The sequence below is a fragment of the Streptomyces sp. DSM 120436 genome, assembly GCF_055778765.1.
In genome coordinates, this window is the sequence record NZ_JBSKBS010000002.1 from 1122573 (window position 1) to 1235219 (window position 112647).

At 73.1% G+C, this 112647-nt stretch carries 102 protein-coding genes and 3 pseudogenes (2 of these 105 running past the window's edge); 29 read left to right on the forward strand and 76 right to left on the reverse strand.

Annotated features, from left to right (window positions below; translation table 11 throughout):
- From cobA to ACWH4W_RS27150, 8 genes are all read right to left on the reverse strand, one after another.
- Window positions 1-644, reverse strand: the 5' portion of a protein-coding gene (gene cobA / locus ACWH4W_RS27115) for a uroporphyrinogen-III C-methyltransferase (protein WP_473078449.1). The gene continues 592 nt to the left of window position 1, outside the view; 644 of the gene's 1236 nt are visible here — the first part of the coding sequence; it begins with the start codon at window positions 642-644; its stop codon lies beyond the left edge, outside the window.
- Window positions 645-873: 229 nt separating this feature from the next.
- Window positions 874-4536, reverse strand: a complete 3663-nt coding sequence (gene cobT, locus ACWH4W_RS27120; protein ID WP_473078450.1) for a nicotinate-nucleotide--dimethylbenzimidazole phosphoribosyltransferase — start codon at window positions 4534-4536, stop codon at window positions 874-876.
- A 369-nt stretch (window positions 4537-4905) separates the two neighbouring features.
- Window positions 4906-6117 carry a precorrin-6y C5,15-methyltransferase (decarboxylating) subunit CbiE gene (gene cbiE, locus ACWH4W_RS27125; protein WP_473078451.1) on the reverse strand — a complete coding sequence of 404 codons (1212 nt, stop codon included), beginning with the start codon at window positions 6115-6117 and terminating at the stop codon, window positions 4906-4908.
- A 127-nt stretch (window positions 6118-6244) separates the two neighbouring features.
- A complete protein-coding gene (locus tag ACWH4W_RS27130; protein ID WP_473078452.1) occupies window positions 6245-6883 on the reverse strand; it encodes a GNAT family N-acetyltransferase in 639 nt (212 codons plus the stop codon).
- A 161-nt stretch (window positions 6884-7044) separates the two neighbouring features.
- Window positions 7045-7872, reverse strand: a complete 828-nt coding sequence (locus ACWH4W_RS27135) for a MetQ/NlpA family ABC transporter substrate-binding protein (protein ID WP_473078453.1) — start codon at window positions 7870-7872, stop codon at window positions 7045-7047.
- Window positions 7873-7948: 76 nt separating this feature from the next.
- A complete protein-coding gene (locus ACWH4W_RS27140) occupies window positions 7949-8686 on the reverse strand; it encodes a methionine ABC transporter permease (protein WP_473078454.1) in 738 nt (245 codons plus the stop codon).
- Window positions 8683-9777: a methionine ABC transporter ATP-binding protein gene (locus ACWH4W_RS27145; RefSeq protein WP_473078455.1), complete on the reverse strand. Its 1095-nt coding sequence runs from the start codon at window positions 9775-9777 to the stop codon at window positions 8683-8685. The genes ACWH4W_RS27140 and ACWH4W_RS27145 overlap by 4 nt, the downstream gene beginning before the upstream one ends.
- 330 nt (window positions 9778-10107) lie before the next feature.
- Window positions 10108-10758 carry an HAD family hydrolase gene (locus tag ACWH4W_RS27150; RefSeq protein WP_473078456.1) on the reverse strand — a complete coding sequence of 217 codons (651 nt, stop codon included), beginning with the start codon at window positions 10756-10758 and terminating at the stop codon, window positions 10108-10110.
- Between the two features lie 93 nt (window positions 10759-10851).
- Between ACWH4W_RS27150 and ACWH4W_RS27155 the strand changes: the two genes are divergently transcribed.
- The gene (locus tag ACWH4W_RS27155; RefSeq protein WP_473078457.1) at window positions 10852-11211 is read left to right on the forward strand and encodes a hypothetical protein; all 360 of its coding nucleotides are present in this window, start codon (window positions 10852-10854) and stop codon (window positions 11209-11211) included.
- Between the two features lies 1 nt (window position 11212).
- Entirely contained in the window at window positions 11213-11641 is a 429-nt protein-coding gene (locus ACWH4W_RS27160) for a hypothetical protein (protein ID WP_473078458.1), read from the forward strand.
- A 41-nt stretch (window positions 11642-11682) separates the two neighbouring features.
- Here the strand turns inward: ACWH4W_RS27160 and ACWH4W_RS27165 are convergent, their stop codons facing one another.
- From ACWH4W_RS27165 to ACWH4W_RS27175, 3 genes are all read right to left on the reverse strand, one after another.
- Window positions 11683-12180 carry a GNAT family N-acetyltransferase gene (locus ACWH4W_RS27165; protein ID WP_473079275.1) on the reverse strand — a complete coding sequence of 166 codons (498 nt, stop codon included), beginning with the start codon at window positions 12178-12180 and terminating at the stop codon, window positions 11683-11685.
- Window positions 12181-12237: 57 nt separating this feature from the next.
- A complete protein-coding gene (locus ACWH4W_RS27170; RefSeq protein WP_473078459.1) occupies window positions 12238-12768 on the reverse strand; it encodes a sigma-70 family RNA polymerase sigma factor in 531 nt (176 codons plus the stop codon).
- 75 nt (window positions 12769-12843) lie between these two features.
- The gene (locus ACWH4W_RS27175) at window positions 12844-14016 is read right to left on the reverse strand and encodes a glycerophosphodiester phosphodiesterase (RefSeq protein ID WP_473078460.1); all 1173 of its coding nucleotides are present in this window, start codon (window positions 14014-14016) and stop codon (window positions 12844-12846) included.
- 410 nt (window positions 14017-14426) lie between these two features.
- Between ACWH4W_RS27175 and ACWH4W_RS27180 the strand changes: the two genes are divergently transcribed.
- The gene (locus ACWH4W_RS27180; protein WP_473078461.1) at window positions 14427-15101 is read left to right on the forward strand and encodes a lysophospholipid acyltransferase family protein; all 675 of its coding nucleotides are present in this window, start codon (window positions 14427-14429) and stop codon (window positions 15099-15101) included.
- A 121-nt stretch (window positions 15102-15222) separates the two neighbouring features.
- Here ACWH4W_RS27180 and ACWH4W_RS27185 read toward each other — a convergent pair whose 3' ends face one another.
- The 5 genes from ACWH4W_RS27185 to ACWH4W_RS27205 all read right to left on the reverse strand — a co-directional run bounded on the left by ACWH4W_RS27185 (window position 15223) and on the right by ACWH4W_RS27205 (window position 21378).
- Window positions 15223-16743: an MFS transporter gene (locus tag ACWH4W_RS27185; protein WP_473078462.1), complete on the reverse strand. Its 1521-nt coding sequence runs from the start codon at window positions 16741-16743 to the stop codon at window positions 15223-15225.
- The gene (locus tag ACWH4W_RS27190) at window positions 16740-17327 is read right to left on the reverse strand and encodes a TetR/AcrR family transcriptional regulator (protein ID WP_473078463.1); all 588 of its coding nucleotides are present in this window, start codon (window positions 17325-17327) and stop codon (window positions 16740-16742) included. Before ACWH4W_RS27190 ends, ACWH4W_RS27185 begins: the two co-directional genes overlap by 4 nt.
- Window positions 17328-17411: 84 nt before the next feature.
- A complete protein-coding gene (locus tag ACWH4W_RS27195) occupies window positions 17412-18383 on the reverse strand; it encodes an aldo/keto reductase (protein WP_473078464.1) in 972 nt (323 codons plus the stop codon).
- Window positions 18384-18648: 265 nt separating this feature from the next.
- Window positions 18649-20079 carry an argininosuccinate lyase gene (gene argH, locus ACWH4W_RS27200; protein ID WP_473078465.1) on the reverse strand — a complete coding sequence of 477 codons (1431 nt, stop codon included), beginning with the start codon at window positions 20077-20079 and terminating at the stop codon, window positions 18649-18651.
- A 105-nt stretch (window positions 20080-20184) separates the two neighbouring features.
- A complete protein-coding gene (locus ACWH4W_RS27205; protein WP_473078466.1) occupies window positions 20185-21378 on the reverse strand; it encodes an argininosuccinate synthase in 1194 nt (397 codons plus the stop codon).
- Between the two features lie 298 nt (window positions 21379-21676).
- Here ACWH4W_RS27205 and ACWH4W_RS27210 point away from each other — a divergent pair, with 298 nt between their 5' ends.
- The 4 genes from ACWH4W_RS27210 to ACWH4W_RS27225 all read left to right on the forward strand — a co-directional run bounded on the left by ACWH4W_RS27210 (window position 21677) and on the right by ACWH4W_RS27225 (window position 25532).
- Entirely contained in the window at window positions 21677-22264 is a 588-nt protein-coding gene (locus ACWH4W_RS27210; protein WP_473078467.1) for a pyridoxamine 5'-phosphate oxidase family protein, read from the forward strand.
- 286 nt (window positions 22265-22550) lie between these two features.
- A complete protein-coding gene (locus ACWH4W_RS27215; RefSeq protein WP_473078468.1) occupies window positions 22551-23933 on the forward strand; it encodes a ferredoxin reductase family protein in 1383 nt (460 codons plus the stop codon).
- A gap of 53 nt (window positions 23934-23986) precedes the next feature.
- Window positions 23987-24739 carry an FMN-binding protein gene (locus ACWH4W_RS27220; protein ID WP_473078469.1) on the forward strand — a complete coding sequence of 251 codons (753 nt, stop codon included), beginning with the start codon at window positions 23987-23989 and terminating at the stop codon, window positions 24737-24739.
- A 55-nt stretch (window positions 24740-24794) separates the two neighbouring features.
- Entirely contained in the window at window positions 24795-25532 is a 738-nt protein-coding gene (locus tag ACWH4W_RS27225) for an FAD:protein FMN transferase (protein WP_473079276.1), read from the forward strand.
- Between the two features lie 79 nt (window positions 25533-25611).
- On the opposite strand, the gene ACWH4W_RS27230 is transcribed toward ACWH4W_RS27225, so the two are convergent.
- The 6 genes from ACWH4W_RS27230 to ACWH4W_RS27255 form a co-directional block, all read right to left on the reverse strand.
- Complete coding sequence (locus ACWH4W_RS27230) at window positions 25612-26184, reverse strand: arginine repressor (RefSeq protein ID WP_473078470.1); 573 nt, start codon at window positions 26182-26184, stop codon at window positions 25612-25614.
- 7 nt (window positions 26185-26191) lie between these two features.
- The gene (locus ACWH4W_RS27235; RefSeq protein WP_473078471.1) at window positions 26192-27397 is read right to left on the reverse strand and encodes an acetylornithine transaminase; all 1206 of its coding nucleotides are present in this window, start codon (window positions 27395-27397) and stop codon (window positions 26192-26194) included.
- Entirely contained in the window at window positions 27394-28296 is a 903-nt protein-coding gene (argB, locus tag ACWH4W_RS27240) for an acetylglutamate kinase (protein WP_106415058.1), read from the reverse strand. The genes ACWH4W_RS27235 and argB overlap by 4 nt, the downstream gene beginning before the upstream one ends.
- Window positions 28293-29444 (reverse strand): bifunctional glutamate N-acetyltransferase/amino-acid acetyltransferase ArgJ, encoded by a 1152-nt coding sequence (gene argJ, locus ACWH4W_RS27245; protein ID WP_473078472.1) that lies wholly within the window; start codon window positions 29442-29444, stop codon window positions 28293-28295. The genes argB and argJ overlap by 4 nt, the downstream gene beginning before the upstream one ends.
- Window positions 29445-29556: 112 nt before the next feature.
- Window positions 29557-30585 carry an N-acetyl-gamma-glutamyl-phosphate reductase gene (gene argC, locus ACWH4W_RS27250; RefSeq protein ID WP_473078473.1) on the reverse strand — a complete coding sequence of 343 codons (1029 nt, stop codon included), beginning with the start codon at window positions 30583-30585 and terminating at the stop codon, window positions 29557-29559.
- Between the two features lie 510 nt (window positions 30586-31095).
- Window positions 31096-32136, reverse strand: a complete 1041-nt coding sequence (locus ACWH4W_RS27255; RefSeq protein ID WP_473078474.1) for a LacI family DNA-binding transcriptional regulator — start codon at window positions 32134-32136, stop codon at window positions 31096-31098.
- Between the two features lie 221 nt (window positions 32137-32357).
- On the opposite strand from ACWH4W_RS27255, the gene ACWH4W_RS27260 reads away from it, so the two are divergent.
- From ACWH4W_RS27260 to ACWH4W_RS27280, 5 genes are all read left to right on the forward strand, one after another.
- Window positions 32358-33656: an ABC transporter substrate-binding protein gene (locus ACWH4W_RS27260; RefSeq protein WP_473078475.1), complete on the forward strand. Its 1299-nt coding sequence runs from the start codon at window positions 32358-32360 to the stop codon at window positions 33654-33656.
- Window positions 33657-33722: 66 nt separating this feature from the next.
- Entirely contained in the window at window positions 33723-34709 is a 987-nt protein-coding gene (locus ACWH4W_RS27265) for a carbohydrate ABC transporter permease (RefSeq protein WP_473078476.1), read from the forward strand.
- Window positions 34706-35581, forward strand: a complete 876-nt coding sequence (locus ACWH4W_RS27270) for a carbohydrate ABC transporter permease (RefSeq protein ID WP_473078477.1) — start codon at window positions 34706-34708, stop codon at window positions 35579-35581. Before ACWH4W_RS27265 ends, ACWH4W_RS27270 begins: the two co-directional genes overlap by 4 nt.
- The gene (locus ACWH4W_RS27275) at window positions 35578-37410 is read left to right on the forward strand and encodes a glycoside hydrolase family 35 protein (protein ID WP_473078478.1); all 1833 of its coding nucleotides are present in this window, start codon (window positions 35578-35580) and stop codon (window positions 37408-37410) included. The genes ACWH4W_RS27270 and ACWH4W_RS27275 overlap by 4 nt, the downstream gene beginning before the upstream one ends.
- Window positions 37411-38013: 603 nt before the next feature.
- Window positions 38014-38463 (forward strand): DUF6314 family protein, encoded by a 450-nt coding sequence (locus tag ACWH4W_RS27280; RefSeq protein ID WP_473078479.1) that lies wholly within the window; start codon window positions 38014-38016, stop codon window positions 38461-38463.
- Window positions 38464-38518: 55 nt separating this feature from the next.
- On the opposite strand, the gene ACWH4W_RS27285 is transcribed toward ACWH4W_RS27280, so the two are convergent.
- The 3 genes from ACWH4W_RS27285 to ACWH4W_RS27295 all read right to left on the reverse strand — a co-directional run bounded on the left by ACWH4W_RS27285 (window position 38519) and on the right by ACWH4W_RS27295 (window position 41176).
- Window positions 38519-39112 carry a histidine phosphatase family protein gene (locus tag ACWH4W_RS27285; RefSeq protein WP_473078480.1) on the reverse strand — a complete coding sequence of 198 codons (594 nt, stop codon included), beginning with the start codon at window positions 39110-39112 and terminating at the stop codon, window positions 38519-38521.
- Between the two features lie 143 nt (window positions 39113-39255).
- Window positions 39256-39699, reverse strand: a complete 444-nt coding sequence (locus ACWH4W_RS27290) for a GNAT family N-acetyltransferase (RefSeq protein ID WP_473078481.1) — start codon at window positions 39697-39699, stop codon at window positions 39256-39258.
- 40 nt (window positions 39700-39739) lie between these two features.
- Window positions 39740-41176, reverse strand: a complete 1437-nt coding sequence (locus ACWH4W_RS27295; protein WP_473078482.1) for an aminotransferase-like domain-containing protein — start codon at window positions 41174-41176, stop codon at window positions 39740-39742.
- Between ACWH4W_RS27295 and ACWH4W_RS27300 the strand changes: the two genes are divergently transcribed.
- The gene (locus ACWH4W_RS27300) at window positions 41175-42092 is read left to right on the forward strand and encodes a DMT family transporter (protein ID WP_473078483.1); all 918 of its coding nucleotides are present in this window, start codon (window positions 41175-41177) and stop codon (window positions 42090-42092) included. The two genes, ACWH4W_RS27295 and ACWH4W_RS27300, sit on opposite strands and share 2 nt — an antisense overlap.
- 265 nt (window positions 42093-42357) lie before the next feature.
- Entirely contained in the window at window positions 42358-42558 is a 201-nt protein-coding gene (locus ACWH4W_RS27305) for a DUF1918 domain-containing protein (RefSeq protein ID WP_473078484.1), read from the forward strand.
- On the opposite strand, the gene ACWH4W_RS27310 is transcribed toward ACWH4W_RS27305, so the two are convergent.
- Window positions 42559-43812 (reverse strand): glycoside hydrolase family 10-like protein, encoded by a 1254-nt coding sequence (locus ACWH4W_RS27310; protein ID WP_473078485.1) that lies wholly within the window; start codon window positions 43810-43812, stop codon window positions 42559-42561.
- 206 nt (window positions 43813-44018) lie between these two features.
- Between ACWH4W_RS27310 and ACWH4W_RS27315 the strand changes: the two genes are divergently transcribed.
- A complete protein-coding gene (locus tag ACWH4W_RS27315; RefSeq protein ID WP_473078486.1) occupies window positions 44019-44879 on the forward strand; it encodes a 3-hydroxybutyryl-CoA dehydrogenase in 861 nt (286 codons plus the stop codon).
- 4 nt (window positions 44880-44883) lie between these two features.
- On the opposite strand, the gene ACWH4W_RS27320 is transcribed toward ACWH4W_RS27315, so the two are convergent.
- The gene (locus ACWH4W_RS27320) at window positions 44884-45807 is read right to left on the reverse strand and encodes a LysR family transcriptional regulator (RefSeq protein ID WP_473078487.1); all 924 of its coding nucleotides are present in this window, start codon (window positions 45805-45807) and stop codon (window positions 44884-44886) included.
- Between the two features lie 96 nt (window positions 45808-45903).
- On the opposite strand from ACWH4W_RS27320, the gene ACWH4W_RS27325 reads away from it, so the two are divergent.
- Entirely contained in the window at window positions 45904-46278 is a 375-nt protein-coding gene (locus ACWH4W_RS27325; protein WP_473078488.1) for a YybH family protein, read from the forward strand.
- A gap of 59 nt (window positions 46279-46337) precedes the next feature.
- Here the strand turns inward: ACWH4W_RS27325 and ACWH4W_RS27330 are convergent, their stop codons facing one another.
- The 10 genes from ACWH4W_RS27330 to infC form a co-directional block, all read right to left on the reverse strand.
- On the reverse strand, window positions 46338-46865 hold the full coding sequence (locus ACWH4W_RS27330; RefSeq protein ID WP_473078489.1) for an NUDIX hydrolase: 528 nt from the start codon (window positions 46863-46865) through the stop codon (window positions 46338-46340).
- Window positions 46866-47055: 190 nt separating this feature from the next.
- Entirely contained in the window at window positions 47056-48396 is a 1341-nt protein-coding gene (locus tag ACWH4W_RS27335; protein ID WP_473078490.1) for an NsdA family TPR-like regulatory protein, read from the reverse strand.
- Between the two features lie 256 nt (window positions 48397-48652).
- On the reverse strand, window positions 48653-49717 hold the full coding sequence (locus ACWH4W_RS27340) for a PP2C family protein-serine/threonine phosphatase (RefSeq protein WP_473078491.1): 1065 nt from the start codon (window positions 49715-49717) through the stop codon (window positions 48653-48655).
- A gap of 722 nt (window positions 49718-50439) precedes the next feature.
- A complete protein-coding gene (gene pheT, locus ACWH4W_RS27345) occupies window positions 50440-52962 on the reverse strand; it encodes a phenylalanine--tRNA ligase subunit beta (RefSeq protein WP_473078492.1) in 2523 nt (840 codons plus the stop codon).
- Window positions 52962-54083 carry a phenylalanine--tRNA ligase subunit alpha gene (gene pheS / locus ACWH4W_RS27350; protein ID WP_473078493.1) on the reverse strand — a complete coding sequence of 374 codons (1122 nt, stop codon included), beginning with the start codon at window positions 54081-54083 and terminating at the stop codon, window positions 52962-52964. Before pheS ends, pheT begins: the two co-directional genes overlap by 1 nt.
- Window positions 54084-54257: 174 nt before the next feature.
- Window positions 54258-55403: a sensor histidine kinase gene (locus tag ACWH4W_RS27355; protein ID WP_473078494.1), complete on the reverse strand. Its 1146-nt coding sequence runs from the start codon at window positions 55401-55403 to the stop codon at window positions 54258-54260.
- 90 nt (window positions 55404-55493) lie between these two features.
- Window positions 55494-56354: a TrmH family RNA methyltransferase gene (locus ACWH4W_RS27360; protein ID WP_473078495.1), complete on the reverse strand. Its 861-nt coding sequence runs from the start codon at window positions 56352-56354 to the stop codon at window positions 55494-55496.
- Between the two features lie 166 nt (window positions 56355-56520).
- Window positions 56521-56904 carry a 50S ribosomal protein L20 gene (gene rplT, locus ACWH4W_RS27365; RefSeq protein WP_004933571.1) on the reverse strand — a complete coding sequence of 128 codons (384 nt, stop codon included), beginning with the start codon at window positions 56902-56904 and terminating at the stop codon, window positions 56521-56523.
- Window positions 56905-57002: 98 nt separating this feature from the next.
- A complete protein-coding gene (gene rpmI, locus ACWH4W_RS27370; protein WP_003977225.1) occupies window positions 57003-57197 on the reverse strand; it encodes a 50S ribosomal protein L35 in 195 nt (64 codons plus the stop codon).
- 108 nt (window positions 57198-57305) lie between these two features.
- Window positions 57306-57950, reverse strand: coding sequence for a translation initiation factor IF-3 (infC, locus tag ACWH4W_RS27375; protein WP_106416495.1), 645 nt, complete (start codon window positions 57948-57950; stop codon window positions 57306-57308).
- 374 nt (window positions 57951-58324) lie between these two features.
- On the opposite strand from infC, the gene ACWH4W_RS27380 reads away from it, so the two are divergent.
- Window positions 58325-58702: a DUF1844 domain-containing protein gene (locus tag ACWH4W_RS27380; protein ID WP_473078496.1), complete on the forward strand. Its 378-nt coding sequence runs from the start codon at window positions 58325-58327 to the stop codon at window positions 58700-58702.
- Between the two features lie 39 nt (window positions 58703-58741).
- On the opposite strand, the gene ACWH4W_RS27385 is transcribed toward ACWH4W_RS27380, so the two are convergent.
- Entirely contained in the window at window positions 58742-59521 is a 780-nt protein-coding gene (locus ACWH4W_RS27385; RefSeq protein WP_473078497.1) for an SseB family protein, read from the reverse strand.
- Window positions 59522-59766: 245 nt separating this feature from the next.
- On the opposite strand from ACWH4W_RS27385, the pseudogene ACWH4W_RS27390 reads away from it, so the two are divergent.
- Window positions 59767-60117 (forward strand): annotated as a pseudogene (locus ACWH4W_RS27390) (serine hydrolase); the annotation flags it as partial.
- Window positions 60118-60263: 146 nt separating this feature from the next.
- Here the strand turns inward: ACWH4W_RS27390 and mycP are convergent.
- Window positions 60264-61430: a type VII secretion-associated serine protease mycosin gene (gene mycP / locus ACWH4W_RS27395; protein WP_473078498.1), complete on the reverse strand. Its 1167-nt coding sequence runs from the start codon at window positions 61428-61430 to the stop codon at window positions 60264-60266.
- Window positions 61427-63001, reverse strand: coding sequence for a hypothetical protein (locus tag ACWH4W_RS27400; RefSeq protein ID WP_473078499.1), 1575 nt, complete (start codon window positions 62999-63001; stop codon window positions 61427-61429). Before ACWH4W_RS27400 ends, mycP begins: the two co-directional genes overlap by 4 nt.
- 271 nt (window positions 63002-63272) lie before the next feature.
- On the opposite strand from ACWH4W_RS27400, the gene ACWH4W_RS27405 reads away from it, so the two are divergent.
- Window positions 63273-64475 (forward strand): amino acid deaminase/aldolase, encoded by a 1203-nt coding sequence (locus tag ACWH4W_RS27405; protein WP_473078500.1) that lies wholly within the window; start codon window positions 63273-63275, stop codon window positions 64473-64475.
- A gap of 4 nt (window positions 64476-64479) precedes the next feature.
- On the opposite strand, the gene ACWH4W_RS27410 is transcribed toward ACWH4W_RS27405, so the two are convergent.
- Window positions 64480-64617, reverse strand: a complete 138-nt coding sequence (locus ACWH4W_RS27410; protein ID WP_473078501.1) for a hypothetical protein — start codon at window positions 64615-64617, stop codon at window positions 64480-64482.
- Between the two features lie 78 nt (window positions 64618-64695).
- Between ACWH4W_RS27410 and ACWH4W_RS27415 the strand changes: the two are divergent.
- A pseudogene (locus ACWH4W_RS27415) lies at window positions 64696-65222 on the forward strand (RNA-guided endonuclease InsQ/TnpB family protein); the annotation flags it as partial.
- On the opposite strand, the gene ACWH4W_RS27420 reads toward ACWH4W_RS27415, so the two are convergent.
- From ACWH4W_RS27420 to ACWH4W_RS27430, 3 genes are read right to left on the reverse strand one after another with little or no spacing between them, the layout of a single operon-like run.
- Window positions 65209-65991 carry a 3-oxoacyl-ACP reductase gene (locus ACWH4W_RS27420; protein ID WP_473078502.1) on the reverse strand — a complete coding sequence of 261 codons (783 nt, stop codon included), beginning with the start codon at window positions 65989-65991 and terminating at the stop codon, window positions 65209-65211. The pseudogene ACWH4W_RS27415 and the gene ACWH4W_RS27420 overlap by 14 nt on opposite strands.
- 6 nt (window positions 65992-65997) lie before the next feature.
- Window positions 65998-67374, reverse strand: a complete 1377-nt coding sequence (locus ACWH4W_RS27425; protein WP_473078503.1) for an aldehyde dehydrogenase family protein — start codon at window positions 67372-67374, stop codon at window positions 65998-66000.
- An 8-nt stretch (window positions 67375-67382) separates the two neighbouring features.
- On the reverse strand, window positions 67383-68753 hold the full coding sequence (locus tag ACWH4W_RS27430) for a glutamine synthetase family protein (protein ID WP_473078504.1): 1371 nt from the start codon (window positions 68751-68753) through the stop codon (window positions 67383-67385).
- Window positions 68754-68847: 94 nt separating this feature from the next.
- Between ACWH4W_RS27430 and ACWH4W_RS27435 the strand changes: the two genes are divergently transcribed.
- Complete coding sequence (locus ACWH4W_RS27435) at window positions 68848-69582, forward strand: FadR/GntR family transcriptional regulator (RefSeq protein WP_473078505.1); 735 nt, start codon at window positions 68848-68850, stop codon at window positions 69580-69582.
- Between the two features lie 264 nt (window positions 69583-69846).
- Window positions 69847-70533 carry a gamma-glutamyl-gamma-aminobutyrate hydrolase family protein gene (locus ACWH4W_RS27440; RefSeq protein WP_473078506.1) on the forward strand — a complete coding sequence of 229 codons (687 nt, stop codon included), beginning with the start codon at window positions 69847-69849 and terminating at the stop codon, window positions 70531-70533.
- Between the two features lie 299 nt (window positions 70534-70832).
- On the opposite strand, the gene ACWH4W_RS27445 is transcribed toward ACWH4W_RS27440, so the two are convergent.
- From ACWH4W_RS27445 to ACWH4W_RS27465, 5 genes are all read right to left on the reverse strand, one after another.
- Window positions 70833-71768, reverse strand: coding sequence for a LysR family transcriptional regulator (locus ACWH4W_RS27445; RefSeq protein ID WP_473078507.1), 936 nt, complete (start codon window positions 71766-71768; stop codon window positions 70833-70835).
- A gap of 633 nt (window positions 71769-72401) precedes the next feature.
- Window positions 72402-73130, reverse strand: coding sequence for a helical backbone metal receptor (locus ACWH4W_RS27450; protein ID WP_473078508.1), 729 nt, complete (start codon window positions 73128-73130; stop codon window positions 72402-72404).
- On the reverse strand, window positions 73127-73699 hold the full coding sequence (locus ACWH4W_RS27455) for a helix-turn-helix domain-containing protein (protein ID WP_473078509.1): 573 nt from the start codon (window positions 73697-73699) through the stop codon (window positions 73127-73129). The genes ACWH4W_RS27450 and ACWH4W_RS27455 overlap by 4 nt, the downstream gene beginning before the upstream one ends.
- Before the next feature lie 399 nt (window positions 73700-74098).
- Window positions 74099-76717 (reverse strand): ABC transporter permease/substrate binding protein, encoded by a 2619-nt coding sequence (locus ACWH4W_RS27460; protein WP_473078510.1) that lies wholly within the window; start codon window positions 76715-76717, stop codon window positions 74099-74101.
- The gene (locus ACWH4W_RS27465) at window positions 76710-77795 is read right to left on the reverse strand and encodes a quaternary amine ABC transporter ATP-binding protein (protein WP_473078511.1); all 1086 of its coding nucleotides are present in this window, start codon (window positions 77793-77795) and stop codon (window positions 76710-76712) included. The genes ACWH4W_RS27460 and ACWH4W_RS27465 overlap by 8 nt, the downstream gene beginning before the upstream one ends.
- A 226-nt stretch (window positions 77796-78021) precedes the next feature.
- Here ACWH4W_RS27465 and ACWH4W_RS27470 point away from each other — a divergent pair, with 226 nt between their 5' ends.
- The 3 genes from ACWH4W_RS27470 (at window position 78022) to ACWH4W_RS27480 (ending at window position 80870) form a co-directional block, all read left to right on the forward strand.
- Entirely contained in the window at window positions 78022-78951 is a 930-nt protein-coding gene (locus ACWH4W_RS27470) for a 5'-3' exonuclease (RefSeq protein WP_473079277.1), read from the forward strand.
- 42 nt (window positions 78952-78993) lie between these two features.
- Window positions 78994-79839 (forward strand): siderophore-interacting protein, encoded by an 846-nt coding sequence (locus ACWH4W_RS27475; protein WP_473078512.1) that lies wholly within the window; start codon window positions 78994-78996, stop codon window positions 79837-79839.
- An 80-nt stretch (window positions 79840-79919) separates the two neighbouring features.
- Complete coding sequence (locus tag ACWH4W_RS27480; RefSeq protein WP_473078513.1) at window positions 79920-80870, forward strand: RluA family pseudouridine synthase; 951 nt, start codon at window positions 79920-79922, stop codon at window positions 80868-80870.
- Here the strand turns inward: ACWH4W_RS27480 and ACWH4W_RS27485 are convergent.
- From ACWH4W_RS27485 to ACWH4W_RS27565, 17 genes are all read right to left on the reverse strand, one after another.
- Window positions 80864-82438 (reverse strand): cytochrome P450, encoded by a 1575-nt coding sequence (locus tag ACWH4W_RS27485; protein WP_473078514.1) that lies wholly within the window; start codon window positions 82436-82438, stop codon window positions 80864-80866. The genes ACWH4W_RS27480 and ACWH4W_RS27485 overlap by 7 nt on opposite strands.
- Window positions 82439-82492: 54 nt before the next feature.
- Window positions 82493-83113, reverse strand: coding sequence for a GTP-binding protein (locus ACWH4W_RS27490; RefSeq protein WP_473078515.1), 621 nt, complete (start codon window positions 83111-83113; stop codon window positions 82493-82495).
- A complete protein-coding gene (locus ACWH4W_RS27495) occupies window positions 83094-83489 on the reverse strand; it encodes a DUF742 domain-containing protein (protein ID WP_473078516.1) in 396 nt (131 codons plus the stop codon). The genes ACWH4W_RS27490 and ACWH4W_RS27495 overlap by 20 nt, the downstream gene beginning before the upstream one ends.
- Window positions 83486-83893 carry a roadblock/LC7 domain-containing protein gene (locus ACWH4W_RS27500; protein WP_290004458.1) on the reverse strand — a complete coding sequence of 136 codons (408 nt, stop codon included), beginning with the start codon at window positions 83891-83893 and terminating at the stop codon, window positions 83486-83488. The genes ACWH4W_RS27495 and ACWH4W_RS27500 overlap by 4 nt, the downstream gene beginning before the upstream one ends.
- Window positions 83890-85500, reverse strand: coding sequence for a sensor histidine kinase (locus ACWH4W_RS27505; protein WP_473078517.1), 1611 nt, complete (start codon window positions 85498-85500; stop codon window positions 83890-83892). Before ACWH4W_RS27505 ends, ACWH4W_RS27500 begins: the two co-directional genes overlap by 4 nt.
- A 408-nt stretch (window positions 85501-85908) precedes the next feature.
- Window positions 85909-88767, reverse strand: coding sequence for a DEAD/DEAH box helicase (locus tag ACWH4W_RS27510; protein ID WP_473078518.1), 2859 nt, complete (start codon window positions 88765-88767; stop codon window positions 85909-85911).
- Window positions 88768-88812: 45 nt separating this feature from the next.
- A complete protein-coding gene (locus tag ACWH4W_RS27515; RefSeq protein WP_473078519.1) occupies window positions 88813-89703 on the reverse strand; it encodes a diacylglycerol kinase in 891 nt (296 codons plus the stop codon).
- A 31-nt stretch (window positions 89704-89734) separates the two neighbouring features.
- On the reverse strand, window positions 89735-90604 hold the full coding sequence (tatC, locus tag ACWH4W_RS27520; RefSeq protein WP_473078520.1) for a twin-arginine translocase subunit TatC: 870 nt from the start codon (window positions 90602-90604) through the stop codon (window positions 89735-89737).
- A gap of 92 nt (window positions 90605-90696) precedes the next feature.
- On the reverse strand, window positions 90697-90978 hold the full coding sequence (gene tatA / locus ACWH4W_RS27525; RefSeq protein WP_473078521.1) for a Sec-independent protein translocase subunit TatA: 282 nt from the start codon (window positions 90976-90978) through the stop codon (window positions 90697-90699).
- A gap of 252 nt (window positions 90979-91230) precedes the next feature.
- A complete protein-coding gene (locus ACWH4W_RS27530) occupies window positions 91231-91425 on the reverse strand; it encodes a hypothetical protein (protein WP_048460021.1) in 195 nt (64 codons plus the stop codon).
- Between the two features lie 10 nt (window positions 91426-91435).
- Window positions 91436-91696 carry a CpXC domain-containing protein gene (locus ACWH4W_RS27535; RefSeq protein ID WP_473078522.1) on the reverse strand — a complete coding sequence of 87 codons (261 nt, stop codon included), beginning with the start codon at window positions 91694-91696 and terminating at the stop codon, window positions 91436-91438.
- A 64-nt stretch (window positions 91697-91760) separates the two neighbouring features.
- Complete coding sequence (locus tag ACWH4W_RS27540) at window positions 91761-92756, reverse strand: helix-turn-helix transcriptional regulator (RefSeq protein ID WP_106415007.1); 996 nt, start codon at window positions 92754-92756, stop codon at window positions 91761-91763.
- Between the two features lie 18 nt (window positions 92757-92774).
- Complete coding sequence (locus ACWH4W_RS27545) at window positions 92775-93728, reverse strand: helix-turn-helix transcriptional regulator (RefSeq protein ID WP_473078523.1); 954 nt, start codon at window positions 93726-93728, stop codon at window positions 92775-92777.
- 123 nt (window positions 93729-93851) lie between these two features.
- Window positions 93852-94223: an FKBP-type peptidyl-prolyl cis-trans isomerase gene (locus ACWH4W_RS27550; RefSeq protein ID WP_006132299.1), complete on the reverse strand. Its 372-nt coding sequence runs from the start codon at window positions 94221-94223 to the stop codon at window positions 93852-93854.
- A gap of 63 nt (window positions 94224-94286) precedes the next feature.
- Entirely contained in the window at window positions 94287-95288 is a 1002-nt protein-coding gene (locus ACWH4W_RS27555; RefSeq protein WP_473078524.1) for an FKBP-type peptidyl-prolyl cis-trans isomerase, read from the reverse strand.
- A 138-nt stretch (window positions 95289-95426) separates the two neighbouring features.
- A complete protein-coding gene (pafA, locus tag ACWH4W_RS27560) occupies window positions 95427-96788 on the reverse strand; it encodes a Pup--protein ligase (protein ID WP_142196373.1) in 1362 nt (453 codons plus the stop codon).
- 9 nt (window positions 96789-96797) lie between these two features.
- Window positions 96798-98057 carry an MFS transporter gene (locus ACWH4W_RS27565; protein WP_473078525.1) on the reverse strand — a complete coding sequence of 420 codons (1260 nt, stop codon included), beginning with the start codon at window positions 98055-98057 and terminating at the stop codon, window positions 96798-96800.
- A gap of 88 nt (window positions 98058-98145) precedes the next feature.
- Between ACWH4W_RS27565 and ACWH4W_RS27570 the strand changes: the two genes are divergently transcribed.
- Complete coding sequence (locus ACWH4W_RS27570) at window positions 98146-99147, forward strand: LacI family DNA-binding transcriptional regulator (protein ID WP_473078526.1); 1002 nt, start codon at window positions 98146-98148, stop codon at window positions 99145-99147.
- Window positions 99148-99650: 503 nt separating this feature from the next.
- On the opposite strand, the pseudogene prcA reads toward ACWH4W_RS27570, so the two are convergent.
- From prcA to arc, 6 genes and pseudogenes are all read right to left on the reverse strand, one after another.
- Window positions 99651-100389: pseudogene (prcA, locus tag ACWH4W_RS27575) on the reverse strand (proteasome subunit alpha).
- Between the two features lie 71 nt (window positions 100390-100460).
- Complete coding sequence (gene prcB / locus ACWH4W_RS27580) at window positions 100461-101306, reverse strand: proteasome subunit beta (protein WP_106415000.1); 846 nt, start codon at window positions 101304-101306, stop codon at window positions 100461-100463.
- Window positions 101258-101470, reverse strand: coding sequence for an endonuclease domain-containing protein (locus ACWH4W_RS27585; RefSeq protein WP_473078527.1), 213 nt, complete (start codon window positions 101468-101470; stop codon window positions 101258-101260). The genes prcB and ACWH4W_RS27585 overlap by 49 nt, the downstream gene beginning before the upstream one ends.
- A gap of 118 nt (window positions 101471-101588) precedes the next feature.
- Window positions 101589-101807, reverse strand: coding sequence for a ubiquitin-like protein Pup (locus tag ACWH4W_RS27590; RefSeq protein ID WP_473078528.1), 219 nt, complete (start codon window positions 101805-101807; stop codon window positions 101589-101591).
- A 197-nt stretch (window positions 101808-102004) separates the two neighbouring features.
- Window positions 102005-103516, reverse strand: coding sequence for a depupylase/deamidase Dop (gene dop, locus ACWH4W_RS27595; RefSeq protein ID WP_342210913.1), 1512 nt, complete (start codon window positions 103514-103516; stop codon window positions 102005-102007).
- Between the two features lie 232 nt (window positions 103517-103748).
- A complete protein-coding gene (gene arc, locus ACWH4W_RS27600; RefSeq protein ID WP_473078529.1) occupies window positions 103749-105515 on the reverse strand; it encodes a proteasome ATPase in 1767 nt (588 codons plus the stop codon).
- A gap of 251 nt (window positions 105516-105766) precedes the next feature.
- Between arc and ACWH4W_RS27605 the strand changes: the two genes are divergently transcribed.
- On the forward strand, window positions 105767-106066 hold the full coding sequence (locus ACWH4W_RS27605; protein WP_093765789.1) for a ferredoxin: 300 nt from the start codon (window positions 105767-105769) through the stop codon (window positions 106064-106066).
- Window positions 106067-106147: 81 nt separating this feature from the next.
- Here the strand turns inward: ACWH4W_RS27605 and ACWH4W_RS27610 are convergent, their stop codons facing one another.
- From ACWH4W_RS27610 to ACWH4W_RS27620, 3 genes are all read right to left on the reverse strand, one after another.
- Window positions 106148-106726: a hypothetical protein gene (locus ACWH4W_RS27610; RefSeq protein WP_473078530.1), complete on the reverse strand. Its 579-nt coding sequence runs from the start codon at window positions 106724-106726 to the stop codon at window positions 106148-106150.
- A gap of 219 nt (window positions 106727-106945) precedes the next feature.
- A complete protein-coding gene (locus ACWH4W_RS27615) occupies window positions 106946-107848 on the reverse strand; it encodes a tRNA (adenine-N1)-methyltransferase (RefSeq protein ID WP_290004469.1) in 903 nt (300 codons plus the stop codon).
- Window positions 107849-107909: 61 nt separating this feature from the next.
- Complete coding sequence (locus ACWH4W_RS27620) at window positions 107910-109508, reverse strand: site-2 protease family protein (protein ID WP_473078531.1); 1599 nt, start codon at window positions 109506-109508, stop codon at window positions 107910-107912.
- 254 nt (window positions 109509-109762) lie between these two features.
- On the opposite strand from ACWH4W_RS27620, the gene ACWH4W_RS27625 reads away from it, so the two are divergent.
- A complete protein-coding gene (locus tag ACWH4W_RS27625) occupies window positions 109763-110707 on the forward strand; it encodes a RecB family exonuclease (protein ID WP_473078532.1) in 945 nt (314 codons plus the stop codon).
- Window positions 110708-110721: 14 nt separating this feature from the next.
- Complete coding sequence (locus ACWH4W_RS27630) at window positions 110722-111393, forward strand: response regulator (protein ID WP_024885186.1); 672 nt, start codon at window positions 110722-110724, stop codon at window positions 111391-111393.
- An 81-nt stretch (window positions 111394-111474) separates the two neighbouring features.
- On the opposite strand, the gene ACWH4W_RS27635 is transcribed toward ACWH4W_RS27630, so the two are convergent.
- A protein-coding gene (locus tag ACWH4W_RS27635) for an ABC transporter substrate-binding protein (RefSeq protein WP_473078533.1) crosses the window boundary here: on the reverse strand, window positions 111475-112647 show its 3' portion. The gene runs 435 nt beyond the window's last position; only the last 1173 of its 1608 coding nucleotides appear in the window; its start codon lies beyond the right edge, outside the window — the gene reads right to left on this strand; it ends in the stop codon at window positions 111475-111477.

Consider the following 112647-nt stretch of genomic DNA (forward strand, 5'->3'; position numbering starts at 1 on the left):
ACGTGCGGGGGGAGTTCGGCGAGCAGGTCGCGCGGGCCGAGCCGGTCGGCGATGACCACGTCGGCCTCGGCGAGCAGACGGCGGCCGCGCACGGTGATGAGGTCCGGGTCGCCGGGGCCGCCGCCGACGAGGGCGACGCCCGCGGTGCGGGTGCGGTGGTGCGGGGCGACGAGGGTGCCGTCGCGCAGGCCCTCGACGACGGCGTCGCGGATGGCCGCGGTGTGCCGGGGGTCGCGTCCGCGCGCGTCGGTGGTGAGCACGGCGACGGTGACGCCCTCGCTGGAGCCGGTGGCGGGGGTCCACGCCGTCGCGGCGTCGGCGTCGTCGGAGCGGACGCACCAGACGCGGTGGCGCTCCGCCTCGGCGGAGGCGGCCGTGTTGGCGTCGGGGTCGCTGGTGGCGATCAGCGCGTACCAGGCGTCGGCGAGGTCGCCCTCGGCGTAGGGGCGGCGGTGCCAGGTGATCTCACCGGCGTCCGCCATCGCCTCCACGGAGGGGGTGGCCTCCGGCGACACCAGGTGGACGTCGGCGCCCGCCTTGATCAGGGCGGGGAGGCGCCGCTGGGCGACCTGGCCGCCGCCGAGGACGACGACCCGGCGTCCGGTGAGGCGGAGACCTACGGGGTAGGGCGGGTGTTCGGCCATCAGCTGGGGCTCCTCGGACGAGCGATGGGTCAGCGGGCACGCTGCGGCGTCGGAGCGGGCCTGACGTGGCATTTTATGCCCGTGGGCGGCGGGGGTGGGGTGGGTCCGGGGAGTGGGACGGGTCTCACCGAGGGCCTGCACCGGCCCTTGCCCCGCAGACCTGCGGGGCTGCCGGGGACGGCGTCCCCGCGCGCCCGGCGCCGACGGGGCGGGCGGGGACGTCCGGCCGTTACTTCTCGGTCACGCCCGCCGAGTCGAACGTGGCGACCTCGTGCATGGCCCGTGCCGTGCTCTGCACGAGCGGCAGCGCGAGCAGCGCGCCCGTGCCCTCGCCGAGGCGCAGGTCGAGGTCGACCAGCGGGCGGAGGCCCAGCTTGTTGAGCGCGGCCACGTGGCCGGGCTCCGCGCTGCGGTGGCCCGCGATGCAGGCCGCGAGGACCTCCGGCGCGATGGCGCGGGCGACCAGCGCGGCGGCGCCGGCGCTGACGCCGTCCAGGATCACCGGCGTCCGCAGCGACGCGCCGCCGAGCAGCAGGCCGACCATGGCCGCGTGTTCGAAACCGCCGACCGCGGCCAGCACGCCGAGGGGGTCGGACGGGTCCGGCTGGTGCAGCTCCAGGGCGCGGCGCACGACCTCGGTCTTGCGGGCGAGCGTCTCGTCGTTGATGCCGGTGCCCCGGCCGGTGACCTCGGCCGGGTCCGCGCCGGTGTAGACGGAGATGAGGGCCGCGGACGCCGTGGTGTTCGCGATGCCCATCTCACCGGTGAGCAGCGCCTTGTTGCCGGCCGCGACCAGGTCGCGGGCCGTCTCGATGCCCACCTCGACGGCCTGCTTGGCCTCCTCGCGGGTCATCGCGGGCCCGGTGGTCATGTCGGACGTGCCGGCGCGGATCTTGCGCGGCAGCAGTCCGGGCGTGGCCGGCAGGTCGGAGGAGACTCCCACGTCGATCACGCAGACCTCGGCGCCGACCTGTGCGGCGAAGGCGTTGCACACCGCCCCCCCGCCGAGGAAGTTGGCCACCATCTGGGCGGTGACCTCCTGCGGCCAGGGCGTGACGCCCTGGGCGTGCACCCCGTGGTCGCCGGCGAAGACCGCGACGGCCGCGGGCTCCGGGATCGGCGGCGGGCACTGCCGGGACAGTCCCGAGAGCTGGGCGGAGATGATCTCCAGCATGCCGAGCGCTCCGGCCGGCTTCGTCATGCGCTTCTGGCGCTCCCACGCCTCGCCGAGCGCCTTGGCGTCCAGCGGGCGGATCTGCGCGACGGTCTCGGCAAGCAGGTCGTGGGGGTCCTCTCCGGGCAGGGCGCGACGGCCGTACGTCTCCTCGTGCACCACCCAGGACAGGGGGCGGCGCTTGGACCAGCCGGCCTGCATCAGCTCGGGTTCGTCCGGGAACGCGTCGACGTAGCCGACGCACAGGTAGGCGACGACCTCCAGGTGCTCGGGCAGCTCCAGGGCGCGGACCATCTCGCGCTCGTCGAAGAAGCTGACCCAGCCGACGCCGAGGCCCTCGGCGCGGGCGGCGAGCCAGAGGTTCTCCACGGCGAGCGCGGAGGAGTACGGCGCCATCTGCGGCTGGGTGTGACGGCCGAGGGTGTGGCGGCCGCCGCGGGTGGGGTCGGCGGTGACGACGATGTTCACCGGGGTGTCGAGGATGGCCTCGATCTTCAGTTCCTTGAACTGCTTGGCCCGGCCCTTGGGGAGCGTCTTGGCGTAGGCCTCGCGCTGGCGCATCGCCAGTTCGTGCATCCGGCGCCGGGTCTCCTCGGAGCGGATGACGACGAAGTCCCAGGGCTGCGAGTGGCCGACGGAGGGCGCGGTGTGGGCGGCCTCCAGGACCCGGAGGAGCACCTCGTGCGGGATGGGGTCGCCGCGGAAGCCGTTGCGGATGTCCCGGCGCTCGCGCATGACCTTGAGCACGGCCTCGCGCTCGGCGTCGGCGTAGCCGGGGGCGGGCGGTCCGGCCGGCTCCGTCTCCGGCGCGGGCCCTGGTTCCGCTCCGGCGCCCCGGGTGTCCAGGTCGTCGGCGTTCTGCGTGACCTCGGCGTCGGCGACGGGCGCGGGCGGGACGACGACGGCGTCCGCCTGGGTGTCGGCGGCGGGCGCGGGGCTCTCCTCGGGCGCGGCTTCCGGTGCGGTGGCCTCGGCGGGCGCGGACCCGGTGGGTCCGCCCTCGGGGAGGGTCACGCCCTGCGGCGGGGTGGGAGCGAGGTGGGGCGCGGTGGGCACGGTGCCGTCCACGGGGACGAACCGGCCCAGCGGCTGGTCCGCCTCGGGCTCGAGCGGCAGGGTGCCGGGGAGCGGGGCCGCGTGCGCGGGCGTCTGCTGGGGGTCCGGCACGGCCTCGGGGGCGGGCGTGGGCTCCGGAGCCGCCTGGGGCTCGGGGGAAGCCGCGGCTCCCGGGACGGCCGATACGGGCTCGGGAGCCGCCGGGGCCTTCGAAGGGGCCGGTTCGGGGGCCACCGCGGCGGCCGGCTCCGCCGTCGGAGCCTCGGCCTCCGGTGCGGGGGCCCGGTCCGGGGCCGGGGAGGGCTCGGTCACCGGGGCCTCGGCGGCCGGCACGGCGGTGCCGGGGGCGTCCGCTGCCGGGGTCTCGCGCCTCTCCCCGGCCTGCGTCGCGGCGGCGTCGCGCACCGGCGCGGCCTCGGGCGCCTCCGGTGCCGGGACGGCCTCGGGCGCGGCGGTCTGCGCGACGGCCGCGGGGGCTTCCTGCGGTACGTCGGCGCCGGCCTGGGCGTCGGCGTCCGGCGTACCGGCGTTCTCGTCGGCGCCGTCCTGCGGCTCGGCCGGCTGCGGCACCGCGGCCTCGGCGGCATCCGCCTGGGCGGCGTCGTCCTGTCCGTCCGTCGCTCCGTCCGCCGCGACGGCCTCCGGGGCCTGGGCCTGCTCGGGCACGGCCACCGTCGCGCCGGTGTCCTGCGCCCCCTGGGCCACCGGGGCGCCGGCCTCCGGAGCCTGGGGCTCCTGGGCCACGGCCTCCTGCGGCACCTCCGCGCCCGCGGCTTCCGGCACGGGCGCGCCACCGTCCGCCGCCCCCGGGGCAGGCGCGTCCTGCGCCTCACCGGGGTCGGTCACGACAGCACCCGGCACCTCGGCGGCCTCGTCGGCTTCCGGCGTCACCGGCCCCTGCGCACCGGTCTGCGGGGGCACAGTCCCGTCCGCCTGCCGGGCGGCCTCCGGCGCTTCACCCGGAGCGGCGTCCACCGGCGCGGACACACCCGCGTCCCCGGGCGCGCCCGGCCCCGGCAGCGCCGGCGTGCCGTGCTCGCCGTACGCCGCCGTGGGCGTCTGCCCGCCCTCGGCGGCGACCGCCGTACCGACCGTCTGCGTGGTGACCCGGGCGACGGCCGCCTGAGCCGCGTCCACGGGCTGCGCGACCGGGGCCGCCGTGCCCTGGGCCACCCACGGCGCGGCCTGCGGTGCCGCGGCCTCGCGGGTGCGCGGGGCGTCGAGGTGCTCGGGGCCGGGCGTCGGCGGGCGGGCCGGCAGGTCGGCGGGGCCGCGGTCGGCGAGGGAGCGGACCGGGCTCGCGGACAGGTCGGGCAGCGGCGGGCCGAGGTGCAGCGGACGGCTCGGCGCGGCCGGGGCGGGCGCGGACGCCTGCTGCGGCGGCTCGGGCGGGCGGACACCGCCGAGGTCCACGGAACCGCTGTCGTGGCGGTCCGTCTCGTGCGGGCCCGGCTGGTGGACGGTCTCGACGACCGGCGCGGGCGCGGGCGGAGCGATCTCGTTGCCCCAGGCGCCCTGCGCACCGGGCAGCAGCAGGTCTTCGTCCTCGGCGGGACTGTCGGAGAGGTAGGCGTACGCGTCCGGCGCGGGGACGCCCGGCTGTTCCACCCTGCCTGCGTTCTCCGGCAGTCCCTCGCCCGGGACCTGGCCGGTGTCGGTCATGCGTACCCCTCGCCCATCGGTTAGTGCTCCTACGACCAGCTCACCCGGAACGGCGCACCGACCGCCCCACTCTGAAGAACGAGCGTGCGTCCCCAGCGGCACGAACGGCCCGCCCGAAAAGGCGACAAAGCCATTCACTGGCATTGTCGCGGGCGCACCGCCGTCGCGTCAGCATGATCGGCGACTGTTCCGCTGTGGACTGCGCCACGTTGCGCGTCCTCCGGTTCCCGCCGTACCACAACCCACCCCAGAACGGGCACGCTTTTTGGACATTGGCCGACGAAGCGCCGGGTGACCCGTGCGGTACAACGATCGGCCAGCCTACCGCGCGCAGTACGACAAACCGATCACGGGGGACGGCGAGGCGGCTCAGCGACCGCGCGCGGGCAGCACCCCGCTGAGCAGGAACGCCACGCTCCGCTCCTTCTCCGTCCAGGCCCGCGTGTCGAGTTCGACGGACTGCAGCAGGGCGCACTCGACCCGGTAGCCGTGCTCCGTCAGGTTCCGGCCGATCAGTTCGGCGGCGTCACGGGTGGCGGCGTGCGTGACGATGCGCTGCGGACGGCGGTCGGCCACCGCGGAGACCACGGCCGCTCCCCCGCCGCCGACCCGGACCACGTCCGGCTCGGGGAGGTTCTCCAGGACCTGCGGCGCGGTGCCGTGGACGATCTGCATCTGGACCCCGTGGCGGCGCGCGGCGGCGTCGGTGCGGGCGCAGGCGCGCCGGTCGCTGTCGACGGCGATGACGGCGGCCCCGGCCCGCGCGGCGTCGGTGGCGAACGCCCCGGAGCCGCAGCCGATGTCCCAGACGAGGTCGCCCAGGCCCGGTCCCAGGCGGGCGAGTTGGCCGGTGCGCAGGGGTTCGCGCTCGCCCTCGCCGAGGTCGCCGCCGTACTCCTCGGCGGGCAGGGTCCAGCCGCGCGGTCCGGCGGCGGGGCCGCGCCCGGCGAGCCAGCCCGCGGAGTCGCCGGCGGCCACCGGGCCGCCGATGACGATGACCACGTTGGGGTCGCGCCAGGTGTGGTCGGCCGCCTTGTCGGAGGTGACGACGGTGACCTGTTCGCGCTCGGTGCCGAGTTCCTCGCAGATGACGAAGGAGCGGTGGACGCCCTCCATCAGCAGGCCCAGTTCGGCGGGTCCGGCGCCGGGCGAGGTGAGAACCGCCACTTTGGTGTGGGCGCGGCACACGTTCACCGCGCGGCGCAGGGTGCGCGGGTGGGCGACCACCACCTCCGCGTCGTCCCAGGGCATGCCGGCCCGGGCGAAGGCGGCGGCGACCGAGGAGACGGCGGGCACGACCTCGACCTCCAGGCCGAACTCCGGCGCGCGCAGGGTGCGTACGACGCCGAAGAAGCCGGGGTCGCCGTCGGCGAGCACGACCGCGGTGCCGCGGTGCGCGGCGACGCGGCGGGCGGCGAGGGAGACGGAGCCGAGGCGGATGCGCTCGGCCGTGGCGGGCACCTCGGGGAGTGCCAGGTGGTGTGCGGCGCCGGCGACCAGGGTGGCGGCGCCCAGCGCGGAGCGTGCCGCGGCGGTCAGCGGCGAGCCGTCCCAGCCGATCACCGTGACCCGGTCGGCCATCGTCGTCAGTCTCCTGGGGTTCGCGCAGGTCGTCGTCGGCTGTTCCGCCCGGAGGCGGTCTGTCGAGATTACCCGGTGCGGTCACGGACCGCCGCGCCGGTGCGGCCCGGCGTGCGTCCCTCGGACGTCAGTTCCAGTCGGTGTAGCCGGTGAAGCCGCCGCTGTCGGCGAGTTGTCCGTCCGTGCCCTCGATGTCCTCGGGCAGCAGGCTCCACACGATGTAGTCGGTGCGCACCTCGCTCCAGCCGCCGTCCTCGGTGCGGACGCGGGCTATGCAGGCGTTGCGCAGCACGCCCTCGCTGATGCAGCCGATCTTCTGGGCGACCTGCTGGGCGGCGGTGTTGTCGGCGGCGGTGCGCATTTCGATGCGCTGGAGCTTCTGGTCGCCGAACAGCCACTGCGCGGTGGCGAGCGCGGCCTCGGAGGCGTAGCCCTCGCCGCGCGCCCAGGGGGCGACGATGTACGACAGCTCGGTGGACCGTACGTGCCAGTTGGTGCGGGTGAGCCGGATGAGGCCGACCAGGCGCTGGGTGAGGAACTCGGCGACGGCGAGGTCGAGGCCGTGTCCGGCGGCGCGTTCGGCGGGGGCGTACTCGGTGATCCAGGTGCGGGCGGTGTCCTCGGTGAACGGCTGCGGGGCGCCGGTCCAGGCGCCGACCTGCTCGTCGCTCATCATCGCGGCGAGGGCGGGGACGTCGTCCGCGTCGAGGGGACGCAGCACCAACCGCTCCGTGCTGAGGGAGATGTCGGGGAAGGTGCTCGTCATGCGCCGCTCCGTAACCTGAGAGACCGTCGGGTGCTGCTGAACTGCCCAGCATGCAGCATGAAAGCACCGGTACGCACCACGGGGTCCGCCCCCGTCGCCGGGCGGCGCGGAGTCGGACCCCGTGGCGGGTGCCGTGGTGGGCGTGAGGGTGTCGCGGCGGCTCAGAAGGAGGCGAGCACCGAGCCGGCGTACGTGTCCTCGATGAACTTCTTCACCTCGGGCGAGGTGAGGAGCTTCGCGAGCTTCTTCACGCGCGGGTCGTCCTCCTGGCCCTCCTTGACGGCGAGCAGGTTGCTGTTCGGGTTGTCCTTGGCCTCCTCGAGGACCAGGGCGTCCTCGGCGGGCTTCAGGTCGGCCTCGATGGCGTAGTTGCCGTTGACCACGGAGGCGTCGACGTCGTTCAGGACGCGCGGGGTCTGGGCGGCCTCGAGCTCCTTGAAGGTGAGCTTCTTGGGGTTCTCGGTGATGTCCGCGGGGGTGGCCGAGGTGCCGACGCCGTCCTTGAGGGTGATCAGGCCGTTGGCGGCGAGCAGTTGCAGCGCCCGGCCCTCGTTGACGGTGTCGTTCGGGATCGCGACGGTCGCACCGCTCTTCAGCTCGTCGGCCTCCTTCACCTTCTCCGAGTAGAGGCCGAGCGGCTCCAGGTGCACGTCGACGACCGACACGATGTGGGTGCCGTTCTTCTTGTTGAAGTCGTCGAGGTACGGCTGGGTCTGGAAGAAGTTGGCGCCGACCGAGCCGTCCTCCGTCGCGGTGTTCGGGGTGACGTAGTCGGTGAACTCCTTGACCTCGAGGTCGAGGCCGGCCTTCTCGGCGAGGTTGTCCTTGACGAAGGTCAGGATCTCGGCGTGCGGCACGGGGCTCGCGGCGACGATCAGCGGGCCGGAGGTGTCGGAGGCGGCGTCCTGGTCCGAGCCGCAGGCGGTGAGCCCGAAGGTGAGGGCTCCGGCGGCGAGGACAGCGGTGGTGATCTTGGCGGTGTTACGCACGAAAAGTGCCTTTCCTTGGGTGGTGCGACCCCGTCTCGGTGCACGGGGAGTCTGGGGGGCCGGAGGACCGGCCGGTTCAGGCGGCCTTGCCGGCCTCGGCCGTGGCGGGCTTCCCGTCCTTCAGCAGCCGCAGCTTCGGACCGGGGCCGGAGCGGGCGCCGCGGCGGTGCAGGGCGCGGGCCGCGAAGTCGCCGGCGAACTGGATGAGGGAGATGACCACGGCGAGGACCGCGACGGTGATCCACATCAGGCCGGTCTCGAAGCGCTGGTAGCCGTAGCGGACGGCGAGGTCGCCGAGCCCGCCGCCGCCGACCGTGCCGGCCATGGCGGAGTAGCCGATGAGCGCGATGACCGTGGTGGTCGTGGAGGCGATCAGCGAGGGCAGCGCCTCGGGGACGAGGACCTTGCGGACGATGGTCCAGGTGTTGCCGCCCATCGCCTGCACGGCCTCCACGAGCCCGTGGTCCACCTCGCGCACGGCGGTCTCGACGAGCCGCGCGAAGAAGGGGATGCCGCCGATGGCGAGCGGCACGATCGCGGCCTCGCTGCCGATGGTGGTGCCGGTGATCCAGCGGGTGAAGTTCATCAGGGCGACCATGAGGATGATGAACGGCAGCGAGCGGCCGATGTTCACGACCTGTCCGATGACCTTGTTCACCACGGTGTTCTGCAGCAGTCCGCCCTTGTCGGTGAGGACCAGCAGGATGCCGAGCGGGAGGCCGCCGACGACGGCGATCAGGGTGGACCAGCCGACCATGATCAGCGTCTCGGTACAGGCCTGCTCCAGCAGCGGCTGCATCTCGGACCAGGTCACTTGGCGCCCTCCTTCACCAGCACGGGCTCGTCGTGGCCGACGACGTCGATCTGCAGGCCCTGCTCGCGCAGGAAGCCGATGGGCACGACGTTGTCCTCGTAGCGGCCGGGCAGTTCGATGCGCATGCGGCCGACCTGGAGACCGCCGACGGTGTCGATGGCGGCGCCGAGGATCGATATGTCGATGTTGTAGGTGCGCGAGAGCTGGGAGATGACCGGCTGGGTCGCGCTCTCGCCCTGGAAGGTCACGTCGACGACGGTGCGGTCGGCGCCGCCCGCCTCGCCGCCGACGGGGAACAGCGCGGCGGCGAGTTCCGAGCCGGGGGTGGCCAGCAGGTCGGTGACCGTGCCGGACTCCACGATGCGGCCCCGCTCCATGAGGGCGGCCGAGTCGCAGATCGACTTCACGACGTCCATCTCGTGCGTGATGAGCAGGACGGTGAGGCCGAGCTGGCGGTTGAGGTCGCGCAGCAGCTGGAGGATCGAGCGGGTGGTCTCCGGGTCCAGGGCGCTGGTGGCCTCGTCGGAGAGCAGTACCTTGGGGTCGCCGGCGAGGGCGCGGGCGATGCCGACGCGCTGCTTCTGGCCGCCGGAGAGCTGGGCCGGGTAGGCCTTGGCCTTGTCGGCGAGACCGACCAGGTCGAGCAGCTCCAGCGCCTTGCGGGAACGTTCCTTCCCGGAGGTGCCGAGGATTTCCAGCGGAAGCTCGACGTTGTCCTGCACGGTGCGCGAGGACAGCAGGTTGAAGTGCTGGAAGACCATGCCGATGCGGCTGCGCGCCCGGCGGAGCTCCCGGCCGGCGCGGGGGCCGCGGCCGGCGAGCGCGGTGAGGTCCTGGCCGGCCACGGTCACGGTGCCCGAGGTGGGACGCTCCAGCAGGTTGACGCAGCGGATGAGGGAGGACTTGCCGGCGCCGGACTGGCCGATGACGCCGTAGACCTCGCCTTCGCGGACGTGCAGGTCGACGCCGTCCAGGGCGGTGACCTCGCGGCCGCGCGAGCGGTAGACCTTGGTGAGGCCCGAGGTGGTGATCACGTGGGTTTCCGTCACTGTCGAGTGCGCGGCGCTTCGTGGTCGCCGGGCACGTGGCATGCAGGGCAGGCGGCAGGGCGCACGGACTCGCGGGGCATGCGGAAGCCGTGGAGGAACGTGCGCGGGGCGTGGCTCGGTCGCGCGTGCGGGGCACGCGGGCGGACGCGAGCCGGCTCTCGCTTCGGGGCGCGAGGCTCAGGCGGTGCGGGGGCCCTCTAGAAGGCGCGCATTCGGAGGAGACACATACAACGAGCACCGGGCGTCATCGTCGCCTCGGTCGCAGGGATGCGGTCGCTCGTCGTGGTCATGCGGTCAGTAAAGCAGACGTTCACTCCTGAACGGACTCGGCCGTCCGCATAGTGGACAGTCGTGGACACCCGAGTCCGCACGTCAGGGCCGTACGGAGATCTCGATCCCGGCATCCGTGACCAGCGCGGACAGGGCCGACAGGTCGTCCACGACGAGATCGGCGGTCAGCTCGTCGGCCCGGTGGGTTGTGGCCAAGGCCACGGTCCGCATGCCCGCGGCGCGGCCGGCCTGGAGTCCGGCGGGGGCGTCCTCGAAGACGACGCAGTCGGCGGGGTCCACGCCGAGGGTGCGGGCGGCGAGCAGGTAGGGCTCGGGGTCGGGCTTGCCGCGGGTGACGTCGTCGGCGGCGATCAGCGTCTTGGGCAGGATGCCGGCGGCGCCGAGCCGGGCCTCGGCGAGCCGCCGGGTGGCGGAGGTGACCACGGCCCAGCGCTCGGGGGGCAGCCCGGCGAGGAACTCGCCGGTCCCGGGGAGCAGGCTGACCCCGCCGTCGGCCACGTCCGCCACCTCCAGGTCCTCGATCCGCGCGACGGCCCCCGGCACGGCCTCGGCGGGCAGCAGGTCGGCGGCTATCTCGGCGGCCGGCCGGCCGTGCAGCTCGATCCGCGCGAAGTCCTCGGCCGTCAGCCCGTGCTCCACGGCCCACCGCGTCCAGCAGCGGTTCACGGAGTCCAGGGAGGACACGAGGGTTCCGTCGTTGTCGAAGAGCAGGGCGCGCGCATGAATGGTCATGCCATCGACCCTACGGGGCCACGGCCGCGGACCGGGACGGCGCCCGCGGGGCCGACGTCGGGGCGGTTTCTCCGGCGTAATAGGCTCCCTGCCATGCTGGATGTCCTGACCGTGGTGACCGCTGTCGCCGCGCTGCTGCTCGCAGCCTGGTGCGGCTGGGCCGCCTACCGTGATCAGCCGACCAAGGACTGGCACTTCATCGGCATGGGCGTGGTCACGCTGCTGACGCTGGTGCAGCTGGTGGTCGGGATCGTGCAGCTGGCCGGGGGCGCGGAGCCGGAGCAGGGCACGACGACCTTCGTGGCGTACCTGCTGGGCTCGCTCGCCTGTGTCCCGGCGGCGGGCTTCCTGTCGCTGGGCGAGCGCACCCGCTGGGGATCGCTGACCGTCGCCGCGAGCGGTGTGGTGCTGACCGTGCTCGAGGTGCGGCTGTTCGACATCTGGGGAGGCTGAGGTGAACGCGACGCAGGAACGGCCGAACCGGACGCGGCTGGCCGGCGGGCCCGGACTGCTGCTGGTCTGGCTGTACGGGGTGATGGTGGTGGGCGCCGTGTCGCGCTCGGTCTACCAGATCGCCACCGAGTTCGACCGGGCCCCGCTCGCCTACACGCTGTCCGCGCTGGCCGGCCTGGTCTACGGCTTCATCACCTACACGCTGGTGCGCGGCGGGGAGAAGGCCCGCAAGGCGGCGCTGGTGTGCTGCGCCGCCGAACTCGTGGGCGTGCTGACCGTCGGCACCTGGACACTGGTGGACCCGTCCGCGTTCCCCGACGCGACCGTGTGGTCCGAGTACGGGATGGGCTACCTCTTCATCCCGGTGCTGCTGCCGCTGACCGCCGTGTACTGGCTGCGCCGGGCGCGCACCGACGAGCCCGCGGTCTGACGGGCGGCCCCCCCCTCGGGCGGCCGCCCCCGCCGTCACGGTCAGGCGGTCGTCGCGTAGGTCTCCGTCTTCTTCTCCAGCACGATCATCGGTACGCCGTCGGCGCCGCGGGACGTGCCCACGCGCTGGTAGCCGACCTTGCTGTAGAGGCGGAGGTTGCTCTCGCTGCGGTGACCGGCGTGCAGCCGGAAGGTGCGGGCGCCGCGCTCGCCGGCGAGCGCGGACTCGGCCGCCCTGAGCAGCCGGGCGCCGATGCCGTGGCCCTGGAGGCGGGGGTGGACGCAGAGCTTGCCGATCGCGGCGGCGCCGTCCTCGGTGATCCTGCCGTGTACCGAGCCGACGATCTCGTCGCCGAGGCGGGCCACGAACACGCAGTCCCCCGCGACCTCTTCGCGGACCGAGTCCAGGGTCTGGACCAGGGGATCGATGCGGTAGTTGCCGTAGAGGGCCGCTTCGCTCTGGAAGCACAGGTACTGCAACCTGAAGATCTGCTCCGCGTCCTGCTCGGCCGCCGCAGAGATGGTCACGCTCATGCCCATGTGCGCATGCCTCCCGCTCACCTGATCACCTGTCGTCCCCCACTCCTATCCCCGTCCTCAGCGCGCCGCAACCTCCGCCGCGAGTAAACGACGCAGACATCCCAGGCATCTGGAACGTTCCGGGCCGAGACTGCCCTGTGAGATACCCAACTCCCCTGCGATTTCCCGGTATGTCGGATCGCTCGGGGACAACAGCGCGGCGAGCAGACCGGGGCAGCGGCCGGGGAGCCGGCGCACGGCGTCGCGCAGGGCGCGGCGGCGGGCGGCGAGGAGCGCGAGCCGTTCCGGGTCGTGCCGGTCCGCGTCGGCGGGTTCGCGGGTCAGCGCCGTCTCGCGGCGGGCCGTGCGACGGATCCGGCGGGCCTCCGCGCGGACGGCCCGGCGCAGCCACAGCGGCGGGTCGGGCGGCGGTCCGTCGCGGTGGAGCCGCTCGAGCAGCCGGAGCCACACCGTCTGTTCCAGGTCGCCCGGTTCGGCGCCGCTGCCGGACGCCTCGGCGGCGGCCTCCGCGGCGAGCAGCGGGCCGAGCAGGGCGATCAGGTCGTGGGCGGAGAGCGGGTCGTGCGCGGGGGGCGGGTCGGTTCTCACACGCGCAACGACCCGTGCGCCCCGGGCGGGGTTGCCCGGGGCGCACGTGCCTCACCCCTTCCGGGGCGGGGCGGATCAGCGGTTGACGAAGTCCTCGCGGGCCAGCAGGCCGGTGTCCGGGTGGTCGGTGAAGACGCCGTCGATGCCGGTGGCGAAGTAGGCGCGGTAGGCGCCGAAGACGTCGCCGTAGGCGTCGGGGTCGGCGCCCTCGCGGAACTCCGCGGGCAGGAACGGGTTCTCGTTGCGCAGGGTGTAGGGGTGCAGGATCAGGCCCGCGCGGTGGGCGTCGCGGACCAGGGTGGTGGGCTCGGTGAGCCGGCCCGCCGCGTCGCGCGGGACGACCAGGTCGAGGGTGGGACCGATGCCCTGCGCGTAGGAGGCGATCTCCTTCAGGCCCTTCGGCGTGATCAGGTCGTCGACGGTGCGCGGATCGCCGGCCTCGGTGAAGTCCCAGGGGCGGGTGCCCGCCGCGCCGAGCAGGACGACGAGCGGGTTGCCGACCAGTCCGTTCAGCCGCTCGACGGCCGTCGGCTCGAACGACTGCAGGATGACGGGTGAGTTCCTGCGGTCCTTGCCGTGCCGGCGCAGCAGTTTCGCCACCCGCTCCTCCAGGCCGAGGCCGAGCGCGCGGAAGTAGGTGGGGTGCTTGAGCTCGGGGTAGATCCACACCTGCTTGCCGCGTGTCCGGGTCTGCTCGTCCTGCCAGCGCAGCACCTCCTCGAAGGTGGGGATCTCCCAGCGGCCGTCGTACAGCGTGTTGTGCGGGCGGTTGGCCGGGATGCGCTCCACGGCGCGCAGCCGCTTCAGCTCGGCGAGCGTGAAGTCCTCGGTGAACCAGCCGGTGACCCGGACGCCGTCCAGCGTCTTGGTGGTGCGGCGGCCGGCGAACTCGGGGTGGTCGGCGACGTCGGTGGTGCCGCCGATCTCCGGCTCGTGCCGGCAGACGAGGTGACCGTCCTTGGTGGGGACGAGGTCGCCGGCCTCGACGATGTCCGCGCCCATGTCGAGGGCGAGCTGGTACGAGCCGAGGGTGTGCTCGGGCCGGTAGCCGCTGGCGCCCCGGTGGCCGATGATCGTCGGCACGGGCAGGCTGCCCAGGCCCCGGCCGCGTCCGTGCCCGGCGCCCTGGGCCGCCCGGGCCGTGCCGCCGAGTCCGAGGACGGTCCCGCCCGCGCCGAGGACCGCCGCCCCGAGCAGGGCCCGCCGGCCGGCCCCGCTCGCCTGTCCGTTCGACTCCCGTGTCGCCATGAACGCCTCCTGTGTCGGCTCGTTCGGTGCGGGCCGATCGTAGGTGCGCTCGGTTGACGCACGGGAGACCGCGAGCCGAACACACGGGTGGTGTCGCATGACGTACGCCCTCCTGCGGATGACGTACGTCTGCCGTGTTCGGGCGGCGGTGTGACGGCGCGTCCGGTTCGTTCCGGCGGAGCCGGGGTACCCGGGCGGAGCGCGGGCCGGGCGAGTTCCGTCACAGCGTGACGGCCGTGTCGCGCGCCGCCCGCGGGCGCGGCCGCGCAGGTGAACCCGGGTCAAGAGACCGTAAGACCTCGGTCGCCCGCCACATGCCGACGTGCGCGACTCACCGGACCGCGAGTAATGTCCTCACCTGCACAGACTCATACCGCATTCGTCGACGTCCGCTTCCACCGGAGGGTCCGTTGTCCCGCTTCGCGCTCATCAAGGCAGCGCTCGGTCCGATCATGCGCCTGATGTTCCGCCCACGGGTGGAGGGCGCGGAGCACATCCCGGGCGACGGTCCGGTGATCCTGGCCGGCAACCACCTCACCTTCATCGACTCGATGATCCTGCCGCTCGTCTGCGACCGGCAGGTCTTCTTCATCGGCAAGGACGAGTACGTCACCGGCAAGGGCCTCAAGGGGCGGCTGATGGCGTGGTTCTTCACCGGCGTCGGCATGATCCCGGTCGACCGCGACGGCGGCCGGGGCGGGGTGGCCGCGCTGATGACCGGGCGCCGGGTGCTGGAGGAGGGCAACGTCTTCGGGATCTACCCGGAGGGCACCCGCTCCCCCGACGGCCGCCTGTACCGCGGCCGCACCGGCATCGCCCGGCTCACGCTGATGACCGGCGCGCCGGTGGTGCCGTTCGCCATGATCGGCACGGACAAGCTGCAGCCGGGCGGCGCGGGTCTGCCCCGGCCGGGGCGGGTCACCGTGCGGTTCGGCGAGGCGATGGAGTTCTCCCGCTACGAGGGCATGGACCGCGACCGGTACGTGCTGCGGGCGGTCACCGACTCGGTGATGGCGGAGGTCATGCGGCTGTCGGGGCAGGAGTACGTGGACATGTACGCGAGCAAGGCGAAGGAAGCGGCGTAGTTCCCGGCGGGGCCGGCGTCCCTTTTCCGGCGGGAGCCGGCGGAGTCTCTCCGCCGGCTCCCGCCGCGTTCGGGGTTCCGTGCGGGTGAGTGGGGCTTGTCGCGCAGTTCCCCGCGCCCCTTCAGGAGTTGTCCAGCTGTTGGTCCTTCAGCATCAGCCACGCCGCCGCCGAGGCCGCCAGGAGGATCGCCGCTCCTGCTCCCGCTGCCAGGGTGAGGCCGTTCACGAAGGCCTCGCGGGCTGCGTCGAGCATGGGCTCCGCGGCGGGGGCGGGCAGGTGCGTCGCCGCTTCCACCGCGCCGCCCAGGGACTCGTGGGCGGCTGCCGGGGTGCCCGGTGGGGCGGGGAAGTCGCGGTAGACGCCGGTGACGATGGAGCCGAGTACGGCGATGCCCAGGGCCGCGCCCAGTTCGTACGCCGTCTCGGAGACGGCGGAGGCCGCGCCGGCCTGTTCCTTCGGGACGCTGGAGAGGATCACGTCCGCGGTCACCGTGAACGAGAAGCCCGCGCCCGCACCGACGACCAGCAGGGCCGCCCCGAGCAGGGGGTACCCGGTGGACTGGCCGATGACGGTGAGGGCGGCCAGGGACAGGCCGATGGCCGCCAGCCCCCCGGCGACGACCGAGCGCACCGAGAAGCGGCGGGCGGCCCGGCCGGCGACCAGGCCGGCCGCCACCGCGCCGATCGCGGCGGGGAGTTCCGCGAGGCCGGCCTCGAACGGGCGCCTTCCCTGGACCAGTTGGAAGTACTGGGAGAGGAAGAAGACGAGTCCGGACAGGCCGAGGACGGTGAGCAGGTCGGCCAGCACCGCGCCGCTGAACCCTCGGCTGCGGAACAGCCGCATGTCCAGGAGGGGCTTCGGGAGGACGAACTGGCGGCGGACGAACAGGTACAGGGCCGCCGTGCCCAGCAGGCCCGCGGTCAGGGCGGACGCGCCGAACCCGTGGCTCGCGGTCTCCTTCACCGCGTAGACCACGCCGATCATGCCGGCCAGCGACAGGGCCACGCTCGTCAGGTCCCACGGGCCGGGCTCCGGCGTGCGGGACTCCGGCAGCAGCTTGATGCCGACGATCACGAGGACCGCCATGACCGGCAGGTTGATCAGGAAGACCGAGCCCCACCAGAAGTGTTCGAGCAGCAGCCCGCCGAGGACCGGGCCGACCGCCGTGCCCGCGGAGGCGGTCGCGCCCCAGATGCCGATGGCGAGGCTGCGCTCGCGCGGGTCGTGGAAGAGGTTGCGGATCAGGGCGAGGGTGGCCGGCATCAGCGTGGCCCCTGCGACGCCGAGCAGGGCACGCGCCGCGATCATCACCTCGGGCGTGTGCGCGTAGGCGTTGAGCACGGAGATCACGCCGAACGCGGCGGCGCCGTACAGCAGGATCCGCTTGCGGCCGATGCGGTCGCCGAGGCTGCCCATCGACACGAGGAGTCCGGCGAGCACGAACGAGTAGACGTCGCCGATCCACAGCAGTTGGGAGCCGGTGGGCGCGAGGTCCTCGCTGATGTAGGGGGTGGCGAGGCCGAGGACGGTCGCGTCGACGGCCACCAGCAGGACGGCGAGCACGAGGACCGACAGGGCGAGCCAGCGGCCGGGGCGGCGCACCTCCTCGGCCACGGTCTGCGGCCCTATGGGGCTGGTCATGATTCCTTCCTGGCCGCCGGCGCTTCCGGCGTCGCCGGTTCCTGCGGGCGTCGTACGCCGCCGAGCAGCAGCTCGACGATCATGTGGGTGAAGTCCTTGGGGGCGACCCTGCCGTCGGCGACCGCCCAGGCGGCGGAGGCGAGCAGGCCGTAGAGGGCCTCGGTGAGCCAGGCCGGGGTGAGGTCGATGCGGAACTCGCCGCTCGACTGACCGCGCCGGAACAGGTCCGCGATGCTCTCGTCGATCCTGGCCCAGCCCTCGTTCTGCTCCTCGCCCTCGAACAGCTCGTTCTCGGAGTAGAGGAAGGAGAGCAGGCCCGCCTGCGGTTCGATCCCGGCGACCAGGCGCCGCACGGCGTCGGTGGCGGGCCCCTCGTCGATGCGGGCAGCGGCGAGGGCGGCCTCGCACTCGGCGATGCCCAGTGCCTCGAGGGCGCGGACCAGCGCGTCCCGGCCGGCGAACTGCCGGTGCAGGGTGGCGCGGCTGATCCCGGCCGCCCTGGCGACCTCGTCCATGGTCGCGGTGGATCTACGGGACAGCAGGGCGGCTGCGCTGCGCAGCACGTGGTCTCGGTCGACAGCCATGAGATGACGGTACCCCATGTGAGACATTGATGTCTCACATGGGGTATGGATGTCTCACGGCTGCGACGTCACGCGGCGTCGGGCTCAGTGCCAGGGCAGGCTGCCGCGGTGCTGCCAGTACGCCTCGGGGTTCTCGGCCAGCGGGGCCAGGCGGGCGAGCTGGTCGTCGGTGAGGTCGACGGCCGCGGCGTGCAGGTTGGAGGCCAGCTGGACGACCGTCGCCGCGCCGGACAGGACGACGCCCGCCCACGGCCGGCGCAGGACCGCGGCGAGGGCGACCGCGTCGCAGCCGAGGCCCGCCTCCTCCGCGACGGCGCGCAGCGGCTCGGGGGCGTGCGGTCCGGCCAGGCGGCCGTTGGCCATGCCCTCCTTGACGATCACCGTGAGTCCGGCGTCATGGGCCTCGGCCAGCGCGGGGCCGACGGAGGTCTCCAGGATGTTGTAGGTGGACTGCACCGTGTGGAAGAGGGGTTCGCCGTCGACGGTGACGGCGAGGGCCGCGCGGACGGCGTCCGCCTGGCGGGGGCCGCTGGTGGAGAAGCCGACGGTGAGGCCCTGCGCCGCCGCCTCGGCGAGCCGGGCGTGCAGGTCCTTGTCGGTGAGGGCGGGGCTGTCCGGGGTGACCGAGTGGATCTGGTAGAGGTCGAGGCGGTCGCCGAGGATCGCGTCGGACTCGGCGCGCTGGCGTTCGTACGCGGCGAGGGAGTGGTCCTTGACCTCGTGGCGCTCGGCGTCGGTGGTCCAGCCGGCCGTGTAGGTGTAGCCCCACTTGCTGCCGACGACCACGTCGGTGGCGTCGGGGCGGTTCCTCAGCCAGTCCGCGAGGAACTCCTCGCTGCGGCCGTAGGAGCGGGCCGCGTCGACGTAGCGCACGCCTTGGGCGTAGGCGGCGTCGAGGAGTTCGTGGGTGCGGGTGCGGAGGGTTTCGACGCTGCGGTCGTCGCCGAGGTCGGCCTCCCGGCCGAGGGTGAGGTAGCCGGGGCGGCCGACCGCGGCGAGGCCGAGGCCGAGGTGGGCGGTGGGGGTGGTGGCGGTGGCCAGGCGGGCGAAGGGCATCTCGGCTCCGTCGGTCGGCTGCGGTGTGGCTGTGCCAACGTAACCCGGGATGTGGATGCGCCACGCCTTGCGGCGGGGGCGGCCGCGGGGGGCGGGTGCGGGTACGCGGGGGGCGGGTGCGGGTACGCGGGGGGCGGGTGCGGGTACGCGGGGGGGGGCGTTCGCGCAGTTCCCCGCGCCCCTGGTGGGGGTGCCTCCGTGGCACGGCACGTGCGGCGCCGTCAGGGCTTGGCGCGCCGTTCCCCGCGTCCCCGAGGAAGCTGCCCTACTGCTTCTTCGCCGTGGCCCACTTGTGCTGGAGGGCCACGTTCTCCTTCACCTCCGCCAGCTGGACCGCCACCGCGCTGGGGGCCGTGCCGCCTCGGCCGTCGCGGGAGGCCAGGGCGCCGGGGACGTCGAGGACCGTGCGGACCTCCGGGGTGAGGTGGGCGGAGATCTTCGCGAACTGCTCGTCGGTCAGCTCGTCCAGCTCCTTGCCCTCCGCCTCGGCGACCTTGACGCACTCGCCGGCGACCTCGTGCGCGACGCGGAAGGGCACACCCTGCCGGACCAGCCACTCGGCGATGTCGGTGGCGAGGGAGAAGCCGGCCGGGGCCAGTTCCTCCATGCGCTCGCGGTGCACGGTGAGGGTGGCCATCATCCCGGTGAAGGCGGGCAGCAGGATCTCGAGCTGGTCGATGGAGTCGAAGACCGGCTCCTTGTCCTCCTGGAGGTCGCGGTTGTACGCGAGCGGGAGGGCCTTGAGGGTGGCCATCAGGCCGGTGAGGTTGCCGATCAGGCGGCCGGACTTGCCGCGCGCCAGCTCGGCGATGTCCGGGTTCTTCTTCTGCGGCATGATCGACGAGCCCGTGGAGAAGGCGTCGTGCAGGGTCACGAAGGAGAACTCCTTCGTGTTCCAGATGATGACCTCCTCGGCGATCCGGGAGACGTTCACACCGATCATCGCGGTGATGAAGGCGAACTCGGCGACGAAGTCCCGGGAGGCCGTGCCGTCGATGGAGTTGGCGGCGCTGCCGTGCTCGAAGCCGAGGTCCTCGGCGACCGCCTCGGGGTCCAGGCCCAGGGAGGAGCCCGCGAGGGCGCCGGAGCCGTAGGGGGAGACGGCGGTGCGCTCGTCCCACTGGCGCAGCCGCTCGGCGTCCCGGGAGAGGGACTGGACGTGGGCGAGGACGTGGTGGGCGAAGAGCACCGGCTGGGCGTGCTGGAGGTGGGTGCGGCCGGGCATCGCCACGTCCGGGTGGGCCTCGGCGAGCCCGATCAGCGCGTCCTGGAGGTCGGCGACGAGGCCGCCGATGATCCGGGCGTGGTCGCGCAGGTACATCCGGAAGAGGGTGGCGACCTGGTCGTTGCGGGACCGTCCGGCGCGCAGCTTGCCGCCGAGGTCGGGGCCGAGCCGCTCCAGCAGGCCGCGCTCGAGGGCGGTGTGGACGTCCTCGTCGGCGATGGTGCCGGTGAAGGCGCCGGAGGCGACGTCGTCCTCGAGCCGGTCGAGGCCGTCGAGCATGCGGGTCAGCTCGTCCTCGGTGAGCAGGCCCGCCGTGTGCAGTACGCGCGCGTGGGCGCGGGAACCGGCGATGTCGTAGGAGGCGAGCCGCCAGTCGAAGTGGACGGACGCGGACAGTTTCGCCAGGGCCTCGGCGGGACCGTCGGCGAAACGGCCGCCCCAGAGCCGGACGTCACCGCTGTTGCTGCTCACTTGCGTGCTCCTCGGGGGTTCCGGATGTGCCGCCGCCTCCCCACGGGCGTGTGAGGAGGCGGCTGTCAGGACAGTGCGTGTGAGGGGTCGCCAGGCGCTGTGCGCTCAGGCGAGGTCGCGCTTGGCCGCGATCTTCGACGACAGGCTGTAGATGTCGATGAAGCCCTTGGCCGCGGCCTGGTCGAAGGTGTCGCCGGTGTCGTAGGTGGCCAGGTTGAAGTCGTACAGCGACGACTGCGAGCGCCGGCCGGTGACGACGGCCCGGCCGCCGTGCAGGGTCATCCGGATGTCTCCGTTGACGTGCTGGTTGGCCTCGGCGATGAAGCCGTCGAGGGCGCGCTTCAGCGGGGAGAACCACTGGCCGTCGTAGACCAGCTCGCCCCAGCGCTGCTCGACCTGCCGCTTGTAGCGGGCCAGCTCGCGCTCGACCGTGACGTTCTCCAGCTCCTGGTGGGCGGTGATCAGGGCGATCGCGCCGGGGGCCTCGTAGACCTCGCGGGACTTGATGCCGACGAGGCGGTCCTCGACCATGTCGATCCGGCCCACGCCCTGGGCGCCGGCGCGCTCGTTGAGCTGCTGGATCGCCTGGAGGACGGTGACGGCCCTGCCGTCGACGGCGACCGGGACGCCCTCCTTGAAGGTGATGATCACCTCGTCGGGCTCCCGGGCCACGGCCGGGTTCTGGGTGTACTCGTAGACGTCCTCGATGGGCGCGTTCCAGATGTCCTCGAGGAAGCCGGTCTCGACGGCGCGCCCGAAGACGTTCTGGTCGATGGAGTACGGGGACTTCTTGGTGGTGGCGATCGGCAGGCCCTTGGCCTCGCAGAAGGCGATGGCCTTGTCGCGGGTCATCGCGTAGTCGCGGACCGGGGCGATGCACTTGAGATCGGGGGCGAGGGCGACGATGCCGGCCTCGAAGCGGACCTGGTCGTTGCCCTTGCCGGTGCAGCCGTGGGCGACGGTGGTGGCGCCGTGCTTCTGCGCGGCGGCGACGAGGTGCTTGACGATCGTCGGCCGGGACAGCGCGGAGACCAGCGGGTAGCGGTCCATGTAGAGGGCGTTGGCCTTGATCGCCGGAAGGCAGTACTCCTCGGCGAACTCGTCCTTGGCGTCCGCGACCTCGGCCTCGACGGCACCGCAGGCGAGCGCGCGCTTGCGGATGACGTCCAGGTCCTCGCCGCCCTGGCCGACGTCGACCGCAACGGCGATGACCTCGGCGCCCGTCTCCTCGGCGATCCAGCCGATGGCGACGGAGGTGTCCAGACCGCCTGAGTAGGCGAGTACGACGCGCTCGGTCACGGGGTTTCTCCTCACAGTGCATTCGCTGACATGCATGAGTATGCAGGAGTCCGCATGATTCGTCAATCCGCCTGTTCGCGGGGGTCCGCCAGGACCCCCGCCGCACCGCTTCCGCGTGAAAGGTGAACGCGGGGGACCGCTTGCGCGTACGACTCACCGGGCACAGGCGCTGTGGCCGCCCCGCACACACGCCGGCCGGGACGGCCACAGCTCTCCCCGCTTCCCCCCTCCCGCCCCTCCGGACGGACCTCGTCAAATACTTAGACAGACGAAAGGTCTGCCCGGATAATCGGTGGACATGGGAAAAACGTATGAGCGCATCGGCGGGCGGCTCCGCACCTTCATCGAGGAGCAGCCCCTCTTCTTCACCGCCACCGCCCCCCTGTCCGCCGACGGCACGGTCAACCTCTCCCCCAAGGGGCTCAAGGGATCCTTCGCGGTCCTCGACGAGCTCACCGTCGCCTACCTCGACTTCGCGGGATCCAACGCCGAGACCATCGCCCACCTCCGCGAGAACGGCCGGATCACCCTGATGTGGTGCGCCTTCCAGGGACCGCCGACCATCGTGCGCGTGCACGGCCGCGGGGAGCCCGTGTTCCGTGACGACCCGCGGTTCACGGAGCTGCTCGCCCGCTTCCCCTCCATCGACCCGTGGACCCACGGCCTGCGCGCGGTCGTGGTCGTGCGGGCCGAGCTGATCCGCGACACCTGCGGGTACGCCGTGCCCTTCATGGCCTACGAGGGCGAGCGGGACCTGCACGAGAAGCGGTTCGCCAGGGAGGACGACGCCTCCCTCGACGCGTACTTCACCAAGAAGGAGCACGTCGCGACCAGCCTGGACGGGCTTCCCGGGCTGCCGTTGCCGCTGCCCCCGTCCGGCATGTGAGCCGGCCGGGCCGAGCGCCTGATCACCTGCCGCGCGGTACGCCCACGCCCCGGCGGTGGACTTCGCCCACCACCGCCCGGTGCGTGACCGTGCCGAAGAGCGCGACGCGGCAGATCCTGCGCCGGGCCGGCCCCGTGCGGGCCCCCCACCTCGCGATCGGCGCGACCCGGCGGGCGCACCGCGACCGCCCGCTGCCGAAACGGGCGGCGGATCCACGGTTCCCGCTGAACGCCCCGGCGTGGCGGCACGTATGTGAGGGCCAAGGGCCGAGTCCCACGGAGGAACCGTGACCACCACGCTCGCCGGCGGCCGTGCCGCCCGCCGCCAGACGATGCGCCGCATCCGTCCGCGCCGCTCCCCCGCCGTGCCGCTGCTGCTCGCCGTGGCCGCGGGCGCGGTGGCCGTGCTGTGGCTGTGGTGGACCAGCACACCGTCCATCGCGGACACCACCGGGAGGATCATCGCCGCCGGCCGGATCACCGGCCTGCTCGCCGGATACCTGATGGCCCTGGTCGTGCTGCAGATGGCACGGGTGCCCGCCCTGGAACGGCGGGTGGGCTCGGACCGGGTCGCCCGCTGGCACGCGATGAGCGGCCGCTACACCGTCAGCCTGGTGATCGCCCACGTCTTCCTGATCATGTGGGGCTACGCCCGGCAGGCCGGCCGGACCCTCGCCGACATCGTGTCGCAGACGATCACCTCCGTCACCACGCTGCCGGACATGGGCAAGGCCGCCCTCGGCACCGGCCTGCTGTTCGTGATCGCCTTGCTGTCGGTGGGCCCGGTCCGGCGCCGGCTGCCGTACGACGGCTGGTACCACGTGCACCTGCTGACGTACGCGGCGGTGTTCCTGACGTTCTGGCACCAGATCGCCGCCGGCAACGAGTTCGCCGTCACCCCGTCCGCGAAGACCTTCTGGTACGGGCTCTACGGCGCCGTGACCGTGCTGGTCCTGTGGTACCGGATCATCACCCCGATCCGGCTGAACCTGCGGCACCGGATGCGGGTCCGGGCGGTGGTCGAGGAGACGCCGGGCGTCGTGTCGGTGCTGATCGGCGGACGCAGGCTGCACCGGATGGGCGCGGAGGCCGGGCAGTTCTTCCGCTGGCGGTTCCTGGCGCCCGGGATGCGGTTCAGCTCCCACCCGTACTCGCTGTCCGCGGCGCCCCGCCCGGACATGCTGCGGATCACCGTCAAGGCGATCGGCGACCACAGCACCCGGCTGCGCGAGCTGGAGCCCGGCACCCGGGTGTGGGCGGAGGGCCCGTACGGGGCGCTGACCGCGCAGCGCCGCAGCCGCGGCAAGGTGCTGCTGGTCGCGGGCGGGGTGGGCATCACCCCGATGCGCGCCCTGTTCGAGACGCTGCCCGGCGCCTCCGGGGACATCACCCTGCTGTACCGGGCCAACAGCACGCAGGACCTGGCGCTGTGGGGCGAGCTGGCGAAGATCGCCGACGAGCGGGGCGCCCGCCTGATGTACGCGGTGAACAGCCCCGGCGGGGAGCGTCCGGACATCTCGGCGGAGAGCCTGCGGCGCAAGATCCCGGACGTCGACCGCCACGACGTCTTCCTGTGCGGGCCGCCCGGATTCGCCCGGCAGGTGTACGCGGCCCTGCGCGACGCGGGGGTCCCCGCGCGCCGTATCCACCACGAGTCGTTCGAGATGTGAGCGGCGGGCCGTCGGCCCCGGTCGCCCGTTACCCGTCAGGAGCCTGAGAAGCGATGAGGAAGAGTCACCCCGTCCGGCGTGCCGTTCTGGCGACCGCCGCCACCGTGTCCGGGATCGTGCTGCTGCTGTCGCTGAAACCCGCGTCCGACCCGGGGGCGGCCGCGGCCGCGGGCGGCGCCCCGCCCGCGGCGGAGTCCGTGCAGGGCGGCGCCCGGCCCATCGGGGACGGCACGGTCACCGGTGACGCGGTGCGGACCCGGTACGGGGCGGTGCAGGTGCGGCTGACCGTCAGCGGCGGCAGGATCACCCGGGCCGAAGCCGTCCAGGCCCCCCGGGGCGGCCGGAGCGACCAGATCACCTCCACCGCCGTGCCCAGGCTCAACCAGGCGGCGGTGGCCGCCCAGAGCGCCGAGATCGACGCCGTCTCCGGCGCGACGTACACCAGCGTCGGGTACCAGCGGTCCCTCCAGTCGGCGCTGGACAAGGCGCGCGCCGCCGGGCCCGCCGACGCGGGGGGCGGCGGCGCGGCCGAGGCGCGGACGGTCACGGGCGAGGTCGCGCGGACCCAGTACGGCCCGGTGCAGGTACGGATCACCGTCAGCGGCGGCAGGATCACCCGGGCCGAAGCCGTCCAGGCCCCCCGGGGCGGCCGGAGCGACCAGATCACCTCCACCGCCGTGCCCAGGCTCAACCAGGCGGCGGTACAGGCGCAGGGCGCGGACATCGACGCCGTGTCGGGCGCCACCTACACCAGCGACGGCTACCAGCAGTCCCTCCAGTCGGCCCTGGACGGGGCCGGTGGCTGACGCGGTGACGGAACCCGTTGAGGCGCCCGCCGCGGTGCGTCAGGTGGTGGAGACGATGGGGACCGTCTTCTCCCTCGACGTCCGCGGCGGGGAACCCGGCGCGGTGCGCGCGGCGCTGGAGGCGGCCGCGGCCGGACTGCGCCGGGTGGACGAGGTCTTCAGCACCTACCGCGAGGACAGCCAGATCTCCCGGCTGGCACGCGGCGAGCTGGACGCCGGTGCGTGCGATCCCGAGGTCGCCGAGGTGCTGGAGCTGGCCGCGGAGGCGGAACGGATCAGCGAGGGCTGGTTCAGCGCGCGGTACCGGGGGCGGCTCGACCCGACCGGGATCGTCAAGGGCTGGGCCACCGAGCGCGCGGCGCGGCGGCTCCTGGCGGCGGGGGCCTCGGGGGTGAGCGTCAACGGCGGCGGCGACGTCCAGCTGCTCGGCTCACCCGGTACGGGCCGGCCCTGGCGGGTCGGGGTGTCGGACCCGCTGCGTCCGGGCGGCCTCGCCGCGGTGGTCTCCGCGGCCGGGGCGCGGGAGCTGGCGGTGGCGACGTCCGGGACCGCGGAGCGCGGCGACCACATCGTGGACCCGCGCACGGGCCGCCCCGCGGTGACCGACCTGGTCGCGGTGACGGTGGTCGCCCCCCGCCTGACCTGGGCGGACTGCTGGGCCACGGCGGCCTTCGCGAGGGGCTCGCGGGAGGGCCTGCGCTGGCTGGACTCCCTGCCCGACGCGGAGGGCCTCCTGATCACCGCGGGCGACGAGGTCCGCTGCACCGGCGACCTCGCCGACTGGCTGGGCTGACCGGCGCCCCGCGAGGGGCGCGGGAACCGCGCGACCGGTCCCCTCGGACCCGCACCCGGCAGCGGACCGAAGCGCCCCCTCACTGCCCGTTCTGAGCCAGCCGCAGCATGTGATCGGCGAGCGCCTGCCCACCCGTGGGCTCCCTGCTGATCAGCAGCAGCGTGTCGTCCCCGGCGATGGTGCCGAGGATGTCGTGCAGCTCGGCCTGGTCGATCGCGGACGCGAGGAACTGCGCGGCCCCCGGAGGCGTCCGCAGCACGACCAGGTTCGCGGAGGCCTCCGCGGAGATCAGCAGCTCCTGCGAGAGCCTGCGCATCCGCTCCTCCTTGGCGGACTCCCCCAAGGGCGCGCGCGGCGTGCGGAACCCCCCCTCGCTCGGCACCGCGTAGATCAGGTCCCCGTCGTTGTTGCGGATCTTCACCGCGTTCAGCTCGTCGAGGTCGCGGGAGAGCGTCGCCTGGGTGACGCTCAGCCCGTCGTCGGCGAGCAGCTTCGCGAGCTGGCTCTGGGACCGCACCGGCTGCCGGTTGAGGATGTCCACGATCCGGCGGTGGCGCGCGGTGCGGGTCTGCGGCACGGCGGGCCCGGCCTGCGCGGTCTGACCGCCCTGCCCCGCCTGCCCGGCCGTACGCCCCTGGTCCTGCTGGCTCATCGTCGTCTCATTCTCCGGCTCGTCCTTCCCCGTCCGCGCGTCCGGCGGCGTCCAGGATGCCGGGCAGCGCCCCGAGGAGCGCGGCCACCGCGTCGTCCCCGAGGTTCAGCGGCGGCATCAGCCGGACGACGTCGGGGGCGGCGGCGTTCACGAGGAACCCGGCGTCCTGAGCCGCCTGTTGCGCCTGGGGCGCGAGCGGCTCGGTGAGCACGATACCCAGGAGCAGGCCCGCTCCCCGGACGTGGTCGATCAAGGCGTGCCCGAGGCCCTCGATCCCCTCGCGGAGCTTCTCACCCTGCCGTTTGGCGTTCTCCAGCAGTCCCTCGCCGGCGATGGTGTCGAGCACCGCGAGGCCGGCGGCGCAGGCGACCGGGTTGCCGCCGAAGGTCGTGCCGTGGTGGCCGGGCTGGAGGAGCTGGGCCGCGCGGCCGAAGGCGACGGTGGCGCCGAGCGGCAGTCCGCCGCCGAGCTGCTTGGCGAGGGTGACGACGTCCGGCAGCACGCCCTCGTGGGCCTGGTACGCGAACCAGTCGCCGGTCCGGCCGACACCGGTCTGCACCTCGTCGAGCACGAGCAGCGCGCCCTTGGCGGCCGTGATGGCGCGGGCCGCCTTGAGGTAGCCGGCGGGCGGGACCACGACACCCCGTTCGCCCTGTATGGGTTCGAGGACGACCAGGGCCGTGTCCTCGGTGACGGCCGCGTCCAGCGCCTGGGCGTCCCCGAACGGCACGTGGGTGACGTCGCCGGGCAGCGGCAGGAACGGCTCCCGCTTGCCGGCCTGCCCGGTGAGCGCGAGGGCGCCCATGGTGCGGCCGTGGAAGGCGCCCTCGGTGGCGACGACGTGGGTGCGGCCGGTGAGGCGGCCGATCTTGAAGGCGGCCTCGTTGGCCTCGGCTCCGGAGTTGCAGAAGAAGACCCTGCCGTCCCGGCCGAAGAGCTGCAGCAGCCGCTCGGCCAGGGCCACGGTCGGCTCGGCGAGGAAGAGGTTGGAGATGTGGCCGAGGGAGGAGATCTGCCGGGTGACGGCCTCGACGATCGCCGGGTGGCCGTGGCCGAGGGCGTTGGTGGCGATGCCGCCGACGAAGTCGAGGTACTCCGTGCCGTCGGCGTCCCAGAGCCGCTGGCCCTCGCCGCGCACGAGGGGGAGGCGGGGCGTGCCGTAGTTGTTCATCAGCGCGCCCTGCCAGCGGGCGGTCAGTTCCGCGTTGCTCACGACTCCCCCTGTTCGTCGGGCACGACCATGGTGCCGATGCCCTCGTCCGTGAAGATCTCCAGCAGGATCGAGTGCTGGACCCGGCCGTCGATGACGCGGGCGGTGGTCACGCCGTTGCGCACGGCGTGCAGGCAGCCCTCCATCTTGGGCACCATGCCCGAGGACAGCTCCGGCAGGAGCTTCTCGAGCTGGGACGCGGTGAGACGGCTGATCACCTCGTCGCTGTGGGGCCAGTCCTCGTAGAGGCCCTCGACGTCCGTGAGGACCATGAGGGTTTCGGCGCCCAGAGCAGCAGCGAGTGCCGCAGCCGCCGTATCAGCATTGACGTTGTAGACATGGTGGTCGTCCTGGCTGCGGGCGATCGAGGAGACGACCGGGATGCGGCCGTCGGCGAGCAGGGCCTCGATCGCGCCCGTGTCGATCTCGGTGATCTCGCCCACCCGCCCGATGTCGACCGCTTCTCCGTCGATCCGGGGCCGGTGCTTGGTGGCGGTGAGGGTGTGCGCGTCCTCGCCGGTGAGGCCGACGGCGAGCGGGCCGTGCCGGTTGAGCAGTCCGACCAGCTCCCGCTGGACCTGTCCGGCGAGCACCATGCGCACGACGTCCATGGCGTCCTCGGTGGTGACGCGCAGGCCGGCCTTGAACTCGCTGACGATGCCGTGGGTCTCGAGCGCGCGGCTGATCTGCGGACCGCCGCCGTGCACGACGACGGGTTTCAGTCCGGCGTGCCGCAGGAAGACGACGTCCTGGGCGAACGCGGCCTTCAGGTCCTCGTCGACCATGGCGTTGCCGCCGAACTTGATGACGACGGTCCTGCCGTGGTGCCGGGTCAGCCAGGGCAGCGCCTCGATGAGGATCTGCGCCTTGGGCAGCGCGGTGTGCTTGCGGGTGACGGTCATGAGGAATAGGCGCTGTTCTCGTGGACGTAGTCGGCGGTGAGGTCGTTGGTCCAGATGGTGGCGGTGGCGTCGCCGGCGGCCAGGTCGGCGACGATGTGCACCTCGCGGTAGCGCATGTCGACCTGGTCGCGGTCCTCGCCGACGCCGCCGTTCTTGCACACCCAGACGCCGTTGATGGCGACGTTGAGCCGGTCGGGCTCGAAGGCGGCCTGCGTGGTGCCGATGGCGGAGAGGACGCGGCCCCAGTTGGGGTCCTCGCCGTGGACGGCGCACTTCAGGAGGTTGTTGCGGGCGATGGAGCGGCCCACCTCGACGGCGTCGTCCTCGGTGGCGGCGCCCACCACCTCGACCTTGATGTCCTTGCTGGCGCCCTCGGCGTCGCGGATGAGCTGCTGCCCGAGGTCGTCGCACACCTGCCGTACGGCCTCGGCGAAGTCGTCGTACTCCGGGGTGACTTCGGAGGCGCCGGAGGCGAGCAGCAGCACGGTGTCGTTGGTGGACATGCAGCCGTCGGAGTCGACGCGGTCGAAGGTGACCCGGGTGGCGGCGCGCAGCGCCCGGTCCAGGGTCTCGCTGTCGACGTCGGCGTCGGTGGTGAGGACGACGAGCATGGTGGCGAGGCCGGGGGCGAGCATGCCCGCGCCCTTGGCCATGCCGCCGACGGTCCAGCCTCCCCCGGACACGACGGACGTCTTGTGGACGGTGTCCGTGGTCTTGATGGCGATGGCGGCCTTCTCGCCGCCGTGCTCCGAGAGCTGGGCGACGGCGGTGCCGACACCCGGGAGCAGCTTGTCCATGGGGAGCAGGACGCCGATGAGGCCGGTGGAGCAGACGGCGATCTCGCCCGCGCCGACGCCCAGCAGCTCGGCGGCCTTCTCGGCGGTGGCGTGGGTGTCCTGGAAGCCCTTGGGGCCGGTGCAGGCGTTGGCGCCGCCGGAGTTGAGGACGACCGCGGACAACTGCCCGCTCTTGAGGACCTGTTCGGACCAGAGCACGGGCGCGGCCTTGACGCGGTTGGAGGTGAAGACGCCGGCGGCGGCGCGCCGGGGGCCGTTGTTGACCACGAGGGCCAGGTCGGGGTTGCCGTTCTCCTTGATCCCGGCGGCGATGCCCGCCGCCGTGAATCCCTTCGCTGCCGTCACACTCACTGTGTCTCCTCGTTCGCCCCGCCGCGGTAGCGGCTGATGTCACGACCGCCCGTGCAGTGCGGAGGTGCGGGCATCGTGGTCGTCTGCGGCCCGGCGGCTGCACGTGCGTCGCTCACGGCGCGACTCCGATCGTCGTCAGCCCGGTGGTCTCGTCGAGCCCCAGGGCGATGTTCATGCTCTGGACGGCACCCCCCGCGGTGCCCTTGGTGAGGTTGTCGATGGCGCTGATCGCGACGACCCGGCCGGCGGCGGCGTCGTGGGCCACCTGCACCTGCACGGCGTTGGAGCCGTACACGGAGGCGGTGGCGGGCCACTGTCCCTCGGGGAGGAGGCGCACGAACGGTTCGTCGGCGAACGCCTTCTCGTAGGCGGCGCGCACGGACTCGGCGGTGACACCGGGCCTGGCCTTCACGGAGCAGGTGGCGAGGATGCCGCGGGGCATCGGCGCCAGGGTGGGCGTGAAGGAGACGGTGACGCGCTCGCCGGCCGCCGCGCTGAGGTTCTGGATCATCTCGGGGGTGTGCCGGTGCCCGCCGCCCACGCCGTACGGGGACATGGAGCCCATGACCTCGCTGCCCAGCAGGTGCGGCTTGGCCGCCTTGCCCGCGCCGGAGGTGCCGGACGCGGCGACGACCACGGCCTCGGCCTCGGCGAGTCCCGCGGCGTAGGCCGGGAACAGGGCGAGGGAGACGGCGGTGGGGTAGCAACCGGGCACCGCGACGCGCTTGGACCCCTCCAGCGCGGCGCGGGCACCCGGCAGTTCGGGCAGGCCGTAGGGCCAGGTGCCGGCGTGCGGGGAGCCGTAGAAGGCCTCCCAGTCGGCGGCGTCCTTCAGCCGGAAGTCGGCACCCATGTCGATCACCAGCACCTCGTCGCCGAGCTGCTCGGCGACGGCGGCGGACCGGCCGTGCGGCAGCGCGAGGAAGACGACGTCGTGCCCGGCGAGCGCCTCGGGGGCGGTCGGCTCCAGCACCCGGTCGGCCAGCGGCGCCAGATGCGGCTGGAGCGCGCCGAGGCGCTGTCCGGCGTTGGAGTTCCCGGTCAGGGCGCCGATCTCGACCCCGGGGTGGGTCAGGAGCAGACGCAGCAGCTCACCGCCCGCGTACCCGCTCGCTCCGGCCACCGCCGCACGTACCGCCATGGAAAAACCCTCCTCCTGGATGGCATGACTATACGTTTCTCTGCACGTTTATGCAACGGGTGCCGGGATCGACGGGAGGTGCCGGGCCGGCGGAGGCGGACCCGGGCGGGGCGGGACGGGACCGCCCGGGGGACGGCTGCCCCGTCGTCGGCCGGGCAGTCCTCCACGATGTCGGACGGGGAGTCCGCCGCCCGGTGGTCCGCAGGCGTGCCGCACTCGGGTGCGTACGCCGGAGAGCGAGTCCCCCGCGGCCGCACGGATGTCGTCCGCATGCGCTCGTCGTGCCGCGGGGGAAGCCTGGGCACCCCCGCGTGGCGGTGCTTCCGGAGGGCCGGAACGGCGGGGGCGGGACGCCCTCGGCAGCCCCCCTCGCCGCGCGGACCCCTGGGAGCCGGACGACGTCAGGACCGCCGGCGGGGCGGTCCGGGGACGGCGGTCGCACCGGCCCCGCGGACATCCGGCCCCGCCCGGGCGGGCGGCTCCCGCCCGGTACGGAAAGGGCCGCGAGGGTCAGCGGGCGCCACCGGCGCCGCGGGGCGGCGCGGTGCTCGACCGGACGACGAGGCGCGGCTCCACCGACTTCGGCTCCGACAGGGCGCCCGGAGCCGCGATGGACCGCAGCAGATGCGTCACCGCCAGCGCCCCCATCTCCGCGAACGGCTGTGCCACGGTGGTGAGCGGCGGCCAGCTGTACTCGGCGAGCTCGATGTTGTCCACGCCCACCACCGAGATGTCCTCGGGGACCCGCCGACCCGTCTCGTGCAGCGCCTTGATCACCCCGAAGGCCATCTCGTCGCTGGCGACGAAGACGGCGGTCACGTCGGGGATGCGCCCCAGCACGAGACCGTTGCGGTACCCCGACGCGGGAGACCAGTCGCCCTCCAGCGCGGGAGGCACGGAGCGCCCGGCCTCCTCGAGGGTGTCGCGCCAGCCGTCACGCCTGCTGGCGGCCTCCAGCCACTCCTCGGGACCGGTCACGTGCCACACCGAGTCGTGCCCGAGGTCGAGCAGGTGCTGTGTGGCCAGACGCGCCGCGAGCGCCTGGTCGACGGCCACCACCTCGGTCGCGGAGGTGCGGGACCCGTCGATCGTGACGGTGGGGACCGACGCGGTCAGCTGCTCGATCCGGCGGCTGGTGTGGATGAGCGGCACGGCCAGGACGACGCCCTCGACGTCCTGGTCGGCCAGCCGGGACAGCGCGTCCTCGATGGCGGACGTGTCGAGCGACGAGGTCGTGACGGCGTTGACGGCGTACCCGGCCGCCCTGGCCGCGTTCTCGATGCCCGAGGTGATGAGCCCGCCCGAGTAGTAGTGGGTGCGCAGCGTCACCACACCGATGGTGCGGCTGCGGCCCGAGGACAGCACCCGGGCGGCGTTGTTGCGCCGGTACCCCAGCTCCTCCACGGCGGCCATGACCTTGGCGCGCGTGTGCTCCTGGACGTTCGGATGGCCCGAGAGCACTCGGGACACCGTCTGCGCGGACACCCCGGCGGCTCGCGCCACGTCCGCCATCCCGGGTGGCCGCTTCGCGTCGGCACTCTGCTTCACCATGGGTCCTTCCTCGTGGCCGTGGCCCCCGATGATATCGCTCACAGGATCAGTCGGCGCTGCGCGAGAAGACTCCGCCGATTTCTTGCTTGTGAACCGTTGGCATCGATAACAACTTCTGCCATAGTTCGAGCCGTCGACGGTCGCTTCGCCCATGCCGCACGCCGCCCGCTCCATGAACGCGTGACGGTCGCCCCTTGCCTCATCTCCCTGGAAGAGGAGTCATGAAGAGATCAATCACCCGGTCCGCCGGAATCATCGGCACTCTGGCCCTGGCCCTGACGGCCACCGCATGCGGTGGATCGGACTCGGATCCGGCCTCCTCGTCCGGCAAGGCATCGATAACATTCTGGGGCTGGGCCCCGGGTTACGAGGACGCGGTCAAGGCGTTCAACCGGAGCCACCCGGACATCAAGGTCACGTACCAGTCGGTGCAGCCGGGAGCCAAGGGCGGCTACCAGAAGATGCTGAACGCCGTCAAAGCGGGCAACGCCCCCTGCCTGGCCCAGGTCGGCTACGAGACGCTCCCCAGTTTCGCCGCCCAGGGGGCCCTGCTGGACGTCACCGAGCACGCCTCCGGGGCCGAGGGCGACTTCCAGGAGGCGGCCTGGAAGTCGGTGACCCTCGGCGACCAGGTCTACGGAGCGCCCGTGGACACCGGACCGATGGTGATGTTCTACAACAAGGAGGTCTTCGACTCGCTCGACCTCGCGCCTCCGGCCACCTGGGCCGAGTACGAGGAGGCGGCCGGGAAGATCCACGCCTCCGATCCCAAGCGGTACATCACGTCGCCGTACATGGACTACGACTACGCGGGCCTCGCCTGGCAGGCGGACGCCGGCTGGTTCGGGATCAAGGACGACGCCTGGCAGGTGACCATGGCCTCGGAGGCCAACCGGAAGGTCGCCGACCACTGGCAGGGGCTGGTGGACAAGGGCCTGGTCAGCAGCGCCCCGATGTACGACCAGGCCTGGTACACCGGCCTCGGCAACGGGAACATCGCCACCGTCGTGGGCGCGGTGTGGCAGGCCGGCGTCATCAAGGGCGGCGCGGCGCAGGGGGCGGGCAAGTGGGCGGTGGCCCCCATGCCGCAGTGGACCGAGGGGGGCGAGCAGGTCGGCAACGCCGGGGGCTCCGCCACCGCCGTCCTCGCCGGCTGCGACGCGCCGGAGGCGGCCTGGACGTTCGCGCACTGGCTCAGCACCGACCGGAAGGCGTTCGGTGACCTCGTCGACAAGGCCGCGCTCTACCCGGCGGCCAAGGACCTGCTCGACCTCCCCCAGCTGAGCGGGGCGGACGAGTACTTCGGCGGACAGAAGATCTACGACGTCGTCGCCGAGGCGTCCCCGCGCGTCAACCCCTCCTGGACCTGGGGCCCGATGATGACCAAGACCTCGGCCGACCTCAACGACGGCCTCGGCAAGGCGTGGGCGGGCGAGGGCACGCTCGCCGAAGCCCTGAGGAGCGCGCAGCGGGCGACGGTGGGCGAGATGAAGAAGCAGGGCATGGAGGTCGCCGGGTAACCGGCCCGCCGCACCGACGAGACGACGAGCCCGCCCGGTCCACCGCGCACAGTGAGGAACTGCCCCGTGAGCAACGCCGCCGCTCCGGCGGACACCCGAAGCAGCAGACGCTCCACCGGCGGGCCGCCGTCCGCCGACGGTGCCCGCCCCGCCCCCGAGGGCCCGCAGAAGAGCCGGTGGGGGCCGCTGCGGCCCCTGCTGTTCTGCGCCCCGTTCATCGTCCTGTTCCTCGGCATGTACGTCGCGCCGATCGTCTACGCCGTGGTCAAGAGCCTGTACACCGTGCAGCGGTCGGGACTCGGCCTGACGGCGCCGACCGAGGAGTTCGACCCGCTCGGGAACTACCTGCGGGTGTTCGACGACGGCGCGTTCCTCTCCTCCCTCGGCCGGGTCGCCCTGTTCGGTGTGGTGCAGGTGCCGCTGATGCTGGGCGCGGCCCTCGTCCTCGCCCTGCTGATCGACTCCCGGTCCGCGCGCGGCAAGGGCTTCTTCCGCCTCACCAGCTTCCTCCCCTACGCGATCCCCGGGGTGAGCGCCGCGCTGGTCTGGTCGTTCATGTACTCACCGCAGTCGAGCCCGGTCAACCGGATGCTGGAGCCGGTCGGCGTCAGCATCCCGTTCTTCGACACCGATCTGGTGCTGTGGTCGGTGGCGAACATCGTCACCTGGAGCTGGACCGGCTACAACATGATCATCATCTACGCGGCGCTGCAGTCGATCCCCGCGGAGGTGCTGGAGGCCGCCAGGATGGACGGCGCCTCGGCCGTGCGCATCGCCTGGAGCGTCAAGGTGCCCGCGGTGCGCGACGCGCTCGTGCTCACCGCCGTCTTCTCGATCATCGGCTCGGCCCAGCTCTACAACGAGCCGGTGGTGCTCCAGCCCGTCTCCGACGGCGCGGTCTCCTCCACCTTCACCCCGATCATGTCCGCGCAGAGCGCGATCGCCGCCGGCAACTACCCGTACGCGGCCGCCCAGTCCGTCCTCCTCGCCGTGCTGGTGGGTGTCGTGTCGTTCGTCTTCTTCAAGTTCACGGCCCGGGGAGAGCAGGAATGAGCGCGCCCACCACGAAACCGCCCATGATCCGCGCGCGGCGCGACGCGAGCGTGCCGAGCCGGGTCACGGTCACGGCGCTGCTGGCCCTGTCGGCCTTCTACTTCCTGCTTCCCCTGTGGTGGCTGCTCGTGTCCGCCACGAAGCCGTTCGGCGAGCAGTTCTCCGGCACCGGCCTGTGGTTCGACGGCTTCGGTCTCTTCGACAACATCGCGCGGCTCGGCAGCCACGACGGCGGCATCTTCTGGCGCTGGATGCTCAACAGCGTGCTGTACTGCGGCGTCGGAGCGCTGCTGGGCACGGCCTTCTCGGCACTGGCCGGCTACGCCCTGGCCAAGTACCGCTTCCCGGGCCGCGGGCTGCTGTTCGGCGTGGTGCTGGCGGCGGTGCTCATCCCGAAGGTGCTGTTCACCCTGCCGCTGTACCTGATGTTCTCCGGCATGGGCCTGATGGACAACCCGCTGGCCGTGCTGCTGCCGAGCATGGTCAGCCCGTTCGGTGTCTACCTCTGCCGGGTGTTCGCCGCGCAGAGCGTGCCGGACGAGGTGCTGGAAGCCGGCCGGATCGACGGAGCGGGCGAGTTCCGCGTCTTCCGCTCCCTCTCGGTGCGGATGATGCTGCCCGCCCTGGTGACCATCCTGCTGTTCCAGTTCGTGGAGATCTGGAACAACTACCTGCTGCCCTCGATGGTCCTCGGCGACGACCGGCTGCAGCCCGTCACGGTGGGTCTGGTCGGCTGGAACGCCAGCCATGTCGCGGTACCGCCCGCGCTCGTCGTCGTGGGCTCGCTCGTGTCCATCGTCCCCCTCCTGCTCGCCTTCCTCTCGCTGCAGCGGTTCTGGCGCGCGGGCATGACCGCGGGAGCCGTGAAATGACCGCACCGGAGCCCGGCACCGTGGAACACGCGTCCGCCCGCGGCGGACCGGCCGCCCTCACCTTCCGGGACGGAACGCTGCTGCGGGAGGGCCGGCCGCACCGCGTCCTGTCCGGCTCCCTGCACTACTTCCGGGTCCACCCGGACCAGTGGACCGACCGGCTCCGGCGGCTGGCCGCCCTCGGGCTCAACACCGTCGACACCTACGTGGCCTGGAACTTCCACGAGCGCACTCCGGGCGACGCGGACTTCGAGGGCCCGCGCGACCTGGAACGCTTCGTCCGGCTCGCCCGGGAGGAAGGGCTGGACGTCATCGTGCGGCCGGGCCCCTACATCTGCGCGGAATGGGACAACGGCGGTCTGCCCGCCTGGCTCACGGACACCCCCGGCATGCGGCTGCGCACCTCCCACCCTCCCTTCCTGGACGCGGTGGGGCGCTGGTTCGACGAGCTGATCCCGCGGATCGCCGCCCTCCAGGCCGGCCGGGGCGGACCGGTGGTGGCCGTGCAGATCGAGAACGAGTACGGCAGTTACGGCGACGACCACTCCTACGTCCGCTGGGTGCGGGACGCACTGGTCGAGCGGGGCGTCACCGAACTGCTCTACACCGCCGACGGCCCGACGGCGCTCATGCAGGACGGCGGCTCCCTGGCCGGGGAACTGGCCGCCGCCACGTTCGGTTCCAGGCCCGCGCAGGCCGCGGCGCTGCTGCGGGAGCGACGGCGGGGCGAGCCCTTCTTCTGCGCGGAGTTCTGGAACGGCTGGTTCGACCACTGGGGGGAGCACCACCACGTCCGGTCGGCCGACAGCGCGGCGGACTCCCTGGAAGGCATCCTCGCCGAGGGCGGCTCGGTGAGTCTGTACATGGCGCACGGAGGCACCAACTTCGGCCTCTGGTCGGGCGCCAACCATGACGGCGAGCGGATCCAGCCGACCGTCACCAGCTACGACTCGGACGCCCCGATCGCCGAACACGGGGCCCTGACCCCGAAGTTCTTCGCGGTGCGGGAGCGGCTGGCCGCCGTCGACCCCGCCGTGGCGGACCGGCCCGTTCCCGCGGACCCGCCCCTGCTGGAGCCGCGCTCCCTGGAGCTGACCCGGCGTGCGGCCCTGCTGGAGGGGCTGCGCGCCACCACCGAGCCGGTACGCGCACCGGTACCGCTGAGCTTCGGCGAGCTGGGGCAGGCCGCGGGACTGGTGCTGTACGCGGCCGAACCGCTCCTCCCCCCGGGGTCCGTCGACCTGTCCGTGCGGGACCTGCACGATCGTGCCCAGCTGTTCGTCGACGGTGAGCCCGTGGCCGTGCTGGACGGCGACAGCTCCTCGGTCGCCGTCCACGGCGCCGGGCGCCGCGTCCGGCTGGAACTGCTGGTGGAGAACCAGGGCCGGATCAACTACGGCCCTCTGCTCGGCCAGGGGAAGGGCATCCTCGGCAGCGTGCTCGTGGACCGCCGGCAGGTGCACAACTGGAGCATGTACCGGCTGCCGCTGGACGAGTGGACCCGGCAGGACATCTCCCGCGCCGCCTCGGCCGCGGCGCCCGGGGGGCGGGCGGGCTTCGCCGACGCCCGGCTGGAGGTGGCCGAGCCCGCGGACACCTTCGTCGCCCTGCCCGGCTTCGGCAAGGGATTCCTGTGGGTCAACGGAACCCTGCTGGGCCGCTACTGGGAGATCGGCCCGCAGCGGACGCTCTACCTCCCCCGGCCGCTGCTGCACGCCGGTGAGAACGTCCTCACCGTGCTGGAGACCGAGCGCTTCGGCGACCGCGTCGTCCTGCGCGACCGTCCCGACCTCGGCCCGCCGCAGGAGTACGTCGAGACCTTCGACTGACCGCGTCGGCGGCCGCGGCCGGGGCGCGACCGCGGCGTCGCACGTGCGCCGCGGCCGCCCGGACGTCGCGGTGCGCCGCGCTCGTCGTCCGCGGGGACCAGCCGGATCTCCGGACCGGGGATCCGGACCGGGGATCCGGACCGGGGATCCGGACCGGGGATCCGGACCGGGGATCCGGACCGGGGATCCGGACCGGGGATCCGGACCGGGGATCCGGACCGGGGCGGGCGACCCCGGTGGCGCCGCCCGCCCCGGACGGCGGACCCCGTCGCGGGCGTCGTCCGGGAGCGGCGTCCGCACGGGGTGACCGGCCGGGCCCGCGCGGACGCGGGGAAGGGGGTGCGGAATCAGGCCGTGGCCGGCCGCCACGGACGCGGTCCGCGCGGACGCGCACGGACCGGGACGAGGCGAGCTCCACGACCCTGCGGTTACGCTCGACGCCGTTCCCGCGCGCGTCCGCGGCCCGGCCCCTCTCCCCGCACCGCCCTGAAAGGGGCAGGGACCCTGCCAGGGCATCGGGCGCACGTCGAACGGCAGGACGGGGGCGGAGGCAGGAGCACGTCAGCGGGGCGTGCGCCGAGGAGCACGGGAGAACGGGGCGTCATGGGCGAGTTCTGGCCGGTACCCGACGTACTGGCGTACCTGAGCGGCAGGTGGCGGGCCGAGCGCGTCGTGCGGGATCTCGCGAGCGGGGACGAGGGGCGGTTCCTGGGGACGGTGGTGTTCGGTCCGCCGGGGGACGGGGACGGCGGCGGCCTGCTGCAGCGGGAGTCCGGTGACTTCACCTGGCGGGGTGTCACCCGGCCCGCCGAGCGCACGCTCCGCTTCCTGCCCGGCCCCGACGGCACCGCGGACGTGCGGTTCGCGGACGGCCGCCCGTTCCACGGCCTGGACCTGCGGTCCGGCCGGCACGTCGCCCACCACCCCTGCTCGGCGGACCTCTACCGGGGCGAGTTCACCGTCCGGGACGCCGGCCACTGGCGCGCGGTCTGGCGGGTGCGCGGTCCGGCGAAGGACCTGGAGCTCGTCACGGACCACGCGCGCGAGGCCTGAGCGCCGCGGGCACGGGCCGGGCTTCGCGCAGGCGCCGGCTCCGTACAAGGGCGGGCTAGGCGCGCAGGGGCTGGGCCGAGACGTTCTCCAGGCGCAGGCTCCACCGGCCCGGCCGCCCGGCGACGCTGATCGTCGACAGCGAGCGGACGTCGAAGTTCCAGTAGGTGGCGGGCGGCGCCTTGAGCGCGTAGACGAGCGCCGCGCGGATCACCGACGGTTCGGCCACCGCGACCACCCGGCAGCCGTCCTCGGCGGGCCGGGTGTCCAGCCAGCCGCCGACGCGTCCGATGAACTCCAGCAGGGACTCCCCGCCGTGCGGTGTGGACCGCGGGTCGGCGAGCCAGGCGTCCACCGCCTCCGGCTCGCGGGCCATCGCCTCCCCCAGGGTCAGTCCGCGCCAGCGCCCCATGTCGCAGTCGCGCAGGGCGAGTTGGACGAGCGGTGCGTAGCCGAGACCCTCTCCGGTGGCACGGCTGCGCGGTGCCGGGGAGCAGTAGCGCAGGTCGGCCGCGGCCAGGGGCAGCAGTTCGTGCGCGACGCGTTGCACCTCGCTCCATCCGGTCTGGTCCAGCGGCCGGGGGTCCTCGAACCGCTCGGACAGCACCGTGGAGCTCCCCGCCGCGGCGACGAACGTGACCCGGAGTGCCATGCGGCGATGGTCAGCCGCCGGGGTCGGCCGGTCAAGAGGTGCCGGCCGGCCATGACGCAAGGTGGCGCACTCCTCACCCTCCGGCGGGGAGATACGGGGCAGATCCATCCGGAACGCCCGCCCGGCGACCCCGGGACCGTGCGTCAGGGCTGCTCGAAGACGAGCGCCATCCACTGGTCGGGCCGCTCCAACGGCCGGAACCCGAGCGGGGCGTACACCTCGTGCGCGTCGTGCGTGGCCAGCAGCACGCGCCGCACGCCGCAGTCCCGCACCTCCTCCCGCACGGCGGTGACCAGCGCGGTGCCGAGGCCCTTGCCGCGTACGGCGGGGTCGACGTACACGTCGCACAGCCAGGCGAAGGTGGCCCGGTCGGTGACGACCCGGGCGTAGGCGACCTGCGCGCCCGTGACCGTGTCGTACACGCCGAAGTTGAGCGAGCCGCCGATCGCCCGGTCCTGCGTCTCGCGGGGGCGGCCGAGGGCCCAGTAGGCGTCGGTGGACAGCCACCGGTGCACCGTGTCGGCCTCGATCCGGGCGGGGTCGGTGGAGATTTCGTAGCCCTCGGGCAGGCGGGGGTCGGCAGTCATGCGCCGATGCTCGCAGCCGGAGGCGGCGGGCGTCGAGCCGTTATCCCACCACCTCGGACCAGGCCCTGCGCAGCCGGTGCACGCCCTCCGTGATCTCGCCGGCGCCGGCCACGGCGGCGAAGCTCAGGCGGAGGTGTCCGGCGGGCGGTTCGGCGCTGAAGTAGGGGCGTCCGGGGGTGACGGCGACGCCCGCGCGCAGGGCGGCGGCGGTCAGGGCGGACTCGGACGTGCCGTCGGGCAGCCGTACCCACAGGTGGTAGCCGCCGGAGGGGATGTGCGGCAGGGCGAGGCCGGGCAGGTGCAGGCGGAGCGCGGCGGTCAGGGCGTCGCGGCGGGTGCGCAGGGCGGTGGCGAGGGCGCGCAGGTGGCGGGGCCAGGCGGGCGAGCCGACCAGTTCCAGGGTGGCCTCCTGCAGCGGGCGCGGCACGAAGAAGGTGTCGACGATCTGGATGGCCCGCAGCCGCTCCAGCACCGGGCCGTGCGCGGCGAGGGCGCTCACCCGGAAGCTGGGCGAGGTGGCCTTGGTCAGCGAACCGACGTGCACCACCACGCCGTCGGGGTCGTCGGCGGCGAGCGGGCGCGGCAACGGGCCCGCGTCCTCGTGCACCAGCCGCCGTACGAAGTCGTCCTCGACGACGAACGCGCCGGCCTGCCGGGCGATGCGCAGCACCTCGCCGCGCCGCTCGGGGGCGAGGACCGCGCCGGTGGGGTTCTGGAAGAGCGGCTGGCAGACGAGGACGCGGGCGCCGGACGCGCGGAACGCGTCGGCGAGCAGCGACGGCCGTACGCCGTCGGCGTCCACCGGGACGGGCACCGGGCGGAGCCCGGCGGCACGGGCGATGGCCAGCATGCCCGGGTAGGTGGGCGACTCGACGAGGACGGGAGCACCGGGCGGGGCGAGCGCGCGCAGGGCGGTGGTCAGGGCGGACTGCCCGCCCGCGGTGACCAGCACTCCGGCCGCCGTCAGCGGCCCGCCGATGGCGCGCGCGAACCATTCGCGCAGCTCGGGAAGCCCTTCCATGGGCGGCCGTCCCCACGCCCCCGGCCGGCGACCGGCCCGGGCCAGCGCGGCCGCCATGGCGCGCTCGGGCTGGAGCGAGGGGTGCAGATAGCCGCCGTTGAACTCGATCACGCCGGGCGCGGGGGCGGCGAGCGAGACGAGGACGCCGGACGCGTCGACCGAGCGGGGGACGAGGTCGGCGGCGCCGTCGGCGCTGAGGGCGACCTCCTGCCACGAGGTGTCCCCGGTGGGGGCGGCCGGTGTGCGGGGCGCGGCACGGAAGGCGCCGGCGCCGGGCCGGGTGACGACCAGCCCCTCGGCGGCGAGCCGCGCCAGGGCCCGGGAGACGGTCACGGGGCTGACCCGGAACCGCTCGACCAGGGTCCGGCTGGACGGAAGCTTCTCTCCGGGAGAGTAGCGGTCCAGTTCCTGTCGCAGCCGTTCCGCCAATTCACTGACGCTGCTACTCTCCTGCATGAGAGTACAGAGTAGCGCTACCGCCACTGTTCCGATAGCGGTCCCCGCCCCCCCGCGCGGCCGTGGCTTCGGCACCCTCCAGGCCGCCCTGGGAGTGGTCGCCTTCTCCCTGACGTTCCCCGCCACCGCCTGGGGCCTGGAGGGCTTCGGCCCCTGGTCGCTGGTGGCGGTGCGCAGCGTGCTCGCGGCGGTGATCGCCGGGGGCTGTCTGCTGGCCCTGCGGGTCCCGCTCCCCGCCCGTCACCACTGGCCGGGGCTCGCGGTGGTCGCGGCGGGGGTGGTGCTGGGCTTCCCGATGCTGACCACGCTCGCGCTGCGGACGTCCACCACCGCGCACGCCGCCGTGGTGGTGGGCCTGCTCCCGCTCACCACGGCGCTGTTCTCGTCCCTGCGGACGGGCTCGCGCCCCTCGCGCACCTTCTGGGCGGCGGCCCTCGCCGGCGCGGCGGCGGTGGTGGCGTTCACCGTGCGGCAGAGCGGGGGCGCGCTGACCACGGCGGACCTGTACCTGTTCGGGGCGCTGCTGGTCTGCGCGGCCGGCTACACCGAGGGCGGCCGGCTGGCCGGGACGATGCCGGGCTGGCAGGTCATCGGCTGGGCACTGGTGCTGTGCCTGCCGCTCACCCTGCCGGCCGCCGCGCTCGCCCTGACCGCGGAGCCGGTCCGGCTGACCGCGCACAGCGTGACCGGCCTGCTGTGGGTGGCGGCGGGCTCGCAGTTCCTCGGCCTGATCGTCTGGTACCGCGGCATGGCGTCCATCGGCATCCCGAAGGCCAGCCAGCTGCAACTCGCCCAGCCGCTGCTGACGCTGGTCTGGTCGGTGTTCCTCCTGGGCGAACACCTGCCGGTCGCGGCCCCGGTCACGGCGATCGCCGTCCTGGTGTGCATCGCGGTGACGCAGCGGGCGCGGGGGTGAGAGCCGGCGGGGCAGGCCACGGCGCGTCCGGGCCGTGGGAGGCATGGGGGACGCGGGCGTGGCACGTCCGGGCAGCGGGGTGAGGACACGGTCCGGCAGAGGGGCGGGCGCGCGTCCCCGCTCGGAGGCACGTCCCCGCCGGGGGACACGGCCCGCCCCGGGCGCGTGCCCACGGTGACGCGGCCGGACCGCTGCCGGGTTCCGCCCCCCGCCGTAGACTCGAAGGAGCATGGACCGCTGCCCCCGTACAGGTGAGGAGGCGACGATGCGCGCAACCGAGGGTGACCGGCTTGTCCAGCACGGCAGGGTGGTCGGCCAGCACGACAAGGTCGGCGAGATCGTCGAAGTGCTCGGCCGGGACGGCGACCCGCCGTACCGGGTCCGGTTCGAGGACGGGCACGAGGGCATCTGCTCGCCCGGTCCCGACACCGAGATCCGGCACCGGGAGAGCATGACCCGGCACTGATCAGGACGGGGGGCCGGCGCCGCGCCCGTAGTGGTCGGCGACCACCCGTGCCATCGCCCCCGCCGGATCGGCCGTCACCTCGCGCGCCGCGAAGAACACGTGCCCCCGCACCTCGGGGTACCGCTTCGCCAGCGTGAGGTGACGGGACAGCTCGGCCGGGTCCTGCCAGGCGGCGGGCTGCACCGGGTCCCCCGCCTTGTACAGCGCCTCCCCCACGTACAGCCGCGTGCCCGAGCCGCGGACCACCTCGGCCCACCAGGGCAGCAGCTTCGCGTAGTCGGCGGCGGCGAAGCCGATGTTCCAGTACAGCTGCGGACAGATGTAGTCGATCCAGTTCTCCCTGGCCCACTTCCGGGTGTCCGCGTGCAGATCGTCGTACGACTGCACGCCCGCCCGGGTGTCGGAGCCCCGCGCGTCGACGTCGGCGTTGCGCCACACCCCGAAGGGGCTGATCCCGAAGCGGGTGCCGGGGCGGACCGCCCGGATGCCCTCGGCCGTCTCGTGGACCAGCCGGTCGACGTTGTCCCGCCGCCAGGCCGCCCGGTCCGGGAAGGCGGCGCCGTACCGGTCGTAGGCGGCGTCGTCGTCGAAGGTCTGCCCGGCCACCGGATACGGGTAGAAGTAGTCGTCGAAGTGGACCCCGTCCACCGGGTAGCGGCGCACCGCGTCCAGCATCGCCTCCCGCACGAACGCCCGGACCTCGGGCAGCCCCGGGTCGTAGTACAGCTTCCCGCCGTACGGGATCACCCAGCCGGGGTGGCGGCGCGCCGGGTGGGAGGCGGCGAGCCGGTCGGGGTCGGCGTGCATGGCGACCCGGTACGGGTTGAACCAGGCGTGCAGGTGCAGCCCCCGCGCGTGCGCCTCCGCGACGGCCGTGCCGAGCGGGTCCCAGCCGGGGTCCGCGCCCTGGGCGCCGGTGAGGTACTGCGACCAGGGTTCGTGCGGGGACGGCCACAGCGCGTCGGCGGTGGGCCGCACCTGGAGCATCACGGCGTCGAGGCGGGCGCGGACGGCGGCGTCCAGGTGGGCGACGAGCTCGGCGCGCTGCCGCTCGGCGCTCAGGCCGGGGCGGGACGGCCAGTCCCGGTTGGTGACGGTGGCCACCCACATGCCGCGCATCTCACCGGCCGCCGCGCCTCCCCGGGCGGGAGCGCCCGCCGTGCCCGGCGCCGGCCGTGGGGCGGCGGACCCCTGCGCCGTGTCTGCCAGGGCGGCCAGCGCCGCCGCCGCGAAGCCCCTGCGTGACGCTCTCACCCTCGTCCTCCCCCGGACCTCTGCCCCGGCCTCTGTCACGAGGTCTGCCGCGATCGTCCTGGAACCGCCTGGTCAGGGCGGTCTTCCGGCCAGGATGCCCCACCCCCGCGATCGATCATCGATACTTCGGAGTAACGTGCTCGAACGGAGCAGGCGCCGGGACCCGGCATCCTGCCACAGCCGCAAGCAGGAGCGAAAGGGACGATGTGACCGACATCGAACGCGTCGGAGTGGTGGGCTGCGGTCAGATGGGCGCGGGTATCGCCGAGGTGTGCGCCCGGGCCGGGCTGGACGTCAAGGTCGCCGAGACCACCGGTGAGGCCCTGGAGATCGGCCGTACCCGGCTGTTCAACTCCCTGTCGAAGGCGGCGGAGCGCGGCAAGATCAGCGAGGAGGAACTGGCGGCCACCCAGACCCGGCTGACCTTCACCACGGACCTCGGCGAGTTCGCCGACCGTGACCTGGTGATCGAGGCCGTGGTCGAGAACGAGCAGGTGAAGACGGAGATCTTCCAGGTCCTCGACCAGGTGGTGACCCGCCCCGACGCGATCCTGGCGTCGAACACCTCCTCCATCCCGCTGGTGAAGCTGGCCGTCGCCACGTCCCGGCCGGACCACGTCATCGGCATCCACTTCTTCAACCCGGCCCCGGTGCAGAAGCTGGTCGAGCTGATCCCGGCGCTCACCACCTCCGAGGGCACGCTGAGCCGCGCGCAGGTCTTCACCGAGAAGGTGCTGGGCAAGCACGGGATCCGCGCCCAGGACCGCTCCGGCTTCGTGGTCAACGCGCTGCTGATCCCGTACCTGCTCTCCGCGATCCGGATGTTCGAGTCGGGCATCGCCAGCCGCGAGGACATCGACAACGGCATGGAGATGGGCTGCGCCCACCCGATGGGCCCGCTCAAGCTCTCCGACCTGATCGGCCTGGACACGGTCGCCTCGGTCGCGTACTCGATGTACGAGGAGTACAAGGAGCCCCTGTACGCCGCGCCGCCGCTGCTGCAGCGGATGGTGGACGCGGGACGGCTCGGCCGGAAGACCGGCTCGGGGTTCTACACGTACGGGTGATGTCTCAGCCGCGGGTCCCGGGCCGGTTCTCCGGCGCGGGGCCCGCGGCGTCTTCGCCGAACGCCCGGCGGCAGTGGGTGAGCAGGGCGCGCAGCGCGGGGTTGTGGGCGGGTCGCCAGACCAGGGCGAGCAGGGCCGGTGTGCGCACGTCGGCGATGAGGTGGGCGGTGAGGCGGTCGCGGTAGCTCTCCGCCATCGACTCGCTGAGGACGGCGACGCCCAGGCCGCGGGCGGCGAGGCCGGCGACGGCGTCGGCGGCGCTGGCCTGGAGCGCGAGGGACGGTGCGACGCCCTGTGCGGCGCAGGCCTGGTCGAACACCGCGCGCAGGCCGGAGCCCGGCGGCATGCACACGACCGGGTACGCGGTCAGGTCGCGCAGGGTGACCCGGCGCCGTTTCTCCAGGGCGTGGCCGGGAGGCACCGCCGCGACCAGGCGTTCGCTGACGACCGTCAGCGCGTCCAGTCCGTCCGGGGTCCGGGCCGCCGCACCGGTCAGCGCCAGGTCCAGGGCGCCGGTGCGCACCCCCTCGGCGAGCCGGTCGGAGGCGTCCTCCAACAGCGAGACCTCCACGCCCGGGTGGGCGGCGTGGAAGGCGGCCAGTGCCTCGAACAGCGGCGTGACGGTGCAGCCGATCACCATGCCGACGGTGATCCGGCCGCGGATCAGGTCGGTCACCTCGTCCACGGCCCGGCCGACCGCGCCCGCCGCCGCGAGCGCGTCACGGGCGTGTTCCAGCGCGGCCTTTCCCGCCGGGGTGAGGGTGACGGTGCGGGCGGAGCGGTCGAACAGCTCGGTGCCCAGCTCCCGTTCGAGCCGGCGGATCTGGGCGCTGACCCCGGACTGGCTGATGTGCACCCGCTCGGCGGCCCGCGTGAAGTTCCGCTCCTCGGCGACGGCGACGAAGTACTCCAGCTGCCTCAGTTCCATGACTGCTCATTCTAGTTTTCAGAAGAACCATCTGTTGGACTTGTGATGCTCCGCTGGTGACGCTGGAGGGGTCCGAGCGTCACCTCAGGAGGAACCATGCCGGAGTACGAGAAGGCCAGGCGTCCGGAGGACCTCACACGGCTGTTCGTCGAGCGGTCCAACGCCGGTGACGCAGCCGGGGTCGCCGCGCTGTACGAGGAGGACGCGGTGATGGCCTACCCGCCCGGCGAGCTGACGGTGGGGCGGGAGGCGATCCGCGCGCTGTGGGAGGAGGTGCTGGCGAACGCGCCCCGGTTCGAGCCGGAGCCGCCCCTGCCGACCCTGGTCAGCGGGGACATCGCGCTGACCTCGACCCCGCCGCGGGACGGGGCCGGCGCCCGCGCCCAGGTCGTGCGGCGGCAGCCCGACGGGAGCTGGCTGCGGGTGCTGGACCAGCCGGAGTTCGTGCGGCCCGCCTCCTTCGGGGCCTGAGGTGACGGCGGACGCCCCGACGGCCGCGCGCGTCCGCCGTGCGGGGCGGCGCGGGCCGTCTACAGGCGCAGGTGGTGCAGGAGGAGTAACGCCGCGGCCATGTTGGCCGCCGGGACCTCGCCGCGGGTGATCAGGTCCGGGACCACTTTCAGGGGCACCCATGCGCGGCGGTCCGACTCGAAGGCGTCCACGGGGTCCCCGACGTACTCGCCCTCGTCGGACCAGTAGATGTGGTGGCGGGCGTCGCTGAGGCCGTTGGACGGCTCCACGCTCATCAGGTGGTGCAGGGGGCCCGGGCGCCAGCCGGTCTCCTCCTCCAGTTCCCGGGCCGCCGCCCCGGCGACGTCCTCACCGTCCTCCACGACGCCCGCCGCGAGTTCCCAGCCCCAGCTGTCGGTGATGAAGCGGTGCCGCCACAGCAGCAGGACCTCGTCGGCCCCGTTGACGACCGTGGCCACGGCGACGGGCCTCAGCCGTATGAGGAAATGGTCGAGGTGACGGCCGTCCGGCAGTTCCACGTCCGCGAGATTGACGCTGAACCAGCGGTTCGAGTACACGGACTGTTCGCTGCGTTTCGTCCACTGCATGGTTCTGCCGCCTTCCGGTGAGTAAGGGGCATGAGCAAGGGGCAGGATCGCAGCAGCGGCGGCCGTACAGCAGGCGCACGAGGGCCGTCCGTGACGCAGGCGACGGCGCGGCGGAGGCACGCGCCGGGCGCGGGAGGGTCCGGGACGGGGCACGGCCGCCCGTCGTACGCCGGAGGCGGCGCGCGGCCGTCTACAGCGGGACCCGCAGCGCCCCGTCGATGAGTTCGGCCGCCTCGGCGGTGCCCGCGCACCCGTTGCGCGTCAGGTGCTCGCGGACCTCGCGCAGCCGGTCGCGCAGCCGCTGCGACTCCATCCCGCGGGCCTGTTCGGCCATCTGCACGGCCACGGCCACCGCCCGGTCGGCGTTGCCCTGGCGCAGTTCGACGGTGCAGAGCATGGCCAGCCGGTGCACCCGGCCCCGGTCGTGCGCCGGGTTGTCCACGGCCGCCGCCGCGTGCTCCCCCGCCGCCGCCAGCTCACCGAGGCTCAACAGCGCCTCCGCCACCTGCACGTTGACCAGACCGGGCTGGACATAGCCGGTCTCGTCGGGCTCGTGGCCGCGCCGGATGCGCTCGGCGGACCGCTCGGCCCGCCGGATGCAGGACAACGCGCCCGTCCCGTCGCCGAGATGGGCGTATGCCTTGGCCTGCATCGCGTACAGATCGGAGGCGAGCGCCGGGGTGATGCGGTGGCCGGCGGCGCGCAGCGCGGCCTCGGCGAAGGCGACGGCCTGCCGGAACTCCCGCAGGAACAGCGACTGGTTGACGAGCAGGGCGATCACATAGGCGCCGAGGCCCCGGTCACCGCTGGCCTTGGCGAGCCGCAGCGCCTGGTGGAAGTAGCGCTGGGCGAGGCCGTGCGCGTCGGAGTCGTAGGCGCAGATGCCCGCGATGGCGACCAGCCCGCCGGTGGCGCGGTGCAGGTGGCGGCCCGTGGCGTCGGTGTAGCTGCCGCGCAGCAGCGGGGCGGCCTCGGCGTTGAGGAAGCCGACGATCCGGGCGCGGGTCGCCATGCCGCCCGCCTTGCGGTACATCTGCTCGTAGTGGGCGCGGGCGGCGCGCAGCATCTCCAGGTCGCCGGGGGTGACCCGGTGCGGGCCGCCGCGGGAGACGTCGACGTCCTCGGGCGGGTTCTCCCACTCCCACACGGGCATCACGGCCGGGGTGCCGGTGACGGCGGGGGCGCCGAGGAGGTGCGGGCGGCCCTGCTGGTCGGAGCGCCACAGGGCGGTGGCCCGCTCGACGAAGCCGGAGAGCGGACCGGTGTGCGGGACGGCCGGCCCGCCGGGGACGCCGAGGCCGATGTCGTCGAGGGTGACGGGGCGGCGCAGCCGGGCGGCGAGCACCTCGCAGATCAGGTCGGGCACCTGGCCGCGGGGGCGCTGCCCTTTCAGCCACCGGGCCACGGCGGTGTGTTCGTAGCGCAGCGTCAGACCGCGTGCCCGCCCGGCCTGGTTGACGTGCGCGGCCAGCCCCGCGTGGGAGATGCCGGCCTCGTCGAGGATCGCGTCGAGCAGAGTGTTGGGCTGCATGTCGGGCCCCCCGGTGGCTCGGTGCGGACAGAGTAGTGGCTGCGCGTTCACACGGGGTGTGAACGGAGTGCCCGCATCCGCAGTGTGCGCGCGCTGTCGCGGAACGTGCCCGGCCGGTTGACTGAATTGCCTCGAAAGAGGCCGGCCGGGCCGCCGGCTCCCCCTCGTACAGCGGCGGCCCGTTCTCTCGCCGTCCGCCCGGCCGCCTGCCCGACACTCCGCGGCGGGGCGGACGGCCCGCCGGCCCCGCGCGGCGCTACCGGTCGGCCGTGGCCGAGCGGGTCACGCCGCGGGGCTGCCGCGTGGGCGGGGAGCAGCGTTCGTTCCTGAGGATCAGCAGGGCCACGTCGTCCTTCGGTGGGCCGACGCTGTGGTCCAGCAGTGCCGTGAGCACCGTCCGCAGGACGGCCTGGGGCGTCCGCGGCCGCTGCCGGGCCGCCTCGGCGAGGACGTCCCGGAGCGGGAAGAAGCGGCCGTCGGCGTCGCGGGTCTCCTCCGCCCCGTCGGTGTGCAGGACCAGGATGTCGCCGGGGAGCAGACGTCCGCAGGCGGCGGTGGGCAGTTCGCCGGGGAGCGGGAACGGGCCGAGCGGCGGGAGGGGGTCGGCGCGGGCCAGCGGTTCGGCGCCCGCACCGGTCAGGCGGTGGGGCCATGGGTGGCCGCAGTTGAGGGCGTGCACCTCCCCGTCCGGGAGGATCTCCAGCAGCAGGACGGTGACGAACTCCTCGGCGGCGGGGGCGCCGTCCCCCATGTCGCGCTCACCGTGCACCCGTTCGCGCAGGTGCCGGTCCATGGCGCGCTCCAGCCGGCGCAGCACCCCGGCGAGGTCCTTCTCGTCGTGGGCGGCCTCGCGGAAACTGCCGAGGACGGCGGCGCCGGTGCCCACGGCGCCGATCCCGTGGCCGCGGACGTCGCCGATGACGGCCCGTACGCCGTGCTCGGTGGCCGTCACCTCGTACAGGTCCCCGCCGATGCGGGCGCCGGGGTCCGCGGAGAGGTGGACGGCGGCGACGGCCAGCCCGTCGACGCGCGGGGGCGGGGGCCGCAGCAGCACGCTCTGGGCGGCCTCGGCGATCCGGCGGGCGTGCCGGACCTCGCGCAGCATGCGGCGCCGGATGTGCAGGACGATGCCGGTGCCGACCGCGCAGAGGACGGCGCTGCTGACCAGGCGGGCGCCGAGGGCGTCGTCCCGGGCGAGCGGGCAGGTCAGGCGGTAGGCCACCGCGACGGCGCTCCACGCCGTGGGAACCGCGTGGGAGCGCAGCCGTGACAGGAACCGGGGTGGCACCCCACGGGGAGCCCCAGGCTTGAAGCGGATCATGCCGATGGCCCCCCAAATAGGCCCGGACAGCGCAGACCGGCCTCGAGAGGCCGGTCCGATTCTGTCGAGTGCGGCCCCCGTTCCGGCCGCATCACCCGGCTCAGTCACCCGAACGAGTGAGTAACCGGCGGGACGCCGGGGTTCCGCCTGCTGACCAGCCCTGACATGCCCGCGCCGACCCCCGCATATGCCCGAAGCGGAAGCATTCCTCCGGCTCCCTTGGGGTTCCGGCGCCCCGAGAGGCCCGGCCCAGACAGTCGTCGGCACCCTGTACGGCCGCTCCGCGCCGGCCTCCGCAAAGACGCGCCGGCCTCCGGAGTCGCGCTCCCCGCCCGCGCTGCGCTGCGCCCGTCATGCGGTGCGCCGCCGCCTTCTCGGCCGTGCCGTCCGGGACCTCGACCAGGGCGGGGGCGGGAGCACGGGCTCTCGTCTCATCCGAGGGCTCGGTCGGAGAGACCGTGGAGCGGCCGGAGGCGACCGGCACGGACCGCAGGGGGCCGGGCCGGCGGGGCGGGGGGCCCTGCGCCGGCCCCCCGGTCCACCACACCCGCCCACGGCGACGCCACCACGCCCCACCGCGCGGGCCCCGCGCCACGTGCCCGTGCGCCCGCGTCACCCGCCGAGGACGGACCCACGGCGCTTCCCGCCGCACGAACACACGCCGGGCCGGTCACCAGGCGTGTCGCCTGGTGACCGGCCCGGACGGGAGAGGGCGTGCGGCGTCAGCCGCGGAGTACCGCGCCGGTGCGGTCCGTCGCCAGGGCGACGGCCGCCTCGCGGGCCGCCGACGCCTCGTCGACGGTCAGCGTGCGGTCGTCCGCGCGGAACCGCAGCGCGTACGCCAGGGACTTGCGGCCGTCGCCGAGCTGCTCGGCGTTCTCGTACACGTCGAACAGGCGGATGGACTCCAGCAGTTCGCCGGCGCCCTCGCGCAGTGCCGCCTCCACGTCCGCGGCGGGCACGTAGGCGTCGACGACCAGGGCGACGTCCTGCGTGGCGACCGGGAAGGCGGAGATGGACGGCGCCTGCGGGAGGGTGTCGCCGACCCGCTCCAGGACGTCCAGGTCCAGCTCCATCGCGCAGGCGCGCGCGGGCAGACCCAGCGTCTTCAGGACGCGCGGGTGCAGCTCACCGGCGTGGCCGACGACGCGCTCGGCGCCGTCGACGGTGACGGTCAGCTCGGCGCAGCGGCCCGGGTGCCACGGACCGTACTGCCCCTTGCGGATGCCGAGTTCGGCGCCGGCCTCGCGGGCGACGGTCCGGGCGGCCTCGATCGCGTCGGCCCAGTCGGCCGGGCGGCCCTTGCCCCACCAGCCGGCCTGCTCGCGGGCCCCGGCCAGGACCACGGCGACGTGCCGGGGCTGGTCGGGCAGCGCGGCGTTCAGCGCGGCGATGTCGGCGGGGCTGGGGCGGCGGTCGACAGGGAGGTTCGCGGCGGTCTCGGCCGTGTCCCGCGGCTGGAAGACCAGGCCGGTCTCGAACAGCGCGAGGTCGTGCGAGCCCCGGCCGTCGTTGCGGCGCAGCGCGGCGAGCAGGCCCGGCAGCAGCGAGGTCCGCAGCGCGGGCTCCTCGTCGCTGAGCGGGTTGACCAGCCTGACGACGCGGCGGGCCGGGTCGTCGGCCTCCAGGCCGAGCTGGTCGAAGACCTGCTCGCTGACGAACGGGTAGGTCAGCGCCTCCACGTACCCGGCGCCGGCGAGCGCCCGGCCGATGCGGCGGTGCAGCCGCTGGCGGGCGGTCAGGCCCCGGCCGGCGGGCGGCCTGGGCAGGGTGGAGGGCAGGTTCTCGTAGCCCTCCAGCCGGATGACCTCCTCGGCGAGGTCGTTCGGGTCGGTGAGGTCGGGCCGCCAGGACGGGACCGTGACGATCAGCTCGTCCGCCCCGTAGACGTCGCAGCCCACCTCCTGGAGGCGGCGCACGACGGTCTCCCGGCCGTAGGTCACACCGGCGACCTTGTCCGGGTGGTCGGCGGCGACGGTGATGGTGTGCGGCGCGCTCGGGGCGATGACCTCGGTGACGCCGGCCTCGGCGGTGCCGCCGGCGAGCAGCACCAGCAGGTCGACGGTGCGCTGCGCGGCGGCCGACGCGGCCTGCGGGTCCACACCGCGCTCGAAGCGGCGGGAGGCCTCGGAGGACAGCTTGTGGCGGCGGGCCGTGCGGGCCACGGACACCTGGTCGAAGTGGGCGGCCTCGATGATCACGTCGGTGGTCGCGGCGCCCCCCTCCTCGGCGGGGTCGTGGTCGGCGATCTCGGTGTCGGCGCCGCCCATGACGCCGGCCAGGCCGATCGGACCGCGGTCGTCGGTGATGACGAGGTCCTCGGCGTGCAGCTTCCGCTCGACGCCGTCGAGGGTGACGATCTTCTCGCCCTCCTGCGCGCGGCGGACGCCGATGGCGCCCTGGACCTGGCTGCGGTCGTAGGCGTGCAGCGGCTGGCCGAGCTCCATCATCACGTAGTTGGTGACGTCGACGGCGAGCGAGATCGGGCGCATGCCGACCTTCTGCAGGCGGCGCTGGAGCCAGATCGGGGAGCGCGCCTCGGGGCTGAGGCCGGTCACCGTGCGGGCGGTGAAACGGTCGCAGCCGACCGGGTCGGAGACCTTCACCGGGTGGCCGAAGGCGTTGGGCCCGGGCACGTCGAGCAGCGCCGGGTCGCGCAGCGGCAGGCCGTAGGCGATGGCGGTCTCGCGGGCGACGCCGCGGATGGACAGGCAGTCGCCGCGGTTGGCGGTGACGGCGATGTCCAGGACCTCGTCGACCAGTTCGAGCAGCTCGATGGCGTCCTTGCCGACCTCGGTCTCCGGCGGCAGCACGATGATGCCCTTGGTGCCGTCGTCGCCCATGCCCAGCTCGTCGCTGGAGCAGATCATGCCGTGCGAGACCTTGCCGTAGGTCTTGCGGGCGCTGATGGAGAAGCCGCCGGGCAGGGTGGCGCCGGGCAGGACCACGACGACCTTGTCGCCGACGGAGAAGTTGCGGGCGCCGCAGACGATCTCCTGCGGCTCGCCGGTGCCGTTGGCCCGGCCGACGTCGACGGTGCAGAAGCGGATCGGCTTCTTGAAGCCCTCCAGCTCCTCGATCGTCAGCACCTGACCGACGACCAGCGGGCCCTTGAGGTCGGCGCCGAGGTGTTCGACGGTCTCGACCTCCAGCCCGGCCGAAATGAGCTTGGCCTGCACGTCGCGGCCGGTCTCGGTGGCCGGCAGGTCGACGTACTCCCGCAGCCAGGAAAGCGGGACCCGCATCAGATCTCCATCCCGAACGGCCGGGTGAACCGGACGTCACCCTCGACCATGTCTCGCATGTCCTCGACGTTGTGGCGGAACATCAGCATCCGCTCGATGCCGAACCCGAAGGCGAAGCCGCTGTACTTCTCCGGGTCGACGCCGCAGGCGGTGAGCACCCGCGGGTTGACCATGCCGCAGCCGCCGAGCTCGATCCAGCCCTCGCTGGAGCAGGTGCGGCAGGGCCGGTCGGGGTTGCCGACGGACGCGCCCCTGCAGACGTAGCAGAGCATGTCCATCTCGGCGCTGGGCTCGGTGAAGGGGAAGAAGTTCGGCCGCAGCCGGGTCTTCATCTCCGCGCCGAACAGCGACTGGACCATGTGGTCCAGGGTGCCCTTGAGATCCGCCATGGTCAGGCCCTCGTCGACGGCGAGCAGCTCGACCTGGTGGAAGACGGGGGTGTGCGTGGCGTCCAGCTCGTCGGTGCGGTACACGCGGCCGGGGCAGATCACGTAGACCGGCGGCTCGCGGTCGAGCAGGGAGCGGATCTGCACGGGCGAGGTGTGGGTGCGCAGCACGACGCCGGACCCGGTGCCGCCCTCGGGACCTCCCACGAAGAACGTGTCGGCCTCGCCGCGCGCCGGGTGGTCCGGGCCGATGTTGAGGGCGTCGAAGTTGAACCACTCGGCCTCGGCCTCGGGGCCCTCGGCGACCTCGTAGCCCATGGCCACGAAGACGTCCTCGATGCGCTCGGAGAGCGTGGTGAGCGGGTGGCGGGCGCCGGCCGGGACGCGGTCGTGGGGCAGCGTGACGTCCACGGCCTCCTCGACGAGGACGCGCGCGTCGCGCTCGGCCTCCAGCTCGGCCTGGCGGGCGGCGAACGCCTTGTTCACGGCACCGCGCGCCTGGCCGACGCGCTTGCCGGCCTCGGCCTTGGCGTGCGGGGGGAGCGCGCCGATCTCGCGGTTGGCCAGGGCCAGCGGGGAGGTGCCGCCGGTGTGGGCGACCTTCGCCTCCTGGAGCGCATCGAGGGAGTCCGCGGCGGCGAAGGCGGCGAGCGCCTCGTCCCGCATGCGCTCGATCTCTTCCGGTTTCAACGCCTCGACCTCGACAGGGTCGTACGACTTATTGGGTGCCGACATCTCTTCCCGTGCTTCCGTTGGCTGGCTGATGGTCCCCGTCATCGACTCGTGGACGAATGATCGGTCGCGCGCCCGGTGTGCGCTGCGGCTTCCGTCCTCGGGACGCAAAGGTGCCAAGGGCCGAGTCTAACGGGGTGGGGGTACGCGGAGGCGCCCGTGGGGGCCGCGGACGTCTCAGGTGAGATACGCGGGGGCCGCCACGGGCAACGTAAATCGGAACTCGGCGCCGCCGCCGGGGGCGCGTCCGACCGTGATGGTGCCGCCGTGGGCCTCGACGATGCCCTTGACGATGTACAGCCCGAGGCCCGTGCCGCCGCGCTTGCTGCCCCGCCAGAAGCGGGTGAAGACACGGTTCATGGACTCCTCCGGGATGCCGGGCCCCTCGTCACTGACGGTGACCGACGTGGCTGGGGGTTCGGCGTGCTCGCGGTCGCGCGGGGACGCCGAGGGCGTGATGTCGATGGTGACGGTTCCCTCGCCGTGACGCACGGCATTTTCCAGCAGGTTGCTCAGCACCTGGTCGATCTTGTCGGGGTCGGCCCACAGCGCGGGCAGCGGGTGCTGCACCCGCAGCAGGAACCGGTCGGCCGGCTGGCCCGCGGCGACGTACGCCTGGATGTGCCGACCCACCGCCGCGCCGATGTCGACGGGCTGGCGGCGCACCTCCAGCCGTCCGGAGTCGATGCGGGATATGTCGAGCAGTTCGGCGATGAGCCGGGTCACGCGGTCGGCGTCGGCGTCGACGGTCTCCAGCATCAGCCGCTTCTGGTCGTCGGTGAAGCGTTCCCACTTGGCGAGCAGGGTGGCGGTGAAGCCCTTGACCGAGGTGAGCGGGGAGCGCAGTTCGTGCGCGACGGTCGCGATCAGCTCGGCATGGCTGCGCTCGGTGCGGCGCCGCGCCTCGGTGTCGCGCAGGGTGACGACGACGCGGCGGACGGGTCCGGTGGGGCGGGCGCGGACGTAGCGGGCGGAGACGAGGACCTCCCGGCCGCCGGGCAGCAGGAGGTTGCGCTCGGGCTGTCCGACCCGGATGGCGAGGCCGCCGTAGGGGTCGGTGAGCTGCCACCAGCGGCGGCCCTCCAGGTCCTCTAACGGCAGCGCGGTCTCCAGCGACCGGCCGAGGGCCTGCTCGGCGGGGACGGCCGTGATGCGCACGGCGGCGGTGTTGAAGCAGATCACCCGTCCGTGCTCGTCGGCGACGACGAGTCCGTCGGGGAGCTGGTCGGGGTCGATGCCGAGGCCGGCGAGGTCACCGGGCCGGGGCGCGGGCGGGCGCGCCGTCCGTCCTGTTCCCGGTGCGCTGCTCGTGCCGACGCTCATCCCCGTACCCCACCTCTCGGAACGTCCTCGGGGCGCCCCGTCCCCGGGCCCCGCCGAGAGCTTGGGGAGGTCCCCGAGCTGGCCAGCCTACTAGCTCTCGGTGACGGAGCGGGACCCTCCGGCGGCGCGCTGTGCACGTGCCGACGCGTAGAGACATACGGCTGCGGCGGTGGCGAGGTTCAAGCTCTCGGCCTTTCCGTGGATGGGGACGCGGACGACGGCGTCGGTGAGGGCGCGGGTCTCCTCGGGCAGGCCCCACGCCTCGTTGCCGAAGATCCAGGCGGTGGGGCCGCCCATGGTGCCCTTGTCGAGCTCCTCGTCGAGGTCGCGGTCGCCGGCCCCGTCGGCGGCGAGCAGCCGTACGCCCGCCTCGCGCAGCCCCGTCACGGCCCGTTCGACCGGCACGTTCACGGCGACGGGGAGGTGGAAGTGGGAACCGACGGAGGCGCGCACGGCCTTGGGGTTGTACAGGTCGACGGAGGCGTCGGTGAGGACGACGGCGTCGGCTCCCGCGGCGTCGGCGCAGCGCAGCACGGTGCCGGCGTTGCCGGGGTCGCGCACATGGGCGAGGACGGCGACGAGGCGGGGACGGGCGGCGAGGATCCGCTCGAACGGGGTGTCCAGGAAGCGGCAGACGCCGACCAGGCCCTGCGGGGTGACGGTGGTGGAGATGTCGGCGACGACCTGCTCGGAGGCGAGGTGCACCCGGGCGCCGGCGTCCCGGGCGGCGCCCACGATGTCGGCGTGGCGCTCGGCGGCCTCGGGGGTGGTGAACAGCTCGACGAGCGTGGCGGTGTCCCCGGTGCGGTGCGCGGCGGCCTCGCGGACGGCCTGCGGTCCCTCGGCGAGGAACAGCCGTTCCTTCCCGCGGAAGTTCCGCTTGGCGAGCCGCCGGGCGGCGCTCACACGGGCGGACCGGGGAGAGATCAGCTCAGGACCGACGGGCACCATTTCAGTCACCTTCAGGAAAGACAGCCGGGGGCGCGGGGGACCGCGCGACCGGCCACAACGGATCCGCAGCCGTCGGCCCGGCCGACGGACAACGACACAGCACGGGACCCGCAGGCCGAAGCCTGCGGGTCCCGGAAGATGCACGTCGGCACAGGGCCGACGAACCTCACGCAGCCTTGGGCGCGTTCACGTCCGCCGGCAGCGCCTTCTGCGCGACCTCGACGAGCGCGGCGAAGGCGGTGGCGTCGTTGACAGCCAGCTCGGCCAGGATCTTGCGGTCGACCTCGACGTTGGCGGCCTTCAGACCCTGGATGAAGCGGTTGTACGTGATGCCGTTGGCGCGGGCAGCGGCGTTGATGCGCTGGATCCACAGCTGACGGAAGTCGCCCTTGCGCTTCTTGCGGTCGTTGTAGTTGTAGACCAGCGAGTGGGTGACCTGCTCCTTGGCCTTGCGGTACAGGCGCGAGCGCTGACCGCGGTAGCCGGAGGCCTGCTCGAGGATCGCCCGGCGCTTCTTGTGGGCGTTGACTGCCCGCTTGACGCGTGCCACTTGTTAACTCCTTGTAGCGGGGCCGTGGTGGTGCTCACACGGCCCGGAATCGATTGGGTCCCGGTCTGACGTACGTACGGCGCTCGCGCGCCGGGGCGTCACTTGCCGAGAAGCTTCTTGATCTTCGCGGCGTCGCCCGGGGCCATCTCGGCGTTGCCGGTGAGGCGACGCGTCACACGGGACGACTTGTGCTCGAGCAGGTGGCGCTTGCCGGCACGCTCGCGGAGCACCTTGCCGGAGCCGGTGATCTTGAAGCGCTTGCTGGCACCGCTGTGCGACTTGTTCTTCGGCATAGCGCCGTTCTCTCCTCGTCGGTGGCGCTCCTGTGCCCGGTCGTGAAACCGGGCACGGTGGAGCGTCGTACTGGTGGGGTTGCTTCCTGGGGCTCGCGCCCCGGGGAGTCACGCCTCGGCCGGCTCCTCGGCCGCCTGGGCGCTGTCCGCGTCCGCGGCGTTCTGCGACTTGCCGGGATTGGCCTTCGCTTCCGCCTTGCGGGCTTCCTGCGCCTGGCGGGCCTCGGCCATCGCCTCGGTCTTCTTCTTGTGCGGACCGAGAACCATGATCATGTTGCGGCCGTCCTGCTTCGGGTTCGACTCGACGAACCCGAGGTCCTGGACGTCCTCCGCGAGCCGCTGCAGCAGCCGGTAACCGAGCTCCGGCCGGGACTGCTCGCGACCACGGAACATGATCGTGATCTTGACCTTGTCGCCCTGCTTGAGGAACCGGACGACGTGACCCTTCTTGGTGTCGTAGTCGTGCGGGTCGATCTTCGGCCGGAGCTTCATCTCCTTGATGACCGTGTGCGCCTGGTTCTTGCGCGCCTCACGGGCCTTCATGGCCGACTCGTACTTGAACTTCCCGTAGTCCATGAGCTTGCACACGGGCGGACGGGCGTTCGCCGCGACCTCCACGAGGTCGAGGTCGTACTCCTGCGCAAGCTCCAGGGCCTTGGCAAGCGGGACAATCCCGACCTGCTCGCCGCTGGGACCGACAAGTCGCACCTCGGGAACGCGAATCCGGTCGTTGATGCGGGGCTCGGCGCTGATGGATCCTCCTCGGTAGCACCACGCGACGGTCTGGCGGACAGCCGCGTAACGTCTGTGTTCGTTAGACCTAACCGCGCCGAGACACGAAAAATGCCCCGGACGATCACAGGCGGGGCTCCTCGAACTACCGGAGCACCGCCGCAAGGACCGCGGGGCGCGCTTTCGGGCCGGTCGCCGACTCGGGGACGGGACCTGCCTGACCGGTGACCCGCCGCCCTGAGGGCGGCCAGGTGGGAGTTCGAAAGCCTCCACTTGTGGGCCGGGCTCGCGTGCCGTGAGGCATACGGGTCCGACCGGTCGTCCACCAGATTACCAGGATCGCTTGACAAGGGCTAACCGGAGGGCACCGCACGTCACCGCCTATCGTGTGGGGCATGAGTGAGACCTCCCCCTCGGAGCCCCCCGAGACCCCCGGCAGCCCCGACTTCGACGCCATGGCCCGCGACATCGCGGAGGTTCCGGCGGTCGAGGTGATCGTGACGGTCGCCGTCAACCTGATGAGCGCCGCCGCCGTGAAGCTCGGTCTGACCGAGGAGGGCGACACGCACAAGGACCTGGACGAGGCCCGCAAGCTGGTGCACGCGCTCGCCGGTCTGCTGGACGCCTCGGCGACCGAGATCAGCTCGTTCCACGCGGCGCCGCTGCGGGACGGCCTGAAGTCGCTGCAGCTCGCCTTCCGCGAGGCCTCCCTGGTGCCGGACGAGCCGGGCAAGGGACCGGGCGAGAAGTACACGGGCGCGGTCTACGGCTGACGGACGGGCGCTCCGGTGCCGGGGCGCCTCCCTCCTTCCTCAGTCGCGTACGTACAGGGGCTCGCCGGGAGGCGTCGCCTCGGCCGGCAGGACCGCCAGGTCGAGGCCGCGCACCAGGCGGGCCCTCAGCGTCTCGTCCGCGGCGAGCCGCCGGGCCACCGCGCGGGCTGCCTCGGCGACCGGCGCGGCCGGGTCGAGGACCAGGGCGAGGGTGCCGTCGGCCTGTCCCGGCCCGAGGTGGGCGCGGACGACGGAGGGCTCGGCGGCGACGGCGGCCCGCACGGCCTCGACGACGGCCGGGTCCTCCAGCGGATCGGCGCTGGTGCGGCCCTCGGCGAGGGCGAGCAGCGCGGGCCCGGTCAGTTCGAACGGCACGGGTCCGGCCAGGTCCAGGACCACCGTGTCCGCCTTCTCGTGCGCGGCGGCCTGGAGCGCCTGGTGCAGCGGTACGGCGACGGGGCGGGCCGCCGGGTCCCAGCGGGCGAGGGAGTCGGTGGAGGTGAAGGCGGGCAGCGCGGTGCGGCCGCCGGCCTTCAGCGTGGGTACGGCCATGTCGCTGGTCTTCTCGCGGCGCAGTCCGCCCCCCCGTCGCCCGCCACCACCCTCCCGAGGAGCTTCGCGCCCCTCTTCGTCGTCCTCCTCCACCTCACCCAGCACGGCCACCACGGGAACGAGCAGCCGGGCGCCCTTGAGCGCCTCCAGGACCGGCCGGACGGCGCTGCCGTCCTCCGCCCAGGCGGCGAGCGCGGCGCTCAGCCGGGGGTCGGCGGAGCCGTCGTCGTCGCGGAAGGGGGAGACGGGGATGTTCTTGTTCGCCACGGTCACCGACCTTAGCGGCCGTGGACGGGACGCCCGGACGCGGGCGGAGGGAGTGCGCGGTGACGGACGGGCCGAGGGTGTCGGCGGCGGTGCTGGACCTGGCGAGCGGGGAGACGCACGCCCCGGACGACGGGGAGTTCGTGACCGCGAGCGTGGTGAAGGTCGACATCCTGACCGCCCTGCTGCTGACGGCGCGGGACGCCGGACGCGATCTGACCGCCGCCGAGCAGGCGCACGCGGAGGCGATGATCGTGCGCAGCGACAACGACGCGGCGACGGCGCTGTGGCAGGGCGTCGGGCGGGCGGCCGGACTGGACGCGGCGAACGCCCGGCTCGGTCTCGCCCGCACGGTGGCCGACGCCCGCTGGGGACTGACCCGCACGACGGCCGCGGACCGGGTGACGCTGCTGCGGCGGGTCCTCGCGCCGGCCGGGGGGACGGGCCCGGTGCCGGCCGGGCCCGCGTGGGCGTACGTGCGGGAGCTGATGGAGCGGGTCGTGCCGGAGCAGGCCTGGGGTGTGCCGGCCCTGGCCGACCCGGACACGCGGTGGGCCGTGAAGAACGGCTGGCTGCCGCGCGACGCGACCGGCCTGTGGGTGGTGAACAGCACGGGGCGGGTGACCGCCGGCGGGCGCGCGTACGTGGTGGCGGTGCTGTCCGACGGCCACGCGACGCTGGCGGAGGGCGTGGCGCGGGTGGAGGCGGCGGCGCGGGACGCCGTGGACGTCCTGGCGCGGCGCGGTCAGAAGGTCCGGCTCTCGAGGCGGCGGCCTCGCCACAGGACCACCGAGGCCACCAGAAGCACCCCGCCGGCGCCGCCCGCCAGGGGCGCGGCCCAGTCGGCGGTGTCGTCGCCGGAGGGGGCGGTGTCCGGGCCCGGGCCGAAGTACTCCTCGCCGTAAGCCGCCGCCTCGAGGCCCTGCGGCTTCAGCCGGCCGGCGGCCTCGATCGCGGCGGCCGGGTCGACGAAGCCGAAGCCGCGCGAGTCGTCGCGTCCGGCGGCGGGCGCGTTGCGGGCGGTGTCCTCCAGGAGCCGCTTGATCTGTGCGGGGGTCAGGTCCGGGTGGGCGGACTTCACCAGGGCGACGGCGCCGGAGACGAACGCGGCGGCGGCGCTGGTGCCCCAGCCCTCGTAGTACTTGTGGTCGGGGTCGGCGATGATCACGTCGACGCCGGGGGCGCTGACCGTCGCGTACCAGCGGCGGGTGGAGAAGGGGGCGCGGGTGCCGTAGCGGTCGACGGCGGTGGCGGCGATGACGCCCGGGTAGGCCGCCGGGTAGGAGATCCGGTCGCCCTTCTCGCCGCCGTTGCCGGCGGAGGCGACGACGACCACGCCCTTGCGCAGGGCGTACTGGATCGCCTCGTCCTCCCCCGGCTCCGGGTGCGCGGAGGCGGAGTCGTCGCCGAGGGAGAGGTTGATGACGTCGGCGCCGTGGTCGGCGGCCCAGCGGATGCCTTCGGCGAGGGCGTTGCCGCGGGTGCTGCGGGCCTTGGCGCGGGCCGGGTCGCGGTCCTCGAGGATGACGCGGACGGGGAGGATCTTCGCCTCCGGGGCGACGCCGAGGACGCCGTCGCCGTTGCCCGGGCCGTGGCCGTGACCGGCGATGATGCCGGCCATGGCGGTGCCGTGGCGGGCCCAGGCCTCGTCGCCCTCGCGCGCGCCGAAGCCGACGAGGTCCTTGCCCTCCAGGACGTTGCCGTCGAGGTCGGGGTGGTCGGCCTCGACGCCCGTGTCCAGGACGGCGACGGTGACGCCCGCGCCGCGCGTGGTGCGCCAGGCCTCCTCGGTGTGCAGGGCCTCCAGGGACCACTGCCGGTCGCGGATGCCGTCGGCGTGCGCGGTGGTCGTGGGGACCAGCACCAGGGCCGCGGCGAGCAGGCCGCCGACGGCGGCGGGGCGCTTCCTCACGACGGACGCTCCGTAGGGGCGCCGGCCCGCTTGCGCAGGGCGCGTTCGAAGCGGTCGGCGAGGCCGCGGGCCTCGTGGCCGAGGCCCGCCTGCGCGGGGGCGGTGGTGGCGCCGGACCCCATGGCGTCCTCGGCGGGCTGCGGCTCGTCGACGGCTCGGCCGTCGGCCCAGCCGGTGACGGCGTAGACCACGACGGGGGCGTCCGTCAGCACGGAGATCGCCCAGGAGGCCCGCTGCTCCGGGCCGAAGCCCTCGGCGGCGGTGTCCTTCGCCGCGTACGGCAGCGGCATCAGGTCGCTGCGGCGGTCCAGGCGTTCACGGTCGAAGCGACGGGCGAGGACCTCCATGCCGGCCGCGTCGGCCTCGGTGAACAGCAGGCCGACGGTGGTGACATGGCTCTGTGTGGCGTCGGTGTAGGTGGCGCGCAGCAGGCGCTCGCAGCCGACGGGGGCGAGGACGCGGGCGAGCAGGGTGTCGAAGGCGTCCTTGCAGCCGCTGTCGGGGGCGACGGCGATCCGCGTCCAGACGCGGTCGGCCTCGCCGGGCCCCGCGCCCCGGCCCTGGACGGTGGGCGGGAACAGCTGGTCCACGGGGACCTCGTGCCACAGGTCCCCGGCGACCGCGAAGGCGTGCCGGGTGCCCGGACCCTCGGGCCCGTCGGCGAGCCACGCGCCGGTGACGGCGCCGCCGATCAGCCCGGTGCCGAGGACGAGGCAGACGGCCGCGGCGACGGCCTGCCCGCGGGTGCGGCGGGCGAACGGGCGGGGGTGTCTCCCGGGTTCCCCGAAGGACACGACGGGACGTCCGTCGCCGGGAGCCCCGCCCGGGGACATGGGCGCACTCCAGGACAGCGCGGGGTCCGGCTCCGCCGGGACGGGGCGCAGCCGGGTGGTCGTCTCGGACGCGCTCTCGGCACGGGGCCGGTACGCGGGGCGCGGCGGCGCGGGGGGAGCGGGGCGCGCGGAGGGCACGCCTCGTCCGACGGCGGGCGGCGCGTCGGGAAAGCGGGCGGACGCCTGGGGCGGCGGGGGCGCGGTGCGGTCGGGGGCGTCGGCGTCGGTACGGGGGCGCTCGGACGCGCCGCCGGAGGCGGTGGGGGTGACGGCGCGGTCATCGGCACGGCCGCCGGCCGGGGGGTACGGCGGTTCGGCGCTCCCCGAGCCGGTGGGTCCGCGCTCGCCGGACGCGCGGGGGGTCGTCACGCTGCGATCGGCGGGGCTGCCGACGGTCGGCGGACGCGTCGGCTCACCGTCGGACGCGCCCGCGTCCCACGCGCCGGACGCGTCCGGTCCGGCGGCCCCGGGGCCCGAAGCCCCGGCACGCCCCGTGTCGGCCGTGTTCACGCCGGGCGACCTGTACGCCCGTTCGTCGCGGTCGGCCGGGTCCCGTCCGTCCGGCGCGGGGCGCGGGGCGCCCACGTGGCCGGTGTCGTCGGGGGCGGGCCGGCCCGTCTGCCGCGGAGGTGTGTCGTCCAGGGGGGCGCGGGGGCCGAAGGGCCCCGGGTCGCCCGCGGTGCGGGGGGCGTGGGACGGGCGCGGGGGGAGGAAGGCGCGGCGCGCTTCCGTGCTCATGCACCCCCCGTTTCCTCGTGCCCGGGCCGGTCCTCGTCGTCCGCGGCCGGTGTGTCGCTGCCAGGTGGCCCGGCGCGGACGCGTCCCGGGCACGGATACCCGCACGGTCGGCGCGTCATCCGCCCGGACGACCGGGCCGGCCCCGTACCGCCGTGCGTGCGCGTCACTCTACGGCGTGCCAGGGCCCGTACGGGAACCAGTCGGCAGGCCCGCGGCATCTGCCCGGAACATCCCCCTACCCTGCGGTAATCCGGTCTGGCAGGCTGCCGTCATGACTGCGCGCGCCGCCGACCGGGCCCGTTACGACCGGGCCACCGCCCAGCTCGACGCCCCCGTCGCGATCGTGGACCTGGAGGCCTTCGACGCCAACGCGGACGATCTGGTCCGCCGTGCCGGGGGCAAGCCGATCCGGGTCGCCAGCAAGTCCGTGCGCTGCCGGGCGCTGCTCGAACGGGTCCTGGCCCGCGAGGGTTTCGCGGGCATCATGTCGTTCACGCTCGCCGAGTCGCTGTGGCTGGCCCGCTCCGGTTTCGACGACGTCCTCCTCGCCTATCCGTCCGCCGACCGCGCCGGGTACGCCGAACTCGCCTCCGATGCCGAGCTCGCCGCCGCCGTCACCGTCATGATCGACGACCCGGCGCAGCTCGACCTGATCGACGCGGCGCGGGCCGGCGGCGGCGAAGTGGTGCGGGTGTGCCTGGAGTTGGACACTTCGCTCAAGCTGCTGGGCGGACGCGTGCGGATCGGCGCCCGCCGCTCCCCGCTGCACTCCCCCGCCCAGGTCGCCGAAGTGGCCCGCGCGGTGGCCCGGCGGCCGGGGTTCGAGGTCGTGGGCGTCATGGCGTACGAGGGGCATGTGGCCGGGGTCGGGGACGCGGTGGCCGGGCGGCCGCTGCGGTCCCGGGCGGTGCGGCTGATGCAGGCCGCCGCGCGGCGCGAACTCGCCGAGCGGCGGGCCGCGGTGGTGCGGGCGGTCCGGGAGGTCGTGCCGGACCTGGAGTTCGTCAACGGCGGCGGTACGGGCAGCGTGCAGCACACGGCGGCCGAGGACGCGGTGACCGAGATCGCGGCCGGGTCGGGGCTGTACGTGCCGCGGTTGTTCGACAACTACACGTCGTTCAGGGGGCGTCCGGCCGCGCTGTTCGCCCTGCCGGTGGTACGGCGGCCCGGGGTCGGCGTGGTGACGGTGCTGGGCGGCGGCTACCCGGCGTCCGGCGCGCCCGGCGCGGACCGGCTGCCGGCGCCGTACCTCCCGGAGGGGCTGCGCCACGACCCGCAGGAGGGGGCCGGCGAGGTGCAGACGCCGCTGCTGGGTCCGGCCGCCGACGATCTGCTGATCGGCGACAAGGTGTGGTTCCGGCACGCCAAGGCGGGCGAGCTGTGCGAGCGGTTCGACGCGCTGCACCTGGTGGAGGGCGACGCCGTGACGGCGACCGTGCCGACGTACCGGGGCGAGGGGCACACGTTCCTGTAGGGGCTCAGCCGGTGGGACCGGTGCTGCTGCCGGCGCCGCCGGAGGCGGACCGGTCGGCGACCGGGCGGATGTCCTCGGTGATGCGGCCCGTGCCGGCCAGGGGCGGTCCGTCCGGGCCCGCCCCGAGGGCGAACCGAGTCACCGTGGGGGGCCGCTACCTGGTCTGTTCGCAGTGCACCGGGCTTCAGCCCGGTGGTGAAGCGGATCTTTGGCCCGCTGACACGCCCGCGTCGCGGACGCGCGCCGCGAGTTCCACCACCGGCTCTCCACGAAGCTGATCCGCGAGAACCAAGCGGTCGCCGTGGAGGACCTGGCGGTGAAGGGACTCGCGCGTACCCGCCTGGCCAGGTCCGTGCACGATGCCGGATGGTCGGCGTTCGTGAGCATGCTGGAGTACAAGACCGTCCGGTGCGGGCGCACCTTCGTGAAGATCGGCCGGTTCGAGCCCACGTCTCAGGTGTGCTCGCAGTGCGGCGTGAAGGACGGCCCCAAGCCCCTGCACGTCCGTGTGTGGACGTGCGGGGCGTGCGGGGCTGCGGGGCCGTCCTGGACCGGGACATCGACGAGGCGGTCAACGTCGCCGAGGCGGCCGGACTGGCCGTGCCGACCTGTGGAGCGCAGGTAAGACCGGGACTCCTCCCGGCACCGCGCAGCGAAGCAGGAACCCACCCGACACCGCAGCCTCCAACGGCGCGGCAGGCGGGAATCGCCGCCCTTCAGGACGGCGAGGACGTCAAAGCGGCGTGACGTACGCCCCCGAGATGCCGCCGTCGACGAGGAAGTCGGTGGCGTTGACGAAGGAGGAGTCGTCGCTGGCCAGGAAGGCGACGGCGGCGGCGATCTCCTCGGCCTCGGCGAACCGGCCGAGCGGGATGTGCACCAGCCGGCGCGCGGCCCGCTCCGGGTCCTCGGCGAACAGCTCCTGGAGCAGCGGGGTGTTGACCGGCCCGGGGCACAGCGCGTTGACCCGGATGCCCTCCCGCGCGAACTGCACGCCCAGCTCCCGTGACAGGGCGAGGACGCCGCCCTTGGAGGCGGTGTACGAGATCTGCGAGGTGGCCGCGCCCATGCGGGCCACGAAGCTCGCGGTGTTGACGATGGAGCCCTTGCCCTGCTCCCGCATGTAGGGGATGGCGGCCTTGCAGCACAGGTAGACGGAGGTGAGGTTGACCTCCTGGACCCGCTTCCACGCCTCGAGGCCCGTCTCCAGGATGGAGTCGTCGTCGGGCGGCGAGATGCCCGCGTTGTTGAACGCGACGTCGACGCTGCCGTACGTCTCGTACGCGGTGCGGAACAGCGCCTCGACCTGTTCGGGGTCGGTGACGTCGGTGTTGACGTGGATCCCGCCGGTCTCCTCGGCGGCGGCCGTGCCGCGGACCTCGTCGACGTCCGCGCAGACCACGTGGGCCCCCTCGGAGGCGAGCCGGCGCGCGGACGCGAGACCGATGCCGCTGCCGGCTCCGGTGACGACGGCGGTGCGGCCGGTCAGGCGGCGGCAGATGATGTCCTCGCTCATGTGCGGTCAGGCCTCCGTGCTGATGAAGACGTTCTTGGTCTCGGTGAAGGCGGTCAGGGCGTCCGGCCCCAGCTCGCGACCCACGCCGGACTGCTTGAACCCGCCGAAGGGGGTCCAGTAGCGGACGCCGGCGTGGGAGTTGACCGACAGGTTCCCGGCGCGCACGGCGCGGGAGACGCGCAGGGCGCGGCCGACGTCGCGGGTCCACAGCGAGCCGGCGAGGCCGTAGTCGGTGGCGTTGGCGAGGCGGACGGCGTCGGCCTCGTCGTCGAAGGGGAGGACGACGGCGACGGGACCGAAGACCTCCTCGACGGCGACGCGCGCGCCGGGGTCGACGCCGGTGAGGACGGTCGGCGGGAACCAGTGGCCGGGGCCTTCGGGGGCCTTGCCGCGGATGCCCTCGTGGCCGTCGGGGACGTAGGAGCGGACGCGGTCGAGCTGGGTGCGGGAGATCAGCGGGCCCATGTCCACGTCCTCGTCGCGGGCCGGGTCGCCGACGCGGACGGCCTCGATCGCGGGGGCGAGCAGCTCCAGGAAGCGGTCGTGGGCGGAGCGCTCGACGAGGATGCGGGTGCGGGCGCAGCAGTCCTGTCCGGCGTTGTCGAGGAAGGACATGGGGGCGGCGGCCGCGGCGGCCTCCAGGTCGGCGTCGGCGAAGACGATGTTGGGGCTCTTGCCGCCGAGTTCGAGGGTGACCCGCTTGAGGTGGGCGGCCCCCTTGGCCCACACCTGCTTGCCGACGGCCGCCGAGCCGGTGAACACGATCTTGGCGACGCCGGGGTGTTCGACGAGGGCGTTCCCGGCGACCGTTCCGTGGCCGGGGAGCACCTGGAACAGGCCCTCGGGGAGCCCGGCCTCCAGGGCGAGTCCGGCGAGGCGCAGGGCGGTGAGGGGGGTGGTCTCGGCAGGTTTGAGGAGGACCGCGTTGCCGGCGGCGAGGGCGGGCGCGGCGCCCCAGGCCGCGATGGGCATGGGGAAGTTCCAGGGGGCGATGACGCCGACGACGCCGAGGGGCTCGAGGAAGGTGACGTCGACGCCGCCCGGGACCGGGATCTGCCGGCCGGTGAGGCGTTCCACTCCCCCGGCCGCGTAGTCGAGCAGGTCGCGGACGTTGCCCGCCTCCCAGCGGGCGTTGCCGAGGGTGTGGCCGGCCTCGCGGACCTCCAGTCGGGCGAGTTCCTCGACGTGGTCGTCGACGGCGGCGGCGAACCGGCGCAGCAGGCGGGCGCGTTCGCCGGGTGCGAGGGCGGCCCAGGCGGTCTGCGCGCGAGTGGCGCGGATGACGGCGGCGTCCACGTCGGCGGGGCTCGCGGCCGGGACGGTGGCGATGACCTCCTCGGTGGCGGGGTTGTGCACCTGGAGCTCGGCGGGCTGGTCGGACACGCGGGGCCTCACATGCGTTCGAAGGAGCGGCGCAGCTCCCAGTCGGTGACCGCGGCGTCGAAGGCGTCGATCTCGACGCGCGCCATGGTGCGGTAGTGGGCGACGACCTCCTCGCCGAAGGCCGCCTTGGCGATCTCGCTGTTCTCCCACAGCTCGGCGGCCTCGCGCAGGGTGGTGGGGACGTGTGCGAAACCGGCGGTGTAGGCGTTGCCCGCACAGGGCTCGGGCAGGTCCAGCCGGTGCTCGACGCCGTACAGGCCGGCGGCGACCATGCCGGCCACGGCGAGGTAGGGGTTGACGTCGCCGCCGGGCAGCCGGTTCTCGAAGCGCAGGGAGCGGCCGTGGCCGACCACGCGGAGCGCGCAGGTGCGGTTGTCGTGGCCCCAGGCGACGGCGGTCGGGGCGAAGGAGCCGGGCTGGAACCGCTTGTAGCTGTTGATGTGCGGGGCGTAGAGCAGGGAGAACTCGCGGAGCGCGGCGAGCTGCCCGGCGAGGAAGTGCCGCATCACCTCGGACATGCTGTCCGGGTCCTCCGGGGAGTCCGGCATGGCGCTTCCCCCGCCGAGGTCGGCGAGCGAGAGGTGGATGTGGCAGGAGTTGCCCTCGCGTGCGTCGTACTTGGCCATGAAGGTGATCGAGACGCCCTCCTGGGCGGCGATCTCCTTGGCTCCGGTCTTGTAGACCGCGTGCTGGTCGCAGGTGACCAGGGCCTCGTCGTAGCGGAAGACGATCTCGTGCTGGCCGGGGTTGCACTCGCCCTTGGCGGACTCGACGGTGAGGCCGGCGCCGGCCATCTCGTTGCGGATGCGGCGCAGCAGGGGCTCGATGCGTCCGGTGCCGAGCACGGAGTAGTCGACGTTGTACTGGTTGGCCGGGGTGAGTCCGCGGTAGCCGGCGTCCCAGGCCTGCTCGTAGGTGTCCTTGAAGACGATGAACTCCAGTTCCGTGCCGGCCTGGGCGGTGTAGCCGAGGGCGGCGAGCCGGTCGAGCTGCCGGCGCAGTATCTGCCGGGGCGCGGCGGCCACCGGGGAACCGTCGGCCCAGGCCAGGTCGGCGACGACCAGGGCGGTGCCCTCGTTCCAGGGGACGCGGCGCAGGGTGTCCAGGTCGGGGTACAGGGCGAAGTCGCCGTAGCCGGTCTCCCAGGAGGACATGGCGTAGCCGTCGACGGTGTTCATGTCGGCGTCGACGGCGAGCAGGTAGCTGCAGCCCTCGGTGCCGTGGTGGAGGACCTCGTCGAGGAAGAAGCGGGCGGCGAACCGCTTGCCCTGGAGACGCCCTTGCATGTCGGGGAAGGCCAGGACGACAGTGTCGATCTCGCCGCCCGCGACGAGGGCGTGCAGCTCCTCGACGGAAAGCGGGGGTGTGCGGTCTGCCACGGAGGGCCTCCTGGGGCTTCTTCGGGCTTCTTCGGTCGGCCGGGAGCCATAAGGTATTGCCGGGAACCATTGCTTGGGAAGGGGGCGCGACCAGATGACCGAGGATGCGGCCGGCGCGGGCGGGGACCGGCTGGCTCCGGTGCTGCGGCAGGTCCGTGCGGGCAACGGCTTCGAGGAGGCGCTGGAGCAGATCCTCCAGGTGGTGCGGCTGGGCCTGGTGGCGGGCGGGGAGCGGCTGCCGGCCGAGCGGGAGCTGGCGGGGCGGCTGGGGATCAGCCGGGTGACGCTGCGCGAGGTGCTGAAGGTGCTCCAGGACCAGGGCCTGGTGGAGTCGCGGCGCGGCCGGTACGGCGGAACGTTTGTGCTGCCCCGTCCGACGGACGCCGGCGAGGAGGAGCTGCGGCGGCGGATCGCCGAGGTGGACATCGAGGACGTGCTGCGCTTCCGGGAGGTGCTGGAGGTGGGCGCGGCGGGGCTGTGCGCGGCGCACGGGCCGGCCGGGGGGCGGGCGGGGCGGCTGCGGGAGGCGCTGGCGGGCACGCAGGAGGCGCCGCTGGGCGACTACCGGCGGGCGGACACGCTGTTCCACCTCACCCTGGCGGAGCTGTCCGGCTCGCCCTCGCTGACCGCGCAGTACGCGGCGGTGCGGGCGACGGTGAACGACCTGCTGGACTGCGTCCCGCTGCTGGTGCGCAACCTGGAGCACTCGCAGCGGCAGCACGCGGCGCTGGTGGACGCGGTGCTGGAGGGGGACGCGGACGGGGCGCGCGCGGTGATGCGGGAGCACTGTGCGGGGACCGCGGCGCTGCTGCGGGGGTTCCTCGCCTGACGGCGCGGCGCGCGGCGGGTCCGGGCAGGGTCTGCCGCGGCTTGACGCACGGGGGTTGCGCTCGCGTCGGGTGCGCCACGAAGGTAGGGGCCCGCAAAGGTCCGGATCTGTTCCATTACCGCCTTCCGTGCCACACCGCCTCCTGGGGGCCGTGCCGTGAGCCTTCCGTCCGCATCCCGTGAACCCGCCGGTGGGTCCGGCGGGTTCACGGCGCCGGCGGCGGCCGAGGCGGAGCTGGCGCGGGACCGAGGAGGAGGTGCCCGGGTGTCGGGCAGGCCGCTGATCGGCATCAGCACGTACGCGGAGCCGGGCGTGCGGTGGGGTGTGTGGCAGCTGGACGCCGCGCTGCTGCCGGCCGGTTATCCACGGCTGGTGCAGCGGGCGGGCGGACTGGCGGCGATGCTCCCGCCGGACGCGCCGGAGCACGCGGCGGCCGCCGTGGCCCGGCTGGACGGCCTGGTCGTCGCGGGCGGCCCGGACGTGGAGCCCGTCCACTACGGCGCCGAGCCCGGCCCGCGCACCGGGCCGCCCGCCCGGGAACGGGACGTCTGGGAGCTGGCGCTGATCCGGGCCGCCCTGGAGCGGGGCGTGCCGCTGCTCGGCATCTGCCGCGGCATGCAGCTGCTGAACGTCGCCCTGGGCGGCACCCTCGTCCAGCACATCGACGGCCACGCGGAGGCGCCGGGCGTCTTCGGCCGCCACCCGGTCAAGCCGGTCCCGGGCACGCGGTACGCCGAGGCCGTCCCCGAGGAGACGGCGGTCCCGGCCTACCACCACCAGGCGGTCGACCGCCTCGGCACCGGCCTGGTCCCGTCCGCCTACGCGGAGGACGGCACGGTGGAGGCCGTCGAACGGCCCGGGGGGCACTGGGTGGTGGGGGTGCAGTGGCATCCGGAGATGGGTGAGGACGAACGCGTCGTCCGCGCGCTGATCACGGCGGCAGGAGGCTGACGGGACCGGCCCCGTCGGACCCCGCCGGCGCGCGGGGCGACGCCCCGCCCGGGGTACGGGGACCGCCTCCGGCATCCGCGGCCGGGTCCCCGCCGGGCCGGCCGGTCCGCACCGGCCTCGGCGAGGCTGAGTCCGGCGCCGGGGCGCGGCCCCGAGAGGTGAGGCCGCGGCCCCCGCGGTGTCCCCGCCGCGGCTCGGGCAGCTCACCGGCAGGCGCCCTCCCCGAGGTGCGGGCACAGAGGCCTCGCACCGCGCCCGGCCCGGCGGGGGCAGCCGTCGGCGGGCGTGAGCCCGGACCCTCAGCCGCGGGTCAGCGACAGCAGGTCGCGGGCCGGGCCCGCGGGGCGGTGGCCCGTCGGCCAGACCGCGCGCAGGTCGCGGGCCAGGGCGACCGCCTGGACCGGGATGCGTACCAGGCGCCGCATCCCCAGCTCCTCCCCCACCGCCAGCTCGCTCAGCACCGCGGGGCCCGCGCCGCCGACCGCCGCCGCCTTCACCGCCGTCGTCGAGGACAGCTCGATCAGGGGGCGCGCCAGCCCGCCCAGCGCCGCGTCCAGCACCTGCCGGGTGCCGGAGCCCTCCTCGCGCAGCACCAGCGGGGTGACCGCCAGTTCCTCCGCCGCGAGCGGGCGCCTGCGGCGGGCCCAGGGGTGCGAGGGGGACGTGACCACGACCAGCCGGTCGTGGGCGATCACCGCGGAGTCCAGTCCGGCCGGCACCGTCAGCCCCTCCACGAACCCGAGGTCCGCCTCCCCCGCCAGCAGCCGCTCCGCGACCGCCGTCGAATTGCCGGCGAGCAGCGACACCGCCGTGTCCGGCCGCTGCGCGCGCAGGGCGACCAGCCACCCGGGCAGCAGGTACTCGGCGATCGTCATGCTTGCGGCGACCCGGAGCCGTGAGTCCCTGCGGTCCCGCAGCGCCTGCGCGCCCGCGTCGAACGCCTCCGCCGCCTCGACGATCCGGCGGGCCCAGTCGGTGACCAGGGCGCCCGCGGCGGTGAGGCGGGACCCGCGTGGCGAGCGGTCGACGAGGGCGACGCCGAGCTGCCGTTCCATCGACCGGATCCGGCTGCTCGCGGCGGGCTGGGTGATCCCCAGCTCGCGCGCCGCCCGGCCCAGACTCCCCACCCGCGCCACGGCGAGCAGCAGCTCGAGCGCGCCGAGGTCGGGCACCCGGTGCGCCAGCGAACCGGCGCTCGCGGACCGTTCGTCGCCGCGCTCGTCCGTTCTGCTCATAAGCCCAGCTTATGCAACGACCGCCGCACGCCCGGACGAGTGCTCGCACGGGCCGGCCGGCCCGGCCCCGCCGGCCGGTCCCTGCCTCGGCCACCACGAACCCGGGCGACCGCCGTTCCCGCGCGCCCGAGCGGTGAGGGCCGCAGGCCCGGTCGCCTTGCGCCGTCGGGGGCGCCGCGTGCGACGGCGCGTCCTCGGAGCTGACGCACGCGGCCACCGGCCGAGAGGCGCCTGCTCGACGAGGGCCGCCCGGCGCCCACCGCACACGCCGGTCCGCCGCGTTTTCACGCGCTCCCGCGACCGCGCGCCCCGCGGGGCGGCCCACGGTGCCGACCGGAGGATGTCCCCGCCCAGCGGAGCGAAGGACACCCCACCGGACGGCGGCGAACCCGACCCCGGGCACCGCACCCGCGCATCACAGCGGCGCACAGCGGCGCCCAGATCCTGCTCCCGCCCAGCGGATCGAGAGGACACCCCGCCGGACGGCGGCGAACCCGACCCCGGGCACCGCACCCGCGCATCACACACGCGCCCCTCACCACGGCAGCCAGGACCTGCCCCCCCCCGCCCGGCCGATCCGGAGGAACCTCATCAGACGGCGTCGGACCCCACCTCAGGCACCGCGCCCGCGGATCAGGCACACACCGCCCGCAACGCGCGGCCCAGCACCTGCGGGGCCTCCGCCAGGGAGGGGCCGTACCAGGTCAGGTGGCGGCCGCTGAGGAGGGCGCAGGGGAGGCCGGGGAAGGCTTCCGGGCCGTCGTCCGCCGTGAAGCGGTACGGCTCGTCGGGGAGGACGACCAGGTCCGGGCGGGCCGCGCGCAGGTCGTCGAGCGGGATGCGCGGGTACCTCTCCGCGTGGTCCGCGTACAGCGTGCGTACGCCGAGGCGGGCCAGCAGGTCGCCCGCGAAGGTGTCGCGGCCGAGGACCATCCACGGGCGGCGCCAGACGGGCACGACCGCCGTGCGGTGAGTGTCGAACCCCGGCGGTGCCTCCCACGCGGCCTCCGCCTCGTCCAGCCAGCCGGGACGGCTCCGCACCCCGCACGCGGACAGGACGCCGTCCAGCTCGGTGAAGGCCTGCGGCAGGGTCCGTACGTGCGTGACCAGCACGTCGAGGCCCGCCGCGCGCAGGGCTTCCAGGTCGGGTGGCCGGTTCTCCTCCTCGTTGGCGATCACGAGGTCGGGGGCGAGGGCGGTGATGCGGTCCACCGCCGGGTTCTTGGTGCCGCCGACGCGGACGACGTCGAGCCCGGCGGGGTGGGTGCACCAGTCGGTGGCCGCGACGAGCGCGCCCGGCGCGGACACGGCCACGGCCTCCGTCAGCGACGGGACGAGGGAGACGACCCGTACGGGACTCATCGGCGCGGCTTGGTGTCCCGCAGCGCCTCGATGTGCTCGGCGACGGCGACCACCAGCAGCCGGGTCTCCGGCACCGTGGCCCGCCAGCGGTGCCGGACGCCGCCGGTGAGGTACAGGGTGTCGCCGCGCCCGAGCCGGTAGGCGCGCCCCTCCGCCTCGATCTCCACGGCGCCTTCCGCGACGTACATCAACTGATCGTTGCGGAACTGCAGTTCACGTCCGGCGTCGTGGTCGCCGGTGAACTCGGAGGCGTGCATCTGGTGGTGGCCGCGGACCAGGGACCGCACCCGTGGCTCGGTCCACGGTTCGGCGCCCTCCGCGCGGACGACGTCCACGCTGCACGCCGGGTCGGCGGCGGCGAGCAGTTCCACCGCGGTGGTGCGCAGCGCGTCGGCGAGCTTCTCCAGGGACGTCTGGCTGGGGCGCGCGCGCTCGTTCTCGATCTGGCTGAGGAACGGGACCGACAGACCGCTGCGCTCGGCCACGACGGCGAGGGTGAGGTCCAGCGCACGGCGTCGCCGCCGCACGGCCGCGCCCACCCGCAGGGGCTGTTCCTTGTGGTCGCCCATCGCTCCGGCTCCCTCCTTCGCCGCTCGTCCCGCACCCGACCGCCGGGGTTCCGGCGCTCTTCCCTTGCCGAGTTGTGTGCACCCTACGCATGTTCGGCGAACCGTTTCAGGCGCCTGTCACGTCGCCGTCACGTGCGGCCGGTGCGGACCTCACAGTTCGCGCCAGCCGCCCGCCGGACCCCTCGGCACGCCCTGGATGCGAAAAGGCGTGTTCCCGCCATTGTTCACCGTGTCCGCCGGAAGGTCACGGGGAGGTCCGGGCAGCGGATCGCGCTCTGTGGTTGTCCGGATCCCTGCGGTGGCGGCGGGGGGCGGCTCCGCACGCGCGAGGGGCGGGTCCGGGCGCCCCTGGGGGGACGCTCCGGGACCCGCCCCTCGGGGACGCGGCCGGTACGGCGGCTACTGCGGCGTCATCCGCTCCACCATGTCCGGGTGCTCCTCGAGCCAGGCGGCGACGGCCTCCTCCTCGTTCCCCTGGCCGCGGTTCTTGATCTCCGCCTCCAGGGAGCCGAGCTCGTCCTCACTCATGTGGAAACCCTTGATCCACTCGGTGAGCCGGGGGTACTGCTCGGGGAACTTCTTGCTGGCGATGGTGTGGATGGTGTTGGTCTCGCCCCAGGCGCGCTTCGGGTCCGCGAGCTTGGTCAGCTCGTAGTCGTTGTACGCCCAGTGCGGCGACCAGAGCGTGACCGCGACCGGCTGCTTCTTGGCGTAGGAGCGCTTGAGCTCGGCCAGCATCGCCGGCGAGGAGCCGTCGACGACCTCGTACTCGTCCTCCAGGCCGTAGGCGGGCAGCACCTTGTTCTTCAGGATGTCCATCTGGCCGGTGCCCGGCTCGATGCCGACGATCCGCCCGCCGAACAGGTCGGACTTGCCCTTCAGATCGGCCAGGGACGTGACGCCCTTGACGTAGGAGGGGACGGAGATCTCCAGGGAGACCGGTTCGTACCAGGTGCCGAGGTCGGTGAGTCTGTCCTTGTTCGGCTCGTAGAAGTTCTTCTGCGAGTGGGGCAGCCACGCGTCGAAGTTGAGGTCGATGTCCCCGGACGCGAGGCCGGTGTAGACCGGGCCGACGTCCATCTGCTTGAGGTTCAGCGTGTAGCCGCGCCGCTCCAGGACGTTCTTCCACAGGTAGGTGACGGCGACGTCCTCCTCCCACGGGAACCACGCCACGTCCAGGGTGCGCTTCGCCTCGGCGGGGGTGCCGCCCGCGCCGGAGTCCACCGGGGCCAGCTTGTCGACGACGCCCGGGTTGTCCTTCAGCCAGGCGCGCACGGCGTCCTGCTGGCGGCCCTTGCCGGCCTTGTTGATCTCGGCCTCCAGGCTGGTGAGTTCCTCCTCGCTCATCGAGAAGTCCTTCAGCCACTGCCCGACGACCGGGTTCTCGCCGGCGAAGCCCTTGCGGGCCACCAGGTGCACGGCGTCGCCCTCGCCCCAGGAGCCCTTGGGGTCCTCCAGCTTCTTCAGGTCGTAGTCGCTGTACGCCCAGTGCGGCGACCAGAGCGTGACGACGACCGGTTCCTTCTTGCCGTAGGCGCGCTTGAGCTCGGCCAGCATCGCCGGGGTGGAGCTGTCGACGACCTCGTACTCCTTGTCGAGGCCGTAGTCGCCGAGCACCTTGCTCTTCAGCAGGCCCATCATGCCGGCGCTGGACTCGATGCCGGTGATCTTCCCGCCGAAGGTGGCCGCCTTGCCCTTCAGGTCCTCCAGGGAGTCGATGCCCTCCATGTACGCGGGGACGGTCAGCTCCAGGGTCGTCTCCTCGTACCAGGTGCCGAGGTCCTCGAGCCGGTCGCCGTACTTCTTCCAGTACTCCGCGTGCGTGGTGGGCAGCCAGGCGTCGGTCTGGAAGTCGACGTCGCCCTGTGCCAGCGCGGTGTAGAGGGGCCCGGCGTCCAGCTGCCTGGCCTCGACCTCGAAGCCGCGCCGCTCGAGGATCTCCTTCCACAGGTACGTGGAGGCCACCCCCTCGTCCCACGGGATGTAGCCGATGCTGATCTTCTTCCCGTCGCCGACGTTCCCGTCGTCCGCCTCGGTGCCGCCGGACCCGGCGGTGCCGCCGAACAGGCCCATGCCGCCGGCCACCAGGGCCAGGACGACGATGCCGACCACGGCGACCTGCGGCCGGGGCCGGTAGGACCAGATCCTCAGCCCCTGCGCGGCGCGCGCCTTGGCGGCCGCGCGGCGGCCCAGCGGTGACACCTGGGTGCCCAGGGCGCTGGTCATGCGGTCCAGGTAGATCGCGAGGATGACGATGGCCAGGCCGGACTCGGCGCCGAGACCGATGTTCAGCTGGCCGATGGCCTCGATGACGGCGCCGCCGAGTCCGCCGGTGCCGACCATGCCGGCGATCGCCGCCATGGACAGACCGAGCATGATCACCTGGTTGACGCCCGCCATCACCGTGGGCAGCGCCAGCGGGAGCTGGACGCGCAGCAGGGTGTTGCGGGGCGTGGTGCCGAACGCCTCGGCCGCCTCGACGAGTTCCTTGTCGACCTGCCGGATGCCCAGCTCGGTCATGCGGACGCCGGGGGCGAGCGCGAAGATCAGGGTGGCGACGATGCCCGGGGCGGAGCCGGTCCCGAAGAACAGGATCGCCGGGATGAGGTAGATCATCGCCGGGAGCGTCTGCATGAAGTCGAGGACCGGGCGGACGAAGGCGCTGACCCGGTCGGAGCGGGCCGCCCAGATGCCCACCGGCACCGAGATCGCCAGGGCGATCACGGTGGCGACGATCACCAGCGCCAGCGTCACCATCGAGTCCTCCCACAACTCCATGGAGTCGAGGAAGGCGAAGCCGACGAAGGTGAGGACACCGGCGAGGGTGCCGCGCAGCCAGAAGGCGATGACCGCGAAGATGCCGCAGAGGAGCAGCGGCTCGGGGGCCTGGAGGACGGCGTTGACACCGTCGTAGGCGCCGGTGAAGACGGTCTTGAAGAAGTCGAACAGCCAGGTCAGGTTGGCGAGCAGCCAGTCGACCGAGCTGTTGACCCAGTCGCCGAGCGGGATCCTAGGCACGGGCCATCACCTTCCCGCCCTTGTCCTCGGGGCTGTCGCAGACCCCGGGGTCCGCCTCCTCGTCGCCGAGGAGGCCGAGCAGGCGCTGCCGGGGCACGACGCCGACGAGGTCGCCGTCGTCGACCACGGCCACCGGGTGCGGGACGCGCGCGCTGATGGCGCACAGGTCGGTGAACGCCGTCCCGGGCGTGGCGGTCTCGCAGCCGCAGTCGGCCTCGTCGCCGCGCACCTCGGGATCCATCACGGACTGGGCGGTGAGCACGCGCGAGCGGTCGACGTCCTGGGTGAAGGAGGCCACGTAGTCGTTGGCCGGCCGGATCAGGATGTCCTGCGCGGTGCCGATCTGCACGATGCGGCCGTCCCGCATGACGGCGATGCGGTCACCGAGGCGCATGGCCTCGTTGAGGTCGTGGGTGATGAAGACGATGGTCTTCCTCAGCTTCTTCTGCAGCTCGATCAGCTGGTCCTGCATGTCTCGGCGGATCAGCGGGTCGAGGGCGCTGAAGGACTCGTCCATCAGCAGCAGGTCGGCGTCGGTGGCGAGCGCGCGGGCGAGGCCGACGCGCTGCTGCATGCCGCCGGACAGCTCGTCGGGCCACGAGTCCTCCCAGCCGGCCAGGCCGCACAGGGCGAGCGCCTCGTCGGCGCGGCGTTCGCGCTCGGCGCGGGGCACGCCCTGCACTTCAAGACCGTAGGCGGCGTTGTCACGGACGCTGCGGTGCGGGAAGAGCGCGAAGTGCTGGAAGACCATGCTGATCTTCCGGGACCTGAGGTCCCGCAGCTCGCGGTCGGACAGGGCGGTGAGGTCCTGCCCGTCGAAGCGGACGTGTCCGGCGGTCGGCTCCAGCAGACCGTTCAGCATCCGCAGCAGGGTGGACTTGCCGGAGCCCGAGAGGCCCATGACGACGAAGATCTCGCCCGGCTCCACGGAGAAGGACGCGTCGATGACGGCGGCGGTGACGCCGTCGGCCCGCAGTCCCTCGCGGTCCGCCGTGTTGGTGCGCAGTCGTTCGACTGCCTGGTCCGGTCGTCTGCCGAACACCTTGAACAGGTGCTCGGCCTCAAGCCTTGATGACACACGTACCTCTCGTCTCGGCTGCAGATGCCGGAACGATGCGCGGCGGGCCGGGGCCCGCGAACGGTTGAAAGCGCAACCGGCATCGTTCCGCGGCCGCACCTCCCCTGTTTCGAACGGCGCAAACTTTTCGTGTGCGGCCTCACAGACGTGGCGCAGGGCGCAACACGTCGCGCACAGACGTACGCGGCGTGCCGCCAGGACGGTGCTGTCGGCGGGGTGGGGCATGATGCGGGGCGTGACCGGACTGATGCTTCTCGACACCGCCTCCCTCTACTTCCGCGCCTACTTCGGCGTCCCGGAGTCCGTCAAGGCGCCGGACGGCACGCCGGTGAACGCCGTGCGCGGGCTGCTGGACTTCATCGACCGCCTGGTCAAGGACCACCGGCCGGAGCACCTGGTGGCCTGCATGGACGCCGACTGGCGCCCGCAGTGGCGGGTGGACCTGATCCCCTCCTACAAGGCGCACCGGGTCGCCGAGGAGCAGGCGTCGGGGCCGGACGTGGAGGAGGTCCCGGACACGCTGTCGCCGCAGGTGCCGGTGATCGAGGAGGTGCTCGACGCGCTGGGCATCGCACGGGTGGGCGTCGCCGGGTACGAGGCGGACGACGTGATCGGCACCTTCACGGCGCGGGCGGACGGCCCGGTCGACATCGTCACCGGCGACCGCGACCTGTACCAGCTGGTGGACGACGCGCGCGGGGTGCGGGTGCTGTACCCCGTCAAGGGCGTCGGGACGCTGCAGATCACCGACGAGGCGGCGCTGCGCGGGAAGTATGGGGTGGACGGCAGGGGGTACGCGGATCTGGCGCTGCTGCGCGGCGACCCGAGCGACGGTCTGCCGGGCGTGCCCGGCATCGGGGAGAAGACGGCGGCCAAGCTGCTGGACCGGTTCACCGACCTGGCCGGGATCCTGGCGGCCGTGGACGACCCGCGGTCGACGCTCACGCCGGCGCAGCGCAGGCGTCTGGACGAGGCGCGGCCGTACCTCGCGGTGGCGCCGAGGGTCGTCCGGGTCGCGGACGACGTCCCGCTCCCGGACGTCGACACGGCCCTGCCGCGCGCTCCGCGCGACCCGGCCGCCGTCGAGTCCCTGGCCGCGCGCTGGGGCCTGGGCGGGTCGGTCACCCGCCTGCTGGGAACGCTCGCGGAGCGGTAGGTGCTAACTTAGGTATACCTAACTGCGACAGGGAGGCCTCTCATGGCAGAGCGACCGGCACGCGCGCCGCGCACCCCGCACACCGGCGTGGTCGTCCGCACGGAGCGGCTGACCCCGCACATGCAGCGCGTGGTGCTGGGCGGCGAGGGCCTCGCGGCCGTCTCGGCGGACACCTGCACCGACCATTACGTCAAGCTGTTGTTCCCGGCGCCGGGCGTGGTCTACCCCGAGCCCTTCGACCTGGAGCGGATCCGCGCCGAGTTCCCGCGCGACCAGTGGCCGGTGACCCGGACGTACACGATCCGCCACTGGGACGCCGAGCACCGGGAGCTGACCCTCGACTTCGTGATCCACGGCGACGAGGGCCTGGCCGGCCCGTGGGCGCTGAACGCGCGGCCCGGCGACGTCGTCCGGTTCCTCGGCCCCGGCGGCGCCTACGCCCCCGACCCCGCCGCCGACTGGCACCTGCTGGCCGGTGACGAGAGCGCGCTTCCGGCCATCGCCCGCGCCCTGGAGTCGCTGCCGCAGGGCGCCCGCGCGTTCGCGTTCCTCGAGATCGCGGGCCCGGAGGAGGAGCAGAAGATCGACTCCGACGCGGAGATCCGCTGGCTGCACCGCGGGGACCGCAGGGTCGGCGAGGCGCTGGTGGAGGCCGTGCGCGGGCTGGACCGGCCCGAGGGCCGGGTGCACGCCTTCGTCCACGGCGAGGCGCACTTCGTGAAGGAACTGCGCCGTCTGCTGCGGGTGGAGCGCGGCATCCCGCGCGAGGACCTGTCCATCTCCGGCTACTGGCGCCAGGGCCACAACGAGGACGGCTGGCAGGCCTCGAAGAAGGAGTGGAACGCCCGCATCGAGGCGGAACAGGAGAGCGCCCGGGCGTCGGCCTGACCGTCCGGCCCTCTGCCGTGGCCCACCGGGGCGCGGAGAACCGCGCGCTCACCCTCCGCCGCCCCGTACCCTTGCCCCACGTGAGACGCAGACGCCCCGCCCCGCCCCCTCCCCTGCCGCAGCGCGACGGAGTGGACCCGGTACGGGTGCGCCTGCCGGCCGGCGGGCCGGGAGCGACCGTCCGGGAGCACCTGGTGCTGCGTCTGGCCGCGGACCCCGCGCGGATCGACGCCCTGTTCACCGCGGGCGGGATCGTCGGCGCCGACGGCCGCCCCGTCCCGCCCGACACCCCCTACGCGCCGGGCCTGTGCGTGTGGTTCCACCGCGAGATGCCCGCCGAGTCCCCGGTGCCCTTCCCCCTGCGCGTGGTGCACCAGGACGAGCACCTCGTGGTCGTCGACAAGCCGCACTTCCTGGCCACCACGCCGCGCGGCAGCCACGTCCGGCAGACCGCGCTCGCCCGGCTCCGGCACGAGCTGGGCCTGCCGCGGCTGACCGCGGCGCACCGCCTCGACCGGCTCACCGCCGGGCTGGTGCTGTTCACCGTGCGGCCCGAGGAGCGCGGCGCCTACCAGACGCTGTTCCGCGACCGGCGGGTGCACAAGGAGTACGAGGCCGTCGCCCCCTACGACCCGGCCCTGGACCTCCCCCGCACCGTGCGCAGCCGGATCGTGAAGGAGCGCGGGACGCTGACCGCGAGGGAGGTCGAGGGCGAGCCGAACGCGGTGACCCGGGTGGAGCTGCTCGCGCACCGGGCGGACGGCCTGGGCCGGTACCGGCTGGTGCCCGGCACCGGCCAGACCCATCAGCTCCGGGTCCACATGAACGCCCTCCGGGTGCCGATCCTCGGCGACCCCCTCTACCCCGAGGTGACCTCCCCCGTCCCGGCCGGCGACTTCCGGCGTCCGCTGCAACTGCTGGCGCGGGAACTGGCGTTCACCGATCCGGTGACGGGGGCGGAACGCCGGTTCACCAGCGGCCGGGTGCTCGGGGCGTGGGCCTCGTACGAGGAGTGGGCGGCGGGTCAGTAGCCGCGCCACCACCGCAGGAAGCGCTGCCAGGCGCCCTTCGGCGGCTCCTGCCGCGGGAACGGCGGGGGCGGCACGGGCGCCTCGGCCGGCGCCGCACCCGAGACCGGAACCGGGCCGGCGGCCGAAGCCCCGCCGGCCCCCGCGGCCGCGGCCCCGCTCCCCACGGCGACCGCGGCCGGAGCAGCCGCGGCCGTCGGCGCCGCCTGCCGCGGGATCCCCCCGATCTGCCAGTCGTACACCGCCGGCGCGTCGTTCTCATGGGTCGGCGGCTGGGTGACCTCCTGCTGCGGCCGGGGCGTGAAGTGCGCCGGCAGCGACACCAGATGGCGTGAGGCGATGGACTCGGTGAAGGTCAGCTCCTCCTCGGCGCAGCTCAGCTCCACGTCCGGCAGCCGCATGAGCAGGGCGTCGACGCCGACCTCGGCGATGACACGGCCGATGTCCTGGCCGGGGCACTCGTGGGCGCCGCCGCCGAACGCGAGGTGGGAGCGGTTGCCCTGCATGTCGGCGGTCGGGTCGGGGCGGACCCGGGGGTCGACGTTGGCCGGCGCGGGCGCGAACAGCAGGGCGTCGCCCTTGCGGACGCGCTGCCCGCCCAGTTCCGTGTCCTGCTTGGCGTAGTAGGCGAAGATGGTGCTGAACGGCGGTTCGTCCCACAGCAGTTGTTCCACCGCCTGGGGCACGGTCATCTGACCGCCGTTGAGCTGGGAGCGGAAGCGCGGGTCGATCAGCACCTGGCGCAGCACGTTGGCGAGAAGGTTGGCGGTGGCCTCGTAGGCGGCGATCAGCACCACCCGCAGGTGCTGGCTGACCTCCTCGTCGCTCAGTCCGGCCGGGTGGCTGACGAGGTGGCCGGCGAAGTCGTTCCGCGGTTCCTCGCGGCGGCGGGCGGTGAGGCGTTCCAGCGCCGCCGTCACGTAGGCGTTGCTCTCGATGGCGGTCTCGGTGCCGCGGATCATGTCGCGGGCGGCCTGCACCATGCGGTCGTCGTACTCGTCGGGCATGCCGAGGACGTGGCACATCACGGCCATCGGCAGGTGTTCGGCGTACTGGCTCACCAGGTCGGCCTCGCCGTCCTCGCAGAACCGGTTGACGACGCGCTGGACGCTGCGGTTGACGTACCGGCGCAGGCTGCGGAAGTCGGTGGCGGCGACGGCGGCGTCGATGGCGCCGCGCCAGCGCCGGTGCTGCTCGCCCTCGGTGTGGGCGCACGTCGGCTGCCAGGCGAAGTGCGGCATCAGCGGGTGCCCGGGCTTGACCAGGCCGTCGCGGAGCGCGGACCAGACGCGGCTGTCCTTGGTGAACTGTGTGGATCTGCGGACCAGTTGCTGGCTCTCGGCGTGGCCGAGCACCACCCACAGCGGTACGTCGTCGTGGACGAGCGCGGGTGCCACCGGGCCGTGCTCCTCGCGCAGCTGCTCGTAGAGCTTCTTGAGGTCGTCCGACGCGTGGAGGCGGGCGAGGCCGCCGGGGCCGCGGTCGTGCGCGGGGCATCCGGGGGGCGGCTCCGGCCGGGCGTCGTCACCGGCCGGGCGGTCCGGCGTCAGGGGGTGGGACTCAGGCGTCACTGTGGTCGCTCCGAAAAGGGGAAAGGCAGAAGGTCCGGGGAGGGGGCTCGCGCGTCAGGCGAGCGAGCCCGTCATGGCGAGCGAGTGCAGGAAGCGCATCAGGGTCATCAGGACGTCGCGGCTGGAGGCGCGGCGCCGCACGTCGCATTCCACGATGGGGATCTGCTCGGTCAGGTCGAGCGCGGCCCGCAGGTCGGAGAGGTGGTAACGGGGCGCGTCCGGGAAGGAGTTGACGGCGACGACGAAGGGCACACCGCGTTCCTCGAGGCGGCCCATGACGTCGAAGCTGACCTCCAGGCGGCGGGTGTCGACCAGCACGACCGCGCCGAGCGCGCCCTCGAACAGGCCGTTCCACAGGAACCAGAAGCGCTCCTGGCCCGGCGTGCCGAACAGGTACAGCACCAGCTCGTCGGTGATCTTGATGCGGCCGAAGTCCATGGCGACGGTGGTGGCCGTCTTGGACGCGGAGCCGTAGTTGTCGTCGACCCCGATGCCGGCCTGCGTCATGGTCTCCTCGGTGGTCAGCGGTTTGATCTCGCTGACCGAGCCGACCATGGTGGTCTTGCCGACCCCGAACCCGCCGACGATCACGATCTTCACCGCGGACTGCGCCGTGTGGGGCAACTGGTCCTCGGCGCGTGGGCCCGGGATGGCGTCAGAGCCGTTGAAGTCCATGCATCACCGCTTCGAGAAGGGAACGGTCCGGGAGCGTCTTGCGGACGATGGAGGAGCGCGCCTGGACCAGTTCCGCCGTCAGCAGTTCGGTGACCAGCACGGTCACCACGCTGAACGGCAGACTGAGATAGGCCGACAGCTCGGCCGCGGACAGGGGGGCGACGCAGAGCCGGAGCAGCGCCGCCTGCTCGGGGGTCGCGGAGGGCGGGGGGTCCGGGGAGCGCGCCACGATCAGGGTGACCAGGTCGATGTCGGCGCGCTCGCCGTCCGGTCCGGCCACGACGTACAGCCGCTCCGGGTTGCCGCCCGCGCCCTCCTTCGGGGCCGGGGCGGCCGGCTGCGCGGGGGTGCGCCTCTGGCGTTGCGGAGGAGTCATACGGTCTGCCCGTTCCGTCGGGGCGGACTGGTCAGATGGGCGCCGATGCGGACGACGAGGTCGCGCATCATGCCGCCCATGCGGCCGGGTTCACAGGTCATGTCGGAGAGGACCGCGAGGTAGGCGTTGGCGCCGGCCGCCATGAGATAGAAGTAGCCCTCATCGATCTCGATGAGCACCATCTTCATCTCGCCGTCGCCGTACGGGAGTTCCTGCGCGACGGCGGAGGCGAGGCTCTGCACGCCGGCGCAGGCGGCGGCGACCCGGTCGGCCGCGTCCGGCTCGCCGCCGTAGCGGGCGATGCGCAGGCCGTCGGCGGAGAGCACCACGATCATCTCGACGCCGGGTACGCCGTCGGCGAGCTCCTTGAGCATCCAGTCGAAGTTGGCTCGCTGCTGGATCACTTGAGGTCCCCCTCGTCCTCGGCCTCGGTGCGGGCCGGTTCGTTGATGAGATGCAGGTAGGCGGTCGGGTTCCGGGTGAAGTCGGTGGGGTGGACGCCCGGGTCGAGGTCCTTCTTCAGGCCCTCCCAGAAGGCGTCGACCCACAGCCCGGGTTCGCGGTCGTTCCGCTTCTTCTTCTCGGGCTCGGCCGCCGCCCAGATGTCGTGGTACTCCTCGCCGCGCTCCTTGGCCTCGCGCTCGGCGCGCTCGGCGGCCGCCTGCTCGGCGTAGCGCTGGGCGAGCGGGGTCTTCACGCGGCTGCGGCGCTGCGGCAGTCCGCCCGCGGTCCACTCGGTGACCTCGGGGACGTCGTCCTCGAGGGCGGCCGTGGCGGGGATGAGGGGGCTGGTGGGACGGCGCCTCTTCGGGGGGCGCTGCGGACCGGGGAGGGCGTCGACGGGGCGGGGCACGGCGGTGGCGCCGATGCCGTGGGCGAGACCGACGCCGGGCTCGTCGGTGATCATCTCGCTGGGGACGACGAGGACGGCGCGGACGCCGCCGTAGGCGGAGGCCCGCAGCGACACCTGCATGCTGAACTGGGTGCACAGGCGGCCGACGACGGCGAGGCCGAGGCGCGGGTTGCCGCCGATCTCCTGGAGGTCGACGCCGCGCTGGGCGCGGTCGAGGATGTCCTCGATGCGGGCGCGGGCCTGCTCGTCGAGGCTGACGCCGGCGTCCTCGATCTCGATGGCGACGCCGGTCTGCACCTCGGTCGCGGTGACGCTGACCTTGCTGGTGGGCGGCGAGTAGCGGGTGGCGTTGTCGAGGAGTTCGGCGGCGGCGTGGATGACCGGCTCGACGTGGATGCCCTTGATGTTGATCTTGGCGATCGACTTCAGGTCGATGCGGCGGTACTCGAGGATGCGGGACATGGCGCCGCGCAGCACGCTGTAGAGCGCGACCGGCTTGGGCCACTGGCGTCCGGGGCGGCCGCCTCCGAGGACGGAGATGGAGTCGGCGAGGCGGCCGATCAGCGCGGTGCCGTGGTCGATGCGCAGCAGGTCGTCGAAGACCTCGGGGTTGCGGCCGTGGTCCTCCTCCATCTCCCGCAGTTCCTTGGCCTGCTGGTGGACGATGGCCTGGACGCGGCGGGCGATGGAGACGAAGGAGCGCAGCGAGGAGTCACGCAGGTTCTCCTCGTCGTCGATGATCTGGAGGACCTGGCGCAGCAGCACCTGCTGGTACTTGGGCAGGTCCCGCCAGGACGGGTTGAGCCGCGGCAGGTCGCGCATCACCTCGTCCGGCTCGTTGCCGGCGTGCAGGTGGCCCAGGCAGGTGGGGAAGACCTTCTGGATGAAGTACTCGGTCTCCGTGTCGTGGGCGGCGATCCGCGCCTCCAGACACGCACGGTGACGCTCGTGTTCGGCGTGCGCCTCCCGCAGCACCCGGCCGCGGCGCGCCGCCTCGGCGGCGGTGGCGGCCACCAGCAGGGTCGCCACGGCACCGCACACGCCGACGGCGATCCGGGCGGGCTCCGTCACCAGGGCGACGGCGGCTCCGGTCGCCGCGGCCATCACTATGGCCGGCAGCACCAGCGCGCGTGCGTAGGGAAGGTGGACACTCGCCATGTGAGCCCTCTGAAGCGTGTCGACTGACGGTCGGGAACGTGCACATAGGGGAACAAGCGCACGAATTCGTCTCAACTCGGTGCGCTGCGGGCGAGCTTAGCCCGGCGGGATCATCGCCAAGTCATATTCAGCAAGTGCCGGAATCGGCCCCCGAGGCAGGAGTACGCTCGGAGTCATTTACACGATCCGGCGTCGATCGAACACACCACGTCACGACGTACAGACGTACGACGGCCACTCACCGTCACGGATGACCCGGCCCTCGGAACGGCGGTCGTCGGCCTCTCGCAGGCGCTCCTCATCCTTCCCGCCCGGGCCGCCGGTGATGCGGCCGCACGAGGGCGCGCACAGCGCGGAAGCCCGGCGCGCGGGGGCGCACCGGGCTTCCGGGGACGACGGCGAGGGCGGTCAGCCCACGGAGGAGTAGGCCACCACCCCGCGCAGCAGACCGTCCACGGCCTTGCGGGCGTTCTTCGCGACCGTCGAGCCCTCGACGGCCGGGGCCGCCGCGGAGATCTGCCCCAGCACGTCGATGACCTGCTTGCACCAGCGCACGAAGTCGCCGGCCGGCATCTCCGCCTCGCGCAGCACCTCGTCCAGGCCCTTGCCGGAGGCCCACATGTAGGCGGCCCAGGCGAAACCCAGGTCGGGCTCGCGCTGGCCCACGCCCTCGGTCTGGCTGATCCGGAAGTCCTCCTCCAGCGCGTCCAGCCGGCCCCAGATGCGGACCATCTCGCCGAGCGCCGCCTTCGCCCTGCCCGCGGGCAGCTTGGGCGCCATCGCGTCGTCGGCGACCCGCGACTCGTACACCAGCGCCGAGACGCACGCGGCGAGTTCGGCGGGGCCGAGGCCCTCCCAGACCCGCTCGCGCAGGCATTCGCTGGCCAGCAGGTCGAGCTCGCCGTACAGCCGGGCCAGCCGCCTGCCGTGCTCGGTGACCTCGTCGCCGCGCAGGTAGTCCATCTCCGTCAGCAGCGCCACGATGCGGTCGAAGGTGCGGGCGATGGTGTTCGTCCGGCCCTCGATGCGCCGCTCCAGCTGCGAGGTGTCCCGCAGCAGCCGGTGGTAGCGCTCGGCCCAGCGGGCGTGGTCCTCGCGGTCCTGGCAGCCGTGGCACGGGTGCGCCCGCAGCGCCTTGCGCAGCCGCGCGATCTCCCGGTCGTCGGCCGCCGGGGCGCGCTTCTTGCGGTGCCGGTCGGGCACTATGTGGCCGGCCTTGGTGCGCAGCGCGGAGGCCAGGTCCCGGCGGGACTGCGGGGAGCGCGGGTTGAAGGACTTCGGGATCCGCATCCGCTCCAGCGCCTCCACGGGCACCGGGAAGTCGATCGACGCCAGCCGCTTCACCTGCCGCTCGGCGGTCAGCACCAGCGGGCGCGGACCGTCGTGGTACTCCATGCCCCGGTGGCCGTCGGTCCGCCCCGCGGGCAGCCCCGGGTCGAGCACCAGCGCCAGCCCCGCGTACTTGCCGGTGGGCACGTGGATGACGTCACCGGGCTTCAGCTTCTCCAGCGCGACGGCGGCCTCCGCGCGCCGCTGGGTCTGGCCCTGCCTGGCCAGTTCGTTCTCCCGGTCCTTCAGCTCCCGGCGCAGCCGCGCGTACTCCTCGAAGTCGCCGAGGTGGCAGGTCATCGAGGCCTTGTAGCCCTCCAGCCCCTCCTCGTTGCGCTGCACCTGGCGCGAGATGCCGACGACCGACTTGTCCGCCTGGAACTGCGCGAACGACGTCTCCAGCAGCTCCCGCGAGCGGTGCCGCCCGAACTGCTCGACCAGGTTGACCGCCATGTTGTACGACGGCTTGAAGCTGGAGCGCAGCGGATAGGTGCGCGTGCCGGCCAGTCCCGCGAGGTGCTCGGGGTTCATCCCGCGCTGCCACAGCACCACGGCGTGGCCCTCGACGTCGATGCCGCGGCGGCCCGCCCGGCCGGTGAGCTGGGTGTACTCGCCGGGGGTGATGTCGGCGTGCTGCTCGCCGTTCCACTTGACCAGCTTCTCCAGCACCACCGAGCGCGCGGGCATGTTGATGCCCAGCGCCAGCGTCTCGGTCGCGAACACCGCCTTCACCAGTCCGCGCACGAACAGCTCCTCGACGACCTCCTTGAAGGTCGGCAGCATGCCCGCGTGGTGGGCGGCGATACCGCGCTCGAGGCCCTCCAGCCACTCGTAGTAGCCGAGCACGTGCAGGTCCTCGGGCGGGATGGAGGCGGTGCGCTCCTCCACCAGGGAGCGGACGCGGGCCCGCGCCTCCTCGTCGTTGAGCCGCAGGCCCGCGTACAGGCACTGCTGCACCGCGGCCTCGCAGGCGGCCCGGCTGAAGATGAAGGTGATGGCGGGCAGCAGGCCCTCGGCGTCGAGCCGCTCGATGACCTCCGGCCGGCTCGGCGTCCACACGCGTGAGCGCTGTCTGCGCTCCCGCTCGCGGTCCGCCTCCCGCATGCCGTTGCGGCCCCGCCGGCGGTCGCCCCAGGACGGGCGGCTCGCCTCCAGCCGGGCCATGCGCGTCAGGTCGGGGTTGACGGCCTTCCTGTGGCCCTCCCCCTCCTCGAACAAGTCGTACATCCGGCGGCCGGCCAGCACGTGCTGGAACAGCGGCACGGGCCGGTGCTCGGAGACGATCACCTCGGTGTCCCCGCGGACGGTGTCCAGCCAGTCGCCGAACTCCTCGGCGTTGGACACCGTCGCCGAGAGGGAGACCAGGGTCACCGACTCGGGGAGGTGGATGATCACCTCCTCCCAGACGGCGCCCCGGAAGCGGTCGGAGAGGTAGTGCACCTCGTCCATGACCACGTAGCCGAGGCCGAGGAGGGTCCGCGACCCGGCGTACAGCATGTTCCGCAGCACCTCGGTGGTCATCACGACCACGGGCGCCTCGGAGTTGACGCTGTTGTCACCGGTGAGCAGGCCCACCTTGTCGCTGCCGTAGCGGCGGCACAGGTCGGCGTACTTCTGGTTCGACAGCGCCTTGATGGGGGTCGTGTAGAAGCACTTCTTGCCCTGCTGGAGGGCGAGGTGGACGGCGAACTCGCCGACGATCGTCTTGCCGGATCCGGTGGGGGCGGCGACCAGCACGCCCTTCCCGGCCTCCAGGGCCCGGCAGGCCTCCACCTGGAAGGGGTCGAGGCCGAAGTCGTACATCTCGCGGAAGGAGGCGAGCGAGGTGGCCTGCTCGGCAGCGCGCCTGCGTGCTGCCGCGTACCGCTCGGCCGGTGAGAGGTCCTCTGTCATCGTGCTTTCGAGCGTACCGGGCCGCACCGACAACAGGACGATCATTATCCGGATCGTCCGCGTGGGGGAGGTGACGCCGGGACCGCCCCCTCAGGGGCCGACGACCCGGACCGCTCCCGGCACACAGTGGGCGGTCAGCGGCAGCGGTCCGACGGGTTCGCCGTCCGCGTAGCCGGTGACGTCCGCGGCGGCCAGCTCCACGCTCGCCGCCCGCAGCACGGTCACCGCGGGGTGGTCGACGTGCGTCCCCCGGTAGACCCGCGGGAACACCCGCAGCAGCGTGGCCCGGCTGCACGCGCCGACCACCGTGATGTCGAACAGCCCGTCGGTGAGGTCCGCCCCGGGGCATATCCGCATGCCCCCGCCGTACGACGGCCCGTTCCCGACGGCCACCAGCGTCGCCTCGACCTCGCGGACGTCCCCGCCGTCCAGGGTGATCCGGTACGGCAGCGGCCGGAAGGCGGCCAGCTCGGCGACCACCGCCAGGTCGTACGTGAAACGTCCGAGGGGGACGCGCATCCGGTTGCCCCGGTCGTTGACCCGGGAGTCGAAGCCGGAGGCGAGCACGGCGCCGAACCAGCGGTCGCCGATCCGGCCGAGGTCGATGTCACGGGACCGCCCGCTCCTGAGGGCGTCGGCGATCATCCGGCCGGCCGTGGCGGGTTCGCGCAGGGGCATGCCGAGCGCCCGGGCGAAGTCGTTGCCCGTGCCCGCGGCCACCAGGCCGAAGGGGGTGCCCGTGCCGACGACGGCCTGCAGGGCGAGGTGCGCCATGCCGTCGCCCCCGACGGCGATCAGCGCGCCGGTGCCCTCCTCGACGGCGGTACGCGCCCGGGACAGCGCGTCCTCGGGGCCGTCGCCCGTCACGGTACCGACGTGGAAGCCGGCGTCCCGCAGCGCGGAGGCAGCCGCCCGCGCCGCGCGGGCGCCCCGGCCGCCGCCCGCGGCGGGGTTCACGAAGAGGGTGATCTCGCTGGTCACGGGAGCGACCCTATGAGGTGCCGGCCCGTCCTCAGGTCACGTCGTCATAACCGTTGACGCGGTCCCGGGAGGTCTGCTCGGGCAGCGTGGTGACCGGTTCGGCCGGTTCGACGGCCTCAGGCGTGTGGTCGAGCTCGGACGCCTCGTCGTCGGCCGGTCCCTGTGCCTCCTTGCGGGCGCGCCGTCTGTCGTTCAGCAGCGCGAGGCCCACGGCGGCGAAGTACAGGACGACGATCGGCCCGGACAGCGCGAGCATGCCCACCGGGTCGGTGGTGGGCGTGGCGATCGCGCCGAAGACGAAGACGCCCATGACGACACCGCGCCACCAGCCCGCCATCCGGCGGCCGGACACGATGCCCACCATGTTGAGCATGGTCAGGAGCAGCGGCAGCTCGAAGGCCAGGCCGAAGACCAGCACCATGCGGATGGTGAAGTCCAGGACCTCGTCGAGCGACAGGATGTTCGCCGATCCCCCGGGCGTGAGACTGAGCAGCACCTTGATGCTGACCGGGAGGATGACGTACGAGAGAAGGGCGCCGCCGACGAACAGCGGCACCGCGGCCGCGGTGAAGACGTAGGTGTACTTCTTCTCGTGCCGGTGCAGTCCGGGCGCGACGAAGGCCCACAGCTGGTAGAGCCAGACCGGGCTGGAGATCACCAGGCCCGCCATGAGGCTCACCTTGATCGTCGTGGTGAACGGCGAGGTCAGTGTGTTGAACGACACGATGGCGCAGTTGCCGCCGTCGCTGTTCGTCAGGTCGTCACACTTGGGCACCGGCTCGGCCAGGAACTGCATGAGCTGTTCGCTGTAGAACGCGGCGACGACCGACACCACGACGATCGCGAGCACGGCCTTGGCCAGGCGGTTGCGCAGCTCGCGCAGGTGTTCCACAAGAGGCATCCGCCCCTCGGGATCCCTCTGCTGTTTGCGGGCAGACTTGAGCAACCCACGTTCCCATCTCGTGCGGCGGGCCGGAGGTCACCGGCCCTGCGTCAGCGCTTGGTCGTGTCCGTCTGCTCAGTGACCGGGCGGGAGCTGGTCACGTCGCCGGGGGCGGCCTGGATGGTGCGCTGCGCCGGGGGCTGCTCGCCGTTGGCCGGCGGGTCGGCCGGAGCGGAGGACTTGTTGTCCTCCTTCATCGCCTTCGCCTCGCTCTTCAGGATGCGGGCCGACTTGCCGAGCGACCGCGCCATGTCGGGGAGCTTCTTCGCCCCGAACAGCAGGATGATGACGACGAGGATCAGAATGATCTCGGTAGGTCCGAGCCGTCCCATAAGTCTTTACCTTCTCACCGAGGCGGGTGGGTGGGTGGCTGTCCGACCGGTCGGACATGCGTCCGAAGGACGGTGCAGACAGCGATCGTAACGCCCAGGGGTGAACGTCCGGCAATCCCTGTGCGTACTCCCGTCCGCGGTCCGGGCCTCGTTCTCCGGGCCGCGATCAGCAGCGTACCTGCCGGGACCCGGCCAGTGACAGGGTGCGGCGGCCCGTCCGGACTGCGGACCCGCCGGTGCGGCGCCCCGCCGCTACAGGGCCTCCGCCGAGCGGGCCGTGCTCGTGGCCGCGCGCTCCAGGTCCTCGGCGGCGCGGCCGATGCGCCGGGCCGAGTCCGCGACCTGCCTGCCGAGGCGCTCCGCCTCGACGAAGACCCGGACGGCGAGCACTGCGAGCACCATCAGCCCGAGGAACCCCAGGGCTACGGCGAACATCGGCCAGAACATGGGGTCGAGCCTAGACGGTCGAGTGCAGCCGCAGGGTACGCACCCCGCCGCCGGTCAGCAGCTCGACGATCCGCTCCCCCGCCGGCTTGCGGACGGCGGCGCCGCACTCGGGGCAGGTGAAGGAGTAGAACGTGGTGCGGCGGCTGGCGCCGATCGCCAGCCGTAGCGCGCTCGCGGAGAGTTCGAAGCGCTCCCGGCAGTCCGGGCAGCCCGCCCGGAACATCACCGGGGCCACGTTCCTCATCCCGGCGAACGCGGACGCCGCCGTCATGCCCCGTGCCCCTGTGGTCGCCGACTCGCTCAAAGCCCTCGCTCCTGCCTGTCGTCCTGCCCGGTCATCCGGCCGCCTCGGCCCCGTCGTACGCCGCCAGCGCCTCACGGGCCGCCCGGCGGGCGCTCTCGGCCAGCTCCTGCGGCTCCACGATGCGCCCGTCGCGGCCGAGCCGCAGCGCCAACCGCCGCAGCGACGCGGGGTCGGGGGTGCGCAGGGTGATGCGGAGTCCGCCGTCGGGAAGCTCGTCCGCGCTGTCGTGCGGGTAGTACTCGGCGACCCAGCGCCCGCCCGGCCCTACCTCGACGACCACCTCCGGGTCCTCGGCCGCGGGCTGCACCAGCCCCTCGGACAGGTCGCGCAGCTCCACCTCGGGCGGCGCGGACGGCTCGTCGAGGATCTTGATCTCGGCGACCCGGTCCAGCCGGAAGGTGCGGCGCGCCTCGGAGCGGCGGCACCACGCCTCGACATAGGTGTGTCCGACGCTGACCAGGCGGATGGGGTCGATCTCGCGCTCGGTGACCTCGTCGCGGGCGGGCGAGTAGTAGCGGATCCACAGCCGGCGGCGCTCGGCGATGGCCCGGTCGACGTCCGCGAAGACGCCGCCCTCGGACTCGAAGGTCACCGAGAGCCGGGAGCTGGCGCCCGCCGCCTCCCCGGCCGCGGTCTCCACCTTGGCGGTGGCCCGCAGCAGCGCCTGCCGGTCGCCCTCGCGCAACCCCGGCAGTGTGGCCACGGCGCGGGCGGCGACGAGCAGCGCGGTGGCCTCGTCGGCGGCCAGGCGCAGCGGCTCGGCCGCGTCGGCGCCCAGGGCGGCCGGGTTGTGCCACCAGATGCGCTCGCCGTCGGTGTCGATGTCCAGCAGGTCGCCGCCGCGGAAGCTGGTGCCGCACATGGGCAGCACGTCGAGGTCGGAGACCAGTTCGTCCTCGGTGATGCCGAAGGCGCGCGCGACGTCCTCGATGCGGGCGCCGGGCCGCTCGCGCAGATACGTCACCAGGGACAGCATCCGCCGGGTCTGGTCGATGGCGTTCACGGGCCTGACCGGTTTGCCTGCCACGTTCTCGTCCGCTCCCCCTCAGCCCTTGGCCACGGCGCGCAGCCGGTCCACCACGTCGGCCCGCAGTTCCTCGGGCTCCAGCACCACCACGTCCGGTCCGAACTCCACCAGCCAGGCGTCCAGTCCGTGCCCGTACGGGATCTCCAGCTCGTCCCAGCCGTTCCCGAGTTCCCGGACCGAGGCGGCCTTGGCCCGGAGCGGGAAGCCGGCGTCGGAGCGCAGCCGGATCCGCGCCGAGCGGTCGGCGGTCTCCCCCGCCCAGCTCGCCACGGTCTCCCGCACGGTGACGACGTCCGGCACCGGCACGGTGAACCGGCCGGCGCGCGAGCGCACCTTGCCGGTGATCCGGGACAGCCGGAAGACCCGCTCGGCGCCGCGGTCGCGGTCCCAGCCGGCCAGGTACCAGTGGCCGCGCCAGCACTCCAGCGCCCACGGCTCGACGTGCCGCTGCTCGGGCTGCGCGGCGTTGGCCTTGCGGTAGTCGAAGACGACCGGGCGGCGGTCGCGGCAGGCGAGCATCAGCGGCTCGAACGCGGCCTCGTGCACCGGGATGCGCGGCTCCAGCGCGCCGTGCGCGCCGTACGGGTCGACGTCCTCGGGGAGTCCCGCGGCGCGCAGCTTCTGCAGGGCGCCGCTGGCCGCGCCGGCCAGCCTGGCCTGCTGCCACACCTTCGCGGCGAGCCCGAGGGCGGCGGCCTCCTCGGCGTCCAGGGTGATGGGTGGGAGCCGGTTGCTGTCGCGGCGGGCGAGGTAGCCCGTCTCGCCCTCGAGGTTCTCGACGGTCTCGATGACCAGTCCGAGTTCGCGCAGGTCGTCCTTGTCGCGCTCGAACATGCGGTTGAAGGAGTCGTCGGAGCCCGCTTCGAGGTACGCCTCGATGGACTCGCGCAGTTCGCGCTTGGTGAGCGGCCGCCGCGTCCCGAGCAGACACAGCGCGAGATTCATCAGCCGCTCCGCCTTGGCAATGGCCATCGACGCGCTTCGCCTCCCTATGGTGCTTACGACCGACGACCGTACCGCCCCGGGGTGGCGTGGTGAAAGCCGAGGGCCCGCGCCCGGACAGGCGTGGACCCTCGGCGATCGGCTCCGGTCGGATCAGACGCCGAGCAGATCGACCACGAAGATCAGGGTCTCACCGGGCTTGATCGCCGGGGTGGGGCTCTGGTTGCCGTAGGCGAGGTGGGCGGGGATGGTCAGCTGGCGGCGGCCGCCGACCTTCATGCCCTGCACGCCCTGGTCCCAGCCCTTGATGACCCGGCCGCCGCCCAGCGGGAACCGGAAGGGGGTGCCACGGTTCCAGCTGGCGTCGAACTCCTCGCCGGTGCTGAAGGCGACGCCCACGTAGTGGACGGTGACGGTCTGACCCGCCTTCGCCACCTCGCCGTCGCCCTCCCAGATGTCCTTGATCTCGAGGTCCGCCGGGGGCTCGCCGCCCGGGAAGTCGATCTCGGGCTTGTCGATGCTCACGTCTTCATGCTCCTGCTTGTCTGCGGAAAGGCGAACACGCACAGTCTTACATCCCGGCGGGGGTCACAGCTTCGCGAGGATGTCCACGGAGAAGACCAGCGTGGAGTCCTTCTTGATCTCGCTGCCCTGCGGCGGGTTGTCGCCGTAGCCCAGCTCCGGCGGGATGACGATGAGGACGCGGCTGCCGACCTTCTTGCCGGTCAGGCCCTGCGCCCAGCCCTTGACGACCTGCTGGAGCGAGAAGGACGTCAGCTGGCCGCGGCCGTACGTGGAGTCGAACTCCTTGCCGCCGTCCCACAGCACGCCCTTGTACTGCACCAGGACGCTGTCCTCGGCGCCGACCTCCTCGCCGTCGCCCTCGATGACGTAGTTCGCCACGAGCTTCTTCGGCGCGTCGGAGTCGGGCACCTCGATGGAGGGGGCCTTGCCGTCGGTGTTGGTGCCGACCTTCGGCAGGTCGATGTCGTCCTGGGCGACGTCGGTGCCCTGGGCGGAGCTCCTGGCGTTGAACGTGTCCTGCACGTCGATCACGAACACCAGCGTGTCGGTGCCCTTGATGCCCGCCTGCTCGTTGCCCTGCTCGCCGTAGCCCCAGGTGGGCGGGACGGCCATCTGGACGCGGCTGCCGGCCTTCCTGCCGACCAGCCCGTAGCGCCAGCCGTCGATGATCGTGCCCTGGGCGAGCTGGATGGCCAGCGGCTCCTTGCGGTCGTACGAGTTGTCGAACACCTTTGCGGTGCTCCACACCTGGCCCAGGTAGTGGGCCACGACGAAGTCGTTCTCGGCGATCGTGCGGCCGCCGCCCGCGATGACCGTCTTCACCGCGAGGTCCTTGGAGGGGTCGCCGCTGCCCTTGGCGACGGTCGGCTTCTCGCCGAACTTCGTCCCGGCCGTGATCGCCGGCAGCGGGCCCTCGACGATCTTCGGCGACGGCGCCGCCGACGTCTCGGGCTCCGAGGGAGAGGCCGTCTCGCTGGCCTTGCCGGAATCGGACTTGTCGTCGCCGCACGCGGCGAGGGTGGCCAGTCCAGCGGGGACGGCGATGAGAAGTGAGCGTCGGCGCACGGTGGGGGCCTCGTAATCGTCGATCTTGTGGGTGGCGTCCGCGCAACTCTACGGCGTGAGGAGGGCGCCGCACGGTGTAACGTACGGCGCCCGTGTGACGTTCCGGGTGTTTCGTCGGCCCCCGGGGGACGCGTCCTCTCACATGCCGGCGATCAGCTTCTCCACCCGCTCGTCCACCGAACGGAACGGGTCCTTGCACAACACGGTGCGCTGGGCCTGGTCGTTGAGCTTGAGGTGCACCCAGTCGACGGTGAAGTCCCGCCGCTGCTCCTGGGCACGCCGGATGAAGTCGCCGCGCAGCCGGGCCCGAGTGGTCTGCGGCGGCACGGACTTGCCCTCGAAGATCTTCAGGTCGTTGCAGATCCGGGCGGCTTGTCCCTTCTTCTCGAGCAGGTAGTACAGGCCACGACGGCGGTGGATGTCGTGGTACGCGAGGTCTATCTGCGCGACCCGCGGGTGCGACATGGTCATGTTGTGCTTGGCGCGGTAGCGCTCGAGCAGCTTGTACTTCATGACCCAGTCGATCTCGGTGCCGATGCGGTCGAGGTCCTCGGACTCGATCGCGTCCAGCGTGCGGCCCCACAGCTCCAGCACCTGCTCGACGGTGCCGGTGCGGATGCCGCGGCGCTCGCAGAAGTCCAGCGCCTTCTCGTAGTACTCGCGCTGCACCTCCAGCGCGGACGCCTCCCGTCCGCTGGCCAGGCGCACCTTGCGGCGCCCCGTGATGTCGTGGCTGACCTCGCGGATCGCCCGGATCGGGTTCTCCAGGGTGAGGTCGCGCATGACGGTGCCCGCCTCGATCATGCGCAGCACCAGGTCGGTGGCGCCGACCTTGAGCAGCATGGTCGTCTCGGACATGTTCGAGTCGCCGACGATGACGTGCAGCCGGCGGTAGCGCTCGGCGTCCGCGTGCGGTTCGTCGCGCGTGTTGATGATCGGCCGGGAGCGGGTCGTCGCCGAGGAGACGCCCTCCCAGATGTGCTCGGCGCGCTGGCTGACGCAGTAGACGGCGCCCCGCGGCGTCTGCAGCACCTTGCCGGCTCCGCACAGCAGCTGCCTCGTCACCAGGAACGGGATGAGGATGTCCGCGAGCCGGGAGAACTCCCCGTGCCGGGCGACGAGGTAGTTCTCGTGGCACCCGTAGGAGTTGCCCGCCGAGTCGGTGTTGTTCTTGAAGAGGTAGACGTCGCCCGCGATTCCCTCCTCGTGCAGGCGTCGTTCGGCGTCCACCAGGAGTCCTTCGAGAATGCGCTCGCCGGCCTTGTCGTGGGTGACCAGTTCGGTCACGTTGTCACATTCCGGCGTTGCGTATTCCGGATGTGACCCCACGTCGAGATAGAGGCGGGCGCCGTTCCGCAGAAAGACGTTGCTGCTTCGGCCCCATGACACGACACGGCGGAAGAGGTACCGCGCCACCTCGTCAGGCGACAGGCGGCGCTGTCCCCTGAACGTGCACGTGACGCCGTACTCGTTCTCCAGCCCGAAAATGCGGCGGTCCATGAGGGAACATTACGCCCGATCCTTCGAGCTGAAACGGGGTTCGACGGCACGGTTCGGATCATTTTCCGAACCGGCCGCGACAACCGCAGTCCTGGCCGGAACCGCCAATACCCGTCCGGTGGCGATCAAAACCAGCAGCGACACGCCGCCAGCGGCCCCCGGCACGGCGAATCCCCACAGCGCCCCGCCCGCCTCGACCACCGGACCGGTCACACCGGTCCCGAACGACGCGCCGACGGTGAACGTGGTCACCAGCCAGGAGAACGCCTCGGTGACCGTCCCGCGCGGGGCGTGTCGGTCCACCAGCACGAACGCACAGGCGATGGCCGGGGCCAGGAAGAGACCGGCGACCGCGGCGAGCAACGTCATGGCCACCGGGTCCGGCCTCAGCATCAGCGGCAGGTAGCAGAGGGCCAGCAGCGCCACGATCACCTGGAGCCGCCGTGCGGGCTCCCCGGCCCACTGCCGCGCCCCGTACGCCGTGCCGCCGATCAGCGCGCCGAGCCCGAGCGCCGCCATCAGCCAGCCGTAGACGGTGTCGCCGCCGTGATCGTCGGCGTACGTCACGGCGGCGACCGTGATGGACCCCATCGCCATCCCGACGGCCAGGAAGGCCCCGAGCAGCGCGATGAGCCCCGGCGACCGCAGCGCCCCCAGCCAGTGCGCCTCACGCGGCGCGGACCGCCAGGCCCGCGAAGGCTGCGAGACGGCCACGGACAGGGCCCCCAGCACCCCGATGACGTTCAGCACGAGCAGCGCGGCCTGGGCCGACCACAGGGAGACGCACACCGTCACGAGCAGCGGCCCGACGGTGAACATCACCTCCTGGGCCACGGCGTCCAGGGCGTAGGCCCGGTGCACGTGCTCCTCCCTGGGGAGCACCGAGGACCACAGCGCCCGCAGCCCGCCCTCCAGCGGCGGCGTGAACAGCCCCGCCAGCGCGACGGCGCCGTACGCCACGACCGGCGACCCGGTGCCCGCGAAGGCGAACACGCCCATCGCCACCGCCGACAGCAGCGCCGCCGGCAGCTGCACCCGGGGCTGGCCCTTCAGGTCGACCAGGCGCCCGAGCACCGGCTGCCCCACCGCGTTGGCCACGCCGTACACCGCGGCGAGCACGCCGGCCAGGCTGTACGACCCGCCCTCGGCGCGCACGAACAGCACGATGGCGATCGGGGCGGTCGCGTTGGGGAGCCGTCCCACCAGCGTGCCCACGAGCAGCCGGGCGGCGTACCGCGCCCGGAGAATCTCCAGGTATCCCGTCGCCATGCCGGCCCTCCCGTGGAAGTGTTACGTATAACTTAACTCTCCATACGTACCATGACCGCTGTTCACCGGTCCAGACGAAGGAGCGACGGTGCCCAGAGCCGGCGTCCGCCCCACGAGCCGGGACGTCGCCCGGGAAGCGGGCGTCTCCCAGGCCGCGGTGTCCCTGGTGCTGGGCGACAAGTGGCGCGGCCGGGTCTCCGAGGCCACGGCGGAACGCGTCCGCGAGGCCGCCCGCACCCTCGGCTACCGCCCCAATCTCGCGGCCCGCAATCTGCGGCTGGGCCGCACGCGTACGGTGCTGCTGGTCGTGCCCGCCCTGACCACGGAGTTCTTCGCGGGCGTCTACACCGGCGCGGCGCGGGTGGCCTCCCGGCACGGCTTCGGCGTGGTCCTCTACCCCTCTCCCGAGGGCATCGGCCCGGCCCGCGACCCGTTCGCCAGCGCCCAGGCCGCACTGGACGGCGTCATCGCCTCCTCCATGGCGGCGGAGGCCCTGACCGCCATCCGCGGCGACCAGCTGCCGCTCGTCATGCTGGACAGCGACCCCTCCGCCGGCGGGACCACGGTGAACCTGGACATCGCCGACGGCGTCCGGCAGGTCACGGAGCACCTGCTCGGCCTGGGCCACCGCCACTTCCTGCACCTGGGGGCGGACGTACCGTCCTGGACCTTCGAGGTCCGCGCGCGGGAGCTGGAGGCACGGCTGCGGCAGGTGCCGGGTACGTCCCTGCGGACGGCCCGCTCACCGATCTCCATCAAGGGGGCGGAAGCCGCCGCCGAGGCCGCACTGGCCGCCGGGGACCGGCCCACGGCGGTCGTCTGCGACGACGACCAGCTCGCTGCGGGCGCGTACAAGGCCGCCCGCCGTCTGGGACTGCGCGTCCCGGCGGACCTTTCGGTCACGGGCATGGACGACCTGGCCCTGGCCACGGCCATCGACCCGGAGCTGACAACGGTCCGCCTGGACGCGGAACTCTTCGGCGAACGGGGCATGCAGGCGCTGCTGGCCGTCCTGAACGGCGAGCAGCCCTCCGGCACGGACATCCCGGTCCACCTGGAGGTCCGGGGCTCGACGACCCGGGTGCCGTGAACCACGGGCGCGGGCCGGAGGTACCGGCGCAACCCGGCGCTTACGGAGTGCCTCCTCCGAAGGGGGCGCTCCAGGCGGCATGCATGCCCACAGTCGTCCGGGGCACGCCCCCGAACGACCGGGCGGTAGCCGCGTACGACAAGGCGGGGAACCCGGCGTGAGCGGAATGTAGCCGCGTACGGCGAGGCAAGGCACCCGGCGTAGGCGGGGCGTAGCCGCTCGCGGCGGGAAGGGGACGGGGTGGGCGCCCGCAGCGGCCGGCGCGTCCGCACCCTTCACTGACCAAGACGCACAGTCGCGCCAGACCGAGGACGACCGCCCCCACCGCGGCCCCGCACCGCCCACCGACCGTGGGCGCTACGCCCGCCCCCACCGCACAGCAACCCTGCGCCGCAGGCGTAGAACCTCAGCCACAGCGCCCCGCACCGCAGGCGCCGGACCGCAACCCCGCCGGGCGGGAACACTGCGCCGCAGGCACCCGCACCGGCATCCGCCGCCGCAAGTTACTCCACGTCCCCGCCGGAGGCGGTCTCCTCCGTGCCGCCCGCCTCAAGGAGCCGCACCAACTGCCGCCCCTCGATCCGCTTGAACTTCCGCTTCTGCGGCCGCGTCCGGTCCAGCACGGCCACCTCCAGCCGCTCCGCGGGAATCTCCCGCTCACTGCCGTTGGTGTCCCGCGACAACGCCTGAACCGCCAGCTTCAGCGCCTCCGCCAGCGTCATCCCGTCCCGGTGCCGCTGGTCGAGGTATCCGCTGATCTGCTCCGCGTTGCCCCCCACCGCCACCGAGCCGTGCTCGTCCACGATCGACCCGTCGTGCGGCAGCCGGTAGATCTGGTCGTGCTCCGGGGTCTCCCCGACCTCGGCCACCACCAGCTTCCACCTCGTACGGCTTCTCCCCCACGCTGGAGAAGATCGTGCCGAGCGTCTGCGCGTAGACGTTCGCCAGACCTCGCGCCGTCACGTCGTTCCGGTCATAGGTGTAGCCCCGCAGATCGGCGTACCGGACACCACCGATCCGCAGATTCTCGTACTCGTTGTACTTACCGGCGGCGGCGAACCCGATCCGGTCGTAGATCTCGCTGAACTTGTGCAGCGCACGGGACGGGTTCTCGCCGACGAACACGATCCCGTCGGCGTACTGCAGCACGACCAGGCTGCGGCCACGGGCGATGCCCTTGCGGGCGTACTCCGCCCGGTCGGCCATCGCCTGCTGAGGTGAGACATAGAACGGCGTCGACACCGGTTACCCGTCCCTTTCTGTCGAAGTCACTGGACCACCCTGAACCAACCGGACCATCCGGCCCGCACGCACTACAGCAACGAGGCCCGCGGACCGTCCGGCCGCTCCAGCCTGCGCTCCAGCACGGACCGGGCGATGTCGGACGCCTCGTCCTCGGAGAGCCGGCGGTAGCCGTCCTCGGTGATCACGGTGACGATCGGATAGATCCGGCGGGCGACATCGGGACCACCGGTCGCCGAGTCGTCGTCTGCCGCGTCGTAGAGCGCCTGCACCACCAGCGTGGTGGCCTCGGCCTCGCTCAGATCCTCCCGGAACAGCTTCTTCATCGCACCGCGCGCGAAGATCGACCCGGATCCGGTGGCGGCGTACCCGTGCTCCTCGGACCGCCCGCCGGTGACGTCGTAGGAGAAGATCCGCCCCTTCTCGCGGTCCACGTCGTACCCGGCGAAGAGAGGCACCACGGCCAGGCCCTGCATGGCCATGCCCAGGTTCGAGCGGATCATCGTCGACAGCCGGTTCGCCTTGCCCTCCAGCGACAGCTGCTCGCCCTCGACCTTCTCGAAGTGCTCGAGCTCGAGCTGGAACAGCTTGACCATCTCCACGGCCAGGCCCGCCGTGCCGGCGATGCCGACCGCCGAGTACTCGTCGGCCGGGAACACCTTCTCGATGTCCCGCTGCGCGATGACGTTCCCCATGGTGGCTCGCCGGTCACCGGCGAGGACCACACCGCCGGGGAAGGTGACGGCGACGATGGTCGTGCCGTGCGGCGCCTCGATCACGCCCTGCACGGGCGGCAACGTCCTCTTGCCCGGCAACAGCTCCGGCTGGTGCTCGGAGAGGAAGTCCATGAAGGAGGAGGAGCCCGGCGTCAGGAAGGCAGCCGGCAGACGCCCGGTGCCAGGAGTGTTGGCTTCCACGAAGTTCCTTCCAGGTAGGCAGCTGCCCGACGAACAGCGTCGGGATCATCTCCCAACTTGCCGATGGCCGAATTGCAGTTGAAGCACATTACGCCACGGACCCTACCCGCCCCACAGCAATGATCCACATTTCCGACAACAGCATCTGGAACGGCCGGCCGCACGCCCGGAGCCGAGCGGACGCCGCCCGCGGCGGCCCACCGGGGCCGGCCGCGGACAGCGCCCTCTCCTCACCGCTCGCCCGCCACCGCCGTGACTGCCGGACCGGCGAAGCCGGTGAGGCTACTCGCCGCCCTTCTGCACGAAGGACCGCACGAAGTCCTCGGCGTTGGCCTCGAGCACGTCGTCGATCTCGTCCAGGACGTCGTCCACGTCGTCGCTGAGCTTCTCGTGACGCTCCTTGAGGTCCTCCGAAGCCTGCGCCTCCGCCGCCTGCTCCTCGACCTCCTCGGTGGACCGCGTGGCCTTCTGCTGTCCGCCGTCGGTGTCCTTGGTCGCCATCACCCTCACCCCGCTCGGTTCGCCCGACACAGTTGCTCGGTCAAGATCAGACCCTACAAGCCGGGTCCGACAATGCCCCCGCAGTTGCTCCAACCCACGGGGACCACCTCGATGATTCCCGGACGGGCGGCTTTCCACCCCGTCCGGCCGGTCCGTCCGGGTACCCGCAGGTACCCGGACGTGCGCGGCTCACCCGTTCACCCGCCGGAAAGCACCCTGACCAGGTCCTCCGCCGTCCGGCAGCGGTCCAGCAGCGCCTTGACGTGATTACGCGTTCCGCGAAGCGGTTCCAGGGTTGGGACCCGCTGCAGCGAGTCCCGGCCCGGCAGATCGAAGATCACCGAGTCCCAGGAGGCCGCCGCGACGTCGTCCGCGTACTGCTCCAGGCACCGCCCGCGGAAGTAGGCGCGGGTGTCCTCCGGAGGCTCCGTGCGGGCGCGCTCGACCTCTGCCTCGTCCAGCAGCCGCTTCATGCGTCCGCGGGCCACCAGACGGTTGTAGAGGCCCTTCTCGGGACGCACGTCGGCGTACTGCAGGTCGACCAGGTGCAGCCGGGCGGCGTCCCAGTCGAGGCTGTCGCGGCGCCGGTAGCCCTCCATGAGCTCCCGCTTGGCGACCCAGTCCAGTTCGCCGGCGAGGCTCATCGGGTCGTTCTCCAGCCGGGTGAGCGTGTCCTCCCAGCGGGCGAGGACGTCCTTGGTCTGCTCGTCGGCGTCGTCCCCGAAGCGCTCCTCGACGTACTTGCGGCCCAGCTCGTAGTACTCCATCTGGAGCTGCACCGCGGTCAGGGTCCGGCCGCTGCGCAGCGTGACCAAGTGCTTCAGCGACGGATCGTGCGACACCTGGTGCAGCGTCCGCACCGGCTGGTCCACGGCCAGGTCCACCGCGATGAACCCGTCCTCGATCATGGACAGCACCAGCGCGGTCGTCCCGAGCTTGAGGTAGGTCGAGATCTCGGAAAGGTTCGCGTCACCGATGATCACGTGCAGCCGCCGGTACTTCTCGGCGTCCGCGTGCGGCTCGTCGCGCGTGTTGATGATCGGGCGCTTCAGCGTGGTCTCGAGGCCCACCTCGACCTCGAAGTAGTCCGCCCGCTGGCTGATCTGGAAGCCGTGCTCGTGGCCGTCCTGGCCGATGCCGACCCGGCCGGCGCCGGTGAAGACCTGCCGGGAGACGAAGAACGGCGTCAGATGGCGCACGATGTCCGAGAAGGGGGTCTCCCGCTTCATCAGGTAGTTCTCGTGCGTGCCGTAGGACGCGCCCTTGTTGTCGGTGTTGTTCTTGTACAGGTGGATCGGCTGGGCGCCGGGAAGCTGCGCGGCCCGCTCCGCCGCCTCCGCCATGATCCGCTCGCCGGCCTTGTCCCAGAGGACGGCGTCCCGCGGGTTGGTGACCTCGGGGGCGCTGTACTCCGGATGGGCGTGGTCGACGTAGAGCCGCGCGCCGTTGGTCAGGATGACGTTCGCCAGGCCGATGTCCTCGTCGGTGAGCTGGCTGGCGTCGGCGGCCTCGCGGGCGAGGTCGAAGCCTCGCGCGTCCCGCAGCGGATTCTCCTCCTCGAAGTCCCAGCGGGCCCGGCGGGCCCGGTGCATCGCCGCCGCGTAGGCGTTCACGATCTGGGACGAGGTGAGCATGGCATTGGCGTTCGGGTGGCCGGGGACGGAGATTCCGTACTCCGTCTCGATGCCCATTACTCGCCGTACGGTCATGCGGCCCTCCTTGCCCGGCGGCGTCCCCGGTCGGGGGCGCCGCAGTACCGCTGGCTCTCCGGTGCGTGTGCGGTGCCCGTCCCCGCACTGCGCGACTCGGCGGTACGGAAGAGCCTAGAACGCCTTTGCGCTGGTGGGGAGATCATTTGCGTCATTGCTGTGCTCCAGCCGTGGCCCCGAAAAGCAGTCGGCTGCGGGTACCCGTCGTGGGCACCCGCAGCCGCCCTCGCTTTTACAGGTACTGACCGGTGTTCGCCACCGTGTCGATGGAGCGTCCGGTGTCCGCGCCCTGCTTTCCGGTGATGAGGGTGCGGATGTAAACAATCCGCTCGCCCTTCTTTCCGGAGATCCGGGCCCAGTCGTCCGGGTTGGTGGTGTTGGGCAGGTCCTCGTTCTCCTTGAACTCGTCCACGCAGGCCTGGAGGAGGTGGGAGACGCGGAGGCCCTTCTGGTTCTTCTCCAGGAAGTCCTTGATCGCCATCTTCTTGGCGCGGCCCACGATGTTCTCGATCATGGCGCCGGAATTGAAGTCCTTGAAGTACAGGACTTCCTTGTCGCCGTTGGCGTAGGTGACTTCCAGGAAGCGGTTCTCCTCGGATTCGGCGTACATCTGTTCCACGGCGGTCTGGATCATGCTCTGGACCGTCATGGACTTGTCGCCACCGTGCTCGGCGAGGTCGTCGGCGTGCAGCGGGAGGCGCTCGGTGAGGTACTTGCCGAAGATGTCCTTGGCCGCCTCGGCGTCCGGACGCTCGATCTTGATCTTCACGTCCAGCCGGCCGGGACGCAGGATGGCCGGGTCGATCATGTCCTCGCGGTTGGAGGCGCCGATCACGACCACGTTCTGCAGGCCCTCGACACCGTCGATCTCGGCGAGCAGCTGCGGGACGATGGTGTTCTCCACGTCCGAGCTGACGCCGGAGCCGCGGGTGCGGAAGAGGGACTCCATCTCGTCGAAGAAGACGATGACGGGGGTGCCCTCGCTGGCCTTCTCCCGGGCCCGCTGGAAGACCAGGCGGATCTGCCGCTCGGTCTCACCGACGTACTTGTTCAGCAGCTCGGGGCCCTTGATGTTGAGGAAGAAGCTCTTGCCCGCGGCCTGACCGGTGACCTCGGCGACCTTCTTGGCCAGCGAGTTCGCCACGGCCTTGGCGATGAGCGTCTTGCCGCAGCCGGGGGGGCCGTAGAGCAGCACGCCCTTGGGCGGCCGCAGCTCGTGCTCCTTGAACAGGTCCGGGTAGAGGTACGGCAGCTCGACCGCGTCGCGGATGGCCTCGATCTGGTTGCCGAGGCCGCCGATCTGCTCGTAGCCGATGTCGGGGACTTCCTCGAGGACGAGCTCCTCGACCTCGCTCTTGGGCACGACCTCGTAGACGTACCCGGAGCGGGGCTCCAGCAGCAGGGCGTCGCCGGCGCGGATGGTGACGTCCAGCAGCGGCTCGGCGAGCCGCACCACCCTCTCCTCGTCGGTGTGGCCCAGCACCAGGGCCCGCTCGCCGTCCTCCAGGATCTCCTTGAGGGTGACGATCTCGCCCACGCGCTCGAATTCCATGGCCTCGACCACGTTGAGCGCTTCGTTGAGCATCACTTCCTGGCCGCGCCGGAGCTCCTCCAGCTCGACGTTCGGGCTGACGTTCACCCGCAGCTTGCGGCCGCCGGTGAAGATGTCGGCCGTGCCGTCCTCGTTCGCCTCGAGGAAGACTCCGAAGCCGGCCGGGGGCTGGGCGAGCCGGTCGACCTCCTCCTTGAGGGCCACGATCTGGTCGCGGGCCTCACGGAGGGTGCTCGCCAGCCGTTCGTTCTGGGCGGACACACCGGCCAGATTGGTCTGCAACTCGACGATCCGCTCTTCGAGAATTCTCGTGTGCCGCGGAGAGTCGGCGAGCTTGCGTCGCAGGACGGCGATCTCCTGCTCAAGGTAGGCGATCTGCCCGGCCGGGTCGTCGGACCCGCGTCCCGGGCGGATGCCGCGGTTCATGTCGTCGTCGTGGGCTGCCACGGTCCTCACCTCCTCCAAGGGGAGCTGGACGCTTCCAGACCCTACCTGGGCGGGTGTCGATTGAAACCCCTAGATCACAAAGACGGTCGGGGTGTGTCCGATCTTCACCCTTGCGCTCTCCCTCACGCCAGGGGAATACCCAACGAGAATGATCGGAACCCAGTCGGCGTTAGGGTCGACGTGTTCAACACCCGTCAGAGCTGGCCGGATTCCGGCACGGCTCGGCGAACCACACGGCAGGAGAGACGATCGTGCAGCAGGAGGCCGCAACCGGCGCCGAGGCCCTGGAGGTCTGGATCGACCAGGATCTGTGTACCGGCGACGGCATCTGCGCCCAGTACGCGCCCGAGGTGTTCGAGCTGGACATCGACGGCCTGGCGTACGTGAAGAACGAGCAGGACGAGCTGCTCCAGGACAAGGGCGCGGCAACGCCCGTCCCGCTGCCGCTCCTCACCGACGTCGTCGACTCCGCGAAGGAGTGCCCCGGCGAGTGCATCCACGTCCGACGGGTTTCGGACAGCGTGGAGGTGTACGGACCGGACGCCGGGTGACCGCCGCCGCACGGCCGGTCGCGTCTGCCTGATGTCACACCTCCGGTGGCGCGCCGGCCTGGCGCGCGCTCCCGCACGGGGTCACACGCTCCGCGCGTCGGACGGCGTGGACCGGACGAACGCGCCGTCGTCCCAGCGCCACTTCACGGTCTCGCGCACGTCGGGGCAGCAACGGGGCACGTCGGCGGACGAGTAGCCGAGCAGCGTGGCGACGACGTCCCCGCCGCGTACGGCGAAGTCCTCGACGTTGCTGCGTTCCTTGGGGTCGAGGAGGGTGGCCACCAGGCGCGGCTTCGAGGCGCCGGCCGCCTGCGTGAGGACGTAGAAGCCGTCGGGCGGGGTGCCCATCGGGGCGTCGCAGTGCACCGCCGCCACCGTCTCGCGGCGGCCGTCGCCGTCGAGGTCGCCGGACGCCTGCTTCTTGACCACCAGCTTCACGGGGCCGCAGTCGAGCGGGAACTCCACGTCGGCCGGGTCGGGCGGCAGCGCCTGCGCGGGAGCCCGCTCGGTCCGCGGGGCGCCCGGCGCGGCGGCGGTCGCGGGGCCGGGCTGCAGGACGGAGGAGAGCGCCACGACACCGGCGACGGCCGTGGCGGTGGCGACCCAGTGGATGGGCCGGGCGTGCGTGTGGGCGAGCTCCGGAACGGCGGAAGGCTGCACGAGGAGTGTCTCCTGTGAGGGCTGTGCCGGTGAGGGTGGCCAGCATCGTGCCACACGCCACGGTACGGAGGGAACGGCGGGGTCCGCGGTCGTCGCGCGGAGCCGCCGTGCGGGTCGGTGCGGGTCCCCGGCGTCAAGGCGTCGGCGCCGTGGCGCAGTTCCCGGTGACGTATCGGAACTGCCCCACGGCGCCGGGCCGTTGAGAGCGCGCGGACCGCGTCAGCGGCCGGTGCCTCCGTCGGCGTTGGGGCCGGAGTAGTCCTCGCCGTAGGCGCCCTTGGCCGGGCGGCGGCGGCGCATGGGCGGCTCGACGCCGTCGGCGAGCCGGCGGGCGGTGAGCAGGAAGCCGGTGTGGCCGATCATCCGGTGGTCGGGACGGACGGCCAGGCCCTCGATGTGCCAGTTGCGGATCATCGTCTCCCAGGCGGTCGGCTCGTTGAAGCAGCCGATCTCCCGGATGGACTCGACGGTCCGGGCGAGCTGGGTGGTGGTGGCCACGTAGCAGCAGAGGATGCCGCCGGGCACGAGCGCCTTGGAGACGGCCTCCAGGCACTCCCAGGGGGCCAGCATGTCGAGGATGACGCGGTCGACGTCGGTGTCGGACAGGTTGTCCTGGAGGTCGCCGACGGTGAGCTGCCAGGCGGGGTGCGGGCCGCCGAAGTAGCGCTCCACGTTCTGCTGGGCGATCTCCGCGAAGTCCTGGCGGCGCTCGTAGGAGTGCAGCATGCCCTGGTCGCCGATGGCGCGCAGCAGGAAGCTGCTGAGCGAGCCGGAGCCCACGCCCGCCTCGACGACGCGTGCGCCGGGGAAGATGTCGGCGAAGGCGAGGATCTGCCCCGCGTCCTTCGGGTAGACGACGGCTGCCCCTCGGGGCATGGACAGGACGTAGTCGGGGAGCAGGGGGCGCAGCGCGAGATAGGCGACGTTCCCGGTGGTGCGGACAACGCTGCCCTCGGGAGCGCCGATCAGTTCGTCGTGGGGGAAGGAACCCTTGTGGGTGTGGAAGTTCTTCCCGGCCTCGAGCGTGAACGTGTAGTGGCGGCCCTTGGGGTCGGTCAGCTGTACCTGGTCCCCGACCTTGAAGGGCCCGCGCCTGCGGGCGGCACCGGTCGGTTCGGACATGTGACCAGCCTACCGGTCCCCGAGGGGCCCGCCGACCACGGACGGCGGCCGGGACGACGGGTCAGGAGGGGCGCGCCATGGCCTTCACGAAGGCCCGCTCCACGTCGGCGGCGGACAGCACGCCGTAGATCTCGCCGGTCTCCTCGACCACCAGGTACTCGGTGGCGGGCGTCGCGCGCAGCGCGTCCAGCAGTTCCTCCCCGGCCAGTTCCGCGGAGACGCGCATGCCGTCGGTGAGGTCCTGGGCGAGCCCGCCGACCGGCACCCAGGGCCGCCGGTGCTCCGGGACGCCGACGATCGCGGCCTCGCGGACCAGGGAGATCGGCACGCCGTCGGGGTCGACGACGACCAGGGCCCGGGCGCCGGCCGCGTTGGCACGGCGCAGGGCCTCGGAGAGCGGGGTGTCGGTCTCCACGGGGACCGCGCGGCGGGTGAGGGCGCGGGCCCGCAGCTCGGGCAGGTGCTCGCGCAGGCGGGCCATGCGCAGGCTGTTGCCGGCGCCGGTCCAGATGATCGCGGCGAGGATGGCGGCGAGCAGGGCGTCGAGGACGGTGTCCATGCCGACGTTGTCCACGGCGTCGGAGCCGAGCGCCCCGGACTGGGTGAGCAGCGGCAGGCCGATCAGGACGGAGACGGCGAGGGCGCGGCCCACCCAGGCGGCGGCGACCGTGCCGGTCATGGGCCTGCCGGTGATCGCCCAGACCACCGCGCGCAGCATCCGGCCGCCGTCCAGCGGCAGGCCGGGCAGCAGGTTGAAGACGGCCACGATGAGGTTGGACACCATCAGGCCGGCCAGCAGCACACCGGCGACGCTGCTGGGGTCGACGGCGAGGAGACCGAGGTAGAACAGCCCGGCCAGTACCAGGGAGAGCAGGGGGCCGACGAACGCCAGTACGAACTCTCTGCCGGGCGTCTCGGCCTCCTTCTCGATCTCGGAGACGCCGCCGAAGAACTGGAGCTGGATGCGGCGCACCGGGAGCTTGAAGCGCAGGGCTGCGAGGGTGTGGGCGAGCTCGTGCACCAGCACGGAGGCGTAGAAGGCCACCGCGAAGAACAGGGAGACCAGATAGCTGGCCGCGCCCAGCTCGGGCAGGATGCGGTCGATCTGGCCGCCGAACACCCAGGTGATGAGGATCGCCACGAGGAACCAGCTGGGCGCCACGTACACGGGCACGCCGAAGGGCCGGCCCATCAGCAGCCCGCCGCGCCGCCGCTCCTCGGGGCGCTGCGGGGCGGGTCCCTTGCCGGCGCCGGAGTGGGCGAACGGCCGGTCGGCGTGCTCCGGCCGCGGCCCGGCCCCGTCCGACGCGTGCGGCCGGGCCAGCTCCTGACCCCGGGCGTCCGGCCCGGGCGTGGTGCCGTGAGGGCCCTCGGAACCGGACGCGGCGTTCGCGGCGTCCCGTCCGCCGTCGCCCTCGGCCGGCGGTGTCGAGTCGCCCGCGCCGTCCGGGCCGGCAGGCGCCGGAGCGGCCGGGGCCGCCGGTGCGGCGGGAGTCCTCCGGGAGCCGCCCGTGGCGTCGGGGCCGGCGGGGGCCGCCGGGGTCGGGGCGGGCTCACCGGTGCCGTGGGTGCCGCCGGGGGCCGGGGCCTGGGGCCCCGTGTGCTCGGCCGACTCGTCGTTGCCGGGCCGCGGCCGTCCGCGCCCGCCGCTTACGTCCACCGGTGTCCCCTCGTTCGCTGCGTCTCCCGCGCCTGCCGGACGGGAGGGTCCTGGGATCGATGGTATGCGGCGTCCGCCGCCCCTTCCGCCCCGCACCCCTGTCCCTACCCCCTCGTTCCCCTTCTTCCCCACCCTCCTCCCTGGTCCTTCCCCACCCTCCTCCCTGGTCCTTCCCCACCCTCCTCCCTGGTCCTTCCCCGCCTTTGTCCACAGGGCCGCCGCGTTGTCGGCGCCGGGCCGTAAGGTCTGTGGTCATGGAGACGAGCACCGGGGGCGCGACGCGGCCCGACATCAGCCCGGCCGGGCCCGGGGAGGCAGCGGACACGGTCGTGGTGGCCGGGCCTCCCGCCGCGCCGCCCGCCTCGCTGTCGCCGTCCCGTGCGAGTGACTTCATGCAGTGCCCGCTGCTGTACCGGTTCCGGGTGATCGACCGGCTGCCGGAGAAGCCGAGCGAGGCGGCGACCCGGGGCACGCTGGTGCACGCGGTGCTGGAGCGGCTGTTCGACGCACCGGCCGCCGACCGCACCGTGCCGCGCGCGAAGTCGCTGGTCCCCGGCCAGTGGGACCGGCTGCGCGAGAGCCGGCCGGAGGTCGCGGAGCTGTTCGCGGACGACCCGGAGGGCGAGCGGCTGGCCCGTTGGCTCACGGAGGCGGAGGCGCTGGTCGAACGGTGGTTCACGCTGGAGGACCCGAGCCGGCTCGAGCCCGCCGAGCGGGAGCTGTTCGTGGAGGCGGAGCTCGACTCCGGGCTGCGGCTGCGCGGGATCATCGACCGGGTGGACGTGGCACCCACCGGCGAGGTGCGGATCGTCGACTACAAGACGGGCAAGGCGCCCCGCCCGGAGTACGCGGAGGGCGCGCTGTTCCAGATGAAGTTCTACGCCCTCGTGGTGTGGCGGCTGAAGAAGGTCGTCCCGCGCCGCCTCCAGCTGGTGTACCTGGGCAGCGGGGACGTGCTGACGTACGACCCGGTGCTCGCCGATCTGGAGCGGGTGGAGCGCAAGCTGCTCGCGCTGTGGGAGGCGATCCGGCGGGCGACCGAGACGGGCGACTGGCGGCCGCGCCCGACGAAGCTCTGCGGCTGGTGCGACCACCAGGCACACTGTCCGGAGTTCGGCGGCACTCCCCCGCCGTACCCCCTGCCCTTGAGGGCGCCTGAGTCCGGCGGGGCCGAGCAGGGCAGAATGGGGCCGGACTAGCGAAGGAGACTTACGTGGCCATCCGCGTCCTACTGGTCGACGACCAGCCGCTGCTGCGCACCGGATTCCGGATGATCCTGGAGGCCGAACAGGACCTCGCGGTCGTCGGCGAGGCCGGGGACGGCCTCCAGGCTCTGGACCAGGTGCGGGCGCTGCAGCCCGACGTGGTGCTGATGGACATCCGCATGCCGCGGATGGACGGGGTGGAGGCCACCCGCCAGATCACCGGCCCGGAGCGGAACGGCCCTGCGAAAGTGCTGGTGCTGACCACGTTCGATCTCGACGAGTACGTGGTGGAGGCGCTGAAGGCGGGAGCCAGCGGCTTCCTGCTGAAGGACGCCCCGGCCAACGAGCTGGTGCAGGCGATCCGTGTGGTGGCCGCCGGTGAGGCGATGCTCGCGCCGAGCATCACGCGCCGGCTGCTGGACAAGTACGCCACGCACCTGCCGTCCGGTGAGGAGCCGGTGCCGGACACGCTGCACACGCTGACCGACCGCGAGGTCGAGGTGCTGAAACTGGTGGCGCGCGGGCTGTCCAACGCGGAGATCGCCGCCGACCTGTTCGTCAGCGAGACCACCGTGAAGACACACGTCGGTCACGTGCTGACCAAGCTGGGGCTGCGCGACCGCGTGCAGGCAGCGGTGTACGCGTACGAGAGCGGGCTGGTGCGCCCCGGCGCGCAGTAGCCCGCGGGAGCGGACACGACGTGGGGGTGCCCTCCCGGCCGGGAGGGCACCCCCACGTCGTGTGCAGGGCGGCTGGGTCCGTCAGCCGCTGACGCCGCGTCCGAGCTCCCACAACTGGAGCGTGGAGGAGGAGTTGAGCGCGTAGGCGGTGCCGGTGATGTCGTCACGGGCGGCGAGGTACTGCTTGCCCTGCCACAGCGGCAGCACGGGGACCTCGTCGGCGACGATCTCCTGGATCTTCGTGAAGCTCTTCGAGGCGTTGAGGCGGTCGGCCTGACGACGCGACTCGGGGATCAGCTCCTTGCGGATCTCGGTGTTGACGTAGGGCGAGTTGAGGAAGTTGTCCTCGTCGAGGAAGGGCGCGACGAAGGCGTCGGCGTCCGGGTAGTCCGGGAACCAGCCCATGCCGTAGACGTCGTACTTGCCCTTCTGCCCGGCCGGCCGGAACTTGTTCCAGGAGGTGCCCTGGATGTCCGTCTCGAACAGGCCGCTGTCGTTGAGCTGCTTGCTGAGCTGCTCGAACTCGGCCTTGGTGGCCGGACCGTAGTGGTCGGTCGTGTAGTGCAGCGTGAGCTTCACCGGCGTGTCGACGCCGGCATCCTCGAGCAGCTCGCGGGCCTTGGCGACGTCCGGGTCGCCGTACGTGTTGAAGAAGGCGTTGGAGTGGCCGGTGACGCCGGCGGGCACCAGCGAGAACAGCGGCTCGGCCTGGCTGCCGTAGACCTTGGCGACGAGTTCGTCGCGGTTGATCACCTGGGCCATCGCCCGACGGACGGCCTTGTCCTTCACCGACTCGGCCTTGGTGTTGAAGGCCAGGTAGCGGATCTCCAGACCCGGGGACTCCACCAGCTCGACCTCGCCGTCGGTGGCGTTGGCCAGCTTCTGGATCTGCTCCGGCGACATGCTGCGGGTCATGACGTCGATCTTGCCGTCGTTCAGCGCGTCGCCCATGGCGTCGGCGCTGTCGTAGTTGACCAGCTCGACCTTGTCGTTGTTGACCTGGAGCGCGCCCTTGTACGAGGGGTTCTTGGTGAAGGTGGCGCGGACCAGGGTGCCGTCCTTGACCTCGCTCTCCATCGTGTACGGGCCGGAGCCGTCGACGTCGAAGCCCTCGCGCAGCTTGTCCTGGGCGTAGTCGTCCTTGCTGACGATGCCCGCGACCGGGGTGGACAGCTTGTACGGGAAGGTGGCGTCGGCCGCCTTGAGGTGGAAGATCACCTCGCGGTCGCCCTGCGTCTCGACGGTGTCGATGGT

What these genes read in the sequence shown, in the direction of transcription:
- ACWH4W_RS27145 (WP_473078455.1), bottom strand. Translation starts at nt 9,777, where the DNA reads ATGCCACGTGCCCGGCGACCACGAAGCGCCGCGCACTCGACAGTGACG.
- tatC (WP_473078520.1), bottom strand. Translation starts at nt 90,604, where the DNA reads ATGCCTCTTGTGGAACACCTGCGCGAGCTGCGCAACCGCCTGGCCAAG.
- ACWH4W_RS27565 (WP_473078525.1), bottom strand. Translation starts at nt 98,057, where the DNA reads ATGGCGACGGGATACCTGGAGATTCTCCGGGCGCGGTACGCCGCCCGG.
- ACWH4W_RS27450 (WP_473078508.1), bottom strand. Translation starts at nt 73,130, where the DNA reads ATGAGTCCCGTACGGGTCGTCTCCCTCGTCCCGTCGCTGACGGAGGCC.
- ACWH4W_RS27320 (WP_473078487.1), bottom strand. Translation starts at nt 45,807, where the DNA reads ATGGAACTGAGGCAGCTGGAGTACTTCGTCGCCGTCGCCGAGGAGCGG.
- ACWH4W_RS27360 (WP_473078495.1), bottom strand. Translation starts at nt 56,354, where the DNA reads ATGGTGCCCGTCGGTCCTGAGCTGATCTCTCCCCGGTCCGCCCGTGTG.
- ACWH4W_RS27615 (WP_290004469.1), bottom strand. Translation starts at nt 107,848, where the DNA reads ATGTCCGAACCGACCGGTGCCGCCCGCAGGCGCGGGCCCTTCAAGGTC.
- ACWH4W_RS27300 (WP_473078483.1), top strand. Translation starts at nt 41,175, where the DNA reads ATGAGAGTACAGAGTAGCGCTACCGCCACTGTTCCGATAGCGGTCCCC.
- cbiE (WP_473078451.1), bottom strand. Translation starts at nt 6,117, where the DNA reads ATGGCCGACCGGGTCACGGTGATCGGCTGGGACGGCTCGCCGCTGACC.
- cobT (WP_473078450.1), bottom strand. Translation starts at nt 4,536, where the DNA reads ATGACCGACACCGGCCAGGTCCCGGGCGAGGGACTGCCGGAGAACGCA.
- ACWH4W_RS27590 (WP_473078528.1), bottom strand. Translation starts at nt 101,807, where the DNA reads ATGGCGACCAAGGACACCGACGGCGGACAGCAGAAGGCCACGCGGTCC.
- ACWH4W_RS27475 (WP_473078512.1), top strand. Translation starts at nt 78,994, where the DNA reads ATGGCAGAGCGACCGGCACGCGCGCCGCGCACCCCGCACACCGGCGTG.
- argB (WP_106415058.1), bottom strand. Translation starts at nt 28,296, where the DNA reads ATGACCGTCACCCGCAAGCACACCGCGCTGCCCAAGGCGCAGATCCTC.
- ACWH4W_RS27400 (WP_473078499.1), bottom strand. Translation starts at nt 63,001, where the DNA reads ATGAGCACGGAAGCGCGCCGCGCCTTCCTCCCCCCGCGCCCGTCCCAC.
- ACWH4W_RS27445 (WP_473078507.1), bottom strand. Translation starts at nt 71,768, where the DNA reads ATGAGCAGAACGGACGAGCGCGGCGACGAACGGTCCGCGAGCGCCGGT.
- ACWH4W_RS27455 (WP_473078509.1), bottom strand. Translation starts at nt 73,699, where the DNA reads ATGGGCGACCACAAGGAACAGCCCCTGCGGGTGGGCGCGGCCGTGCGG.
- ACWH4W_RS27225 (WP_473079276.1), top strand. Translation starts at nt 24,795, where the DNA reads ATGGGGACCGTCTTCTCCCTCGACGTCCGCGGCGGGGAACCCGGCGCG.
- ACWH4W_RS27175 (WP_473078460.1), bottom strand. Translation starts at nt 14,016, where the DNA reads ATGGCGACACGGGAGTCGAACGGACAGGCGAGCGGGGCCGGCCGGCGG.
- ACWH4W_RS27355 (WP_473078494.1), bottom strand. Translation starts at nt 55,403, where the DNA reads ATGAGCGTCGGCACGAGCAGCGCACCGGGAACAGGACGGACGGCGCGC.
- ACWH4W_RS27420 (WP_473078502.1), bottom strand. Translation starts at nt 65,991, where the DNA reads ATGAGCGAGGACATCATCTGCCGCCGCCTGACCGGCCGCACCGCCGTC.
- ACWH4W_RS27275 (WP_473078478.1), top strand. Translation starts at nt 35,578, where the DNA reads ATGACCGCACCGGAGCCCGGCACCGTGGAACACGCGTCCGCCCGCGGC.
- ACWH4W_RS27405 (WP_473078500.1), top strand. Translation starts at nt 63,273, where the DNA reads ATGACTGCGCGCGCCGCCGACCGGGCCCGTTACGACCGGGCCACCGCC.
- ACWH4W_RS27545 (WP_473078523.1), bottom strand. Translation starts at nt 93,728, where the DNA reads ATGGCCATTGCCAAGGCGGAGCGGCTGATGAATCTCGCGCTGTGTCTG.
- ACWH4W_RS27330 (WP_473078489.1), bottom strand. Translation starts at nt 46,865, where the DNA reads ATGCAGTGGACGAAACGCAGCGAACAGTCCGTGTACTCGAACCGCTGG.
- ACWH4W_RS27255 (WP_473078474.1), bottom strand. Translation starts at nt 32,136, where the DNA reads ATGGTGAAGCAGAGTGCCGACGCGAAGCGGCCACCCGGGATGGCGGAC.
- ACWH4W_RS27270 (WP_473078477.1), top strand. Translation starts at nt 34,706, where the DNA reads ATGAGCGCGCCCACCACGAAACCGCCCATGATCCGCGCGCGGCGCGAC.
- argC (WP_473078473.1), bottom strand. Translation starts at nt 30,585, where the DNA reads ATGGCGGTACGTGCGGCGGTGGCCGGAGCGAGCGGGTACGCGGGCGGT.
- ACWH4W_RS27210 (WP_473078467.1), top strand. Translation starts at nt 21,677, where the DNA reads ATGGGAAAAACGTATGAGCGCATCGGCGGGCGGCTCCGCACCTTCATC.
- ACWH4W_RS27220 (WP_473078469.1), top strand. Translation starts at nt 23,987, where the DNA reads ATGAGGAAGAGTCACCCCGTCCGGCGTGCCGTTCTGGCGACCGCCGCC.
- ACWH4W_RS27470 (WP_473079277.1), top strand. Translation starts at nt 78,022, where the DNA reads ATGCGGGGCGTGACCGGACTGATGCTTCTCGACACCGCCTCCCTCTAC.
- dop (WP_342210913.1), bottom strand. Translation starts at nt 103,516, where the DNA reads ATGACCGTACGGCGAGTAATGGGCATCGAGACGGAGTACGGAATCTCC.
- ACWH4W_RS27295 (WP_473078482.1), bottom strand. Translation starts at nt 41,176, where the DNA reads ATGCAGGAGAGTAGCAGCGTCAGTGAATTGGCGGAACGGCTGCGACAG.
- ACWH4W_RS27190 (WP_473078463.1), bottom strand. Translation starts at nt 17,327, where the DNA reads ATGGCTGTCGACCGAGACCACGTGCTGCGCAGCGCAGCCGCCCTGCTG.
- ACWH4W_RS27185 (WP_473078462.1), bottom strand. Translation starts at nt 16,743, where the DNA reads ATGACCAGCCCCATAGGGCCGCAGACCGTGGCCGAGGAGGTGCGCCGC.
- pheS (WP_473078493.1), bottom strand. Translation starts at nt 54,083, where the DNA reads ATGTCGGCACCCAATAAGTCGTACGACCCTGTCGAGGTCGAGGCGTTG.
- ACWH4W_RS27165 (WP_473079275.1), bottom strand. Translation starts at nt 12,180, where the DNA reads ATGGGCATGAGCGTGACCATCTCTGCGGCGGCCGAGCAGGACGCGGAG.
- ACWH4W_RS27435 (WP_473078505.1), top strand. Translation starts at nt 68,848, where the DNA reads ATGACCGAGGATGCGGCCGGCGCGGGCGGGGACCGGCTGGCTCCGGTG.
- ACWH4W_RS27535 (WP_473078522.1), bottom strand. Translation starts at nt 91,696, where the DNA reads ATGACGGCGGCGTCCGCGTTCGCCGGGATGAGGAACGTGGCCCCGGTG.
- ACWH4W_RS27530 (WP_048460021.1), bottom strand. Translation starts at nt 91,425, where the DNA reads ATGTTCTGGCCGATGTTCGCCGTAGCCCTGGGGTTCCTCGGGCTGATG.
- pafA (WP_142196373.1), bottom strand. Translation starts at nt 96,788, where the DNA reads ATGGACCGCCGCATTTTCGGGCTGGAGAACGAGTACGGCGTCACGTGC.
- ACWH4W_RS27290 (WP_473078481.1), bottom strand. Translation starts at nt 39,699, where the DNA reads ATGACTGCCGACCCCCGCCTGCCCGAGGGCTACGAAATCTCCACCGAC.
- ACWH4W_RS27130 (WP_473078452.1), bottom strand. Translation starts at nt 6,883, where the DNA reads ATGACGAGCACCTTCCCCGACATCTCCCTCAGCACGGAGCGGTTGGTG.
- ACWH4W_RS27490 (WP_473078515.1), bottom strand. Translation starts at nt 83,113, where the DNA reads ATGGACTTCAACGGCTCTGACGCCATCCCGGGCCCACGCGCCGAGGAC.
- ACWH4W_RS27260 (WP_473078475.1), top strand. Translation starts at nt 32,358, where the DNA reads ATGAAGAGATCAATCACCCGGTCCGCCGGAATCATCGGCACTCTGGCC.
- ACWH4W_RS27230 (WP_473078470.1), bottom strand. Translation starts at nt 26,184, where the DNA reads ATGAGCCAGCAGGACCAGGGGCGTACGGCCGGGCAGGCGGGGCAGGGC.
- ACWH4W_RS27285 (WP_473078480.1), bottom strand. Translation starts at nt 39,112, where the DNA reads ATGGCACTCCGGGTCACGTTCGTCGCCGCGGCGGGGAGCTCCACGGTG.
- ACWH4W_RS27280 (WP_473078479.1), top strand. Translation starts at nt 38,014, where the DNA reads ATGGGCGAGTTCTGGCCGGTACCCGACGTACTGGCGTACCTGAGCGGC.
- ACWH4W_RS27305 (WP_473078484.1), top strand. Translation starts at nt 42,358, where the DNA reads ATGCGCGCAACCGAGGGTGACCGGCTTGTCCAGCACGGCAGGGTGGTC.
- ACWH4W_RS27325 (WP_473078488.1), top strand. Translation starts at nt 45,904, where the DNA reads ATGCCGGAGTACGAGAAGGCCAGGCGTCCGGAGGACCTCACACGGCTG.
- ACWH4W_RS27335 (WP_473078490.1), bottom strand. Translation starts at nt 48,396, where the DNA reads ATGCAGCCCAACACTCTGCTCGACGCGATCCTCGACGAGGCCGGCATC.
- pheT (WP_473078492.1), bottom strand. Translation starts at nt 52,962, where the DNA reads ATGCGGGTCCCGCTTTCCTGGCTGCGGGAGTACGTCGACCTGCCGGCC.
- tatA (WP_473078521.1), bottom strand. Translation starts at nt 90,978, where the DNA reads ATGGGACGGCTCGGACCTACCGAGATCATTCTGATCCTCGTCGTCATC.
- rpmI (WP_003977225.1), bottom strand. Translation starts at nt 57,197, where the DNA reads ATGCCGAAGAACAAGTCGCACAGCGGTGCCAGCAAGCGCTTCAAGATC.
- ACWH4W_RS27195 (WP_473078464.1), bottom strand. Translation starts at nt 18,383, where the DNA reads ATGCCCTTCGCCCGCCTGGCCACCGCCACCACCCCCACCGCCCACCTC.
- ACWH4W_RS27340 (WP_473078491.1), bottom strand. Translation starts at nt 49,717, where the DNA reads ATGATCCGCTTCAAGCCTGGGGCTCCCCGTGGGGTGCCACCCCGGTTC.
- ACWH4W_RS27155 (WP_473078457.1), top strand. Translation starts at nt 10,852, where the DNA reads ATGCTGGATGTCCTGACCGTGGTGACCGCTGTCGCCGCGCTGCTGCTC.
- ACWH4W_RS27495 (WP_473078516.1), bottom strand. Translation starts at nt 83,489, where the DNA reads ATGACTCCTCCGCAACGCCAGAGGCGCACCCCCGCGCAGCCGGCCGCC.
- ACWH4W_RS27380 (WP_473078496.1), top strand. Translation starts at nt 58,325, where the DNA reads ATGAGTGAGACCTCCCCCTCGGAGCCCCCCGAGACCCCCGGCAGCCCC.
- ACWH4W_RS27625 (WP_473078532.1), top strand. Translation starts at nt 109,763, where the DNA reads ATGGAGACGAGCACCGGGGGCGCGACGCGGCCCGACATCAGCCCGGCC.
- ACWH4W_RS27150 (WP_473078456.1), bottom strand. Translation starts at nt 10,758, where the DNA reads ATGACCATTCATGCGCGCGCCCTGCTCTTCGACAACGACGGAACCCTC.
- ACWH4W_RS27505 (WP_473078517.1), bottom strand. Translation starts at nt 85,500, where the DNA reads ATGGCGAGTGTCCACCTTCCCTACGCACGCGCGCTGGTGCTGCCGGCC.
- ACWH4W_RS27510 (WP_473078518.1), bottom strand. Translation starts at nt 88,767, where the DNA reads ATGATCGTCCTGTTGTCGGTGCGGCCCGGTACGCTCGAAAGCACGATG.